The 113902-nt window shown below is 62.9% G+C and carries 102 protein-coding genes and 1 riboswitch (2 of these 103 only partly in view); of the genes, 37 read left to right on the top strand and 65 right to left on the bottom strand.

The window, feature by feature from the left end:
• On the top strand, positions 1-518 hold the 3' end of the coding sequence (gene mmsB / locus ACFFNA_RS03845) for a multiple monosaccharide ABC transporter permease (protein WP_378915740.1). 775 nt of this gene lie to the left of the window's left edge; the window shows 518 of its 1293 coding nt (coding positions 776-1293); its start codon lies off the left edge, out of view; its stop codon occupies positions 516-518.
• A gap of 198 nt (positions 519-716) precedes the next feature.
• Complete coding sequence (gene araD1 / locus ACFFNA_RS03850; protein WP_111545376.1) at positions 717-1709, top strand: AraD1 family protein; 993 nt, start codon at positions 717-719, stop codon at positions 1707-1709.
• A gap of 264 nt (positions 1710-1973) precedes the next feature.
• Here araD1 and ACFFNA_RS03855 read toward each other — a convergent pair whose 3' ends face one another.
• Entirely contained in the window at positions 1974-2747 is a 774-nt protein-coding gene (locus ACFFNA_RS03855) for an ABC transporter substrate-binding protein (RefSeq protein WP_378915742.1), read from the bottom strand.
• A 101-nt stretch (positions 2748-2848) separates the two neighbouring features.
• Entirely contained in the window at positions 2849-3943 is a 1095-nt protein-coding gene (locus ACFFNA_RS03860; RefSeq protein WP_111545377.1) for a 2'-deoxycytidine 5'-triphosphate deaminase, read from the bottom strand.
• Between the two features lie 132 nt (positions 3944-4075).
• Positions 4076-4153, top strand: a riboswitch (SAM riboswitch).
• 57 nt (positions 4154-4210) lie between these two features.
• Here ACFFNA_RS03860 and ACFFNA_RS03865 point away from each other — a divergent pair.
• Entirely contained in the window at positions 4211-5398 is a 1188-nt protein-coding gene (locus ACFFNA_RS03865; protein ID WP_378915744.1) for an O-succinylhomoserine sulfhydrylase, read from the top strand.
• 13 nt (positions 5399-5411) lie between these two features.
• Here the strand turns inward: ACFFNA_RS03865 and ACFFNA_RS03870 are convergent, their stop codons facing one another.
• On the bottom strand, positions 5412-6563 hold the full coding sequence (locus ACFFNA_RS03870; protein ID WP_378915746.1) for a ceramide glucosyltransferase: 1152 nt from the start codon (positions 6561-6563) through the stop codon (positions 5412-5414).
• A 227-nt stretch (positions 6564-6790) separates the two neighbouring features.
• On the opposite strand from ACFFNA_RS03870, the gene apaG reads away from it, so the two are divergent.
• Complete coding sequence (gene apaG, locus ACFFNA_RS03875; RefSeq protein ID WP_095084266.1) at positions 6791-7183, top strand: Co2+/Mg2+ efflux facilitator ApaG/CorD; 393 nt, start codon at positions 6791-6793, stop codon at positions 7181-7183.
• 45 nt (positions 7184-7228) lie between these two features.
• Here the strand turns inward: apaG and ACFFNA_RS03880 are convergent, their stop codons facing one another.
• The 3 genes from ACFFNA_RS03880 to ACFFNA_RS03890 all read right to left on the bottom strand — a co-directional run bounded on the left by ACFFNA_RS03880 (position 7229) and on the right by ACFFNA_RS03890 (position 10470).
• A complete protein-coding gene (locus tag ACFFNA_RS03880; RefSeq protein WP_378915749.1) occupies positions 7229-8263 on the bottom strand; it encodes an Hsp33 family molecular chaperone in 1035 nt (344 codons plus the stop codon).
• Between the two features lie 78 nt (positions 8264-8341).
• Positions 8342-9253, bottom strand: coding sequence for an ornithine carbamoyltransferase (gene argF, locus ACFFNA_RS03885; protein WP_111544620.1), 912 nt, complete (start codon positions 9251-9253; stop codon positions 8342-8344).
• A gap of 17 nt (positions 9254-9270) precedes the next feature.
• A complete protein-coding gene (locus ACFFNA_RS03890; protein WP_184877681.1) occupies positions 9271-10470 on the bottom strand; it encodes an aspartate aminotransferase family protein in 1200 nt (399 codons plus the stop codon).
• A gap of 358 nt (positions 10471-10828) precedes the next feature.
• Between ACFFNA_RS03890 and ACFFNA_RS03895 the strand changes: the two genes are divergently transcribed.
• A complete protein-coding gene (locus tag ACFFNA_RS03895) occupies positions 10829-11347 on the top strand; it encodes a GcrA family cell cycle regulator (RefSeq protein ID WP_111544622.1) in 519 nt (172 codons plus the stop codon).
• A gap of 86 nt (positions 11348-11433) precedes the next feature.
• Here the strand turns inward: ACFFNA_RS03895 and ACFFNA_RS03900 are convergent, their stop codons facing one another.
• From ACFFNA_RS03900 to ACFFNA_RS03910, 3 genes are all read right to left on the bottom strand, one after another.
• Entirely contained in the window at positions 11434-12444 is a 1011-nt protein-coding gene (locus ACFFNA_RS03900) for a magnesium and cobalt transport protein CorA (protein ID WP_111544623.1), read from the bottom strand.
• A gap of 91 nt (positions 12445-12535) precedes the next feature.
• Positions 12536-13261 (bottom strand): phosphate signaling complex protein PhoU, encoded by a 726-nt coding sequence (gene phoU / locus ACFFNA_RS03905; RefSeq protein ID WP_378915752.1) that lies wholly within the window; start codon positions 13259-13261, stop codon positions 12536-12538.
• A 115-nt stretch (positions 13262-13376) separates the two neighbouring features.
• Positions 13377-14642 (bottom strand): ATP-binding protein, encoded by a 1266-nt coding sequence (locus ACFFNA_RS03910; protein WP_111544625.1) that lies wholly within the window; start codon positions 14640-14642, stop codon positions 13377-13379.
• Between the two features lie 182 nt (positions 14643-14824).
• On the opposite strand from ACFFNA_RS03910, the gene ppk2 reads away from it, so the two are divergent.
• Complete coding sequence (ppk2, locus tag ACFFNA_RS03915) at positions 14825-15727, top strand: polyphosphate kinase 2 (RefSeq protein WP_378915754.1); 903 nt, start codon at positions 14825-14827, stop codon at positions 15725-15727.
• 107 nt (positions 15728-15834) lie between these two features.
• Here the strand turns inward: ppk2 and ACFFNA_RS03920 are convergent, their stop codons facing one another.
• From ACFFNA_RS03920 to ACFFNA_RS03930, 3 genes are all read right to left on the bottom strand, one after another.
• Positions 15835-16584, bottom strand: coding sequence for an enoyl-CoA hydratase-related protein (locus ACFFNA_RS03920; RefSeq protein WP_378915756.1), 750 nt, complete (start codon positions 16582-16584; stop codon positions 15835-15837).
• A 14-nt stretch (positions 16585-16598) separates the two neighbouring features.
• Positions 16599-17237 carry an acyl-homoserine-lactone synthase gene (locus tag ACFFNA_RS03925; protein WP_111544628.1) on the bottom strand — a complete coding sequence of 213 codons (639 nt, stop codon included), beginning with the start codon at positions 17235-17237 and terminating at the stop codon, positions 16599-16601.
• Positions 17238-17334: 97 nt separating this feature from the next.
• Positions 17335-18066, bottom strand: coding sequence for a helix-turn-helix transcriptional regulator (locus ACFFNA_RS03930; protein WP_111544629.1), 732 nt, complete (start codon positions 18064-18066; stop codon positions 17335-17337).
• A gap of 261 nt (positions 18067-18327) precedes the next feature.
• Between ACFFNA_RS03930 and ACFFNA_RS03935 the strand changes: the two genes are divergently transcribed.
• On the top strand, positions 18328-19179 hold the full coding sequence (locus tag ACFFNA_RS03935) for an ABC transporter substrate-binding protein (RefSeq protein ID WP_378915759.1): 852 nt from the start codon (positions 18328-18330) through the stop codon (positions 19177-19179).
• A gap of 23 nt (positions 19180-19202) precedes the next feature.
• Here the strand turns inward: ACFFNA_RS03935 and ACFFNA_RS03940 are convergent, their stop codons facing one another.
• Positions 19203-19616 (bottom strand): tellurite resistance TerB family protein, encoded by a 414-nt coding sequence (locus tag ACFFNA_RS03940; RefSeq protein ID WP_167458486.1) that lies wholly within the window; start codon positions 19614-19616, stop codon positions 19203-19205.
• 191 nt (positions 19617-19807) lie between these two features.
• Between ACFFNA_RS03940 and ACFFNA_RS03945 the strand changes: the two genes are divergently transcribed.
• Entirely contained in the window at positions 19808-21454 is a 1647-nt protein-coding gene (locus tag ACFFNA_RS03945; protein WP_111544631.1) for a lysine--tRNA ligase, read from the top strand.
• Here the strand turns inward: ACFFNA_RS03945 and ACFFNA_RS03950 are convergent.
• The 7 genes from ACFFNA_RS03950 to ACFFNA_RS03980 all read right to left on the bottom strand — a co-directional run bounded on the left by ACFFNA_RS03950 (position 21420) and on the right by ACFFNA_RS03980 (position 30239).
• Positions 21420-22271 (bottom strand): thermonuclease family protein, encoded by an 852-nt coding sequence (locus tag ACFFNA_RS03950; RefSeq protein ID WP_378915761.1) that lies wholly within the window; start codon positions 22269-22271, stop codon positions 21420-21422. The genes ACFFNA_RS03945 and ACFFNA_RS03950 overlap by 35 nt on opposite strands.
• A 9-nt stretch (positions 22272-22280) precedes the next feature.
• The gene (locus ACFFNA_RS03955; protein ID WP_378915763.1) at positions 22281-22931 is read right to left on the bottom strand and encodes a S24 family peptidase; all 651 of its coding nucleotides are present in this window, start codon (positions 22929-22931) and stop codon (positions 22281-22283) included.
• An 82-nt stretch (positions 22932-23013) separates the two neighbouring features.
• Positions 23014-25233: a 3-hydroxyacyl-CoA dehydrogenase NAD-binding domain-containing protein gene (locus tag ACFFNA_RS03960; RefSeq protein WP_378915765.1), complete on the bottom strand. Its 2220-nt coding sequence runs from the start codon at positions 25231-25233 to the stop codon at positions 23014-23016.
• 15 nt (positions 25234-25248) lie between these two features.
• The gene (locus ACFFNA_RS03965; protein ID WP_378915767.1) at positions 25249-26457 is read right to left on the bottom strand and encodes an acetyl-CoA C-acetyltransferase; all 1209 of its coding nucleotides are present in this window, start codon (positions 26455-26457) and stop codon (positions 25249-25251) included.
• A 31-nt stretch (positions 26458-26488) separates the two neighbouring features.
• The gene (locus ACFFNA_RS03970) at positions 26489-27661 is read right to left on the bottom strand and encodes an acyl-CoA dehydrogenase family protein (RefSeq protein ID WP_378915769.1); all 1173 of its coding nucleotides are present in this window, start codon (positions 27659-27661) and stop codon (positions 26489-26491) included.
• Between the two features lie 50 nt (positions 27662-27711).
• A complete protein-coding gene (locus ACFFNA_RS03975) occupies positions 27712-29502 on the bottom strand; it encodes an acyl-CoA dehydrogenase (protein WP_111544638.1) in 1791 nt (596 codons plus the stop codon).
• Positions 29503-29777: 275 nt separating this feature from the next.
• A complete protein-coding gene (locus tag ACFFNA_RS03980; RefSeq protein ID WP_095082335.1) occupies positions 29778-30239 on the bottom strand; it encodes a MerR family transcriptional regulator in 462 nt (153 codons plus the stop codon).
• Between the two features lie 455 nt (positions 30240-30694).
• Here ACFFNA_RS03980 and ACFFNA_RS03985 point away from each other — a divergent pair, with 455 nt between their 5' ends.
• The 4 genes from ACFFNA_RS03985 to ACFFNA_RS04000 all read left to right on the top strand — a co-directional run bounded on the left by ACFFNA_RS03985 (position 30695) and on the right by ACFFNA_RS04000 (position 38147).
• Positions 30695-34762, top strand: coding sequence for a peptidoglycan-binding protein (locus ACFFNA_RS03985; RefSeq protein ID WP_378915772.1), 4068 nt, complete (start codon positions 30695-30697; stop codon positions 34760-34762).
• 192 nt (positions 34763-34954) lie between these two features.
• Positions 34955-35878, top strand: a complete 924-nt coding sequence (locus tag ACFFNA_RS03990; RefSeq protein ID WP_111544640.1) for a sulfite exporter TauE/SafE family protein — start codon at positions 34955-34957, stop codon at positions 35876-35878.
• A complete protein-coding gene (locus ACFFNA_RS03995; protein WP_111544641.1) occupies positions 35878-36669 on the top strand; it encodes a TIGR02186 family protein in 792 nt (263 codons plus the stop codon). Before ACFFNA_RS03990 ends, ACFFNA_RS03995 begins: the two co-directional genes overlap by 1 nt.
• Before the next feature lie 221 nt (positions 36670-36890).
• A complete protein-coding gene (locus ACFFNA_RS04000) occupies positions 36891-38147 on the top strand; it encodes an Hsp70 family protein (RefSeq protein ID WP_378915776.1) in 1257 nt (418 codons plus the stop codon).
• 10 nt (positions 38148-38157) lie between these two features.
• Here the strand turns inward: ACFFNA_RS04000 and ACFFNA_RS04005 are convergent, their stop codons facing one another.
• A complete protein-coding gene (locus ACFFNA_RS04005) occupies positions 38158-39066 on the bottom strand; it encodes a LysR substrate-binding domain-containing protein (RefSeq protein ID WP_111544643.1) in 909 nt (302 codons plus the stop codon).
• A gap of 277 nt (positions 39067-39343) precedes the next feature.
• Between ACFFNA_RS04005 and ACFFNA_RS04010 the strand changes: the two genes are divergently transcribed.
• From ACFFNA_RS04010 to ACFFNA_RS04020, 3 genes are read left to right on the top strand one after another with little or no spacing between them, the layout of a single operon-like run.
• Positions 39344-42274 (top strand): molybdopterin oxidoreductase family protein, encoded by a 2931-nt coding sequence (locus ACFFNA_RS04010; protein ID WP_378915779.1) that lies wholly within the window; start codon positions 39344-39346, stop codon positions 42272-42274.
• Entirely contained in the window at positions 42271-43005 is a 735-nt protein-coding gene (locus tag ACFFNA_RS04015) for a 4Fe-4S dicluster domain-containing protein (RefSeq protein ID WP_378915781.1), read from the top strand. Before ACFFNA_RS04010 ends, ACFFNA_RS04015 begins: the two co-directional genes overlap by 4 nt.
• A 5-nt stretch (positions 43006-43010) precedes the next feature.
• On the top strand, positions 43011-43946 hold the full coding sequence (locus tag ACFFNA_RS04020; protein ID WP_378915783.1) for a dimethyl sulfoxide reductase anchor subunit family protein: 936 nt from the start codon (positions 43011-43013) through the stop codon (positions 43944-43946).
• A 23-nt stretch (positions 43947-43969) separates the two neighbouring features.
• Here ACFFNA_RS04020 and pdeM read toward each other — a convergent pair whose 3' ends face one another.
• The 5 genes from pdeM to ACFFNA_RS04045 all read right to left on the bottom strand — a co-directional run bounded on the left by pdeM (position 43970) and on the right by ACFFNA_RS04045 (position 50065).
• Entirely contained in the window at positions 43970-44686 is a 717-nt protein-coding gene (pdeM, locus tag ACFFNA_RS04025) for a ligase-associated DNA damage response endonuclease PdeM (RefSeq protein ID WP_378915785.1), read from the bottom strand.
• A gap of 13 nt (positions 44687-44699) precedes the next feature.
• Positions 44700-47219 carry a ligase-associated DNA damage response DEXH box helicase gene (locus ACFFNA_RS04030; RefSeq protein WP_378915787.1) on the bottom strand — a complete coding sequence of 840 codons (2520 nt, stop codon included), beginning with the start codon at positions 47217-47219 and terminating at the stop codon, positions 44700-44702.
• A 123-nt stretch (positions 47220-47342) separates the two neighbouring features.
• A complete protein-coding gene (locus ACFFNA_RS04035; RefSeq protein WP_378915789.1) occupies positions 47343-48203 on the bottom strand; it encodes a C40 family peptidase in 861 nt (286 codons plus the stop codon).
• 74 nt (positions 48204-48277) lie between these two features.
• A complete protein-coding gene (locus ACFFNA_RS04040) occupies positions 48278-48628 on the bottom strand; it encodes a MarR family winged helix-turn-helix transcriptional regulator (protein WP_111544649.1) in 351 nt (116 codons plus the stop codon).
• Positions 48629-48700: 72 nt separating this feature from the next.
• A complete protein-coding gene (locus ACFFNA_RS04045; protein WP_378915792.1) occupies positions 48701-50065 on the bottom strand; it encodes a leucyl aminopeptidase family protein in 1365 nt (454 codons plus the stop codon).
• 126 nt (positions 50066-50191) lie between these two features.
• Here ACFFNA_RS04045 and ACFFNA_RS04050 point away from each other — a divergent pair, with 126 nt between their 5' ends.
• On the top strand, positions 50192-51013 hold the full coding sequence (locus ACFFNA_RS04050; protein WP_378915794.1) for a tetratricopeptide repeat protein: 822 nt from the start codon (positions 50192-50194) through the stop codon (positions 51011-51013).
• A 292-nt stretch (positions 51014-51305) separates the two neighbouring features.
• Here ACFFNA_RS04050 and ACFFNA_RS04055 read toward each other — a convergent pair whose 3' ends face one another.
• The 9 genes from ACFFNA_RS04055 to ACFFNA_RS04095 form a co-directional block, all read right to left on the bottom strand.
• A complete protein-coding gene (locus ACFFNA_RS04055) occupies positions 51306-52331 on the bottom strand; it encodes a type II secretion system F family protein (RefSeq protein ID WP_378915796.1) in 1026 nt (341 codons plus the stop codon).
• A 9-nt stretch (positions 52332-52340) separates the two neighbouring features.
• On the bottom strand, positions 52341-53354 hold the full coding sequence (locus tag ACFFNA_RS04060) for a type II secretion system F family protein (protein ID WP_111544652.1): 1014 nt from the start codon (positions 53352-53354) through the stop codon (positions 52341-52343).
• Positions 53355-53374: 20 nt separating this feature from the next.
• The gene (locus ACFFNA_RS04065; RefSeq protein ID WP_378915799.1) at positions 53375-54880 is read right to left on the bottom strand and encodes a TadA family conjugal transfer-associated ATPase; all 1506 of its coding nucleotides are present in this window, start codon (positions 54878-54880) and stop codon (positions 53375-53377) included.
• A gap of 29 nt (positions 54881-54909) precedes the next feature.
• Positions 54910-56193 carry a CpaE/TadZ family protein gene (locus ACFFNA_RS04070; RefSeq protein ID WP_378915802.1) on the bottom strand — a complete coding sequence of 428 codons (1284 nt, stop codon included), beginning with the start codon at positions 56191-56193 and terminating at the stop codon, positions 54910-54912.
• Between the two features lie 43 nt (positions 56194-56236).
• On the bottom strand, positions 56237-56974 hold the full coding sequence (locus tag ACFFNA_RS04075; protein WP_378915803.1) for a CpaD family pilus assembly protein: 738 nt from the start codon (positions 56972-56974) through the stop codon (positions 56237-56239).
• A gap of 14 nt (positions 56975-56988) precedes the next feature.
• The gene (locus ACFFNA_RS04080; protein ID WP_378915805.1) at positions 56989-58506 is read right to left on the bottom strand and encodes a type II and III secretion system protein family protein; all 1518 of its coding nucleotides are present in this window, start codon (positions 58504-58506) and stop codon (positions 56989-56991) included.
• Positions 58503-59318, bottom strand: coding sequence for a Flp pilus assembly protein CpaB (gene cpaB, locus ACFFNA_RS04085; protein ID WP_378915807.1), 816 nt, complete (start codon positions 59316-59318; stop codon positions 58503-58505). Before cpaB ends, ACFFNA_RS04080 begins: the two co-directional genes overlap by 4 nt.
• A gap of 212 nt (positions 59319-59530) precedes the next feature.
• Positions 59531-60049 carry an A24 family peptidase gene (locus ACFFNA_RS04090; RefSeq protein WP_378915809.1) on the bottom strand — a complete coding sequence of 173 codons (519 nt, stop codon included), beginning with the start codon at positions 60047-60049 and terminating at the stop codon, positions 59531-59533.
• Positions 60050-60233: 184 nt separating this feature from the next.
• The gene (locus ACFFNA_RS04095; RefSeq protein WP_111544659.1) at positions 60234-60416 is read right to left on the bottom strand and encodes a Flp family type IVb pilin; all 183 of its coding nucleotides are present in this window, start codon (positions 60414-60416) and stop codon (positions 60234-60236) included.
• A gap of 325 nt (positions 60417-60741) precedes the next feature.
• Here ACFFNA_RS04095 and ACFFNA_RS04100 point away from each other — a divergent pair, with 325 nt between their 5' ends.
• From ACFFNA_RS04100 to ACFFNA_RS04125, 6 genes are all read left to right on the top strand, one after another.
• Complete coding sequence (locus ACFFNA_RS04100) at positions 60742-61164, top strand: pilus assembly protein N-terminal domain-containing protein (protein ID WP_111544660.1); 423 nt, start codon at positions 60742-60744, stop codon at positions 61162-61164.
• Positions 61165-61302: 138 nt separating this feature from the next.
• A complete protein-coding gene (locus tag ACFFNA_RS04105) occupies positions 61303-61884 on the top strand; it encodes a TadE/TadG family type IV pilus assembly protein (protein WP_378915811.1) in 582 nt (193 codons plus the stop codon).
• Positions 61885-61930: 46 nt separating this feature from the next.
• Positions 61931-62545, top strand: coding sequence for a TadE/TadG family type IV pilus assembly protein (locus ACFFNA_RS04110; protein ID WP_378916383.1), 615 nt, complete (start codon positions 61931-61933; stop codon positions 62543-62545).
• Positions 62546-63039: 494 nt separating this feature from the next.
• On the top strand, positions 63040-63861 hold the full coding sequence (locus ACFFNA_RS04115; RefSeq protein ID WP_378915815.1) for an N-formylglutamate amidohydrolase: 822 nt from the start codon (positions 63040-63042) through the stop codon (positions 63859-63861).
• A complete protein-coding gene (locus ACFFNA_RS04120) occupies positions 63858-65726 on the top strand; it encodes a flavohemoglobin expression-modulating QEGLA motif protein (protein WP_378915817.1) in 1869 nt (622 codons plus the stop codon). The genes ACFFNA_RS04115 and ACFFNA_RS04120 overlap by 4 nt, the downstream gene beginning before the upstream one ends.
• Positions 65727-65740: 14 nt before the next feature.
• Positions 65741-66787, top strand: a complete 1047-nt coding sequence (locus tag ACFFNA_RS04125; RefSeq protein ID WP_111544664.1) for a glutathione synthetase — start codon at positions 65741-65743, stop codon at positions 66785-66787.
• A gap of 370 nt (positions 66788-67157) precedes the next feature.
• On the opposite strand, the gene ACFFNA_RS04130 is transcribed toward ACFFNA_RS04125, so the two are convergent.
• Positions 67158-68078 carry a phosphate/phosphite/phosphonate ABC transporter substrate-binding protein gene (locus ACFFNA_RS04130; RefSeq protein WP_378915818.1) on the bottom strand — a complete coding sequence of 307 codons (921 nt, stop codon included), beginning with the start codon at positions 68076-68078 and terminating at the stop codon, positions 67158-67160.
• Between the two features lie 215 nt (positions 68079-68293).
• On the opposite strand from ACFFNA_RS04130, the gene ACFFNA_RS04135 reads away from it, so the two are divergent.
• From ACFFNA_RS04135 to ACFFNA_RS04175, 9 genes are all read left to right on the top strand, one after another.
• Entirely contained in the window at positions 68294-69535 is a 1242-nt protein-coding gene (locus ACFFNA_RS04135; RefSeq protein ID WP_378915820.1) for a phosphopentomutase, read from the top strand.
• Positions 69528-70418: a bifunctional DNA-formamidopyrimidine glycosylase/DNA-(apurinic or apyrimidinic site) lyase gene (gene mutM / locus ACFFNA_RS04140; protein ID WP_378915822.1), complete on the top strand. Its 891-nt coding sequence runs from the start codon at positions 69528-69530 to the stop codon at positions 70416-70418. Before ACFFNA_RS04135 ends, mutM begins: the two co-directional genes overlap by 8 nt.
• Before the next feature lie 160 nt (positions 70419-70578).
• Entirely contained in the window at positions 70579-71352 is a 774-nt protein-coding gene (locus ACFFNA_RS04145) for an enoyl-CoA hydratase (protein ID WP_378915824.1), read from the top strand.
• Between the two features lie 160 nt (positions 71353-71512).
• Positions 71513-71779, top strand: a complete 267-nt coding sequence (gene rpsT, locus ACFFNA_RS04150) for a 30S ribosomal protein S20 (RefSeq protein WP_027039558.1) — start codon at positions 71513-71515, stop codon at positions 71777-71779.
• Positions 71780-72699: 920 nt separating this feature from the next.
• Entirely contained in the window at positions 72700-74175 is a 1476-nt protein-coding gene (dnaA, locus tag ACFFNA_RS04155; RefSeq protein WP_378915827.1) for a chromosomal replication initiator protein DnaA, read from the top strand.
• A gap of 305 nt (positions 74176-74480) precedes the next feature.
• Positions 74481-75599, top strand: a complete 1119-nt coding sequence (gene dnaN / locus ACFFNA_RS04160) for a DNA polymerase III subunit beta (RefSeq protein WP_111544668.1) — start codon at positions 74481-74483, stop codon at positions 75597-75599.
• A gap of 172 nt (positions 75600-75771) precedes the next feature.
• Complete coding sequence (gene recF / locus ACFFNA_RS04165; RefSeq protein ID WP_111544669.1) at positions 75772-76911, top strand: DNA replication/repair protein RecF; 1140 nt, start codon at positions 75772-75774, stop codon at positions 76909-76911.
• A gap of 100 nt (positions 76912-77011) precedes the next feature.
• Positions 77012-77767, top strand: a complete 756-nt coding sequence (locus ACFFNA_RS04170) for a molybdopterin-synthase adenylyltransferase MoeB (protein WP_111544670.1) — start codon at positions 77012-77014, stop codon at positions 77765-77767.
• Between the two features lie 4 nt (positions 77768-77771).
• A complete protein-coding gene (locus tag ACFFNA_RS04175; protein WP_378915832.1) occupies positions 77772-78260 on the top strand; it encodes a GNAT family N-acetyltransferase in 489 nt (162 codons plus the stop codon).
• A gap of 151 nt (positions 78261-78411) precedes the next feature.
• Here the strand turns inward: ACFFNA_RS04175 and ACFFNA_RS04180 are convergent, their stop codons facing one another.
• The gene (locus ACFFNA_RS04180; RefSeq protein ID WP_111544672.1) at positions 78412-79413 is read right to left on the bottom strand and encodes a 2-hydroxyacid dehydrogenase; all 1002 of its coding nucleotides are present in this window, start codon (positions 79411-79413) and stop codon (positions 78412-78414) included.
• A gap of 151 nt (positions 79414-79564) precedes the next feature.
• On the opposite strand from ACFFNA_RS04180, the gene ACFFNA_RS04185 reads away from it, so the two are divergent.
• On the top strand, positions 79565-80125 hold the full coding sequence (locus ACFFNA_RS04185) for an SH3 domain-containing protein (protein WP_111545383.1): 561 nt from the start codon (positions 79565-79567) through the stop codon (positions 80123-80125).
• Positions 80126-80205: 80 nt separating this feature from the next.
• Here ACFFNA_RS04185 and ACFFNA_RS04190 read toward each other — a convergent pair whose 3' ends face one another.
• Positions 80206-80565, bottom strand: a complete 360-nt coding sequence (locus ACFFNA_RS04190) for a DUF4260 domain-containing protein (RefSeq protein WP_111544673.1) — start codon at positions 80563-80565, stop codon at positions 80206-80208.
• 64 nt (positions 80566-80629) lie between these two features.
• Entirely contained in the window at positions 80630-81061 is a 432-nt protein-coding gene (irrA, locus tag ACFFNA_RS04195; RefSeq protein WP_167458528.1) for an iron response transcriptional regulator IrrA, read from the bottom strand.
• Positions 81062-81304: 243 nt separating this feature from the next.
• Between irrA and fabA the strand changes: the two genes are divergently transcribed.
• The 4 genes from fabA to ACFFNA_RS04215 all read left to right on the top strand — a co-directional run bounded on the left by fabA (position 81305) and on the right by ACFFNA_RS04215 (position 85657).
• Positions 81305-81823: a 3-hydroxyacyl-[acyl-carrier-protein] dehydratase FabA gene (gene fabA / locus ACFFNA_RS04200; protein WP_111544675.1), complete on the top strand. Its 519-nt coding sequence runs from the start codon at positions 81305-81307 to the stop codon at positions 81821-81823.
• 38 nt (positions 81824-81861) lie between these two features.
• Positions 81862-83082: a beta-ketoacyl-ACP synthase I gene (fabB, locus tag ACFFNA_RS04205; protein WP_378915837.1), complete on the top strand. Its 1221-nt coding sequence runs from the start codon at positions 81862-81864 to the stop codon at positions 83080-83082.
• 11 nt (positions 83083-83093) lie between these two features.
• Positions 83094-83906, top strand: a complete 813-nt coding sequence (gene fabI / locus ACFFNA_RS04210; RefSeq protein WP_378915839.1) for an enoyl-ACP reductase FabI — start codon at positions 83094-83096, stop codon at positions 83904-83906.
• 206 nt (positions 83907-84112) lie between these two features.
• Positions 84113-85657 (top strand): putative bifunctional diguanylate cyclase/phosphodiesterase, encoded by a 1545-nt coding sequence (locus tag ACFFNA_RS04215; RefSeq protein ID WP_111544678.1) that lies wholly within the window; start codon positions 84113-84115, stop codon positions 85655-85657.
• Between the two features lie 73 nt (positions 85658-85730).
• Here ACFFNA_RS04215 and ACFFNA_RS04220 read toward each other — a convergent pair whose 3' ends face one another.
• From ACFFNA_RS04220 to rimP, 10 genes are all read right to left on the bottom strand, one after another.
• Complete coding sequence (locus ACFFNA_RS04220) at positions 85731-86750, bottom strand: class I SAM-dependent methyltransferase (protein ID WP_378915842.1); 1020 nt, start codon at positions 86748-86750, stop codon at positions 85731-85733.
• Between the two features lie 134 nt (positions 86751-86884).
• A complete protein-coding gene (pnp, locus tag ACFFNA_RS04225; RefSeq protein ID WP_378915845.1) occupies positions 86885-89032 on the bottom strand; it encodes a polyribonucleotide nucleotidyltransferase in 2148 nt (715 codons plus the stop codon).
• Positions 89033-89308: 276 nt separating this feature from the next.
• Positions 89309-89683 (bottom strand): 30S ribosomal protein S15, encoded by a 375-nt coding sequence (gene rpsO, locus ACFFNA_RS04230; RefSeq protein WP_274533684.1) that lies wholly within the window; start codon positions 89681-89683, stop codon positions 89309-89311.
• A gap of 77 nt (positions 89684-89760) precedes the next feature.
• On the bottom strand, positions 89761-90855 hold the full coding sequence (gene corA / locus ACFFNA_RS04235) for a magnesium/cobalt transporter CorA (protein ID WP_111544681.1): 1095 nt from the start codon (positions 90853-90855) through the stop codon (positions 89761-89763).
• Between the two features lie 44 nt (positions 90856-90899).
• Positions 90900-91895: a tRNA pseudouridine(55) synthase TruB gene (gene truB, locus ACFFNA_RS04240; RefSeq protein ID WP_378915848.1), complete on the bottom strand. Its 996-nt coding sequence runs from the start codon at positions 91893-91895 to the stop codon at positions 90900-90902.
• Positions 91895-92320 (bottom strand): 30S ribosome-binding factor RbfA, encoded by a 426-nt coding sequence (gene rbfA / locus ACFFNA_RS04245; RefSeq protein ID WP_111544683.1) that lies wholly within the window; start codon positions 92318-92320, stop codon positions 91895-91897. The genes truB and rbfA overlap by 1 nt, the downstream gene beginning before the upstream one ends.
• A 141-nt stretch (positions 92321-92461) precedes the next feature.
• Positions 92462-95032, bottom strand: a complete 2571-nt coding sequence (infB, locus tag ACFFNA_RS04250; protein ID WP_111544684.1) for a translation initiation factor IF-2 — start codon at positions 95030-95032, stop codon at positions 92462-92464.
• Positions 95029-95679, bottom strand: coding sequence for an RNA-binding protein (locus tag ACFFNA_RS04255; RefSeq protein WP_111544685.1), 651 nt, complete (start codon positions 95677-95679; stop codon positions 95029-95031). The genes infB and ACFFNA_RS04255 overlap by 4 nt, the downstream gene beginning before the upstream one ends.
• Positions 95680-95717: 38 nt before the next feature.
• Complete coding sequence (gene nusA / locus ACFFNA_RS04260; protein WP_111544686.1) at positions 95718-97310, bottom strand: transcription termination factor NusA; 1593 nt, start codon at positions 97308-97310, stop codon at positions 95718-95720.
• Positions 97311-97359: 49 nt separating this feature from the next.
• Positions 97360-98007: a ribosome maturation factor RimP gene (gene rimP / locus ACFFNA_RS04265; RefSeq protein ID WP_378915852.1), complete on the bottom strand. Its 648-nt coding sequence runs from the start codon at positions 98005-98007 to the stop codon at positions 97360-97362.
• 289 nt (positions 98008-98296) lie between these two features.
• Here rimP and ACFFNA_RS04270 point away from each other — a divergent pair, with 289 nt between their 5' ends.
• The gene (locus tag ACFFNA_RS04270) at positions 98297-98461 is read left to right on the top strand and encodes a hypothetical protein (protein ID WP_378915855.1); all 165 of its coding nucleotides are present in this window, start codon (positions 98297-98299) and stop codon (positions 98459-98461) included.
• A 71-nt stretch (positions 98462-98532) separates the two neighbouring features.
• On the opposite strand, the gene trmB is transcribed toward ACFFNA_RS04270, so the two are convergent.
• The 16 genes from trmB to bfr form a co-directional block, all read right to left on the bottom strand.
• Positions 98533-99234: a tRNA (guanine(46)-N(7))-methyltransferase TrmB gene (gene trmB / locus ACFFNA_RS04275; RefSeq protein WP_111544689.1), complete on the bottom strand. Its 702-nt coding sequence runs from the start codon at positions 99232-99234 to the stop codon at positions 98533-98535.
• A 24-nt stretch (positions 99235-99258) separates the two neighbouring features.
• Entirely contained in the window at positions 99259-100524 is a 1266-nt protein-coding gene (gene metK, locus ACFFNA_RS04280; protein ID WP_378915857.1) for a methionine adenosyltransferase, read from the bottom strand.
• Between the two features lie 170 nt (positions 100525-100694).
• A complete protein-coding gene (locus tag ACFFNA_RS04285) occupies positions 100695-101114 on the bottom strand; it encodes a helix-turn-helix domain-containing protein (protein ID WP_111544691.1) in 420 nt (139 codons plus the stop codon).
• 140 nt (positions 101115-101254) lie between these two features.
• The gene (gene lnt / locus ACFFNA_RS04290; protein WP_111544692.1) at positions 101255-102847 is read right to left on the bottom strand and encodes an apolipoprotein N-acyltransferase; all 1593 of its coding nucleotides are present in this window, start codon (positions 102845-102847) and stop codon (positions 101255-101257) included.
• Between the two features lie 103 nt (positions 102848-102950).
• Complete coding sequence (locus ACFFNA_RS04295; protein ID WP_378915860.1) at positions 102951-103421, bottom strand: VOC family protein; 471 nt, start codon at positions 103419-103421, stop codon at positions 102951-102953.
• 16 nt (positions 103422-103437) lie between these two features.
• Positions 103438-104514: a hemolysin family protein gene (locus ACFFNA_RS04300; protein WP_378915862.1), complete on the bottom strand. Its 1077-nt coding sequence runs from the start codon at positions 104512-104514 to the stop codon at positions 103438-103440.
• A gap of 28 nt (positions 104515-104542) precedes the next feature.
• Positions 104543-105049 carry an rRNA maturation RNase YbeY gene (gene ybeY / locus ACFFNA_RS04305; RefSeq protein WP_378915864.1) on the bottom strand — a complete coding sequence of 169 codons (507 nt, stop codon included), beginning with the start codon at positions 105047-105049 and terminating at the stop codon, positions 104543-104545.
• Between the two features lie 17 nt (positions 105050-105066).
• The gene (locus ACFFNA_RS04310; protein ID WP_023758127.1) at positions 105067-106059 is read right to left on the bottom strand and encodes a PhoH family protein; all 993 of its coding nucleotides are present in this window, start codon (positions 106057-106059) and stop codon (positions 105067-105069) included.
• 84 nt (positions 106060-106143) lie between these two features.
• A complete protein-coding gene (gene miaB / locus ACFFNA_RS04315; protein WP_378915867.1) occupies positions 106144-107553 on the bottom strand; it encodes a tRNA (N6-isopentenyl adenosine(37)-C2)-methylthiotransferase MiaB in 1410 nt (469 codons plus the stop codon).
• Between the two features lie 86 nt (positions 107554-107639).
• On the bottom strand, positions 107640-108440 hold the full coding sequence (gene olsA, locus ACFFNA_RS04320; RefSeq protein WP_378915869.1) for a lyso-ornithine lipid O-acyltransferase: 801 nt from the start codon (positions 108438-108440) through the stop codon (positions 107640-107642).
• A gap of 85 nt (positions 108441-108525) precedes the next feature.
• Positions 108526-109020: a ribosomal protein S18-alanine N-acetyltransferase gene (gene rimI, locus ACFFNA_RS04325; RefSeq protein WP_111544697.1), complete on the bottom strand. Its 495-nt coding sequence runs from the start codon at positions 109018-109020 to the stop codon at positions 108526-108528.
• The gene (gene tsaB, locus ACFFNA_RS04330) at positions 109021-109698 is read right to left on the bottom strand and encodes a tRNA (adenosine(37)-N6)-threonylcarbamoyltransferase complex dimerization subunit type 1 TsaB (RefSeq protein ID WP_378915871.1); all 678 of its coding nucleotides are present in this window, start codon (positions 109696-109698) and stop codon (positions 109021-109023) included.
• Positions 109699-109808: 110 nt separating this feature from the next.
• Complete coding sequence (locus ACFFNA_RS04335) at positions 109809-110915, bottom strand: DUF1513 domain-containing protein (protein WP_378915873.1); 1107 nt, start codon at positions 110913-110915, stop codon at positions 109809-109811.
• Positions 110916-110980: 65 nt separating this feature from the next.
• A complete protein-coding gene (locus ACFFNA_RS04340) occupies positions 110981-112060 on the bottom strand; it encodes an imelysin family protein (RefSeq protein ID WP_378915875.1) in 1080 nt (359 codons plus the stop codon).
• Complete coding sequence (locus ACFFNA_RS04345) at positions 112060-113658, bottom strand: di-heme oxidoreductase family protein (RefSeq protein WP_378915877.1); 1599 nt, start codon at positions 113656-113658, stop codon at positions 112060-112062. The genes ACFFNA_RS04340 and ACFFNA_RS04345 overlap by 1 nt, the downstream gene beginning before the upstream one ends.
• A 12-nt stretch (positions 113659-113670) precedes the next feature.
• Positions 113671-113902 carry the final stretch of a bacterioferritin gene (gene bfr, locus ACFFNA_RS04350; RefSeq protein ID WP_111544702.1) on the bottom strand. The gene runs 254 nt beyond the window's last position, so the window shows 232 of its 486 coding nt (coding positions 255-486); its start codon lies beyond the right edge, outside the window; its stop codon occupies positions 113671-113673.

The raw sequence follows: 113902 nt of genomic DNA on the forward strand, positions 1-113902 counted from the left end.
TGGTGACCAGCGCGCTCGCGCTGTTCCTGGTCTATCAATTCGCCACCTACAAGGGCCTGCCGATCGTTCTCATGGTGATGGGCGTGCTGATCGCCCTGTTCGTGTTCGTCACCAAACGCATGACGATCGGCCGACGCATCTACGCAATGGGCGGCAATGCCAAAGCGGCGCAGCTATCGGGCATCAAGACCGAGCGACTGACCCTGATGGTGTTCGTCAATATGGGTGTGCTGTCGGCGCTTGGCGGCCTGATCATCGCGGCGCGCCTGGGGCAGGCGGTGCCGGCGGCAGGTCTTGGCAGCGAGCTCGACGTCATCGCCGCGGTGTTCATCGGCGGCGCCTCGGCGATGGGTGGTGTCGGCCAAGTTATCGGCGCGGTGGTCGGCGGTTTCATCATGGGCGTGATGAACAACGGCATGTCGATCATGGGCGTCAATGTCGACTGGCAGCAGGTGGTGAAAGGCCTGGTGCTGCTCGGCGCGGTGGTGTTCGACGTCTACAACAAGAACAAGGGCTGAGGGAACCAGGAAGGCATACGGGTCACATCGCGGCGCTGCCCGGCAACCCGGCGGCACGAAGAAGTCCCAAGAGGGACCAGGCTCGCGAGCGCAATCCGAACGGAGAATTTCACCCGTGGCATGGACGAAGTCCCGGCCGCGCTGGGCAAGGTTTGTCGTTTCGGCAGCCAGGCCAAGGCAAATGAGAGAGGATTCATCATGCTGATCTCCCAGATTCTCGACGACGCCGAGACCATCCGCGTCGTTGCCCGCAACGGCGGCAAGACCCGGATCATCAATGGCGCGCGCAGCGTCTATTCGCTGGCGATGGAGGCCGCCCGCACCGGCGTCGGCCTCGTCGCGCTGATCGAACGCAAGGGGCTCGGCGAGACAGTCGATCTCGATGCCGCCTACAAGAAGGGACGGCTGCTGTCGCCGATCAATCATCCCGATCCGGCGCATCTGCATCTGACCGGCACCGGACTGACGCATCTCGGCTCGGCCGCGACGCGCGATTCCATGCACAAGAAGCTCAGCGCCGACGGCGAGGAACAGCTGACCGATTCCATGAAGATGTTCCGCATGGGGCTGGAGGGCGGCAAGCCGGCGAAAGGTCAGATCGGCGTGCAGCCGGAATGGTTCTACAAGGGTAACGGCACGATGGCGGTGGCGCCAGGTGCCGCACTCCTGTCACCGGCCTTCGCCAAGGACGCCGGCGAAGAGCCGGAAGTGGCCGGCATCTACGTCATCGGCGACGACGGCGCGCCGTTCCGCGTCGGCTTCACGCTGTCGAACGAGTTTTCCGACCACGTCACCGAGCGCGTGAACTATCTGTTCCTCGCCCATTCCAAGCTGCGCAACGCTTCGTTCGGACCGGAGATCCTGATCGGCGACTTGCCCGCCGACATCAGGGGCAGCTCGCGCATCTATCGCGACAACGAGGTGCTGTGGGAAAAGCCGTTCCTGTCGGGCGAAGCGAACATGTCGCACACCATCGCCAATCTCGAACACCATCACTTCAAATATGCCGCCTTCCGTCAGCCGGGCGACGTGCATGTGCACATGTTCGGCACGGCGACGCTGTCCTTCGCCGATGGCATCAACACCGAGGCCGGCGATTTGTTCGAGATCGAGGCCAAGGATTTTGGCCTGCCGCTGCGCAACCCACTCGAGATCGAGCAGCCGGTGAAGGTGGCGGTGAAGGCGCTGTGAGGCGCCAGCATTTCTCCTTCTCCCCCTGTGGGGTGAGCAGCCGGTTCGCCGAAGGCGAATTCATCGTGCCAGTGGCACGATGAAAGGCCGGCGAACGCCGGGACGCTGCGAAGCAGCGGGGACCCGGCAGGGGACCGGCCGCCTCCCGGCCCTTCGCAGGCTCAGGGCGTTCGAAGCTCGAAAAGCCAAGCAATTGGCTTTTCGAGGCCTGCGGCCACCGCTTCTCACCCCACAGGGGGAGAAGGAAGAAGGCGCGGCCGAACCTCAATAAATATCGAAGTCGAAATACTTGGCCTGGATCTTCTTGTAGGTCCCATCGGCGACAATGGCATCGATGGCCGCGTTGAGCTTGTCGCGTAGCGCGGTGTCTTCCAGGCGAACGGCAATGCCGGCCTGGGTCTCCGTGCCCTTGACGTCACCGACCAGCTTGCAGCAGCCCTCGCTTGCCTTCTTCAGCCAGTCCATCAGCACGAACTTGTCGGAGAGCACGGCATCAAGACGGCCGTTCGTCAGATCGGTGATCGCTTCTTCCTGGGTCGGGTAGAGTTTCGCCTCTGCGCCCGCCTTGCCATAGACGTTCTGCGCATAGTCGGCCTGCGTGGTCGAAGCCTGGGCGCCGACCGTCTTGCCGGCGAGCGCCGCGGGTTCGGTCGAGGTGAGATCGGTATCCTTCGGCGCCACCAGCGCCAGAGGCGTCGTATAGTATTTGTTGGTGAAGGAGACCTGCTTCTTGCGCTCCTCGGTGATGCTCATCGAGGCGATGATGGCATCGAATTTCTTGGCCTGCAGGGCGGGAATGATGCCATCCCAGTCCTGGGTGACAATCTCGCACTCGACCTTCATCTGCGCGCATAGCGCATTGGCGATGTCGATGTCGAAGCCGACGACCTTGCCATCCGCGGTGATGGTGTTGAACGGCGGATAGGCGCCCTCGGTGCCGATCTTCAGTTTCTCCGCTGCCTGCGCCGACAGAGAGCCGGCCGCCATCACCAGCATGGCAGCACCAGCTGCCGATATGATCCATCTGGAAATCTGCATTTTCTTGGTTCCCTTGAACGCCGGCATCTTGACAGCCAGCAAGGCAGCCAAGCATGGCGAGCCGGCGCAGGCAAGCATATTGCCTGACGGCAAAGGGGAGGTCAGCGCGCGGCGCGGAAATGCTTGGACAGCTTCAGGCCCTGCGCCTGGTAGTTGGAGCCGAGATCGGTGCCGTAGAGCGCCTGCGGCCGCTTCAGCATATGCTCGTAGACCAGCCGGCCGACGATCTGGCCATGGTCGAGGATGAACGGTACTTCGTGGCTGCGCACTTCGAGCACTGCCCGGCTGCCGGTGCCGCCAGACGCCGAGTGGCCGAAGCCCGGATCGAAGAATCCGGCATAGTGGACGCGGAATTCGCCGACCAGCGGATCGAACGGCGTCATCTCGGCAGCGTAGAGCGGCGGCACATGCACCGCTTCCTGGCTGACGAGGATGTAGAATTCATCGGGATCGAGCACCAGCTCGCCGGCGCCGCTCTTGTGGATCGGCTCCCAGAAGTCGACGACCTCTTGTGCCGCGCGTTTGTCAACGTCGACAAGACCGGTGTGATGCTTGCCGCGATAGCCTACCAGGCCGTTCTGATCCCCGTTGAGATCGATCGACAGCGCGATGCCGCCGCCGGAGATGTTCGGCGGCTCGGTGGCGACCAGCATCTCGGCGCGATGCAGGTCATGCAACTCGGCTTCCGAGAGCAGCGCATTGCCGGTGCGGAACCGGATCTGCGACAGGCGCGAACCGGTGCGCACGACGATCGGAAAGGTGCGCGGGCTGACCTCGAGATAGAGCGGGCCATGATAGCCGGCGGCGATCTTGTCGAACTCGTGGCCGCGATCGGTCATGACGCGTGTGAAGATGTCGAGCCGACCGGTCGAACTTTTCGGGTTGGCCGAGGCCGAAATGTCCGCCGGCAATGCCAGGCTTTCAAGCAAGGGCACGATATAGACGCAGCCGGTCTCCAGCACCGCGCCCTCGGCAAGATTGATCTCATGCAGTTGCAGCCGGTCGAGCTTTTCCGAAACCTTGTGGTTGGGGCCCGGCAGGAACGAGGCCCGCACGCGCCAGGCCTTGTCGCCGAGCCGCAGATCCAGGCTCGCCGGCTGGATCTGGTCGGCATCGAACGCGCGCGGTGACTTCAGCGCGCCGGACTGGAACAGCGCCGAAATGTCCTGATCGGGAAGAATGCCTGTCTGCCGCAAGGCTCCACTCCTAGGCCAGGCGATTTTCTTGTCGCAGGTTCCTGCCGCAAAACCATGGAACAGTTTTGCGGCTTGGTACAAACCTCTTAATCAAGCCGGCAATTGACGCAAGCGTGGCGCGGGTCTAAAGGGTCGTTATCCCGTGGTGATTTGGCCGGTCGGCTTGCAGCCACGTTAAACAAGTCGCTAAAGGACCGTCGGGCCGCAAGGCCGTATGGACCGGTTGCGACTTTCGCGGCCGGTTTTTTTGTGTCTGGAACAAAAGCGATGAGCACCAAGAAGCACAACTGGAAACCTCAAACAGCACTCGTGCATAGCGGGACCCTGCGTTCCGGTTTCGGCGAAACCTCCGAGGCGATGTACCTCACCCAGGGCTATGTCTACGAAACGGCGCAGGCTGCCGAAGCCCGCTTCAAGGGCGAGGAGCCGGGTTTCATCTATTCGCGCTACGCCAACCCGACCGTCGACATGTTCGAAAAGCGCATGTGCGCGCTCGAAGGCGCCGAGGATGCGCGCGCCACCGCGTCCGGCATGGCCGCAGTGACGGCAGCCCTTCTGTGCAGCGCCAAGGCCGGCGACCATATCGTGGCGGCGCGCGCGCTGTTCGGCTCCTGCCGCTGGGTGGTCGAGACGCTGGCGCCGAAATACGGCATAGAGGCGACACTGGTCGACGGCACCGACATCGCCAACTGGGAAAAGGCGGTCAAGCCGAACACCAAGCTGTTCTTCCTGGAAAGTCCGACCAACCCGACGCTGGAAGTGGTCGACATCGCCGCAGTTGCCGCGCTTGCCAATTCGATCGGTGCGCGGCTGATCGTCGACAATGTCTTTGCCACGCCCCTGCAGCAGAAGCCTTTGCAGCTCGGTGCGCACATCGTCGTCTACTCGGCGACCAAGCATATTGACGGCCAGGGCCGCTGTCTCGGCGGCGTCATCCTGTCGGACAAGAAGTGGATCGACGAGAACCTGCACGACTATTTCCGCCACACCGGCCCGAGCCTGTCGCCGTTCAATGCCTGGACGCTGCTGAAGGGCCTGGAGACGCTGCCGCTGCGCGTGCGCCAGCAGACGGAAAGCGCCGGCAAGATCGCGGATTTCCTGGCCGAGCGGCCCGAAATCGCCCGCGTCATCTATCCCGGCCGCGCCGACCACCCGCAGGCGGCCATCGTCAAGAAGCAGATGTCGGGCGGCTCGACGCTGATCTGCCTGGACGTCAAGGGTGGCAAGCAGGCGGCCTTCGCCTTGCAGAACGCCCTCGACATCGTGCTGATCTCCAACAATCTCGGAGACGCCAAGAGCCTGATCACCCATCCGGCGACGACGACGCACAAGAATTTGAGCGACGAGGCCCGCGCCGAGCTCGGCATCGGGCCAGGCACGCTCAGACTGTCGGTCGGCCTGGAGGATACCGATGATCTTCTGGAAGACATCGAACAGGCGCTGAAGGCCAAATAGAGGCCTTTGGCTATCAGGCGCCGGACGGCGTCTCTTCCAGTTCGGCCGCCTTGGTGCCAATGGTCATTGCGTTGCCGCGCCAGTCGACGGCGCCACCGAGCCAGCCGCGCGCCCACATCGCCGGCAGGATCAGGTCGCGCGCCAATATCGCCGCGACCATGCGCGGCGACAGGTGCCAGCCCTTGGACCCAGCCAGGGCGCATTCCGGAAGGTAGAAGGCCGCCAGCACGGCAATGGCGGTTGCCCAGAGGCTGACGCCGGCGGCCGACGCCGCAACCAGCGCAAGCACCAGCGGCACCACCGCGCCAGTCAGGATTTCGGGTGCGAAGAACAGCGGGAAGGTGACGCGGCGCAGCCGCGCCCAACGGGCCTGACGCGACCAGATCTCGTCAAACGTGCGCCGGCCGAGCGGCTGCTCGAAGGGCGCGGCGACGAGATTGACGCGCAGGCCAAGGCCATTGACCAGCTTGGTCGCGGCAGCGTCCTCGGCGATCTCGGCGGCCAGCGCACGGATGCCACCATTGGCATCCAGCATCGGCTTGTTCCAGAGCATGCTCTTGCCCTGGGCAAAGCCGAGCCCAAGCGCGTCGCCGGCATATTGCCAGCGCGCCTGCAGCGTGTTGAGGAAGGCGCATTCGACTTCGGCCCAGAAGCCGGCCGGCCGCGAGCCGATCGGCGTCGAGCAGACAAGGCCGGTGTCCGGCCGCCATGCGGCCATCAGGTGCTGGACGTAGTCTCTCGGCATCAACACGTTGGAATCGGCCAGGATGACCCAATCGTGGCGCGCGGCTTCCCAGCCCTTGACGCAATTGTTGAGTTTCGGATTGGCGCTGATGCGGTCGTCGCCGATCAACAGCCGAGCCGGCACCTTGGGGAAACGGGCAATGGCGGCGCGGATCAGCCTGACCACCGGATCATCGGCATGGGCGACGCAAAAGACCAGTTCGTAGCGCGGCCAGTCGAGCGAGAAGGCACGCTCCAGCGTCTCCTGTGTAAACGGCTCGACACCACGCGACGGCACGACGATCGACACCGGCCGCGGCTTGCCGGCCGGCGGCGCGATGGTGCGGCGGCGCTTCAGACGCGAAGCGGCGAGCAGGATGCTGGCGAGGTTTGAGAGGATGAGAGCAGCTGAAAGCGTGGCGGCTATGAGAGTGAGTTCCATCGAAATCCGGTCACTCCAGAAAAACCGGTCCGCATGACGACCGATTTCAACAGTTCGACAGAGCGCCCGAGTCGCGCGGCACTGGTCGGCGCACACCATCATTGTCGTGTGTCACTTAAATGACATTCTTTGCCGGCACCTGCCTTTGAGGCCGCAATGACAGGACGCGCACCGTTGACCAGTCCGCGCGGAGCGCCGAAAGTTACCGGATTGTTTTGGAGCCGCTTATGTACCGCGCCGTGACGCGCAACATCGAAGTGCAGGTCAGGCCGTTCTATCTGGAGGATCGCTCGGATCCGTCCGAGAACCGCTATGTCTGGGGCTATCAGATAACGATCGACAACCAGTCGGATGAGTTTGTGCAGCTGTTGTCGCGCTATTGGCACATCACCGACGGCACCGGCCGGGTCGAGGAGGTGCGCGGCCCCGGCGTCGTCGGCGACCAGCCCGAACTCAATCCCGGCGACAGCTATCAATACACGTCCGGCTGCCCGCTTTCGACACCGTCCGGCATCATGGTCGGGCACTACACGATGCGCAACAAGCGGGGCGAGACGTTCGACATCGCCATCCCTGCCTTCTCGCTGGACCTGCCGGGCACGCGGCGGACGGTGAATTAGTTTCGCCTTACCGGCAGCGAAGCAGCCGGTAAGGCGTGTTTTTCCCTACTGGGCCACCGTAAATTCCGCAGGGTCGAAGTCATATTGCTTCGAGCAGAATTCGCAGGCGACGTGGATGCCGCCGTCTTCGGTGCTGTCCTTGATCTCCTGCGCCGAGAAGCCCTCGAGGATGCCGCGGATCTTGTCGCGCGAGCACGAGCACTGGTCGGCGACCGGAACGCCGCCGAAGACGCGCACGCCATGCTCGTGGAACAGCCTGTAGAGCAGCCGCTCGGCGCCGATCGTCGGGTCGATCAGTTCGGTCGGCTCGATGGTGCCGAGCAATGCCAGCAGCTCCTGCCAGGAATTGTCGGCCGGATCGTGGATCTCCTCGCGCGGATCGCCATCGCCGCCCGGCAGGTCCGGAACGCGCATGCGTTCGGGCGACTGAGGCAGGAACTGCGCCAGGATGCCACCGGCGCGCCACTGCTCGCGGGCGCCGCCGATGCCGGGCGTCAGCAACTTGGCCACAGAGAGCCTGAGATCGGTCGGGATCTGCTCCGACTGGCGGAAATAGGTGCGGGCCGCATCCTCCAGCGTTTCGCCGTCGAGCTGGACGATGCCCTGGTAGCGCTGTGTATGAGCGCCCTGGTCGATGGTCAGCGCCAGCACGCCGCTGCCGAGCAGCGTCTGCTGAGACGTTTCGCCTGCCGCGACCAGCGCCTCCAGCCGATCGGCATCGAAGCGCGCATAGGCGCGCAGCGCCGAGGGCGTGGAAAAGTCCGCGACCAGCATGTCGACCGGCCCGTCGGTGCGGGTCTGCAGGATGAACTTGCCCTCGAACTTCAGCGAGGTGCCGAGCAGCACCGTCAGCACACAGGCTTCCGCCAGCAGGCGGGCGACCGGCTCGGGATAGTCGTGACGGGTGAGGATAGCGTCGAGCATCGGCCCGAGCTGAACGGTGCGGCCGCGCACATCGAGCGGGCCGACCTCGAAGGGCACGACGTGATCGTCGCCGGCGTAGCCGAATTCGCCGAGTTTGGGGTGATGTTCAGTCACTTGATAGGTTTCCAACATGACAAAGCTCCAGGGCGCGGCCATGCCGCCCTGGAGGGCGCATGCTTCGAAACGCGCTTGATTTGCGTGATGCGGCGCAGATAGGCATCACACCCCCAGAGATCAAGCGCCGAGACACCAGGCGAGTACGGCCTTCTGCGCATGGAGCCGGTTCTCGGCCTCGTCGAAGACCACAGAATGCGGCCCGTCAATGACCTCGTCGGTCACTTCCTCGCCGCGATGCGCTGGCAGGCAGTGCATGAACAGGGCATCCGGCCTGGCCTTCGCCATCAGCTTGGCGTTGACCTGGTAGGGCGAAAACACGTTGTGACCGCGGGCGCGATGCTCCTGGCCCATCGACACCCAGCAATCGGTGACCACGCAATCGGCCTGGTCGACGGCTTCCTCGGGCGAGCGGGTGAAGTGCAGCTTGCCGCCATGCGCCTGCGACCAGTCGATATGCTTCTGCGCCGGCTCGCTGCCTTCGGGTACGGCGACGTTGAGGTTGAAGCGGAACCGCGCCGAGGCTTCGAGCAGCGAATGCAGCACATTGTTGCCGTCGCCGGTCCAGGCGATGGTCTTGCCGGCGACCGGACCGCGATGCTCCTCGAAGGTCATGATATCGGCCATCAGCTGGCAGGGATGGGTGTCGTCGGTCAGTCCGTTGATGACCGGAACGGTGGCGTTCTCGGTCAGTTCCAAAAGCCGCTCATGCGAGGTGGTGCGGATCATGATCGCGTCGACGTAGCGCGACAGCACCTTGGCGGTGTCGGCAATGGTCTCGGAGCGGCCGAGCTGCATCTCGGTACCGGTCAGCATGATGGTTTCACCCCCAAGCTGACGCATGCCGACGTCGAAGGACACGCGGGTGCGCGTCGAGGGCTTGTCGAAGATCATCGCCAGCACCTTGCCTTCGAGCGGCCTGGTCCGCTCGCCAGCCTTGAGGCGAGCCTTTCGCACCACCGCATCGTCAAGCATGAAGCGCAGATCGCCTTCGGAAACGGCGGAAAGATCGGTGAAATGGCGAACTGACATCAGCAATGGTTCCGGGATTACTTCGCGGCGGCGGCGGCGATCGCCTCCGCCAGGCCCTTGGCGCCGGCGCGGATGCGGTTGAGCGCGTCGTGGATCTCGGCATCGGTGACAGTGAGCGGCGGCAACAGGCGAATGACGTTGTCGCCGGCCGGAACCGCCAGCAGGTGCTGGTCGCGCAATGCCATGTTCACCTTGGTGTTGGGCATGGCACATTTGAGGCCGAGCATCAGCCCGGTGCCTCTGATGTCCTCGATGACCTCGGGAAACTCGTCAGCGACCGCCGCCAGCCCCTGCTTCATCAGCAGCGCCTTGCGCTGGACATCTTCCAGGAAGCCGTCTTCCAGCACCACGTCGAGCACGGCGTTGCCAACCGCCATGGCCAGCGGGTTGCCGCCGAAAGTGGTGCCATGCACGCCGGATGTCATGCCAATGGCCGCTTCATCCGTGGCAAGGCAGGCGCCCATCGGGAAGCCGCCGCCAATGCCCTTGGCGATCGCCATGATGTCGGGCGTGACGCCGGACCATTCATGCGCGAACAGCTTGCCGGTTCGGCCGATGCCGCACTGAACCTCGTCGTAGATCAGGAGCAGGCCGTGCTGTTCGCACAACTGCCGGAGCCGCTTCAGCGATTGCGTCGGCACCGGGCGGATGCCGCCCTCGCCCTGTACCGGTTCGATCAGGATCGCCGCGGTCTCCGGCGTGATCGCCTTTTCGGCCGCATCGATGTCGTCGAAGCCGACCTGGTCGAAGCCTTCGACCTTGGGTCCAAACCCTTCAAGGTACTTGTATTGACCACCCGCCGCGATGGTCGCCAGCGTGCGGCCATGGAAGGCACCTTCGAAGGTGATGACGCGGAAGCGTTCGGGATGTCCCTTGACGAAATGGTAGCGCCTCGCCGTCTTGATCGCGCATTCCAGCGCCTCGGCACCGGAATTGGTGAAGAACACCTTGTCGGCGAAAGTGGCGTCCACCAGCCGCTCGCCGAGCCGGCTTTGCCCCGGAATCTCGTAGAGATTGGAGACATGCCAAAGCTTTGCGGCTTGCTCGGTGAGTGCTGCGACCAGATGCGGGTGGCTGTGGCCCAACGAATTGACGGCAATGCCGCCGGCAAAATCGAGATATCGCTCGCCCTTGTCGGTAACAAGCCAGGTGCCTTCCCCGTGGTCGAAGGCCAGGGGTGCGCGAGCAAAGGTCTCGTAAAGCGCCGAACCGCTCATTATATGCGTCTCCGGTACCGGAAAATCAAAAAAGCCGCCAAAGCGGCGGCCTGTGCGGCTTATCGTGTTTTTCGGCCATGAAGTCAACGAAAACGTCGCGTAGTGCCCCGCGGCAAGCCCCCTGACGCAACGCCGGCTCATGAGCGACCGGGCAAGTTGGGGAAAACCGAAAAAACCGATTCGTGTTGCCCTTGGGACTCTTGTCACCGAGTCAGCGCATAGAGTAGTTGTAGTCGAGAAATAACTAGATTTCGTGCGGCGGACCTAATCACCAGATATATGTGGTGTCTGCCCCGGCAAATGTTGCCGGGTCGGGAGTGGATTCCGATTGCCGCACGCTTAGCAGGAGCGCGGTCTCATGAACTGGACTGACGAGCGGGTAGAACTTCTCAGAAAACTGTGGTCGGAGGGTCTGAGCGCAAGCCAGATTGCTGCGCAGCTTGGAGGGGTCAGCCGCAATGCGGTCATCGGCAAGGTGCACCGGCTGAAACTGTCGGGCCGCGGGCGATCGACCGCCACGCCGGCACGCCAGAAGAAGGCGGCGCAAGGATCGACCGTTCAGAAATCGGTGTCGCGCGCCGCAAGCGCCGTCCGTCATGTCACGACATCGATCGGCGCCACGGCGTTGCAGACGCAGTTCGACGCCGAACCGGTGGCACGCCACTACATCCGCCCAGTCGAGAATGTCGTGGTCCCGATCTCACGCCATCTGCAGCTCGTCGAGCTGACCGAGCGGACCTGCAAATGGCCGAACGGCGATCCGCTTTCGGAGGACTTCCATTTCTGCGGCAACGAAGCCGCCGAAACCGGACCCTACTGCAAGTACCACGCCCGCGTGGCGTTCCAGCCGGCATCGGAGCGGCGTCGCAACAGGTAGGACGTAACGGAATAGGGGAGTAAGGCAGTACGGCAGTAGGTGTGCGGAAAGTCGCGCTCACGAAATGCTGCCCTACTGCCCTCTCTTCACAGCCAGCCGTTCTTGCGAAAACGCCAGTAGAGAAACGAGCAGATCAGCGCGATCGTGGCCAGCACCACCGGGTAGCCGTATTCCATCTTCAATTCCGGCATGTCGTTGAAATTCATGCCGTAGATGCCGGCGAATGCCGTCGGCACCGCCAGGATGGCGGCCCATGAGGCAAGCTTCTTGGAGATCGCCGTTTCCTGGCTCTGGCCGACTAGGAGGCTGGCCTCGAAAGCAAACGCCAGCACCTCGCGCAGACTGTCGATCTTTTCCTGCACGGTGCGGATATGGTCGGTCACGTCACGGAACAGCGGATGCATGGCCGTATGGATCTGCGGCAGGTCGGCACTGGTCAGCCGGCGGCAGACTTCGACCAGCGGAAGTGCCGCATTGCGCAGGCGCAAAAGATCGCGGCGCAGCATGTAGAGCCGCTCGATGTCAGGACCGGTCATCGGCTTCAGCAGGACCCTGTCCTCGATCACCTCGACCTCGTCCTCGATCTGCTCGAGCACCGGCATGTAATTGTCGACGATGAAATCGAGAATGGCGTAGAGGACGAAATCCTCGCCCTTGGCCAGCGAATGCGGGCAGCTTTCCCAATGCTGACGAACGGCGGCGTAGGAGGTGGACGGGCCATGCCTGACGCTGACGATGTAGCCGCTGCCGACAAACAAATGGGTCTCGCCGAAGGTGACCCGGCCGTCGATCAGCTGCGCTGTGCGGGCGACGATGAACAAGGCGTCGCCATATTGCTCGATCTTCGGCCGCTGGTGCGGGTGCTCGGCATCCTCGATCGCCAGCTCATGCAGGTGAAACTGCGCCTGGACGCGAAGCAGCAGGTTGCGGTCGGGCTCGAGCAGGCCAATCCAGACGACATGACCGGATTTTTTTGCCCATTCGCCGGCTTCCTCGATTGGAATGTCGGCGATGCGACGCCCGGCCGTGTAGACGCCGCAAGCGATAATGCCGGATGCCGGCGCAGGCGCCGGAGTCAGGTTCCGAACATTTTCCATCACAACCTCCCGAAGCCAATCCACGGACGAGGATACAGGAAAGCCCGGAAAGTCTAGCGCAATTCGGATGACGCTTCGAGAGTGTGACCGTTCAATTAACCGGCAGCGTCGCGGAAACGCTGATCTTGTCGGTCTTGTCGCCCTTCGGCCGCTCGGCCGGCATCTGCTCGCCGGTGACGATGTAGTAGATGGTCTCGGCGATGTTGGTGGCGTGATCGCCGATGCGCTCGATGTTCTTGGCGCAAAACAGCAGATGCGTGCACGGCGTGATGTTGCGCGGATCTTCCATCATGTAGGTCAGCAATTCGCGAAACAGCGAGGTGTACATGGCGTCGATCTGGTCGTCGCGGTCGCGCACGAAGCCGATCTTGTCGACCGAGCGCGATGCGTAGACGTCGAGCACTTCCTTGAGCTGGGTCAGCGCCAGGTTGGCCAGGGCCTCGAGGCCGCGGAACAGGCTGGTCGGCTGGCGTCCGTCGGTGACAGCTGCCACCCGCTTGGCAACGTTCTTGCCGAGGTCGCCGACCCGTTCGAGGTCGGCGGAAATGCGGATGGCGCCGACGATCTCGCGCAGGTCCGTCGCCATCGGCTGGCGCTTGGCGATGATGATGATCGCCTTGTCGTCGATTTCGCGTTGCCCTTCATCGAGCACGGCATCGTCACGGATGACCTTCTGGGCGAGGCCGGGGTCGGCATTGACGAGGGCGGCAACCGCCTGTTCGACCATACGCTCGGCATGGCCGCCCATCGCCGCGATGCGCTTCGACAGATATTTCAGCTCCTCGTCATAGGCGCTCATAATATGCACGGACTGCATGGCGAAATGCCTTCCCACGGAGTGTCTTGGTTTTGAGTCGTTTCCTCGAATCCCCGCTGATACGCTAGCCGGATGACAGAAAAAAGAAACGCTCCAGTGGAAAAATAGGGCAGTATCAGTGCGTCGGCAAATGAACCGAGAAGGCAGCGCCCTTGCCGAACTCGGACTTGATCGAAAGCCGGGCATTGTGGCGTGTCAGGATATGCTTGACGATCGACAGACCAAGGCCGGTGCCCTTCTGGGTGCGGCTGGTCTCGACATCGACGCGATAGAAGCGCTCGGTGATGCGCGGAATGTGTTCCTCGGGAATGCCGGGGCCAAAGTCCCTGATGGTCACGTCGATGCCTGGCTCCGAGCCGGCATCGCTGCGCGCGATCGACACCACGACGCGGCCACCCGACTGCCCGTATTTGCAGGCGTTTTCCAAGAGGTTCTCGAAAACCTGGAAGAGCTCGTCGCGATCCCCGGGCACATCAAGCGGCCCGTCGGCGTAGTCCCGCTCGACGGCAACACTGTTTTCCCTGGCCAGCGGTCCGAGCGAATCGATGACGCTGTCGACTGTCTCACGCAGGTCGACCTCGGTGCCCGGCTTCAGATAGGGCTTCATCTCGAGCCGCGACAGCGACAACAAATCGTCGATCAGACGCGCCATGCGGCCGGTCTGGCTCTGCATGATCTGCAGGAACTGGTCGCGCGCCGCCGGGTCGTTGCGGGCCGGTCCGCGCAGGGTTTCGATAAAGCCGGCGATCGAGGCGAGCGGCGTGCGCAGTTCGTGGCTGGCATTGGCTATGAAATCGGCGCGCATGCGGTCGATCCTGCGCGCTTCGCTCTGGTCCTTGAACACCAACACATAGAGATCGGTGCCGTGACCGACCGAAGACGCGCTCACCCGGTAGGCCCGTTCGACCGGCAGCTTCTCCGTATAGTCGACGACGTCAGAGGCGACATCGCCCGACAGCACGCCGTCCAGCAGAGCCTGCATTTCCGGCGCCCGGAATTTCAGCGACAGCGACAGGCCAGGCGCGATCCCGCCGAAGGCGGCGAAAGCGGCGGCATTGGCGTGGACGATGGTGGCGGTCCGGTCGAAGATGATCAGCGGGTCGGCGACGGCGGCCGCGAGATATTCGCCGGAGAGCCGTTGCAACCCGAATGCCTCGATCGCCGCGGCACTCTCGGCCGATTGGCGCGTGCCGCTGACCGGCAGCATTGCCGCCGCAAGCAGCAGCGCCAGCGCCGCAAGGACGATATAGGCGGATATCGCGGCCAAGGCATACACAGCGAGAATCGCGACGACACCGGCGATCAGCAGCCAGCGGCTGTTCCACAGCCGGACGGCCAGGGCTTGCGCCGTGCCTTTCTGCTCTGCGTCCAGGTCAGCCATTTCGCTCGCGCGCCCGCACCCAATGCCTCGCACCCGACCAGTGACGGAAACTTCCGCTGGACCGGTCTAGCGCATGACCCAGAAAAATCGGAATCGATTTTCTGAAAGGATCATGCGCAAAATCAAAGTGCTGTAGTGGCTCCCAATAGCATGAGTCCGGAAGCAGGAAAGGGTTCGCCTCGATGAAAAAAGCCAAGGAAACTCCCGCCGCGCCGACTTCGGGTCCGCTGAAGATCAGGATCGACGGCAAGGAGCGGGAGTTCGATATTGAAAATCCCGTGCTTCCCGACTGGGTCGAGGACAACAAGCTGACCGCCGGCGATTACCCCTACGACAAGAAGATGAAAAGCGACGAGTATGACGAGACGCTCGAGAAGCTGCAGATCGAGCTGGTCAAGGCGCAGGCGTGGCTGCAGTCGACCGGCAAACGGGTGATGGCGCTGTTCGAGGGCCGCGACGCCGCCGGCAAGGGCGGCACGATCTTCGTGCTGCGCCAGTACCTCAACCCTCGTACCGCGCGCAACGTGGCGCTGACCAAGCCGACCCCGACTGAGCAGGGGCAATGGTACTTCCAGCGCTATGTCGACCATTTCCCGACATCGGGTGAGTTCCTCACTTTCGACCGCTCCTGGTACAACCGCGCCGGCGTCGAGCCGGTGATGGGCTTTTGCACGCCGCAGCAGCACGAGCAGTTTCTCGACGAGACGCCGCATTTCGAACGGATGATCGCCAACGAGGGCATCCACTTCTTCAAATTCTGGCTGAACATCGGCCGGGAAACGCAACTCGAGCGCTTTCACGATCGCCGCTACAGCCCGCTGAAAAGCTGGAAGTTCTCGCCGATCGACGTTGCCGGCATCACCAAATGGGACGACTACACCAAGGTCCGCGACACCATGTTCGAGCGCACCCACAAGGAATTCGCGCCGTGGATCATCATACGGGCCAATGACAAGCGGCGCGCGCGGCTGGCGGTCATGCGGCGCATCCTGTTGTCGCTGCCCTATGACGGGCGCGATCTCGACATCATCGGCAAGGAAGACAAGAAGATCATCGGCGAAGGGCCGTCGTTTTTGAAAGAATAGGATGGCCCGCAAGAAAGCAGGCCATGGTCTGGGAAAACAGGGCTGACGCTTTTGCGCCGCGCAGCCAGAGGCCGCGCGGCGATGCCTTTTTCCTCGTGACTCCCAGTCTAAGCCACCAGCCGGGCAATGCGCTGCAGGCGTCGCAGCGTGGTGTCATCCTGCAGCGCCTGCTGGAAGAGCGAAATCTCCTGATCGATACGGTCGCACAGCGCGCCGGTGTTGCCCTTGAGCAGGCCTCGCGTCGCCAGCAAGGCGGCGACCGGCTTCTTGACAAGTTGTCTCGCCCGGCCGAGGGCCGCTTCCTCGACGCTGCCGCCCGGCACGATCTCGGCGACGAGGCCGAGCGCCCTGGCGTCCTCGGCGCGAAGCGTGTCGCCGAGGCAGAAGAAGCGGAAAGCACCGGCATAGCCGAGTTTCTGCGGCGCCAGGATGCTGGTCGCCGCATCCGGGACCAGGCCGAAATCGACGAACGGCACCCGGAACGTGCTTTGATCGGATGCGATCACCATGTCGCAATGGAATAGGATGGTGCAACCGACGCCGACGGCATCGCCATCGACGCAGGCAAGGATGGGCTTGGGAAACGTCGCCAGCGTGCGAAACAGATCGGTGACGGCGGCGATCAGTTTCTTGTGCTTGGTGGCGTCGAGGAATTCAGAGAAATCGCCGCCGAGACAGAAGCAGCCTGCCAGGCCGCGCAGCACGACGACGCGCACCTCCTCATTGTCGGCGGCTTCATGGAAGGTCTTTGCCAGGCTTTCATAGGCTCTTCTGTCCAGCACCGGCCGGCCGTCACTAGACGATACGGTGACGATCAACGTGTGGTTGCGGAGTTCTGGTTGCGGATGGGGGCTCATGACGGTCTCCGATCTCACGACGCACGCCTTTGGCCGAGCATGTCGGGGTATCCCCTGGCCAGCACGGGAGCAAAATGATTGCGGCGCGAACGCACCACATCGAGCGTGTGCTCGTTGAAGGTAAGCAGGGTGGCTACGACCTGCTGGTTGCCATAGGTGCGCTGATAGCCCAGCGGGGTCGCCAGGAAATGCAGCTGCAATGCGCGCAGCACCCACATCGGCTCGAACTCGATGATCATCTGGTTGACGTTGCGCTTCAGTCCCCACTCGACGAAGCCGGCAATCAGCTCGGTGCCGACGGTCGACACACCGCGACGGCCGTCGCGGTAACCGGGAGCGACCGCATAGCGGGTCAACTCGTAGATATTGGGCCCGGAGGGCGGCGTCCCTTCAAAGAGGTCGGTCAGCACCTCGGTCAGAAGATGCCCGCGTGTCGTCGGCAAAAGCCTCTGGTAGCCTGCGACTTCACTGCCCCTGATGACGATTTGATGGACGGCTTCGTCATGATCGAACTGGTCGCATTCGAGCCCGTCGGGGCGCCTGAGATCATCCCACCCCATCTCCTCGACGAAGATCTTGTAGCGCAAGCGATGGACCGCCTCCCAAAGGTCGGGACGTTCCATCAATTCTTGGGTTGTGAGAGAAAAAAGCATTCCGTCATCTCCTGGTTTCAGAGGAAGATACGGCCGTGCTTCGATGAGAAAATTGCGTGATCGCGTAGGCTAGAGTTGCTAGGCCGGCACGGCCGACCTAGCTAATGTAGCCCCGCCTTATCGCTTCCGCGACGGCCTGAACCCGGTTGACGGCACCAAGTTTGCTTTTGGCGTTAAGAAGATGTTTCTCCGAGGTGTGTTCGGAGATGCCGAGGATTTGCGAAATCTCCCACTCGGACTTGCCGACGGCGGCCCATTGCAGGCATTCGCGCTCGCGCGGCGTCAATACGATGTGATCGATGGTGTTGCTCGCCATCGTGTGGAGCTGCATGGCGCGGCCGACCGCATAGGTCGACACCAGCGACACCAGGCCGAACTCGGCCGCCGACAATTCAACTGCCTCGCCGCCCAGCGACACCATGACGATCTGGCCGTCGAGCGTGATCAGCGGGAAGGCCAGTCCGTCGCGCAACTTGAACACGCCGGCATCGCCCATCACTTCGCCGCTGCTCTTGTCGATGCGGGCGCCCTGTGAGGCTTCGCGCCACTGGAACGGCGCCTGCAGCTGTTTCATATGGCTGACGACCGGGTCGTGATCGACATAGTTGCGCGCCACATAGCGCTCCAGCCATTCGACGGGCCAGTCGCAGAGAAGCACATGCTGCTTTTGCAGGCCGCTCGGCGTGCCCGGCTGCGGCACGGTTCCCGCCATCAGCGCGGTGAGGCCGAAATCCGACGTTATGCCCAGCAACGTTTCGCAGACTGCCGCCGCCGTTCCGGCGTGCTGCAGGTGGTCTATGAATTCCAGCGTGCGATCGAACTGACCCATCGCAACATCAACCCCATGTTGCTGCCTTATGCATTGCGACCAATGATGCGTGCTTCGTTTGCACTTCACCACCGACCACGGATTGCAAACCGCTTGTTTTCGGTCGTGGTTCTCGACCCTGGTCCCCCACCAAGGCAGCCACGGCTATTTGCAAATCACCTAAAGCATATCCTGAAATCGACGCGTTGAAATCAAAAAGCATTGTACCTGTGTCATTTTCGTACCAAAACCCTGCCAACACGACTGCGGCGGAGTTTTATCGTGGCGTTCCAGTGGAGGTTTTTGGCTCTTGCGTCGATGCTGATCGGAGCGCTGTCGGTCGCCGATGCCGCACGCGCCGCTGAGCCGCAGGTGCCGGTGCTGTGGGATGCCAAGGAGCGGCTGCCGAAGCCGGACCTTTCGGCACTGCCCCGGCTGCGCTTCCTGACGACCACGGATTTCCCACCCTTCAATTTCCTCGACGGCGCGGGAAAGCTGTCCGGTTTCCACATCGATTTGGCACGCGCCATCTGCGCCGAGCTTGGCATTGCCGAAAAATGCCAGATCCAGGCATTGCCCTGGGCAGAGCTCGAAGGCGCGCTGCAGAAAGGTGAGGGCGAAGCGATCATCGCCGGCATCGCCGCAACGCCGGAATCGCGCGCGACCTATGCCTTCTCGCGCTCCTACCTGCAGTTCCCGGCCCGCTTCGTCATGCAGAAGGGCAAGGCGCTGACCGAACCGGTCTTCGACAAATTGCGCGGCAAGCGTGTCGGCGTGCTAGCCGGCTCGGCGCATGAGCGCATGCTGCGCGACTATTTCAATACCGTTCAGATCGTCGCCTTCGACAGGCCGGAAGACCTCTATACCGATCTCAAGGCGGGCAAGCTCGACGCCGCCTTCAGCGACGGCATGCGCCTCGCCTTCTGGCTGGGCGGCTCGGATGCGGCAGGCTGCTGCCGCTTTGCCGGCGGCCCCTATCTGGCGCCCGAATATCTGGGTTCGGGCATGGCCATAGCCACCAGGGCGGACAATCCGGCGCTGGCCGCCGCGCTCGACTACGCGCTGCAGGAGATCTCGATGAAAGGCACGTTCGCCGAATTCTACCTGCGCTATTTTCCGGTCAGCTTTTTCTAAGGCAGCCCGGAAGACACAGCCGACTAGGTCAGAGTGCGCAACCGCGCCTTGGCGGCGCGGCCGATGGCGGCGACGGTCAGCGTGTCGAGATCGAGCTGACGGCGGATCAGCTGCAGCACCCGCACCTCTTCCATGCGCATTTCGAGATCGACGGCGGCGACCTCGAAGGCAGCGGCATAGGCGGTGTCGCGCAAGCGCTCGGGCAAGGCCTCGGCAACCCGCGCAAGAACGCCTTCCAGCCCGTCCTTTTCATGCAGCATCTTCTGACAGGCCTGGGCGACGCCGACCAGCCGGTCGTGGTTGAAATCCTCGAACACCGGCCAGGAGCGGACAACCTCGCCGATCCGGGCCAGTTCGACATCGGTCATGTCGCGATCGGAGGCCGAGGTGATGACCATCAGGTAGATCAGCGCTTCATGCGGCGTCGGCAACGACATTCTATACTCCTTGAACGGGCTCCGAAGGTAGGAACGCGGTATCTGCACCGCAAGGAAAAAGCGCTGCACGCGTTGACGCTCTGGCGATGCACGCCTAGAGACCGGTTGAAAAGCCCTGCTCCGGCCCCGCCTTCGATTGATTGGGCCGGCGATTGATTTGGAAAACAGTGACTGATTTGGAAAACAGTGACATGGCGGGATCAAACATCATCGATCTCAATCCCGAGCTGCTGGCGGCTGCGACCGAAAGCAAGGCATGGCCGTTCGAGGAAGCCAAAAAGATCATCGAGCGCTACAAAGGCACCGACTTTCCCGAAACAATCCTGTTCGAGACCGGCTACGGACCGTCCGGCCTACCGCATATCGGCACGTTCGGCGAGGTGGCGCGCACGTCGATGGTGCGGCATGCCTTTCGCGTCCTGACGCAGGACAAGGTTGCGACCAAGCTGCTGTGCTTTTCCGACGACATGGACGGCATGCGCAAGATACCCGACAACGTGCCGGATCGCGCAGCGCTCGAGCCGCATTTGCACAAGCCGCTGTCGTCGGTGCCCAATCCGTTCGGCGATGACTATGCGAGCTTTGCCGATCACAACAACGCGATGCTTTGCCGCTTCCTGGACACGTTTGGCTTCGACTACGAGTTCGCCAGCGCGACGCAATATTACAAGTCGGGCCGTTTCGACGCGATGCTGCTGCGTGCCGCCGAGCGCTATGACCAGATCATGGCGGTGATGCTGCCGACGCTCGGACCCGAGCGGCAGGCGACCTACAGCCCATTCCTGCCGATTTCGCCGAAAAGCGGCCGCGTGCTTTACGTGCCGATGAAGCATGTCGACGCCAAGGCCGGCACCATCACATTCGACGATGAGGGCACCGAGACCACGCTTTCGATCACCGGCGGCAGGGTGAAGCTGCAATGGAAGCCGGATTTCGGCATGCGCTGGGCAGCGCTCGGCGTCGATTTCGAGATGTTCGGCAAGGACCACCAGACCAATGCGGTGGTCTATGACCGCATCTGCAACATTCTGGGTGGGCGCGCGCCGGAGCATTTCGTCTATGAACTGTTCCTGGACGAGAACGGCCAGAAGATATCGAAGTCGAAGGGCAACGGGCTGACCATCGACGAGTGGCTGACCTATGCGCCGACCGAAAGCCTCGGGCTCTATATGTACCAGCGGCCGCGGCAGGCCAAGAAGCTGTATTTCGATGTCATCCCGAGGGCCGTGGACGAGTATTACACCTTCCTTGCAGCCTATCCCCGGCAGGACTGGAAGGAGCGGCTGGGCAACCCGGTCTGGCATATGCATGACGGCAACCCGCCGGCCATCGACATGCCGGTGCCGTTCTCGCTGCTGCTCAACCTGGTCAGCGCTTCCAACGCGCAGAACAAGGATGTGCTGTGGGGCTTCATTTCGCGCCATACGCAAGGCGTGACGCCAAAGACGCATCCCGAGCTCGACCAGCTGGTCGGCCATGCGATCCGCTATTTCGACGATTTCGTGAAGCCGACGAAAACCTTCCGTCCCGCCGACGAGGTCGAGCGCGAGGCGCTGGCAGCCCTCGACACGGCGCTTGGCGCGCTGCCGGCTGACGCCAACGGCGAAGCGATCCAGAACGCTTCGCTCAACGTCGCGCGCAGGATCGAACGCTATCAGGATCATTCCAAGCAGAGCCCGGAGGGCGGCCCCGGCGTATCGGGTGCCTTCTTCCAGATGATCTACCAGGTGCTGATCGGCCAGGAGCGCGGCCCGCGCTTCGGCTCGTTCGCCGCGCTCTATGGCATTGCCGAGACGCGGGCGCTCATTGAGCGGGCGCTGGCTGGTCAGCTGGCCTGAGCACGCCGTCGACCTCTTCCAGGATCGAGCTCGGCGCCTGAGGCGCGGGGTTCGGTGCGGCCGGCATCGCCGGCATGCCGGCAAGGTTCGGCGCCGATCCGAAAATACCCTTTTTCGCCGTGCGTGCCTTGTCGCCGGCCTCGACATAGGGCCCACCCTTGGCGGCCCGAGCCCAGCCGTTTTCGACCAGCCATTGGCCAACATCCTGCTTGCCGATCCGGCATTCGGCGGCGATCAGGTCGCGACCACCCTCGGGCGGCACGGTGCAGACCACCGCGCGGCCGCGCAGGAAGGCGCGAAACGCCGTCCGCGCCCGGACGCCGCACGGCCAGGACTTGCCGTCATCGCTACAGGTCTCGTCCTGCCTGACGATGTCTATGCCGGACACCGCGACCGAATAGCCCTTCGCGTCGATCAGGCCGGCGGCCGGCGTAACCGGCTGGAACAGCTTTGTCCCGTTCCAGTCGTCGGGCATTTTCGGCTTGGGCGGCACGGCCAGCGCCATCTTGCTCAACGGCGCGCGCGGCTCGACACGCTCAAGCCCCTCGGCAGGCAGTTCCGGTGGCGCGACAATTTCGGGATCGATCGCCCTCGAATGTGACGCCGGCTTTGGCGGCTGCGGAGCGGCTATGGCAGATGTGGCCGGCTCTCCGGGCACCGTCTCGGCGCCCTCCTGCGAGATCGCATCGGCGCCCGGATCAACCTGATTCGCCGTGATCACGCTCTCACTTCCCTTCAGAGTGCGACCGCCAGCGACGACCATGGCCGCCATCACCGGGACCATCAGAACCGCCAGGGCAAGATGAGGGAGCCGCACCTGCCGGACCTATTGGCTTGCCCAGACAATCCGCGCCACCCATTCGACATCGCGCATGGGAATGTCGCGGTTGGGATGATCGGGATTGAGCGAGACCAGTGCAATCGACTTGACGGTCTGGCGCTCGAGCACCTTGGCCATCACTTCGCCGGCGGTTGTCTTGACGACGACGCGATCGCCCTTGCGGGTGATGGCGCCCGGCTCGACGATGAGAACGTCGCCATTGCGGTAAAGCGGCAACATGGAATCACCTTGCACCTGCAGCGCATAGGAGCTCTCGGTCGATTGCGCCGGCAATTCGACCAGGTCCCAGCCTTGCCCGGCCGGAAAGCCGGCATCGTCGAAGAAGCCGCCGGCGCCGGCCTGGGCAAAGCCGAGCAACGGCACGGAGCGCCTGCGGGCGACCGATGCGACCTGGACGGATCCGGCCCTGCCTTCGATCAGGCTGGTGAATTCGTCGAGCGAAGCGCCCGTCGCCTCGATGATCTTGGCCAGCGATTCGGTCGAAGGCCAGCGCGGCCGGCCATCCGACGACAGACGTTTCGACTTGTTGAAGGCGGTCGAATCGAGCCCCGCGCGCCGGGCCAGGCCCGAAGCCGACAGCGAATAGCGCTCGGCGAGAGCATCGATGGCAGCCCAGACACGGTCATGCGAGAGCAATCTCGCTCTCCTCGAAACAGGAAAAAATACCTTCCCCGTTCTAACCCCGGGCCACCATCTTGTCCACAGTCTAAGGGCTGGCCTACGCTGCCTGCTTCACGTCACCCTTGGCGTAGGGATCGAAGCGCTCGTAGAAGGTCTGGTCCTTCTCGGCCATGTCGTGCAGCAGCCTGGGCGCCTTGAATTCGGCGCCGTATTTCTTCTGCAGTTTCTTGGCGATCTTGACGAATGCCTTGACGCCGATGCCGTCGATATAGGACAGCGCGCCGCCGGTGTAGGGCGCGAAGCCGAAGGCCAGGATCGAGCCGACATCGGCCTCGCGCGGATCGGTGACGATACCCTCTTCCATCACCCGCGCCGCTTCCAGCGCTATGGTGACGAGCAGCCGCTGCTGCAATTCCTCATAATCGACCTTCTCGGGCGCAAGCTGCGGGAAGAGATCCTTGAGGCCGGGCCACAGCTTCTTCTTGGCCGGCTTGGCGGGATAGTCGTAAAAGCCCTTGCCGTTCTTGCGGCCGAAGCGGCCATGGTTGTCGACCATGGTGTTGATCAGCGCCATCTGCTTCTGGTCGACAGCGGTGTCGCCGAGATCGCGCATGGTCTGCTTCATGATTTTTTGCGCGAGGTCGATGGCCGTTTCGTCGGTCAGAGCCAGCGGGCCGACCGGCATGCCGGCGGCTTTCGCCGCATTCTCGATCATCGGTGCCGGCACGCCTTCTATCAGCATCTTGTAGGCTTCCGACATGTAGCGCAGCACGCAGCGGTTGACGTAGAAGCCGCGCGTGTCGTTGACGACGATCGGCGTCTTCTTGATGGCGCGGACGAAGTCGATTGCCGTGGCCAGCGCCTTGTCGCCGGTCTTCTTGCCCAGGATGATCTCGACCAGCATCATCTTGTCGACCGGCGAGAAGAAATGGATGCCGATGAAATTCTTCGGCCGCGCCGAGTTCTTGGCCAGCGAGGAAATCGGGATGGTCGAGGTGTTGGAGGCGAAGATCGCCGAGGCTTTAAGCACGGCTTCCGCCTGTTCGGTGGCGCTCTTCTTGACAGCGGAATCCTCGAACACGGCTTCGACCACCAGGTCGCAGCCGGCAAGATCGGCATAGTCGGCCGTCGGCGTGATCAGCGACAGCAGTTTGTCCTTCTCCTCGGGCTTGGCGCGGCCCTTCTTCACCTGATCCGAGACCAGGCTGTCGGAATGCGCCTTGCCCTTGGCGGCCGACTCCATGTCGCGGTCGAGCAGCACGACCGGAATACCGGCCTTGGCGGTGACATAGGCGATGCCGGCGCCCATGAAGCCGGCGCCGAGAATGCCGATCTTCTTGAACTTCGTTTCCGGCACGCCGGCCGGGCGGCGCGCGCCCTTGTTCAGTTCCTGCAGCGACACGAACAGCGAGCGGATCATCGCCGCCGCTTCCTTGGTCTGCATGATCTCGGTGAAATAGCGCTGCTCGATGCGCAGGCCGGTGTCGAACGGCACCAGCAGGCCCTCATAGACGCATTTCAGGATCGCGGCGGCGGCCGGATAGTTGCCATAGGTCTCGCGACGCAGGATGGCGATGGCCGGCGGCCACAGATTGGCGCCCGCCATTGAGTAGATGGGTCCGCCGGGCAGCTTGAAGCCCTTCTCGTCCCACGGCGCCACCGGCTTCAGACCGTTCTTGATCATCGCCTTGGCGGTTTCGACCAGCTTGGCCGGTTCAGCGATCTCATGGATCAGGCCCATCGACTTGGCCTTCTGCGGCGACAGCGTCTGGCCGGAGGTCAGCATCTGCAGCGCCTGCTGCTGATCGGTCAGCCGCGGCACCCGCTGGGTGCCGCCGGCGCCCGGGAAGATGCCAATCTTCACTTCGGGAAGCGCCATCCTGACTTTGTCGCTATCAGCGGCGACACGGCCGTGGCAAGCGAGCGACAATTCGAAGGCGCCGCCCATGCAGGTGCCGTTGATCGCCGACACCCAGGGCTTACCCGACGTTTCCAGCTTGCGGAACAGGCCGGTCATATAGCCGGCATTGTCGAACAGCGCCTTGGTCGCCTTTTCGACATCCTTGTCCTTTTCGGCGGCGAAGGTGGCCAGCATCTTCTGCAGCATGGTGAGGTCGGCTCCGCCGGAGAATGTATCCTTGCCGGAGGTGATCACCGAGCCCTTGATGGCGGCGTCGCCGGCCACTTTGTCGACGATGGCGTTCAGCTCCAGCATCGCTTCTTCGGTGAAGACATTCATCGACCGGCCAGGCATGTCCCAGGTGACCAGCGCAATGCCGTCGGCGTCGATGTCGAGGGTGAAATTGGTGTAGGTCATGATTTCTCTCCCCTATCAGACGCGTTCGATAATCGTTGCGGTGCCCATGCCAGCGCCGATGCACAACGTTATCAGCGCGGTGTTGAGGTCGCGGCGCTCGAGTTCGTCTAGCACCGTGCCGAAGATCATGGCGCCGGTGGCGCCGAGCGGATGGCCCATGGCGATGGCGCCGCCATTGACGTTGATCTTGTCGTGCTCGATGTCGAAGGCCTGCATGTAGCGCAGCACAACCGAGGCGAAGGCCTCGTTGAGTTCGAACAGGTCGATATCGGACAGCTTCATCTTGGCGCGCTTCAACAGCTTCTCGGTGACGTCGACCGGACCGGTCAGCATCAGCACCGGCTCGGAGCCGATGTTGGCGAAGGTGCGGATGCGGGCGCGTGGCTTGATACCCATCGCCTTGCCGGCCTTCTTCGAGCCGAGCAGCACGGCGGCGGCGCCATCGACGATGCCGGACGAATTGCCGGCATGGTGGACGTGGTTGACCTCTTCCACCTCGGGATGCTTCTGCACCGCGACGGCATCGAAGCCACCCATTTCGCCAGGCATGACGAAGGACGGGTTGAGCGAGGCCAGCGACTGCATGTCGGTTGACGGACGCATGTGCTCGTCATGGTCGAGGATGGTCAGGCCGTTCTGGTCCTTGATCGGAATGACGGACTTCTTGAAACGGCCATCGGCCCAGGATTTTGCCGCGCGCTTCTGGCTCTCGACCGCATAGGCATCGACGTCGTCGCGGGAGAAGCCGTATTTGGTGGCAATCAGGTCGGCCGAGATGCCTTGCGGCACGAACCAGCCGGGCAGGCCGACCGAAGGATCCATGAACCAGGCACCGCCGGAGGCGCCCATGCCGACGCGCGACATGGATTCGACGCCACCGGCAATGACGATCTCATCGGCGCCTTGCGCGATCTTGGCAGCGCCGAAATTGATGGCGTCGAGGCCTGACGCGCAGAAGCGCGAGATCTGCATTCCGGGCGCCTTGGTGTCGTAGCCGGCCTCGAAGGCGGCGGCGCGCGGAATGACCGAGCCCGCCTCGCCGACCGGATCGACGCAGCCGAAGATGATGTCGTCGATATTGCCGGTGTCGAGCCCATTGCGGTCGCGCAACGCCTCAAGCGTCTTGGCGGCAAGCCGCACCGCCGGCACCTCGTGCAGCGATCCGTCCTTCCTGCCCTTGCCGCGCGGCGTGCGCACAGCATCATAGACATAAGCTTCGGCCATTTTTTTGCTCCTTGGGTTTATCGAACGCAGCTCAGAGCGAACGTCCGATCAGCAATTTCATGATCTCGTTGGTGCCGCCGTAGATGCGCTGGACGCGAGCGTCGCGGAACATGCGGGCGATCGGATATTCATTCATGTAGCCATAGCCGCCATGCAATTGAAGGCATTCGTCGACGACTTTTCCCTGCAGGTCGCTGAGCCAGTATTTGGCCATCGACGCGGTCACCGGATCGAGGCCACCGGCGATGTGGCGGGTCACGCAATCATTGTAGAAGACGCGGCCGATGGTCGCTTCGGTCTTGAGCTCGGCCAGCTTGAATTGGGTGTTCTGGAAATCGATGATCGCCTTGCCGAACGCCTTGCGCTCCTTGACGTAGTCGATGGTCAGCGCCAGCGCCCGCTCGATCATGGCAATCGCGCCGGTGCCGATCTGCAGCCGCTCTTGCGGCAATTGCTGCATCAGCTGGACAAAGCCCTGCCCTTCCTCGTGGCCGAGCAGGTTGGAGGTCGGCACGCGCATATCGTTGAAGAACAGTTCCGAGGTGTCGTTGGCTTTCAGCCCGATCTTGTCGAGGTTGCGGCCACGCTCGAAGCCTTCGACCTCATCGGTCTCGACGACGATCAGCGAGGTGCCCTTGGCGCCCTTTTCCGGATCGGTCTTGGTGACGACGATGATGAAGTTGGCAAGCTGGCCATTGGTGATGAAGGTCTTGGAGCCGTTGATCTTGTACTGGTTGCCATCCTTCTGCGCCCGCGTCTTGACGCCTTGCAGGTCGGAGCCGGCACCGGGCTCGGTCATGGCGATGGCGCCGATCAGTTCGCCGGTCGCCAGCTTCGGCAGCCATTTCTTCTTCTGCTCTTCCGAACCGTAGTGAAGGACGTAGGGGGCGACGATCGAATTGTGCAGGCCGATGCCGAAACCATCGACACCGACATGGCCGATGGCCTCGATGATGGCACTCTCATGCGCGAAGGTACCGCCGGAGCCGCCATATTCCTCCGGCATCGAGGCGCAGAGCAGACCGGCAGCACCCGCCTTCAACCAGCTCTCGCGGTCGACCATCTCGTTCTTCTCGAATTCGTCGTAACGCGGCGCGATCTCCTCCGACATGAAGCGGTGCGCCATGTCGTAGAGCATGCCGACCTCATCCGCCGCCCAGGCGGGCTTCGGCAAAGAGAGCACTTCGGCGGGATTTGTCGCCACGATTTCCTCCGCGTATCGACAGGCAAGGCCGGCGGTGCCGGCGTTCGAGCTTAGAACGCTTCCGCCGGCAGAGCCATCAGCGTATCGGCACCGCTCGAAATGCGGGCGAGGTGAGCGCCGGTCTCCGGCATGATCCGCTCCATGAAGAAGCGCGCGGTCACAACCTTGTTGTCGTAGAAGGACTGGGAGCCGTTGGCGCCCGTCTTGCCAAGTGCTGCCTTGGCCATCTGCGCCCACATGTAGCCCAGCGCGACAAGGCCGAAGAGATGCATGAAATCGGTCGAGGCGGCACCCGCATTGTCGGGCTTGGCCATGCCGTTCTGCAGCAGCCACATGGTCGCCGCCTGCAGATCGTTGAGGCCCTTCTTCAGCGCCTTGGTGAACGGCGCCATCTTCTCGTCGGAGCGGTTTTCCTCGCAGAATTCGCCGACCTCCTTGAAGAAGGCCTGCACGGCGCGGCCGCCATTCAAACCGAGCTTGCGGCCGACGAGGTCGAGCGCCTGGATGCCGTTGGCGCCTTCATAGATCATGGCGATGCGGGCATCGCGCACGAACTGGCTCATGCCGTGCTCTTCGATGTAACCATGACCGCCGAACACCTGCTGCGCCATCACGGCGTGGTCGAACCCCTTGTCGGTCAGCACGCCCTTGACCACCGGCGTCATCAGGCCGGTGTAGTCGTCGGCGACCTGGCGGTCCTTGTCGTCAGCGGAGCGGTGGGCGATGTCGGACTTGATCGCCGTCCACAGCGCCAGCGCGCGGCCGGCCTCGTTGAAGGCCTTCATGGTCATCAGGCTGCGGCGGATGTCGGGATGGACGATGATCGGGTCGGCCTTCTTGTCCGGCGCCTTCGGCCCCGACAGCGAGCGGCCCTGCAAGCGGTCCTTGGCGTAAGCGACGGCGTTCTGGTAGGCGATCTCCGACAGCGACAGCCCTTGCAGGCCGACACCAAGCCGCGCCTCGTTCATCATCGTGAACATCGCCTTCAAGCCGCCATTGGCCTCGCCGAGCAGCGTGCCTTCGGCCTCGTCATAGTTCATGACGCAGGTCGAATTGCCGTGGATGCCCATCTTCTCCTCGATCGAGCCGCAGGAGACAGTGTTCCTGTTGCCCGGATTGCCCGATGCGTCGAGCTTGAGCTTCGGCACGATGAACAGCGAGATGCCCTTGACACCTTCCGGTGCGCCTTCGATGCGGGCCAGCACCAGATGCACGATGTTGTCCGACATGTCGTGCTCGCCGGCCGAGATGAAGATCTTCTGGCCTGAAATCTTGTAGGTGCCATCGCCATTGGGCACCGCCTTGGTGCGCAGCAGGCCAAGATCGGTACCGCAATGCGGCTCGGTCAGGTTCATGGTGCCGGTCCAGGCGCCCTCAACCATCTTCGGCAGCCATTTGGATTTCTGCTCGTCGGTGCCGTGGGTGATGATCGCCGCGATCGCGCCTTGCGTCAGGCCCGGATACATCATCAGCGACATGTTGGCCGACACCATATATTCGGCGACGGCGGTGTGCACGGCGTAGGGCAGACCCTGGCCGCCGAACTCCACCGGTGCGGCCAGGCCCATCCAGCCACCCTCACGATACTGGTCGAAGGCCTCCTTGAAACCTTTCGGCGTCGTCACCGAGCCGTCGTCATGGCGCACGCAGCCTTCCATGTCGCCGACACGGTTCAGCGGATGCATGACGTTTTCGGCGAGCTTGGCGCCTTCGGCGAGGATAGCCTCCAGAACATCGGGCGTGGCGTCGGAAAATCCTGGAAGGTTCGAATAGCGCTGATAGCCCAGCACCTCGTTGAGCACGAACAGCGTATCCTGGACCGGAGCCCTGTATGTCGGCATGCTTTTTCTCCACCCTGCAGACCTGATCCGAAAGCCCCCGAAGTCAGCTAGGGTGGCATGCGGACCCATGTTGCTAGCGGGATAGCAAAAATTGACGTTTGCGTAAACGTCAATTTTTTCGATGCGACAAGATTTCCCGCCCACCGCGCGGTGAACGTAGCGGCGCGGCGTTGCACAAGCTGGCGCCGAAAGGCTGCATTGGGGCGCGGCCAAGACGACGAAAAGCCGCGCGGCAGGGCCACGCGGCCTTGATAGTCAGACAATCGGCGGATGACTTAGCCCGCGACGCTCGCCTGCGGCGCCGAACGCTCGGCCAGCATCTGGCGCACCGCCGACATCGAGCCGCTCAGCTCGTTGATGGCGTCGTCGATCAGCGCCCGCTGCTTCTGCAGGCGGGCAAGCTGCTTTTCCGACTTGTCCAGCGCCAGCCGCAGCTGCTTGGTGTTGGAGCCGGTCGGATCGTAGAGGTCCATCATCTGCTTGACGTCGCGCAGCGAGAACCCGACCTTGCGGCCAAGCAGGATCAGCTTCAGCCGGGCCTTGTCGCGGCGCGTGTAGAGACGGGTCGAACCGTCGCGCTGCGGGTTAAGCAGGCCCTTGTCTTCATAGAAACGCAGCGTGCGCAGCGTCACTCCATATTTCTTGGCCATCTCGCCGATGCGGACAAGGTCCTCGCCGGTTTCGACAGACATATTGTTGGTATTGGCCGCGGTCTCGCCGGCCGAGATAAGCTTCATGGTCACTGGCTTTCCCCGTCTGGTGGCGTCGCGGTCCTGGACCGTGCGTCGCCTGACTGGAAGCGGGGGCTTGCTTCCGGTCGTGGTTTCAACAAACAAATCGCAAACAGCACGCTCGATGCGTCTTTTACGTTTACGTCAATTCTATACCGATAGCCGCCTCATGACGCAAGGGCGTTCTGCGCGACGAGCTTTATGCCGCACCGTCAGGCCGGCATCCGACATCCTTGCAACTTCTTAAGTTTGGTTAACGCGTTGTTTACCACGTTGGGCGAAATGTGGGCACGTCGGCCACCCGTGTTTATCCTGTATCGAATTTTTCACGGTTTTTCGGAGCGCGGGTGAGAACCCGGGAAGCTCGTCTTCCACCGCGGCATGGCCGCTGTCGCCTCGTTCCGACAGGGACTTGGGGGAATCTGGCCGCGAGCCAGCCATTCTGAAAGACGGACGCACCGATGAATAGCAAGCGGTCCTACCTCGATACACTCAACGCCGGCAGGCAGCGCAGGTCGCAGACCACGCTCGAGCAGTTGAACCGTTCCCTCGAAACGCTGGAACAGCGGCTGGAGCGTACGCGCGAGGACCCGATGGCACGTCCGGAGCCCCGCCAATACGGGGCCGACGCGCGCTATCCAGCAGCCCAACCCTCCAGCCAGCAGCGCTGGTACGAGGATCCGCAGCCGGCGCCGCGCCCGAAAAGCCCGATGCAGCCCGCCGCCGCTTTCGGGCAGAATTACCAGGCCATCGCCCGCGACATCGATCGCGTGCGCGGCCAGGAAGACGGCGTTGCCATGGTCGGCAAGATCGCGGGAGAGTTGCGCGGCATGCGCGAGGAACTGCGCCACCAGATGACGGCCGGGCTGCAGCGAGAATTCGAAGCGCTGCGCAAGGACATCGAGCGGGCTTTCCAGTCGAGCGCCAAGCCTGGCGCCTCGGCCAAGGGCAGCGCCGAACTCGGCCTTGAATTCGAACGGCTCTCCGGCGCCATCCAGACACTGGCCGAGAAGAGCGACGACAGAAGCGTCAACATGCTGCGGCTCGAACTCGAGCAGGTCAAAGCCGCGCTCGACACGCTGGCGCGCGAAGAGAGCGTGCAGAAGGTCGACCGCCGCTGGGACGATTTCGATCGCCGCTGGACAGCCTTCGAGGATCGCGTCGACGCCGACCAGCGCAAGCGCTCGGACGACCCTGGCCTGTCGATGCTGACCGACCGGCTGGAGCAGATCAGCAACGCCGTCAACAACCTGCCGGAATCGCTGTCGCTGCGCTCGCTCGAGGAAAAAGTCCGCACGCTTGCCGGCGCCGTCGATCATTTCGCCAGCCAACAGGACAATCGCGGCAGCGACACGCTTGGCATGATCGACGAGCGGCTGGACGAGATTTCCCGCGCCATCGTCGCCTCGACGGTCGCCGCGCAAGCCAATTCATTCGACCACGAGGCTTTCGAGCGCATCGAGAAGCGGATCGACTCGCTTGCCCAGCAGATCGAGGAAGTGGCGCAGGATCGCCCGGGCAACGCGGTCATGGATCGGCTGAGCACGCTGTCGAGCCGGGTCGACGATCTCGCCGGCCGCGCCAACCTGCCCGAGCAGGCGATGGAGCGCCTGGCCAAGCAGATCGCGCTCATCGCCGACAAGATCGACCAGGCGCCTGCCATGCCTGACGCCGACTATATCTTCCATGGCCTGGAACAACGCTTCGACGTGCTGTCGGGCATGATGGAACGTCGCCAGGGTGACGCCATCGAACAGGGCAACATGCTGTTCCGCGATCTCGAGCGGCGGCTTGACGAGGTTGCCGACAGGCTGGACCAGCGCATGCCGCAAGTCGACAGCGCCGGCATCATGGAAGCCATCGACGCCCGCTTCACCGCGCTGGCCAAGCGCATGGAAACGCGTGTTCCCGATCCCGCAGGCGAAGCGGCGATCCGCGGCCTGGAAAGCCGGCTCGAAGACATTTCAAGCCGGCTGGATGCATCGGCCGCGCAGGTGGCCGGCATCGATCCGGCGCTGATCCGCAGCCTGGAGGCACAGGTCGCCGGCCTGTCCGCCCACCTTTCAAGGCCCAGCACGCCGCTGCCGGAATTCGAGGATATCAGCCCGCGTCTCAACGAGATCGAGAAGTCGCTGGCGGGAACCCGCGATTCCATCCTCGGCGCGGCGCGCGAAGCGGCCGAGAACGCAGTGCGTTCGCTGGCCGGTTCGAGCGCCAACACGACGGCCGTTTCCGGCCTCGCCCAGGATCTGAAGACACTCGAAACGCTGACGCGGCGCTCGGACGAGCGCAATTCGAGAACGTTCGAAGCCATCCACGACACGTTGCTCAAGATCGTCGATCGGCTGGGTTCGCTGGAACCCGGCGAACCGGTCGAGGCGGTGAGCGAACTCCTGGATGCGGCGGTGGTCGAACCGAACAGCCGGCGCGGCGCGCGGCGGTCCAAGATGGCCGTCGATGCGCCGTCGATGGATATCGATCAGCCGATGCCGCTGACCGGGGACGTGGCCGATCTCGATGGCCGCGCCGCCGCCATCCTGCGTGATGAGCCGGGTTCGCGAAATGAACCGGGCATGCGTGGCGACCTGGGTACGCGTAGCGACCTGGGTACGCGTGGCGACCTGGGTATGCGTGGCGACCTGGGCACGCGCTCGCCGGCCGAGGCCGCCGCTGCCGCGGCCATGGCCGCTCTCAGTTCCGACACGATCGCCGAGAAAAGCGAACAGGCAGGCGGCCGCAAATCGCTGTTCAGCGGGCTGGCACGCGCATTCAAGGGCAAGAAGGAGGCGGACATCCCGCCGCTGGCCGGCTCGGCGCCGACTGCCCCGGCACCGAGCGTCGACCTCGACGAACCGCTCGATCCGAAAATGGCCAACCGGCCGCTGGAGCCCGGCTCCGGCGCGCCTGACCTCAATGCCATCATGAAGCGCGTGCGCGACGAGCGGGGCCAGCCGGCCAAGCCCAGCGACACCACTGATGCCGCCAAGTCGGACTTCATCGCCGCCGCCAGGCGCGCGGCGCAGGCCGCCGCCGCCGAAGCCGATGCCCTGAAGCGCCAGTCAACGATGACCGGACCGGTGAAGGCGCTGCGGATCGGCGACCTGCTCAAGGCGCGGCGCAAGCCGATCCTGATGGCGGCCGCCGCAATCATGCTGGCGCTTGCCGGCCTGCAGCTGGGCAAGGCCTTCTTCGCCGATCCCGCGCAGGTGGCGAGCAACGACGTCGCGCCGATCGCCGCCTCGCAACCGGTGCAAACCGCCTCGGTCGATGCCCCTAGCCAGCCGAAGACGGACATTCAGCCCCAGGCCGTGGAAAGCGCGCCGGCCCGTGCCGTCAGACAGGCCGAGCCGTCCGAACCGGCAGCCAAGGATGACATGGCCGCGCAAGGCACGATGGCCACGCCGCCAGGCATCGAGCCGTCGATGGATGCAGCGCCGACAGCCGAGCCGGCTCCCGCGCCTGCTGCTTCGGCGACGCCCGCCGATGCGAGCCCGGTGGCGTCCGACACGACAGCTTCGGCTGCTGCGGTCCTGGCTGGTCCGGCTCCTGTCGCCGCGGAAGCGACCGATGCCGATACCGGCACCCAGCCTGATGTGGCCGAACCGACCACCGCCAAGGACACCACTGGCGCGGTTCCGCCGGCGGACGCTTCGCCAGCGGCGGCGACGGCCAAGTTCGACATTCCCACCGACGTCGGCCCGGTCGCCTTGCGCGATGCTGCCGGCAATGGCGACGCCAAGGCGTTGTTCGAGGTCGGTTCGCGCTACGCCGAGTCGCGCGGCGTCAAGGAAGACATGGCGGCAGCCGCCAAATGGTACGAGAAGTCGGCGGAACTCGGCTTCGCGCCGGCCGAATACCGCATCGGCAATTTCTTCGAGAAGGGCATTGGCGTCGCGCGCGATATCAAGAAGGCGAAGACCTGGTACCAGCTCGCCGCCGAGCAGGGTAACGCCAGCGCCATGCACAATCTGGCCGTGCTGTTCGCCATGGCTGCGGATGGCGTCACCGACAATGAGTCGGCCGCGCACTGGTTCCAGGCGGCGGCAGACGTCGGCGTCAAGGACAGCCAGTTCAACCTCGGCATCCTCGCTGCCAAAGGTGTCGGCATGAAGCAGAACCTCGAGGAATCCTACAAATGGTTCGCGCTCGTCGCCAAGACCGGCGACAAGGATGCGGCGGCCAAGCGCGACGAGATCGCCAATGCGATGCGGCCCGAGCAGCTCGAACGCGCCCGCGCCGCAGCCGAACTGTGGAAGGCCAAGTCGCTGGATGCGGCAGCCAATTCGGTCGACATTCCCGAATCCTGGCAGGACGGCACGCCGCAGACGACCGCCAGCGTCGACATGAAGAAGGCCGTCCAGAACATCCAGCGCATTCTCAACAAGAATGGCTACGATGCGGGCGACGCCGACGGCAAGATGGGCCAGAAGACGAAGACCGCCATCATGGCTTTCCAGACCGATAACAAGCTGCCGGCGACCGGCACGGTCGATGAAAAACTGGTCAAGGCGCTGCTGGCGCGCAAATAACGGCAGATGCGTCGCTTCCACGACGCCCTTGCCACACATTTGCCTGTTAACTGATTGAGTTGTTTTTTGTTTCGGCGGCGCGACGCGGTTTGACTTCGTTGCACCTCCAGCGCAAGAACAAATTGGCTTGTCGGGTCAAGATGCCCGCAACGGTTGCATTCACCGACAGGCAGAACTGATCGAGACTGACGGGTGGGCATCTATCTCCCGATCGCGGAAATTTCCGTCAACGTCTTCGTGCTGCTGGCCATGGGTGCGGCAGTGGGCTTCCTGTCGGGCATGTTCGGCGTCGGCGGCGGCTTCCTCATCACGCCGCTGCTGATCTTCTACAACATCCCCCCGGCGATCGCGGTCGCCACCGGCGCCAACCAGGTCATCGCCTCCTCCTTCTCCGGCGTCCTTTCGCACATGAAGCGAGGCACGCTCGACTTCAAGCTCGGCGGCGTCTTGCTGGCCGGCGGCATCGTCGGCTCCACCGGCGGTATCTTCGTCTTCGCCTTCCTGCGCAGGCTCGGCCAGCTCGACCTGTTCATCTCGCTGCTTTACGTCGTGCTGCTCGGCACTGTCGGCGGGCTGATGCTGGTCGAAAGCGTCAATGCGCTGCGCGCCACGCGCAGCGGCGCCGCGCCGGTGCTGAAGAAATCCGGCCAGCACAACTGGATCCACCGCTTGCCGCTGAAGATGCGGTTCAGGGCCTCGAAACTGTTCGTCAGCGTCATCCCGGTGCTTGGCCTTGGCGCCGGCATCGGCTTCCTGTCGTCGATCATGGGCGTCGGCGGCGGCTTCATCATGGTGCCGGCGCTGATCTATCTGCTGAAAGTGCCGACCAACGTCGTCATCGGCACTTCGCTGTTCCAGATCATCTTCACCTCCGCCTACACGACGCTGGTCCACGCCACCACCAACCAGACGGTCGATGTCGTGCTGGCCTTCCTGTTGATGGCGGGCGGCGTTGCCGGCGCGCAATATGGCGCCAAGGCCGGCCAGAGGCTGCGCGGCGAGCAGCTCAGGGCGTTGCTGGCGCTGCTGGTGCTGGCGGTGGCGATCCGGCTCGCCATCGATCTCTTCGTCACCCCGCCCAATCTCTATTCGCTGTCCTCCGCGGGCCTCAACTGATGACGGGTCCGAAAGCGTTCGCAACCGCCATTCTCCTGTCGTTGCTTACGGCCACCGTGCCGGCCAAGGCACAGACGCCACCGGTAGAAGGTATCCAGATCGGGCTCTCCACCGACAATGTCTCGATCACCGCAGGCTTTTCCGGCGCCGACCTGACCATTTTCGGCTCGCTGGAAAATCCCGACCCGCTGGTTGCCCGTCAAGGCAGATACGATGTCATCGTCGTGCTTGAGGGTCCGCCAAGACCGGTCGTGGTGCGCCGCAAGGACCGGGTGCTCGGCGTCTGGGTCAATCTGGAGTCCGAAACCTTCGAGAATGTGCCGATGTCCTATTCGGTGGCCACGACGCGGCCGCTGCAGGACATCACCGAACCGAACAGCTACAGGCAGCTGTCGCTCGGCGCCTCCAACCTCTACATGCAGCCGGCCGACGACGGCGACAGCCCGGCGACCATCGAGGAATTCACCGCGGCGCTGCGCAGTCGCAAAACAGCGACCGGCCTCTACAGCGAGAATGTCGGCGGCGTGCAATTCCTGTCGCAGAACCTGTTCCGCGCCACCGTCAGGCTGGCGCCGAATGTTCCGGTCGGCACCCACAAGGCGCGCGCCTTCCTGTTCAAGAGCGGCGTGTTCATCAAGGAAAGCTCGGCCCAGCTCGAAATCCGCAAATCCGGTTTCGAGCAGTCGATCTTCCGTGTCGCACACAATTATTCCTTCCTCTATGGCGTCTTCGCGATATCGCTGGCCATGCTGACGGGCTGGCTCGGAAGGGTGATCTTCCGAAAGGATTAATGCGTGTCGCTCAAAAGTGGCCCCGTTTTGAGACAACGACATGCATAGAAACAAAGACTTAAAGCGCGTCGCATGAATCCGTTTCGACGCAACGCGCTTTGAGCGCCGGACCTTTTTTCCGAAAAAGGTTTCCCTTTCCGGCGTCATGCGTTAGAGCACGCCCCCGGCCCGACCGGACACGAGCTGCCGCTCCCCAAAAGACAAAATACAGGAAACTTGCCATGCGACCAGCATTCGGCGGTATCGACTTTGGCACTTCAAACTCTACCGTTGGCGTGGTCCGCAACGGGCAGCCGCGCCTCGTCGCGCTTGAAGATGGCCAGGTCACGCTACCCAGTGCCGTGTTCTTCAACTTCGAGGACAACCGCACCTGTTTCGGACGCCATGCCATCGCCAACTACACCGACAGCATCGAAGGCCGGCTGATGCGCTCGCTGAAGAGCGTGCTCGGCAGTTCGCTTGCCCACGAGAAGACCCGCATCAAGGCCCGCTCGATCGGCTTCATGGAGATCGTCGGCCTGTTCCTCGGCCATCTCCGCAAAAAGCTGGAGGAAGATGCCGGGGGCGCGGTCGAGACGGTGGTGCTCGGCCGCCCGGTGCAGTTCGTCGACGACGATCCTGAAGCCGATGCAAACGCCGAGGGCGAACTCGAAAAGGCCGCGCGTGCGCAGGGCTTCAAACACATCGCCTTCCAGTTCGAGCCGATCGCGGCGGCGCTCGACTACGAGCAGAAGGTGACGCGCGAGGAACTGGCGCTGATCGTCGACATGGGCGGCGGCACGTCGGACTTCTCGATCGTGCGCGTCTCACCGCAGCGCTCGCGGTTGCTTGACCGCAAGGACGACATCCTGGCCAGCCGCGGCATCCATATCGGCGGCACGGATTTCGACCGGCTGTTGAGCATCGCCCATGTGATGCCGCAGCTCGGCTACCTGACCCCGACCAAGGACGGCAAGCGCAATCTGCCGGCCAGCTACTTCATCGATCTCGCGACATGGCAGCGCATCAACCTGGTCTACACCGCCAAGGCGATGACGCATCTGCGCCAGATCCGCTACGAGGCGGTGCGCGCCGACCTGGTCGACCGCTTTATCCACATCGTCGAGCATCGCTATGGACATGCGCTGGCAGCACTTGTCGAAAAGGCCAAGATCGAGCTGACCGACAGATCATCCGCTGACGTGGCGGTGAAGCTGCCGGGCGCGGCGTTCGCCGCCGAAATCACGCGTATTGGCCTGGACGCCACGATTGCCAGGGACATCGAGCGGGTCACCGCAACGGTCGGACAGACCATCCGCGACGCCCAGGTCAAGCCATCCGATATCACCGCGGTGTTCCTGACCGGCGGCTCGACCGCGATCCCGCTGGCAAGACGAGAGATCCTGTCGCTGGTGCCGCAGGCATCCGTCATCGACGGCGACATGTTCGGCTCGGTCGGGCTTGGCCTGGCGCTCGACGCTCAGCGGAAGTTTGGCTGACACGGCCCACTCACAGGCGGGCGGGCACTGTTTGATCGGCGCTGGCGCCGAGATGCGCCTTGAGCGCCATCTGGGCCAGGCTTGCCTGACGATCGCGATGGGTGATCATGGCGAAGTCGCGTTTCGGCAATTCGAACGGCACCGACCGCAGGGTGCCCTCAGCGACGGCGCGCGCCACGACAAGCTCCGAGATGATGGTGGCGCCGGCCCCCGCCTCGACCGCCTGGCGTATCGCCTCGTTGCTCGGCAGCACCAGGAATATCTGCAGATCGGCGAGCGAAATTCCTTCGCGACGGGCCAGATCCTCCAGCACTTCGCGCGTACCTGAACCGCCCTCGCGGATGATCCAGCGCAGGCCCTTGATGTCGGGCCGGCCCTGCGAGACTTCGGCGATCTCCGGATGGGCGCTGGCAACGACCAGCATCAGCCTGTCGACGTCGACCTTGGCGCGGCGCAGGATATCGGATTCCGTGCGCCCCTCGACCAGACCGAGATCCGCCGCGCCATCGAGGACATTGGCCTCGACCTGCCTGGTGTTGCCGATGGTGACGCTCAACCTGACGGCGGGATAGGCTTCGTGGAAGGAAGCCAGCCGGCGCGGCAGCCAATAGCTGGCGATGGTCTGGCTGGCGGCGATCGAGAGGCTGCCGGTGACTGTCTGCGAGACATGCTCAAGCACATTGCGCGCGGCGGCCGCCCGCTCCAGCACAGCCTTGGCCTCGGGCAGGAACCGATGCCCGGTCTGGGCGAGCTCGATGTTGCGGCCGACCCGGTTGAACAGATGGACGCCGTGCTGCTCTTCAAGCGCGCGGATGGCGGCCGACGCGGCCGACTGGGAAATGCCCAGCAGCTCCGCCGCCTTGGTCATGTGACCGCGCTCGGCAACGGCGACGAAAATCCGCAATTGGTCCAAGGTCATGCGCGCATTAAGAACCAATATCGATCGAATTTACAAGAACAACTGATTAGACAGATCGATAGCTTTATCCTACGTTTTCGGGTGAAGTTAGAAAAAATTCGCATCGAATCGCAGAGAACAAAATGATCGGGCGGTTCAGATCCCTGCTTGCCCATTGGACCCGCGGCGTCCGGCGGCGGCTGGTCGGTGACCGATACCACCCGGAAGAGCACTACATGCGCGGCCCCGGGCCGAAGACACGAGCCAAATCCGCCGGCCGCGCAGGCACCACCGGATCATGATGCACCGACCGCCACGCGGCGCAAATTCGGCACCATCGCAACGTCCGCTTGCCGACACGCGCGCACCCGATGAAGGCGACGGCGTCGACACCTCGCCGGATATCTCAGACAGCATCGCCAAGACGACCTGCTACATGTGCGCATGCCGCTGCGGCATCGACGTGCACATCAAGGACGGCAAGGTCCGCTACATCAACGGCAACAAGGACCATCCGGTCAATCGCGGCGTGATCTGCGGCAAGGGCAGCTCCGGCATCATGCAGCACTACAGCCCGGCAAGGCTCAAGAAGCCGCTCAAGCGCACCGGTCCGCGCGGCTCGGGAGAATTCCGCGAGATCGAATGGGAGGAAGCCTTCTCCATCGCGACGGAACGGCTTTCGGCCATCCGCCGGACCGACCCCAAAAAACTGGCCTTCTTCACCGGCCGCGACCAATCGCAATCCTTGACCGGCTGGTGGGCAAGCCAGTTTGGCACGCCGAACTTCGCCGCCCATGGCGGCTTCTGTTCGGTCAACATGGCGGCCGGCGGCCTCTATACGATCGGCGGCTCGTTCTGGGAGTTCGGCGAACCCGACTGGGACAACACCAGATACTTCATGCTGTTCGGCGTCGCCGAGGATCACGATTCCAACCCGATCAAGATCGGCCTCGGCAAGCTCAAGGCGCGCGGCGCCAAGGTGGTTTCGATCAATCCGTGCCGGACCGGTTACAACGCCATTGCCGACGACTGGATCGGCATCCGGCCCGGCACCGATGGCCTGTTCGTGTTCGCCCTCATCCACGAATTGCTGAAGGCCGGCCGCGTCGATCTCGACTACCTCCTGCGCTACACCAATGCCCATTTGCTCGTCATCCAGGAGCCGAATGCTGCCGATGACGGGCTGTTCGTGCGTGACGCCGACGGCAATCCGCTGGCCTGGGACAGGGTTGCGAAGAGACCGGTCAGCGCCACCGATACCGGGGCCAAGCCTGCACTGACGGGCAGCTCCATCGTCGACGGCCGCCGCTGCGTGCCCGTGTTCCAGCTCATCGCCGACCGCTACCTCGATGAGAGCTACGCACCCGATGCGGTCGCGGAGCGCTGCGGCATTCCTGCCGACACGATCCGCAGGATCGCCGCCGAGCTTGCCCATGTCGCCTTCGAACAGACGATCGAACTGCCGGTCGCCTGGACCGATTGGGCCGGGCGAAGGCACGAGACGATCAAGGGGCGGCCTGTCTCGATGCATGCCATGCGCGGCATCTCCGCCCATTCGAACGGGTTTCATACCTGCCGCGCCATCCATCTCTTGCAGGTGCTGCTCGGCACCGTGGATGTTCCCGGCGGCTTCCGCTTCAAGCCACCCTACCCCAGATCGGCACCGCCGGGCCCAAAGCCGGCGGGCAAGACCGTCAAGCCGATGACGCCGCTCGACGGAATCCCGCTCGGCTTCGTCTGCGGGCCGGACGACCTTTTGGTCGACGAGGCCGGCACGCCTGTTCGCATCGACAAGGCCTATTCCTGGGACGCGCCGCTGGCGGCACATGGCCTGATGCACACCGTCATCCGCAATGCCTGGGCCGGTGATCCGTACCCGATCGACACGCTGCTGATGTACATGTCGAACATGGCCTGGAACTCCTCGATGAACACCGTCGAGACCATCGCCATGCTGACCGACCATGACGAAGCGGGCAACTACAGGATCCCCTTCATCATCTATTCCGACGCCTACTATTCCGAGACCGTGCCATTCGCCGATCTCGTGCTGCCGGACACGACCTATCTCGAGCGGCACGATTGCATCAGCCTGCTCGACCGGCCGATCAGCCATGCCGACGGACCGGGCGACGCCATCCGCCATCCCGTCGTCGAGCCGGATCGCGATGTCAGGCCGTTCCAGTCGGTGCTGATTGAGCTCGGCGGGCGGCTTGGCCTGCCGGGCTTCGTCGATGACGATGGCTCCACCAAATACCGCGACTATGCCGACTACATCGTCAACCACGAGCGCACGCCCGGCATCGGCCCACTTGCTGGCTGGCGTGGCAAGGATGGCGCCTCGTTTGGCACGGGCGAGGCTAATCCGGACCAGTTGCAGCGCTACATCGACAATGGCGGTTTCTGGCACCAGGATTTCGCTGAAGACCAGCGCTACTACAAGATGGCCAACCGCTCCTATCTCGACTTCGCGGTGCAGATGGGCTTCATCCCCAAGGCGGAGCCGATCGTCTTCCAGCTCTACTCAGAACCTCTGCAGCGCTTCAGGCTCGCCGCGCGCGGCCATGGCCGTGTGGTGCCGCCAAAGGGCAACCGCCAGCGTATCGAGACCTACATGGACCCGCTGCCGTTCTGGTACATGCCGTTCGAGGAAGCGGCAGTCGACCTCGAAAAATATCCGCTGCATGCGCTGACGCAGCGGCCGATGCATATGTATCATTCCTGGGGCTCGCAGAACGCATGGCTGAGACAAATCACCAGCCAGAACCGGCTGTTCGTACATCACCAAACCGCCAGCAGTCTCGGCCTTGTCGATGACGACTGGGTGTGGATCGAAAGCATCAACGGCAAGGTCAAGGGGCAGATCAAGCTGGTCGACGGGGTGAACGAAAGCACGGTCTGGACCTGGAATGCGATTGGCAAGCGGCGTGGCAGCTGGGGTCTGAAGGATGACGCCGCCGAATCCAATCGCGGCTTCCTGCTCAACCACATCATCGGCGACCAGACCTCGGCCGACGCCAACGGCAAGCGCTATTCGAATTCCGACCCGGTGACCGGCCAGGCGGCGTGGTTCGATTTGCGCGTGCGCATCGTCAAATGCGCGGCCGAAGAAGCCGGCTTCACCGAACCGCAATTCGAGCGCTTCCAGCAACCGCCGCATTTCGAACCCTCACCCGACAAGCTCAGTTTCGGCGCTGAATTCCGCCGGGCAAGAGAGGCGGCAAAATGACCTGTCTGCCAAGTCAAAGCGGCAAGAAGCTCGGCCTCGTCATCGATCTCGACACCTGCGTCGGCTGCCAGGCCTGCGTCACCGCCTGCAAGGAATGGAATACCGGCGGCCACATGGCGCCGCTGACCGACATCGACCCCTATGGCGGTAATGTCGACGGCGTCTGGTTCAACCGCGTGCACAGCTACGAACACACCACCGAGATGGGCGGGCGGACCGTGAACTTCCCACGCTCCTGCCTGCATTGCGAGACGCCGGCCTGCGTCACGGTCTGCCCGACCGGCGCCTCCTACAAGCGGGCCTCGGACGGCATCGTGCTGATCGACGAGGACAAGTGCATCGGCTGCAAATTGTGCAGCTGGGCCTGCCCCTATGGGGCGCGCGAATTCGACACCGATGTCGGCGTGATGAAGAAGTGCACGCTGTGCGTCGACCGCATCTACAATGACAATCTGGCCGAGGAAGACCGCGTGCCGGCCTGCGTCGCGGCTTGCCCGACCAGCGCCCGGCATTTCGGCGATCTCGGCGATCCCGCGTCGGCCGTCTCCCAGCTGGTGGCGGAGCGTGGCGGCGTCGACCTGATGCCGGAACTCGGCTATCACCCGACCAACAAATACCTGCTGCCGCGCGCCCACACCAAGCGCGCCGCATCGGTGGCCGCGCCGGCACACGAACCGGTGCGTGCCGAAGGCGGCTTCCTTGGCTGGGTCGACCGCATGCTTTCGAACTGACATCCATGCATCCAGCCTTCTCCGTCGTCTTCTTCACCACCGCCACGGGCGCCGGCTATGGGCTGCTTGCACTGCTTGGGGTGCTCGGAGGCTTCCAGATCATCCCGCCCGATTTCTGGCTGGGCCTCATCGGCATGGGCCTGGCGCTTGGCCTGATCGCGGCGGGACTGCTGTCCTCGACCGGTCATCTCGGCAGACCCGAACGCGCCTGGCGGGCGTTCTCGCAATGGCGCAGTTCATGGCTGTCGCGCGAAGGCGTTGCCTCTGTCATCACCTTTGTCCCGGCGGGACTGTTCGGCATCGGCTGGGTGTTGTTCGGCCGCACCGGCGGCTGGGTGGCCATCGCCGGGTTGCTGGCAGCCATCGGCGCGGTCGTCACCGTCTGCACCACCGGCATGATCTATGCGTCGCTGAAGCCGATCGCCCAGTGGCACAGCCGCTTCACTTTGCCGGCCTACCTGATCTTCTCGGCGATGACCGGCAGTGTGCTGTTGAACGCGCTGCTGCAGTGTTTCGCTATCGGCTCGAAGACCCTTCTGGCGGCCTCGGTGCTGCTAGGTCTGCTCGGCTGGGGCTGGAAGCTGGCGACCTGGCGCTACAATGACCGGCTGGACATCGCGACCACCGCCAATACCGCGACCGGGCTGGCCGGCGGCACGGTACGATCGCTGGAATGGCCGCATACCGAAGAGAACTACCTGCTCAAGGAAATGGGGTTCCGCATCGCGCGCAAGCACAGCGCGCGCCTGCGCCAGATCACGCAGATTCTGGCCTTCGCCCTGCCCGTCCTGCTGCTTGCCGCCGCATTCGCCCTGCCGTGGCCCTTCGCGGCGATGCTGTCGGTCCTTGCAGCCATCGTCCAGTTCGCCGGCATGCTGGTCGAAAGATGGCTGTTCTTCGCCGAGGCGAAGCACACCGTGACCCTCTACTACGGCCGATAGAGACCATTGACGAAAGAGCGGCTTCAGCCAGGCCGCAGCATCGAGCGGGAGATGGCAAAGATGCGCTCGGCGCCGAGCATGTAGGCCATCAGGGTGTCCAGCCGGAACAGCCCGGCATAGGCGCGGTCGAGCACGTTGAGCGAGCCGGTATAGGCGCCGAAGGCCGGCATGATCATGCGGTCGCCATCGCCGGCAAAGCAGCGCCGCCGCACCGAACGGCCGCGCTGCACGATGCGCGCGCATGGGTGCAGATGGCCCGCTATTTCGCCTTCGACACGCTCCTTCGACGGCTCATGCCGGAACAGCAGCGAGCCTATGGCGAGTTCACGCACCGTCTCGCCAGGCAGGTCGGCCGGTGCTTCCGGGTCATGATTGCCGGCAACCCAGAACCAGTCGCGGCCTGATATCAGCGCTTCCAGCCGTTCGCGGAAGCTTGCATGCATGCGCTCGGCGCCGCCGCCATCATGGAAGCTGTCGCCCAGGCTGATGACGATGGATGGCTGGTAGTCGGCGATCACGGCCTGCAGTCTCAGCAAGGTCGCACCGGTGTCGTAAGGCGGGATCAGCGCGCCGCGCCGTGCCAGCGACGAACCTTTTTCGAGATGCAGGTCGGAAACGGCCAGAAGCCGCAGATCCGGAAAATAAAGCACGCCGCGAGGGTCGCAGACGGCACGCTCGCCGGCGATGCCGACAAGATCGGCCTCCGCGATCAGCGATGTGCGCGCCAGCGAAAAATTCATCTCGAAATCAGTTTCATCTTTGGCCCATAGCCTCCTCGACCAGATCGGCGGCTTCCATGAGCAAGGACTCGTTGGCGCCGCCATTCACCGATTCCTTGCCGATCTCCAGCATGATCGGCACGGCCAGCGGCGATATCTGCTCAAGATGCTTATGCATGATTCGACCGCGAACACGCGAGAGCATCTCGGCAAGTCTGCTGACATCGAGCAGGCCCGCCGATGCATCGGTGCGCGTCGCCTGCAGCAGGATGTGGTCCGGCTCGTGACTGCGCAGCACATCGTAGATCAGGTCGGCCGAGACGGTTACCTGGCGGCCGCTCTTCTCTTGCCCGGGAAAGCGCTTCTCGATCAGTCCGGCGATGACCGCGCAGGTGCGGAACGTCCGCTTCAGCATCCAGCTGTCGTTGAGCCAGGCCTCGAGGTCGTCGCCGAGCATGTCTTCGTCGAACAATGCGGCCAATGACGGCTTCCTGGCCTTAAACAGTGCCGCCATGTCGTCCAGCGCCCAGACGGCCAGCGAATAGTCGGTGGCGACGAAGCCGAGCGGGCGGGCGTTGGCCCGCTCCAGCCGCCGCGTCAACAGCATGCCTAGTGTCTGGTGCGCCAGCCGCCCCTCGAAGGGATAGGCAACCATGTAGTGGCGGTTGCCGCGCGGAAAGGTCTCGACCAGAAGGTCGCCGCGCTTCGGCAGCACCGACTTTTCCTTCTGCAGCCGCAGCCAGTCGGCGACCTGTTCGGGCAGCGCCTGCCAGCGGTCGCTGTCGGCCAGCATGCCGCGCACCTGATCGGCGAGATAGGTCGACAGCGGAAACTTGCCGCCGGCATAGGACGGCACGATGATGTTGGCGCCGGTGCCGTTGGAGACGACGCATTCGTTCTCGCGAATGCCCTCGAAACGCAGCACCTTGCCGGCAAACAGGAAATTGTCGCCGGGGCGCAAGGTCTCGGCGAAATACTCCTCGATCTTGCCCAGCACCGGCCCACCGCGCCCAGCCATGCCACGGCCCTGCCTGACATAGCGGACATTGAGTTCCGGCATTTCGACAATGGTGCCGACATTCAGCCGGTATTGCTGGGCGACACGCGGATGCGAGACGCGCCACAGCCCGCCGACCGTCTTTCGAATGCGGGCGTAGCGCTCATAGTTCTTCAGCGCGTAGCCGCCGGTGGCGACGAAATCGACGACACGGTCGAAGGTGTCGCGCGCCAGCGCGGCATAGGGCGCGGCACTGCGCACTTCTTCGAACAGATAGTCGGCATCGAAGGGCGCGCCGCAGGCGACGCCCAGCACATGCTGCGACAGCACGTCGAGCGCGCCGGTGATCAGCGGTGGCGTGTCCTGTGCACCGAGATAGTTGGCGTCGAGTGCCGCCCGGCATTCCAGCACCTCGAAACGGTTGGCCGGAATGAGGATCGCCTTGGACGGTTCGTCCATGCGGTGGTTGGCGCGGCCGATGCGCTGCGCCAGCCGGCTCGCCCCCTTGGGCGCGCCGACGTGCACGACCAGATCGACATCACCCCAGTCGATGCCGAGATCGAGCGTCGACGTCGCCACGATGGCGCGCAGCGCATTCTCGCCCATCGCCTTCTCGACCCGCCGACGCTGGCCGACATCGAGCGAGCCGTGATGCAAGGCAATCGGCAGCGAGTCCTCATTTGCCCGCCACAGTTCCTGGAACAGCAATTCCGCCTGACTGCGGGTGTTGACGAACAGCAGCGTCGTGCGGTGCCTTCTGATCGCCTCGTAGATTTCGGGAATGGCGTAGCGGGCCGAATGGCCGGACCACGGCACATGCTGTTCGGAGTCGAGAATGGTGATGTCGGGCTTGGCTCCACCCGCCACGGTGATCAGACCGGCCATGGCGCCTGGCGGATTCTGGCCGACCAGCCAGCGCCGCAATTCGTCGGGCTCGGCGACCGTAGCCGACAAGCCTATCGTCTGCAGGCCAGGCACGTAGCTGCGCAGCCGCGCCAGGCCGAGCGCCAGCAGATGCCCGCGCTTCGACGTCACCAGCGAGTGCAGTTCGTCGAGCACGACATAGCGCAGATCCTCGAAGAAGCGCCGGGCGTCGGGCGCCGCGATCAGCAGCGCCAATTGCTCGGGCGTGGTGAGCAGAATGTCGGGTGGCACCAGCTTCTGGCGCTGACGCTTGTGCGCGGGCGTGTCGCCGGTACGCGTCTCGATGGTGACAGGCAGGCCGATCTCTTCGACCGGCTTGCCGAGATTGCGCTCGATGTCGACCGCCAGCGCCTTCAGCGGCGAGATGTAGAGGGTATGGATACCGCGATGCGCCTGCCCCGGTTTTCGCCTTGGCCGGTTGGCCAGCTCGGTCAGCGAAGGCAGGAACCCGGCCAACGTCTTGCCGGCGCCGGTCGGGGCGATCAGCAGCACCGATTGCCCGCCCTGGGCCCTTGCCAGCAATTCGATCTGATGGGCACGCGGCGACCAGCCCTTCTCGCCAAACCATCTGATGAATGGTTCGGGCAGGGCCACAGTGGCATTGTGTTCGGCAAGGCGCGGCTGCTCTGTCACGCGCCAGAGGTAGCGCGGCGGCGGTCAATCGCCAAGAAGAATCGGAACAAAAGGGGATCGAAGACTTTGTTCTGATGCATGTCGTTACCCCAAAACCGGTACCCACTTTTGGGCGACAGGCAATTAGGGCCGCCGAAACCCGGTCGGGCCGCCATAGAGGTAGCCGATGCGGGCGATCGCCTCCTTCAGTCCTTCGCGCGACACCAGCATGGCGTGGCCATTGGCGTGGATCATGGTGTCGGTGTCGGTCATGACGGCGACATGGCCTTTCCAGAAGACGAGGTCGCCGCGCCGCAGCCCGCCGTAATCCGGATCCGGATCGAGCGGCTCACCGAGGGTCGCCGCTTGCATGTCGGAATCGCGCAGCACGTCGCTGCCGGTCATGCGCATCGCCAGTTGCACAAGGCCCGAACAGTCGATGCCGAAGCCCGAAGTGCCGCCCCACAGATAGGGTGTGCCGAGAAACATCTCGGCCACCGCAACATAGTCGGCGGCAACATCACCGACAGGCCGCAGATGGCCAGCGATGATCGCCTCGCCGGAGGGCAGGATGGCATAATGCGTGCCACGCGTTTCGGCGGCATCCGTCACCGTCAGCGTCGATCCCATCGACAATTGTCCTGCGATTGGAAACCGCAGATCCGGCCCGGGGTAGAGGAAGGTGCGCGGCACCGACACGATATGGGTCGCCGCATGGTCCTGCCCGCCCAGCATGGTATCGGCGATATAGCCGACATAGCCATCGCGCTCAGCCTGGATCCAGGCCCAGCCTTCGGCGACCTCGAAGACGAGGACATCATCACCGAACAGAAGCTGCGTGTTGACGCCGGCATCCGGCCGCGGCGCCTTGCGCACATCGGCCACGGATGCGGTGATCCGCGCCGGCCGGCCGGCGACGAAGCGGTCGGCGGCGACCTCGCCCTTCAGCCGTGCATCGGCAAGGTCGGAACGGAAAGCGTGAAGGCGGGCATCCCTGGCAGTCAAATCGGCAACTCTGAACTACTTTGTTTGAGCATGATCTTGTCCGAAAACCGGTTCCCACTTTTCGGGATCATGCTTTAGATGGGCAATTCGTGGGCCTTGGCGATGATACCATCGCCGAAGCGCTCGACAAAGAGCGCGCCCTCGACGGTGCGCCTGATCAGAACATTGCGCTTGTCGAGTTCGTCGCGATGGCGCGACACCAGTTTCAACGCACCCATCGTGTCGAGCGCGCGGGTGATCACCGGCTTGGTGACATTGAGTCGGGCGGCGAGCCCGCGCACTGTGTGCGGCGGCGGATCGAGATAGATGGTGAACAGGATCGCCGTCTGGCGCATGGTCAGGTCGGGCTCGTCGTCGCGCACCTGCGACAGCATCACCTGCTGCCACAGTCGCAAGGCCTGGCTCGGGCGCATCGCAATCGACATCGCGCCAGCATGACGGCAAATTGTTTCGGTTCCGTTTCAGTTTCGGCAATTTTGTCGGCTCTGCTGTAGCCATCAGCCAAAGCGTTTCGAGATGATCCGCTCCAGCGCTCGAATGCCTTGCGCCTCGCCGCCGGCGGGGCCATGCGGACGGTCGGCGGGGTTCCAGGCGAAGATGTCGAAATGCGCCCAGCCCGCGGTCTTTTCGACAAAGCGCTTGAGGAACAGCGCTGCCGTGATCGAGCCGGCGAAACCGTCCGTGGTGACGTTGTTGATGTCGGCGATCTTCGATGACAGTTTTGCATCGTAAGGCCGCCATAGCGGCATGCGCCACAGCGGATCTTCGGCCGCGACGGAAGCCACCGCCAGGTCGGACGCCAGTGCTTCGTCGCCGGTATAGAAAGGCGGCAAATCAGGGCCGAGCGCGACACGGGCTGCCCCGGTCAGCGTCGCCATATCGACCAGAAGCTGCGGCTCCTCCTCGTCGGCCAGCGCCAGCGCATCGGCCAGCACCAGCCGCCCCTCGGCGTCCGTGTTGCCGATCTCGACGGTGATACCCTTGCGGCTCGTCAGCACGTCGCCGGGCCGGAAGGCGTTGCCGGCGATCGAATTCTCGACCGCGGGAATGAGAACGCGCAGACGCACGTTCAGCCCGGCGGCCATGATCATCGAGGCGAGACCAAGCACATTGGCCGCGCCGCCCATGTCCTTCTTCATCAACAGCATGCCGGACGACGGCTTGATGTCGAGACCGCCCGTGTCGAAACAGACGCCCTTGCCGACCAGCGTCACCTTCGGCGCGCCTTTCGGCCCCCATTTCATGTCAATCAGGCGCGGCGCGCCGGTCGACGCACGACCGACGGCATGGATCATCGGGAAATTCCGGTCGAGGAGATCGTCGCCCTTCACCACCGAGACTTCGGCATTGTGCGCTCCGGCCAGGCTCCGCACCGCCCTCTCCAATTCTTCCGGGCCCATATCGCTGGTCGGCGCGTTGACCAGATCGCGTGTCAGGAAGACACCATCGGCAATACGGCGAACGCGCCCGGCATCGACGCCGGCCGGCAAGTCGAAGCGCAGCGCCTTGCCGGGCTTCTTGCCATAGCGGGTAAAGACATAGCCGCCGAGCACCAGCGCGGTTGCCGCCAGTTCCGGCTCGGCCGGCGCGGAGGCGAAATGCCAGTCGCCTTCCGGCAAGGCTTTCGACAACGCGCCGAGAGCAAGCGCGCCCTCGCCGTCGCCGACACCGAACAAGGCGCCGCCGAGCGCTCCGTTTTCGCCGGGCAAAACCAGCGTCCTGCCTGCCTCGCCGGAAAAGCCGTTGGCCCTGGCCCAGGCGACGGCGGCTGGTGCAAGACCGGCTGCGTCCAGACCATCCCTGGCGACCAGATGGACCGGCAGCGCGCCAGGCAGTTTCTTCTCGACGAGTTCGACAGGCATTCGATGTTCTCCGTGCGGCGGCTCCCTGAGTCGCCGTTCTTAACCATCCGTTAGGGTTAACAGAATATTTCTGCGGGAGGGAAGACGGCCACGCAATGGCCGCGCATGAATGGAGGCCCGGTGCCGATGCCGACCAACCGCACGATCAACGCCAGGGGAAAACGGCTCATCAGCACGGCCCTCGTGCTGGCGCTCGCGGCCGGTGTCGCCGGTTGCGCAACAGACAAGTTCACCACCGGCTCGATCGCACGCACCGGCGGCAAACCGCTGGAAACCATGTCGGCGGGAGAACTGCACACTGCGACGGGGGCACTTGGCCAATCCTACGCCAGGAACCCAAACGACAAGCGGATAGCGACAAATTATGCGGCGGCACTGCAGATGGATGGCGACGCCGACCAGTCGCTCGCCGTAATGCGCAAGCTGGCGATCGCCCTGCCGAAGGATCGTGACGTGCTCGCCGCCTATGGCAAGGCGCTGGCCGCCAATGGCCAGTTCGAGGCTGCGCTTGACGCCGTGCGCCGCGCCCAGACACCGGAATATCCCGACTGGAGGCTGGTATCGGCCGAAGCGGCCATTCTCGACCAGATCGGCCAGAAGGACGACGCGCGCCAGCTTTACCGCAAGGCGCTCGAGCTCAAGCCGAACGAGCCTTCGGTGCTCTCCAATCTCGGCATGTCCTACGTGCTGGAAGGTGACCTGCGCACCGCCGAAACCTATATGCGCTCTGCCGCGCAGCAGCCGAACGCAGACAGCCGGGTGCGCCAGAACCTGGCGCTGGTCGTCGGCCTGCAAGGCCGTTTCGACGAAGCCGAGAAGATCGCCTCACAGGAACTCTCGCCCGAACAGGCGCAGGCGAACGTCGCCTACCTGCGTCAGATGCTGGCCCAGCAGAATGCCTGGAGCCAGCTCAAGGACCAGGACAAGCCAAAGTCCGCGACCAACTAAGCAATTCCAGGAAAAGTGTGAAACGGCTTTCCGTCCGGAATTGCGTCAAACAAAGAGTTAGAGCGGTTCGCCGTTTCCGTGAATCGGTGAACCGCTCTAAAGCGCGTCGTGCCGAAAACGGATTCAGTCGACGCGCTCTAAGTCTTTGTTTTATGCATGTCGTTGTCTCAAAACCGCTGCGCACTTTTGGACGACACGCATTGGACGACAATCTGCAACAACCTTGAAATGAAGAAGCCGCGCTGCGTTCAGCGCGGCTTCTTCATATGTCGTGCAGGGACCTGCCTCGTCGCTATTGCGCATTTGATGCTGGTGCCGAACGATCGCCGAAGATGCCGCCGCGCTGGCTCACCTGAATGCCGGCCGGGCCTAGAATGATGGCGAAAAGCACCGGCAGGAAGAACAGGATCATCGGCACGGTGAGCTTCGGCGGCAAGGCTGCCGCCTTCTTTTCGGCCGCATTCATGCGCATGTCGCGGCTTTCGGCGGCCAGCACGCGCAGTGCATGCGCCACCGGCGTGCCGTAACGCTCGGCTTGCACGAGTGCCTGCGACACCGACTTGACCGATTCCAGGCCCGTGCGGCTTGCCAGGTTCTCGTAGGCCTGCCTGCGCTCTTGCAGATAGGAAAGCTCGGCGTTGGTGAGGATGAATTCTTCCGCCAGCGCCACCGATTGCGCGCCGATCTCGTCGGCGACCTTGCGCAGGGCCGCTTCCACCGACATGCCCGATTCGACGCAGATCAGCATCAGATCGAGCGCATCCGGCCACGCCATCTGGATCGACTGCTTGCGCTTGGTAGCGCGGTTGTTGACATAGACGACCGGGGCGTAGAAGCCGCCATAGGCAACGAGGATGCAGACGAACAGCCTGATGACCAATGGCTTGTCGGGCAATCCTCCGAGTACGAAGATGTAGATTGCGGCCAGCGCGAAGCCGACAAAAGGAAGCACGAGACGAAAGAAAAGAAACCGCGTCAGCGGGTTCTGTCCGCGAAACCCGGCCACCTTGAGTTTCTGCAATGTGCCCTCATCGGCAAGCGCGCGCCTCAGATCCAGCCGGTCGACAATGTTGCGCATGCCAACCGACTGTTCCTCGCGCAGGCCCTTGCGACGGCGATCCGCCTCGACGGCAAGCCGGGCGCGCTGCTTGGCTCGCAGTTCGTCGCGTTCCAGCGCGACGGTTTTCATGCGTGACTTGAGCTGGTTTCCGCCAAACGCCGGCAACAAGGTGAAAACGGTCGCAAACACCGCTATACCGACCAGCAACGCGATCAGGAAGCTCGGATCGGTCAGCGATTTGATGACTTGGTCGGTCATGCCAGCATCCTAGACTTCGAAGTTCATCATCTTGCGCATCACAAAGATGCCGATCGACATCCAGACCGCCGAGCACCCAAGGATCAGGTGTCCAACGCTGGTGACGAACAGCGGCATCAGGTAGCTCGGGCTCGACAGGTAGACGAGAAACGCGACGATGAAAGGCAGCGCACCGATGATGGCGGCGGACGCTTTCGCTTCCATCGACAGTGCCTGGACCTTGGCTTTCATCTTCTTGCGATCGCGAAGCACGCGCGAAAGATTGCCCAGCGCCTCGGATAGATTGCCGCCAGCCTGCGATTGAATCTGGATGACGATGCCGAAGAAGCTTGCCTCCGTGCAAGGCATGGTCTCGGGCATGCGCAAGGTCGCATCGGGGATCGACAGGCCCATCTGCTGGGAATCGACGATACGACGAAATTCGGTCTTCACCGGTTCGAGAGATTCGTTGGCGATCAGGCGCACGGCGTCGTTCAGCGGCAGGCCGGATTTGACAGCGCGCACGATGATATCGAGCGCGTTTGGAAATTCGTTGAGGAATGCCTTGACCCGGCGGGCGCGACGAAACGAGACGAACCAGCGCGGCAGGCCGAGTGCGCCGGCCAGCAGCACACCCGGCAGGACGAGCCGCGGCGCTCCGGCCACAAAGGCAACCATCGTCAAAGCGAGGCCGCATATGGCGGAGTATATGTAGAAGCGCTCGACGGTGGTCTTCAGGCCAGCCTGACGGAGTTGGGCTTTCAGTGGTGGTTTCTTGACCCTGCTGTCGTTGGTTTTCTGCTTTGCGTCGAGCTCGTTCAGCGAATCCTGAACTGATTTGCGCCGCTTGACGGCTTCCGCCGCGCGGTCCCGCGAGGCTTTGACGACGGAGCGATCCGTCTCGGCGGACTTGATCGTTTCAAGCCGCTTGCCGACCTGTTTCTCGTTGCTGATCTGGGTGAACAGAAATGCATAGGCGACCGCGCCGGCGCTGAAGCCGGCGAGCACGACAAACGCCAGTACTGTGCCGTCAATTCCAAACATTGGCCAGAACCCTCACGCCATCAGTCAGCGCGTTTCTCCATCGCCTCGAGCGCAGTGGCGAGGCGCTGCTCCTCGCCATAATAGCGAGCCCGGTCCCAGAAATGCGGACGGCCGATGCCGGTCGATACATGCTCTCCCAGCAGCCTGCCATTGGCGTCCTCGCCCTTTATGTTATAGAGGACGATATCCTGTGTGATGATGACGTCGCCCTCCATTCCGATCACCTCGGTGATGTGGGTGATGCGACGCGATCCATCGCGCAGGCGCGCCGCCTGGATGATCACGTCGATGGAGCCGACAACGATTTCGCGCACGGTCTTCTGCGGCAGCGAATAACCGCCCATCGCGATCATCGATTCGATACGGTTCAGACATTCGCGCGGGCTGTTCGAGTGGATCGTTCCCATCGAGCCGTCATGGCCGGTGTTCATCGCCTGCAGAAGATCGAACACCTCGGGTCCGCGCACTTCGCCGACGATGATGCGCTCGGGCCGCATGCGCAGGCAGTTCTTGACCAGGTCGCGCATCGTCACCTCACCCTCGCCCTCCAGATTGGGCGGGCGGGTTTCGAGGCGCACGACATGCGGCTGCTGCAATTGCAGCTCGGCCGAGTCCTCGCAGGTGATGACGCGCTCCTCGCGGTCGATATAGTTGGTCAGGCAGTTGAGCAGCGTCGTCTTGCCCGAGCCGGTACCGCCCGAGATGACGATGTTGCAGCGAACACGACTGATGATCTTGAGAACTTCGGCTCCCTGCGGTGAAATGGCGCCGAACTTGACCAGCTGATCGAGGGTCAGCTTGTCCTTCTTGAATTTGCGGATGGTGAGCGTGGCTCCATCGATGGAGAGCGGCGGCGCGATGACGTTGACGCGGGAGCCGTCGGGAAGACGCGCGTCGCAGATCGGGCTGGATTCGTCGACACGGCGGCCAACCTGGCTGACGATGCGCTGGCAGATGTTGAGGAGCTGCTGGTTGTCACGAAAGCGGATGCCGGTCTGTTCGACCTTGCCGTTGACTTCGATGTAAACGTTCTTGGAGCCGTTGACCATGATGTCGGCGATGTCGTCGCGTGCGAGCAACGGCTCGAGCGGCCCATAGCCGAGCACATCGTTGCAGATATCCTCGAGCAGTTCTTCCTGCTCGGCGATCGTCATCGCGAAATTCTTGATCGCGATGATGTCGTTGACGATGTCGCGGATTTCTTCGCGTGCGCTTTCAGGATCAAGCTTGGAGAGCTGCGACAGATCGATCGTGTCGATGAGCGCGGAGAAAACCTGGCTCTTGGTGTCGTAGTAGGTTTCGCTCTTTTCTCGCTGGACTCGTTTCAGGTCCGGCGCCGATGGAGGCGCCTCGATCGCGCGGCGCGCTGGCGGCGCGACAGGCGCGCTTGGCGGAGGCGCAGCGGGGCGGGCAAGCACCGCCGTATCCGCGGAACTTGCGGCCGCCGGCGCAACCGGGGCCGGTGCTGGCTGGCGAAATTCCGGCGTGAACCGGTTTCCGTCGTCGCTGCCTCTTTTACCAAACATGATCTGCTACCGATTCCACCGCTGAAACGTCACTTCTTGTTGCGCGAGAGCTTGCCAAGCAGATTGCCAAGCCCTGCTTTCTTCTTCGTCTTGATTTCACTGCGCCCGGTCAGCACATGCGCGATTTCGTTGATCATCGCGACAACCGGGTTCTTGGCATCCATTTCGCCAAGCATGCGCCCGTTGTTGGCGGCATTGCCGAACAGCAATGGATCAAAGCCAATGACCGACATCGGCAACAGGCCGAGCGGCTCGGCGAAATCGGACGGTGAAATCTCCGGGCGCTTGGGAACGCCGGCTTGGTTGATGATCAGCTTCGGCGGCGGGTCATTGGGACGAAGTCGCTTTAACATGTCGACCAGGTTCTTGGTGTTGCGCAGGTTGGCCAGTTCCGGCGTCGCCGTGATGACGATCTCGTCGGCCTTGACCAGCGTGTTCTTGGTCCAGCCCGTCCAGGCATGGGGAATATCGAGCACCAGCAGCGGCACGCTGCGCTGGGCGGTGTCGATGAGCTGCGTGAAGGCTTCGGGATCGAAGTCATAGACCCGTTCGAGCGTCGAAGGGGCTGCCAACAGCGAGAGGTGTTCGGCGCACTGGGTCAGCAGACGGTCGAGATAGACTTCATCGATGCGCTCCGGCGAAAACACCGCCTCGGCGATGCCTTGCGCCGGATCCCGGTCGAAATTGATGTTGGCCGTGCCGAAAGCGAGGTCGAGATCGGCGACGACCACCTCGGATTTGAACAGGGAGGACATCGCCCAGGCCACATTGTGGGCAATCGTCGAGGAACCGACGCCGCCCTTGGCGCCGACAAAGGCGATCGAGCGCCCGAGCGGCTCGGCTTCCGGATCAATGAAAATCGACGCCACCACGCTGACGATGTCAGCCATCGACACAGGTGCGATCACATATTCGGAAATGCCGGAGCGGATGAGCTCGCGGTAGAGACCGACATCATTGTAGTGACCGATCACCACCACCTTCGAGGTCGGATCGCAGTATTCCGAGAGCTGGGCAAGTTGCTCCAGCAATTGCTTCGGCTCGCTGCGCGACTCCAGCAGGATCAGGTTAGGCGTTGGCGCCGACTGGTAGAATTCGATGGCGGTGGGGACGCCGCCCATATGGACCTTGAGATGCGCCTTCGTCATGCGGCGATCCTCGCCGGCGCGCTCGACCGGATTGGCAACGCCCTCGGTCTCGCAGAATGCCTGGATCGAGATGCGCGGAATCGGCCGCAATGCCTGCATCGCGGCGATGTCCTGCTGCGAGGTATCGCTGCCATCCACCGGGGCGTCGTAGGCAAGATTGCTCATCATCATCTCTTTCCCGTGGCCTGTTCTATCCGAGACTGGCGGCTCAGTACGAAACTTCCGAATTGCCGAGGAATTCGTCCGAAATGCCTCTTGAACGGTAGACATCGATCACCGCGCCGCGATTTTCAGCATCGATGGTGGATTGCTTGCGCGGGCCGAGCAGATCGGCCGGGTTGTCCATCTGGGCGGCAAGATTGTTCTGATAGGAGCAGCCGAAGTCGGCATAGTGCTTGTTTTCCGCCGTATCGACCAGGTCATCTGGCCAGCGTCCGCATTTGTCGGTCTGGGCTCTCACCGAGACATAGGCGACGCGAACCGGCGAGGAGATCTCGCTCGAGGCGGCCTGATAGGAGGTGACGACGATCCGGTTGCGCTTGACACCGGCGGCGACCGCGAGCCGGGCGAAATCGCGAGCGGCTGCCGTCGCGGCGACCTCGTTGGCCGATCCGCTCGGGACCTGGATCGTCAGCGTCGGGGCGGCACTCTTGTCATAACCGTCGAGGAAGCCCAGAAGCGTGTCGCGCTGCGATCCGGTCATGCCGCGATCGCCGGCGCCGACAGGCAGGTCGATCTTCTGGTTCTTCTCCGCGATCACGATCGGATGATTGGTGCGATAGTCGTCCGGAACGGCGCCGACGGTAATGCTGTCGCGCTGGGCGCAGCCGGCCAGCAACGCCGCCACGGCAACCACCAGGACCGGTACGGCTCGTCCGCAGATCTGCGAACGGCCAAAGCGCATCGTTGTGGCGATGGTGCTTGCCTTCAATGCTGACTGAGACATGTCCGCTTCCCCGCTTACTTGTAGATGAAGCCGACAACGCCGTGGTAACGGCCGTTGGGCTTGTCGGTCTGCATGGTGCCGTAGACGCGATTGACGCGGCCAAGGAACATGGCGGCGCCATCGCTGGCAGCATTGAAATTGTCGTCCGGCTTGGCGAGGTCGTTGCGTGCCACCGGCTTCACCAGATAGGGCGTGATGATGATGACGAGCTCGGTCTCGTTGCGCACGAAATCCCTGCTGCGGAAGAGCGCGCCAAGCACCGGGATCTTTGTCAGTCCAGGCAAACCGTTGACGGCTTGCCTGACATCGTCGCGAACCAGGCCGGCGATCATCATGGACCCGCCAGAGGGCAATTCCACCGTTGTGTCGGCAAGACGCTTGCGCAGCGACAGGGCATTCATGCCGGCACTCGTCACGCCTTCCGACAACGATACGGATCCCTCGGTTGTCGGCTCGGAAACCGAGGTTCGGACTTTCAGGCTTATGCGGCCGGGAGACAACACCACCGGCTGGAATTCCAGGCCGATGCCGTACTCGATCTTTTCGACGGTATAGGTCTTCAGCCCCGTCTGGTTGTCGGTGGATACCTTCTGGTCGACATTTGTCACCATGTTGTATTCGCCGCCAACCTTGAAGGTCGCCTTCTCGCCGGATACGGCGGTCAAGGTCGGCTCAGCCAAGGTCTTCATGACCCCGGACTGCTCCATGGCGTTGATGTAAGACTGCAGCCCCGAGGCGCCGATCTGGAAGCCCGAGTTCGACAGCTGTTTGCCGAGGCCGGTGAAATTGTCGCTGATTGCGCCGTAGCTGATGCCGTTGCTGCCGCCAGTGCCGACCATATTGACGCCGAGCTGCTTCATCACCGAGCGGCTGACTTCAGCGACCGTCACCTTCAGCGTGACCTGATCGTCGCCGATGATCTGAAGCAGGTTGACGATCTTGCTGGTGCGGCGCTCCTGGTCCGGATTGTTGATGTCGACACCGCTCTGGGCCGAACCGCCGGCCGCGGTCTGCGAATATTGTCCCGTCGTCGCTTCACCGCCGGAGACGAAGATCGTCGCCAGGTCGACCGCGCGTTTTGCGTCCAGCGGCGTGTCGACCGTCCCTGTCAGGACGACGTTGTCATTCAGCAGTTCCACCTTGATGGCCGACGTCGGGATGAAGCGCTTGATATAGTCTTCAAGGCCGGCAACGTCGCGTTCGACAGCCAGATCCAAACTGACGATCTGCTCGCCATTCGGACCGAAGACAAAGATGTTCGTCTCGCCGACCGCCTTGCCGAACAGATAGATACGCCTTGCGGTGCGGGTCACCGCATCGGCAACCGTCGGGTTGGCGACGAGAATATCGTAGGCATCGCTCGGCAGGTCTATGACCACCGACTTGTTGAGGCCGAGTTTGACGCGCTGGGTGGCCGTCGATTTAGTGACCTGCGCGTTCTTTGCTTCGACAACGCCTTGCACATGCGTTCCGACGAGCAGCAGGCCGAATGCCGCGGCTACGATTGCCGGCAGTTTACCACTTAGCCTCATTTCCTTGCCCCTACTTCGGAAACTTCGCCCGACTTGATCAGCCTCACCGTTCCCCTGCGGCCATTGCCGGAAACGAGATAGTCGGCCTCGCCCAGATTCTTTTCCTGGGTGTCCGCGACCGCCCGTAGCGCCAGGGTCAGGCGATCCGCCATCTGCTGCGCAACCGTGATGATCTCCGCCTGACGCGGTGTCAGTTCCAGCGTGGCGGTCTGGCCCACCCTGGTCTTCTTGCCTTCCTCGTCCTCCTGAATGGTCTGGTCGATTGCCAGGACGCGGATGTTCTTGAGGATGGTTTCAGTGTTGAAACTGGCGGCGGCGCCGTTGGTGGCATCGCCCCTGCGGGTCATGATGACATCGACGAAGTCGTTCGGAAGAATGAAGCCGCCGGCCGACGTGTCGGCCGAGATGGCGGTGGCGACCGCCCGCATGCCGGAAGGCAGGATCGACGACATGAAGCTCTGCCCCTCGCCGATCAGCTTGGAACGCCGCAGAGGCTCTCCGGCGTACATTGCCACACGGGCGACGGAACCCTTGAGCTTGTCCAGCGCCTCGGGCTCGGCGGTGCGGGTGATGAAATTGGCGTTGATGCCGTCGGCGGGCCAGGATTGCCAGGCAATGTTGTTTTCGAGCGGGCTGCCCATCGAGACATCGCCCGACAGCACAAGCACATCCTGCAGCGACACCGCCGGCGCCTGGGGGCCGGAATCGACGACGATGTGGGGCGGCGGTGCCACCATGTTTTTCGCGACAAAACCGGCACCACCCGCCGCGGCTACCGCCACGCTCAGAATTATCAATCGCGATGCTGGCATCTGTCCGAACCCTTGCCCTGGCAAACCACGTAGCCAAGCCGGACTTTGCAGCGGCAATCGTCAAAACAAGGTTAATGTAATGCTTACGATCGTGATTAATTTAACGTTTACATAAATTAGCTCGAATGTGGTCCGACCGGACAAATGGCAGGCCAGGCCCTACCAAAAGCCGGCTGCGGAAACGCCGGGTCGGATAACGGAAATCAGATCGTTCAGCTCGCCAGCCGTGCCAGCGCCCACACCATCAAGGGCGAATCCGGATAAGTCAGCAACCCGCCAAGGCCAAGCGCGATGCCGTAGGGAACGCCGTTTGCCTCGTCGGCGAAATGGCGCAGAAACGGATTTCGGCCGGTAACGGCCGCAAGCAGCGACTTCCGGTAGACGATGATTGCGAGCGTCAGCAGGCCACCGATGATTGTCGAAGCCACTAAATACTCGACGAGATGCACATTGAGACCCATCCACATCGCGGTGGCAGCCAGCAGCTTGGCGTCGCCCCCACCCATGCCGCCCATTGCAAACAGGCCGAACGTCACGGCCAGGACCAGGGCGCTGGCAGCGAAATGCCCGCCATAGGCCGCCCATTCCATACCCGTCAGCGGCGCAACCAGCGCGAAAACAACAACAAGCAGCACCGGCACGCGATTGGCGATCGTCATCGACAGCATGTCGGAGATCGCGGCAAACAGCATGCAGAACGGAAACACGACGAAGATCAGGGCTTCAAGCATCGGCGCTATGCCTATTGTCCGATTTCACGGGGCTCAATCTAGACATGTTCGATTAACGATTGATGAGGCCCGGAATGAAAAGACGACTGATACTGATATTGGCAGCGGCATAGAAATAGAAAAAGGGCCGCCACGTGGCGGCCCTTTTCCAGAACGCAATCTGAGCGCCCAGCGATACCGCAGATCAGCTGCCCGAGGGAGCAGCGTTCAAGGTGGTTCCGATAGAGGTGAACTTGCTGTTGAGTGCATTGCCGAGCGCGCCGGCGCCAGTGATGATGGCGAGCGCGATGAGAGCGGCGATCAGACCATATTCGATAGCGGTCGCGCCGGATTCGTCCTTCACAAAACGTGCGATGAGATTAGACATTCGAGAGCTCCTACTCCACGTGTTACAGCACTTCCGTCAACTTCTGTGATGGTTGATCGGATACTGGCAATCTAGGGAGAAGCTCTTTCGATCGGCTTAATAAACAGCCTTACCGATTCCTTTCCCGGTTCGAACATATTGCGTGGTTAACCCAGCACTAAATGCCGGCCGGCCCTTTCCTTTTCCAGGGTCGATGGTGGGGGGATTGCACTCCGCAAACGATTATGTTGATACCCCGCACCTTCGGCCAGAGTGTCCGCTTAACCGTTGGTTCACCAATCTCGTTCATGTTCCGTTGATCAGTCTGCTTGCGTGGAGCGCCTCAATGGCCCAGCCGAGATCGTCAATCGTGATTGCCGCGCTTCTTGCAGCCGCGAGCTTCGTCGCGCCCGCCATGGCCGGCGCCGGCATCGAGGTCACGATGAACCAGGCCAAGATCGTCAAACTGTCGCGACCCGCCGATACGATCGTGGTTGGCAATCCGGCAATCGCCGACGCTTCCGTGCAGGACGCCTCGACGATCGTGCTGACCGGCAAGGGTTTCGGCGTCACCAATCTGGTCGTGCTCGATACGGACGGTAGCCCGATCGTCGACGAGCAGGTTACCGTCGTGCGGCAGGCCGCCTCATCGGTGCGTATCTATCGCCGTGCCGAAATACAGACCATGTCCTGCACGCCCTATTGCGAAAGCTCCTACAAGAGTGATGCGGAGAAATCCTCCGAGGCGGAGATGAGCGTCAGCCGATAGGATGGCGCGGTGGAATGCCGTTCAGGTTATCGGCTGGTTAAGGCGCCAACGCCGACTTTAACGATCATTCAAACTGGGCCTCAATTGGTTTGCGCTAATACCCCTTCCGAGACCGCATAGAGATCGGCAGGATCAGACATGAGCAAGGAGTTCGGCTCCGCAGACGAGCAAAAGGCGAGACGCCCAAGGTTTTTCGCTCGCTTCCTTCGCGACCGGCGCGGCAGCACGGCAATTGAATTCGGAATCCTTGCAATCCCATTCGCGCTGCTTGTCTTTGCCATTCTGGAAAGCTGCATCGCATTTGCCGGCCAGGAAGTGATGGCCAATATCACCGACGATGTCGCGCGCCGGTTGCGCACGGGCCAGTTAAGGGCGGCCGACATCGCCGGAGACAATTTGAAGAACATGATCTGCAACAAACTGGAGATCATCGTTTCTCAGGATTGTCCCAATCAGCTGATGGTGGATCTTCGCCAATTTACGACGTTCGCCGCCGCGTCCCTGGCCGGCTTCAAGATCAAGGCCAACGATGTCCAGCTGACGAACGGCACCGCCGAAGTGTCCTTTTCCGTTACGGCGGGTGCGGCGGAATCGAGGAACATGCTGCGGGTCTTTTACAAATGGCCGATCATGACCGATCTGTTGGCGCAGTCGATGGGCGGCAACAAGACCCTGCATTTTGCGTCGGTAACCTGGCAGAACGAGCCGTTCGACAATTGAGTTCGAGGCGGATGCACGAGCAGTAAAAGAAAAAAGGGCAATGGGCATGATGCGTGCGGGGGCACATCTCAAGACTTCAGGAATTTGGCGCAAAGCAATTCGATTCGGGTCCGATCGCCATGGTATCGCGGCAGTCGAGTTCGCCTTGATCATGCCTATTCTGCTAGCCATGTATTTCATGACCATGGAGGCGTCACAAGCCATCGAGACCAGCAAGAAGGTCAGTCGTATCGGCAGCATGGTGGCTGATCTCGTCACGCAGCAGACGACGGTCGTCAAGGCGGATATTGACGCCATCATGGCGATCGGCGCCGTCACCCTTCAACCCTACAACCGCTCGGTCCCGGGCATCACCATCACGGCAATACAGGTCACGAGCGACGCAACGCCGCTGGTGCAGGTGGTGTGGTCGCGCAAGCTGGTCAATGGCGTCGCCAGCGCTGGCCCTTCCACCGCCACGGTTCCACCAAAACTCAAGGTCGCCGGCACCTTCCTCATCCGAGTCGACAGCACTCTCGGCTACACGCCGGTCATCGCCTGGTCGTCGACGAGCGACCAGCAGAGGCTTGGATTGACCTCGGCTTTCAACAACATAGCGATGGGCGAAACCTATTATCTGCGTCCCCGCAGAAGCACCACGATCCCTTGCGGCGACTGTTGAATCGGGACCGCTGAGCGGTTCGCCGAACCGCTCAGCGGATCAAAACTCAATCAGCTGGTTGCCGCAATCGGCCGAGATGGGTGGTTTTGTGCCTTCCCTCTTGCCGATCAGAACGAGCAAGGAGCGCCATGAGCGGCCGTCCATGTCGCTGCCACCTCAAGGGCCGCTTTGGACTCCAAACCTAACGTCGAGCACACGTTGGACGGCTAATCCTAGACGGTGCCCATAACTGGCGTCCATCAGGCTACTGGTCCACAGCTCTTCGAGTCAGTTCCCGACGCGCCGATGGACGCTTCTGGGTTGACGTGGCCTCATTCACTTATCTGTCGCAGCCTGCTCGATGGGTGCAGCGACAGCCTCGGGCTTTCATACATAGCTGGCATGGCTGCCGGCGGTTTCATACGAAGGCTTGGGTTTCCTCAAGGGGTGTAAAACCCGTTGAGCTTGTGCAATGAATCGGAACCGTCCGCCCTCTCCGCGCATTTCAATGGATCGTGAACAAGCCCACTTTCAACAATGCTCCGAGCGGGTCACCGGCAGGCTGGACAATCAAGCTCGGTGAATCGCCCATCATTGGCACGGCGATCCACAGCGGCTCCGATGTCGGGCGCGCTTGCCAACCGCTCCTGTCCATCTCGAACTCCGACCGGCTGCGGGAGGAGGACCCCTTCACCGAATACTTTATCGCCGATTTCCCGACCCAGATCATCGTCCATCGATCGCGCTTTCAAGTCGATTTGAACCGCGCGCGCGAGGCTGCGATCTATCTGTTGCCGGACCAGTCCTGGGGCTTGAACGTGTGGCGAGAGCTACCGGCCGAGGAGATCATAAACGAGTCCCTTGCCTTTCACGATGCGTTCTATGCCGAGCTCAAGCTGGTCCTGTCCGACGTCGAAAAGCGCTACGGCAGGTTCGTCCTTGTCGACGTCCACAGCTACAACCATCGGCGCGAAGGGCCGGAAGGAGTTCCCACGTCTTACGATGTCGCGCCCGACATCAATATCGGCACATTCTCGATGAACCGCGCGCGCTGGGCGCCGGTTGTCGACGCCTTCATGGAGACGCTGCGCGGCCAACGTTTCAACGGCGAGCCGATCGACGTGCGCGAGAATGTGTCCTTCCAGGGCAAGGGCGAACAGACCCGTTTCGTCCATGCCAATTTCCCCAAGACCGGGTGTGCCATCGCGGTCGAGTTCAAGAAGATTTTCATGGACGAATGGAGCGGCGACCCCGACTGGGCAGCGATTGAGCGGCTGCGCGCCATGCTGGCATCTACGGTGCCTGTCCTGGAGTCCGCGCTGCGGGCCATGCAATGAAGCCCAAGCTCGTTGAGCCCGCGCTCCCGTTGGCGCAAATCGAATCAGACTTGGACGCGCTTGTCCAGGACGGCAAGCCGATCCGCCGCGATTTCGGCAACGGCAACCGCTTGCACATGGATCGACCGCTGCCCTTTCTGTGTGTCCATGTTGGGTCGCATCAGGATGCAGCCTTCCACATTGTTTCCGCCAACGCGTCCTATCTGATCGCGGCCGACATTGGCCTCGCCGGCGAGGTCGCGCGGCTGGTGGCGCGAAGGATGCGCGATCACTGCGGCGCATTCCTCATGCTGGACCTCGGCGAGTTGGCCGAAGACCGGTTCCTGACCGAGGATGTTCCATACCTGCCGCCTTTCGAGATTGCGTTGGCTTGCGGCAACACGACGGCGGAGAAGGCTGCACTCAAGCGCTTCGCCACCGCTGCGGCCGCCCGCGAAGCAAAATACCGCACACCCCGCGTGGACGAACTCAACCCGGCGACACGCGCCGAAGCACGGCTCTGGGATGATCTCGGTGATACGGCGTGCCTGACGGTGCGCTTCGCCCCGATCTACAGAGTGCCGGGCACCAAGCGCGTCTACCCTGAACTCCACGACCTCGTCGTCGCCAACATGGTCGATTCCGCGCTTCAGGCCGTCAGCGCCTTCCTGAAGGCATCAAGGCTGGAACCACCGGCAACCCATCGTTCACTCGGGCGCCGCGCCTATATCGATGCAGTCTTGCGCGCTGACCGTGCGATCGACGACGTTGCATCGACGTTCGATTTTCTGCTTGCCGTCACACCGATCAATGCCGAACCGGCCTGGCTGGAGTTCCAGGCAGGTGTCTTCGAGCGTGTGCCCGCACTGCTCTACAGGCCGCTCGAGTTCGAGGTCGCCGTCGAGAAGCGGAAGCTCTATTCGATCTCGCTCGATCATTTGGAAGATCCGCTCCTGACCAAGCTGCTCTCCGAAAAGCAGCAGGAACTCGATCTCCAACTGTCGATGCTCGCGGCACGCGAAACGCCCCGCTTCGTCGAACTCGGACGAGCACTTTATGGTGGCGTCGAACCGAGCCTGGCGGCGCGGGCACGCACTATTCTCGAAAGGGTACCGCGAATTGCTCCAGCGACCCGGCAGAAGAGCCTGGGTGCTGACGCCGTTGCTGCGGCTGCGCGAGACATGATCGCCGGATACCGGGCCGCCTATCCCAATTTCGATGCTTCCGTGGAGATCCGCGGCGACCTGCCGGCTGGCCTCCTGGTCTCTCGAAACCGACTGCTGGTTTCGCGCGATACCAACCTTCCATCGGAGCGCCTGACTGCGCTGCTTAGCCACGAGATCGGTATTCATCTGCTGACCTATTTCAACGGTGATGCGCAGGGGCTCGCCATCTTCCGCAACGGGCTCGCCGGCTACGAGGGCATGCAGGAGGGACTGGCCGTGCTGGCGGAGTATCTGGTCGGCGGCATGAGCGCGGCGCGGTTGAGGCTGATCGCGGCCAGGGTCATCGCATGTGAGGCGATGCTCGCCGGCGCGACGTTTGAGGAAACCTTCCGCATTCTCGATAGGGATTTCGGTCTCGATGATCGCAGCGCCTTCAACGTCGTTCTACGTGTCTATCGAGGCGGTGGCCTTGCAAAAGACGCCATCTATTTGCGCGGCGTGGTGCAGATTCTCGATCATCTCAAGAACGGCGGCAGCCTCACTCCTTTCTGGATCGGCAAGATCTCCGCCGCGCATTTCGGCGCGATCCAGGAACTCAATGCGCGCGGTCTGCTGCGGGCGCCGCGCCTCGAACCCGCGTTTCTCTCATCCGACGCGGCGCGTCCGCGCCTCAAGAAAGCGATGGCGGGAATCGATCCGATCGATATGGTTGAAACTTGAGTGGAGCCTCCTCAATGCGCATTGCGTTCTTTGTCAATTCCATTGAGAGCGAGACGCCCAGCTACACGACGACAACGTTGGCGCTGGCTGCAGTCCAGCGCGGCCATTCTGTTGTCTATGTTGAACCAGGCGACTTCATACTGCGTCCGGATGACGGTCTGGCTGTCAGCGTCGCGGTTGTGCCGGATGCTCCCTACAAGACGTCCGATACGCTGTATGCTGCCCTGAAGGATGCCGCGAAGCAGAAAAAGACCTTCGCGACAAGCGATATCGACATCTTGTTTCTGCGCAACGACCCGTCGCTGGACGCCACCGCTCGACCATGGGCCGCCAACGCAGGCGTTATGTTTGGGCGGCTTGCAGCGGAACGCGGCGTCATTGTCGTCAACGATCCGGACGGTCTGGGACAGGCACAGAGCAAGCTCTACCTTCAGACTTTTCCCGAGGTCGTTAGGCCGGCGACCCTGATATCGCGCAGCATTTCCGAGATCCGCGCATTCATCGACAAAAACTCCAAGGGCTGTATCGTCAAACCACTGCAAGGGTCGGGTGGCAAGAACGTCTTTCATATTGCGACGCCTGCTGATTCCAATCTCAACCAGATTTTCGAGGCGGCCAGCGGTGACGGCTATCTCATCGCGCAGGCCTACATTCCCGAGGCTAAGGCTGGCGACGTGCGTCTTTTTCTGATGAACGGCCTGCCGCTGCTGCGCGACGGCAACTACGCAGCCTTTCGCCGTGTCCCAGCCAAGGGCGACGTCCGGTCCAATATCCATGCCGCCGGAACAGCCCGCAAGGTCAAGGTAACAGGCACGATGTTGCGCCTTGCCGAGATGGTGCGCCCCAAGTTGATCAGCGACGGCATGTTTCTGGTTGGGCTCGACATCGTCGGTGACAAACTTCTGGAGATCAACGTTTTCACGCCAGGCGGGCTGGCACGGCTCGCCGCCATGTACAAGACGGATTTTGCCATAAGTGTCATCGTTGCGCTGGAGGAGAAGCGAATGCTGCGGCAAGCCTATGGAAAGACCATGCCGAATTCGCGGCTGGCGACGCTCTGAGGAACGCAGGCAAGCCGGCTAGCCCACCAGTCGGTGCGGCAAGTAGCGGCTGGCTTTGGCGGACGGCTGATCGGCTGGGAACCAGTGGTCTAACGGGCCGTAGTTGTCGCGAAGCTCCTGTTTCTGGCGACTCGAGCCGTCGCGTGAAGGGCAACTTTTGAGAGCGCATGAATGTCGGCAAATAGGCCACTTTCTCGTTCGCCATCGACGAGACGAATGTCAACACTCCACCCGATCCGGACCTCAATGATCGTTCCGTGGAAAGGCAACATCGGGTCCGGGCGTGAGCCCGACCGGTGAGTGTACTTCCGCAAGGGGTCGAACTCGGCCGTTCGGAGTGATTTGGGTTTTGACCCCAAAGCGCGTCGCGTTACCGCTGCGACCCACTGCCCGAGACGAAGCGCACGACAGAAGCGGCCATCTCGTAATCCTTTGGCGCCACGACAGCGAAGCCACCGGAGTGCTTCGATTCCAGAAGCTCGTAGATGTCTGGCGTCGTCGACTTGAGATTGGTGAGGAACACGGTGAGCCGGCGCTTGGCTTCCGGGTCGAGATCACTGCGGACGGCGTGGGGACCATATCTCAGCAGGCCCGACGTCCATACGACCCGAAGTGCCACTGCCGAAAGCCCCGCTGCTTCCAGCCTCGCCTGCGTGCCCGATGCTTCCGGCTGGCTGGCGGCAGCGGCCGTTACCCAGCCGAACAGGCCATCGGCCTTGCCATCGATCAGCATCTCCTCCGCCGCCGCAGCCGAATCGGCATGGACCAGAAACGGTGCATCTTCCGCAATCTTGCGGCCTTCCGCCATCAACGCCGCCAATGGCAAGAGAGAACCGCCGACGCTGTCCGAAGGGGCCATGGCGATGCGATGGCTTTCCATTGCCGCCAGATCAGGCAGCTTGCCGTCCCGCGTCAGCAGAACGGAGCGGATGCCGATCGCGCCGTCAAAATCGACCGGAGCCACAAGCGGCTCGATACATCCGCAGCGTTGCGACGCCGTCGCATAGGCGGTCGCCGAATAGATTGCGTATTCGATGCGGGCATTGGCCTGCGCCTCGATCAGCGCGGCATAGTCGCGGGCAACGACAAACTCGACCTTCATGCCCAGGGCCCTGGTGTAGGCGTCGGTCAACTGGGCCAGCCCCGGAACGGTGTTGCCGGCGCCTGGCTCGGCAACAATGCCGATGCGAAACGTGCCGATATCATCGCGCCAGTCGGCATGCGCCGGATTGGACCAAAGCGCACCCTGCACCAGCATGAGAGCGGCATATGCCTTCAAGGCAACCCTCATGACAGAACCGCCGTTTGCTTTCCTCGATCCATGCCCATGCCCGGCGCATCGTTGCGACATGCATTCTTTATTGTGCATGTCGTTGTCCCAAAACCGCCGTGCACTTTTGGGCGACATGCACCAGACTATCACGCCTGGTCGTTGCCGTTTGGTTTCCGAATTGCCAATGAAGTCGTGGAACCCTATGTCTGGTCGTTCAAACTGGCAACAATTCGATGGCGCGCGCTTTCCTCTTCGTTCTGGACTCCTTCGGCATCGGCGGGGCGGCCGACGCCGACCGCTACGGCGACGCCGGCGCCAACACATTCGCGCACATCACGGAAGCCTGTGCCGAAGGCCGCGCGGATCGCGAAGGGCTTCGCAGCGGACCGCTGTTTGTCCCCTACATGGCCTCGCTCGGGCTTGGCAAGGCTGCCGAAACCTCCACGGGACTGGGCTTCGCCAGCAGCGGGACGGATCTGCTCACCACGGCCTTCCACGGCGCGGCGCAAGAGGTTTCGAGCGGCAAGGACACGCCGTCGGGCCATTGGGAAATCGCCGGCCTGCCGGTGCGCTTCGACTGGGGCTATTTTCCGGACACGGTTCCCGCCTTTCCGGCAGCGCTGACCGAGGCGATCATCCGCGAGGGCAAGGTGCCGGGCATTCTCGGCAATTGTCATGCGCCGGGCACCGAAATCATCGAGCGGTTCGGCGAGGAGCACATCCGTACCGGCAAGCCGATCTGCTACACGTCGGTCGACTCGGTTCTGCAAATTGCCGCGCATGAAGCCCATTTCGGCCTCGAGCGGCTTTATGAATTCTGCAAGGTGGTGCGCAGGCTGGTTGACCCGCTGAGGATCGGGCGGGTGATCGCACGGCCGTTCGTCGGGGAAACCACCGCGACCTTCGAGCGAACCTACAACCGCCATGACTACGCCGTGCCGCCGCCGGAGCCGACCCTGCTCGACCGGCTGACGGCGCGTGGCAGCCGCGTCATCGCCATCGGCAAGATCGGCGACATCTTCGCCCATCGCGGAATTTCGCAAGTCCGCAAGGCGGCGGGCAACATGGCCATGTTCGACGAGGCGCTGGGCGCGATGGATGATGCCGGCGACGGCGACCTCGTCTTCGCCAATTTCGTCGACTTCGACACCGAATTCGGGCATCGCCGCGACGTCGCCGGCTACGCCGCGGCACTTGAAGCCTTCGACCGGCGACTGCCGGAGGCGTTCGCAAAGCTGCGGCAGGGCGACCTTCTCATCCTGACGGCCGACCATGGCAACGATCCGACCTGGCGCGGTACCGACCATACGCGTGAACGCATTCCGGTGATCGGCACCGGACCGGGCTTCACGGGCGGCGACATCGGGCTGAGAACGACATTCGCCGACATCGGTGAAACGGTGGCCGAGCATCTTGGGCTGGCGCGCGGCCGTTACGGCACGTCTTTCCATACAGCGATTGGCGGCCATGCCTGAATTGCCGGAGGTCGAAACGGTCCGGCGTGGGCTGCAGCCGGTTCTGGAAGGCGCCACCATCACCCGTGTCGAGGCGCGCCGACCGGATCTGCGCTTTCCATTTCCCGAAAAATTCTCGCAGCGGCTGACCGGCAAGACGATCACCGCGCTCGGCCGCCGGGCCAAATATCTGACGATGGACGTTGAAGGCGGTCCGGTGCTGATCTGCCATCTCGGCATGTCGGGCTCATTCCGCATCGAGACGGCGGATGGCAGCGACATGCCGGGCGTCTTCCAGCACGACCGCTCGAAGAACTCCAACCACGACCACGTCGTCTTCCATGTCGTATCTGCGGGCGGCGCCAGTTCGCGCGTGATCTTCAACGATCCGCGCCGCTTCGGCTTCATGTTGTTTGCCGAAGGGCCGCCGGACGTCCATCCGATGCTGGCCGGGCTCGGCGTCGAGCCAACCGGCAATACATTGGACGGCGCGCTGCTTGCCTCATTGATGAAAGGACGGCGATCGCCGCTGAAAGCAGCGCTTCTCGACCAGAGACTGATCGCCGGGCTCGGCAACATCTATGTGTCGGAGGCGCTGTGGCGCGCCAGCCTGTCGCCGCTGCGCGAGGCGGGCACGATCGCCAAGCCCGGGAAGAAGGCCCAGGCCCAAAGCGAACGCCTCGCCGAAGCCATTCGCTCGGTGATATCAGATGCGATCGCCGCCGGCGGGTCCTCGCTCCGGGACTATATGCAGACCGACGGGTCGCTGGGCTACTTCCAGCATTCCTTCGCCGTCTACGACCGTGAGGGCGAGCCTTGCTCGAAATCCGGCTGTAGCGGCCACATCGAGCGCGTCGTGCAGAGCGGCCGATCGACCTTCTATTGCCGGACCTGTCAGCGGTGAGTTAGAGCAATTCCAGGAAAAGTGTGAAACGGTTTTCCCGGGAAAAGCGGATAGCGCTTTCCCTTAGGGAATTGCGTCAAAACAAAGAGATAGGGCGGTTCTGCGGTTCAGTGAAACGATGAGCCGCTCTGGACGATGGGCGAGCGAGGAGAAGCAAGTCATGGCCTATGAGACGATCATCACCGAAACGCGCGGCAAGGTCGGGCTGATCACGCTGAACAGGCCGCAGGCGCTCAACGCGCTGAATTCCCAGATCCTGGCCGAACTGGTGGCAGCCGTGAACGGCTTCGGCGCCGATGCCGGCATCGGCGCCACGGTCATCACCGGTTCCGAAAAGGCTTTCGCCGCCGGTGCCGACATCAAGGAGATGCAGGCGATCTCCTATGTGGATGCCTATCTGCAGGACTTCTTCGTCGGCTGGGAGGAGTTTACGCGGGCGCGGAAGCCGATCATCGCTGCGGTGGCCGGCTATGCGCTGGGCGGCGGCTGCGAGCTGGCGATGATGTGCGATTTCATCATTGCCGCCGACACGGCCAAGTTCGGCCAACCCGAAATCACGCTCGGCGTCATTCCAGGCATGGGCGGGTCGCAACGGCTGACCCGCTTCGTCGGCAAGTCGAAGGCGATGGACATGTGCCTGACCGGGCGGATGATGGATGCAGCCGAGGCCGAACGTTCGGGCCTGGTGTCGCGGGTCGTGCCTGCCGGCGAGCTCATCGAGGAGGCGCTGAAGGCGGCCGCCAGGATCGCCGACTTCTCGCTGCCATCGGTGATGATGGCAAAGGAGGCCGTCAACCGCGCCTTTGAGACGACGCTTGCCGAGGGATTGCGGTTCGAGCGCCGGCTGTTTCACTCGCTGTTCGCGCTCGAGGACCAGAAGGAAGGCATGGCGGCCTTCGCCGAGAAGCGGAAGCCGAATTTCAGCAACCGCTGACGCCAGTCCGACGGTCGCCAAAAAGAAGGCCAGGCGGCGTTGACGCGCCGGAAAAGCTGAACTATAAGCCGCACCAACCGAGGCGGCCCCGTGGCTGCCCGTTTGTTTTTTGCGCCCTGCGGCATCCCGCATGCGCCGACCAGATCAGAAGAGAGGCATCATGGCCAATACATCCTCGGCCAAAAAGGCAACGCGCAAGATCGTACGCCGCGCGGCGGTCAACAAGAACCGTCGCTCGCGCGTCCGCACCTATATCCGCCAGGTCGAAGAGGCACTTGCCTCCGGTGACAAGGCTGCCGCACAGGCGGCCTTCAAGATCGCGGAGCCGGAATTGATGCGCGCCGCAACCAAGGGCGTGATCCACAAGAACACCGCGTCGCGCAAGGTGTCGCGACTGGCCCAGCGGGTCAAGGTTCTGTCTGCCTGACATCACTTCCTGGACTGACGTTCTTGGAACCCGGCCGATTGTGCCGGGTTTTTTCGTTTGCCGGCAAGTACTTAAAAAGAATACTCGGAAACGGTGAACAACACGGATTTCGCAGTTCGAAATGCTTTGCCGGCACATGCATGCCCGCCGATGGTCGGCATGCTCGAAAAGAGTCAGCTAAAAAATTCTCGACCCTCAGAAATAATCTATATTATTCAGATAGTTACGGATAGTCGTCCACAGCTTGTTCACATCGAGCCGGGGCGATGGGGGACAAGTAGCTGTCAAGTGAATTATTTCAGAAAATTTCGTGCCGTGCCGGCTTTTTCATATTCGCCGGAAAAGAGTTTGAATCACAATGGCTTTGTTAAAATGTGCCGTTGCGGCATGCCACTCGAACCCGCCTCTAGTAACCAGATTCCTTAAAAATCGGTTAGTCCCGGCCTTGCCCTATCCACAGCGATTTCGGTAATGTCGGTCTGTCGAAAGGGAGGGGCTCCGGCCCTTGACCCAGCCTGAAACGGCCAGCTTAAATTGGCGGGATTTGCGACGCGGATCAAGTCCGTGGACGGGTTTGGTTTGTCTTTTTCGATACGGTAGGGGACTGGCGTAACTAGACATGGCAGGTAGACGGCGCGCCGGCGATCTTTTCGCCGGATCGTGTTGTATTGCCCTGACATACCCAACGCGGACTGGCTTCCATGGGCCGGCACCGGTTCCCCCAGATATTGGCGATGTCATCTGCCAGCGGCGGCAGCAGGCACCGTAGCGAAGACGCAATTGCCGGAACACGGATGCAGGAGGCGCATCCCCGGTGGAAACAGGTACGGAAGGACAAGGAAAAGATCATGCAGAGCGGCATCGAAAGGGAGCTTACGGGCGACCTCCCATTTCCTGGAACTTTGATCGGAGCAAACGACATGGCGGTGTCCAGCGACGCGGAACAGAAATTCGACCGGGTCAAGACCCAGTTGAAGGCGCGCCTGGGAACCGAAGTCTATTCGAGCTGGTTCGGCCGCATGAAGGTCGCGGAGGCTTCCAAGGGCATCATCCGCATCTCGGTGCCCACCGCCTTCCTGCGCTCATGGATCAATGGTCACTATCTCGACCTCATCTCAGAACTGTGGAAGCAGGAGGATCCCGATCTCCTCAAGATCGAGATCGTCGTGCGCACGGCGACGCGCCAGGGGCGCAGCCAGGTCGAGCCGGAGGTGGCCCCTGCACGAGCCAAGATGACGCGGCAGACGCAGACGGCGCTTGCCGCCGGCACCGTCAGCCCCGGCCGGACAGAGCGTGCACCGGCTCCGCGTCCGGGCACACCGGTCGAGAGCGAATTCCGGCACAACGTGCTCGGCTCGCCGCTCGATCCGCGCTACACATTCGGCTCCTTCATCGAGGGACCGTCGAACCGGGTGGCCTTCGCCGCCGCCAAGGCAGTGGCGGAATCGCAATCGAGCGCGGTGCGCTTCAATCCGCTTTTCCTTCACGCAACCGTTGGGCTCGGCAAGACACACCTGTTGCAGGCAATCGCCGCGGAATCGCTGAAGCAGAACCCCAAGTCGCGCGTCGTCTATCTCACGGCCGAGTATTTCATGTGGCGCTTTGCCACCGCGATCCGCGACAACAATGCACTGACGCTCAAGGAACAGCTGCGCGACATCGACCTGCTCATCATCGACGACATGCAGTTCCTGCAGGGCAAGTCGATCCAGCATGAATTCTGCCACCTGATCAACATGTTGCTCGACAGCGCAAAGCAAGTCGTCGTTGCCGCCGACCGGCCGCCTTCGGAACTGGAATCGCTCGAACCGCGAGTCCGGTCGCGCCTCAATGGCGGCGTCGCGCTTGAAATGTCGGCACCCGATTTCGCCATGCGCCTTGGCATGCTCAACCTGCGCCTTGCCACCGCCAGGGTCGATGACGCATCGCTCAATATTTCGGAGGAGATCCTCAATCACGTCGCCCGCACCGTGACCGGCAGCGGACGCGAGCTGGAAGGGGCGTTCAATCAGCTGCTGTTCCGCCAGTCCTTCGAACCGCAGATCACCATCGACCGGATCGACGAGATCCTCGGCCACATCTATCGCACCGGCGAGCCGAAGCGGGTCCGCATCGAGGACATCCAGCGCATCGTCGCGCGCCACTACAACGTGTCGAAAACCGAGTTGCTGTCCAACCGGCGCACGCGCACCATCGTCAAGCCGCGGCAGGTCGCCATGTATCTGTCGAAGGTGATGACGCCGCGCTCGCTGCCTGAGATCGGACGGCGTTTCGGCGGCCGCGACCACACCACTGTGCTGCACGCCGTGCGCAAGATCGAGGACCTTTCCGGCAACGACAACACGCTGGCACAGGAACTTGAGCTCTTGAGGCGGTTGATCAACGACCAGGCCTGACCGGCGCGGGGGAACTCGAACCGGAACAGCACCGGAATTCAATGGCTTGCGGGTGCAGCCCTGAACCCGGAATGGGCTCGCTGCGTTGCCTGGAAGCGATCCGGATTTCGGTTTTACGACACCGGCTCGCGGACTTCGTGCCCTTTATCCCCAGAAAGCCCGCGTAGCCGACCCGAACCGGTGGCGCGGGCTTGCGTTTGCTGGTTTTTTCCTGTCAGTTTACGCAGATTCTGAGCCTGTTCAGACCTTTCGCGGGGCGCCGCTCACTGGTGACCCGTCATTCATTCAAGCGAGCCTGTTTCGTCATGCGTGTTATCCTGGAACGGTCAAATCTCCTGAAGTCGCTCAATCACGTCCACCGTGTGGTCGAGCGGCGCAACACCATACCGATCCTGTCCAACGTGCTGCTCAGCGCCGAGGGCGCCAGCCTCGAAATGAAGGCGACCGATCTCGACCTCGAGGTGACGGAAGCAACGCCTGCCAAGGTGGAGCGCGGCGGGGCGACGACGGTTCCGGCACATCTGCTCTACGACATCGTGCGCAAGCTCGCCGACGGCGCCGAGGTGATGCTGAAGACGGACGAGGACGGCAACGCCATGTCGGTGACGTCCGGCCGTTCGAGCTTCCGCCTCCAGTGCCTGCCGCAATCCGACTTCCCCGAGCTTTCGGCCGGATCCTTCTCGCATATCTTCCGTCTCGACTCGGTTGCCCTGAAAGGCCTGATCGAGAAGACCCAGTTCGCCATCTCCACCGAAGAGACGCGCTATTATCTGAACGGCATCTACCTGCACACGCATGAGGTCGGCGGCAAGCTGAAGCTGCGCTCGGTGGCGACCGACGGCCACCGTCTGGCGCGCGCCGAGATCGACGCGCCGGCGGGTTCCGAGGGCATGCCGGGCATCATCATTCCGCGCAAGACCGTGAGCGAGCTGCAGAAGCTGGTCGACGATCCGGATGTCGCGGTCACCACCGAACTGTCGGACACCAAGATCCGCTTCACCATCGGCAGCGTGGTTTTGACCTCGAAGCTGATCGACGGCACCTTCCCGGACTATCAGCGGGTCATTCCGACCGGTAACGACAAGAGGCTGATCATCGACCGCCAGAGTTTCGCCGCCGCAGTCGATCGCGTCTCGACCATCTCCTCCGAACGCGGCCGCGCGGTGAAGCTTTCGATCAGCGAGGGTCAGGTGACGCTTGCGGTCAACAATCCGGATTCAGGCAGCGCCACCGAGGAACTGGCCGCCGACTATTCGTCCGATCCGATCGAGATCGGCTTCAACGCCAAGTACCTGCTCGACGTTGCCGCGCAGCTGACCGGCACGGAGGCCAAGTTCATGCTGGCCGACGCCGGTTCGCCGACGCTGATCCACGACATGGCCGACGAGACCGCGCTCTACGTCCTGATGCCGATGCGGGTCTAACCAATCCGGCTTCGCGACTGGACCGGCAGCGAGAACGATGGTTGCGGCGACTTCTAGAGCAATTCCAGGAAAAGTGCGAAACGGTTTTCCGTCCGGAATTGCATCAAAACAAAGAGATAGAGCGGTTCTGCGTTTCCGTGAAACGACGAACCGCTCTATAGGCGGATAGCGGTTGCCGGCACAGACTTACATAAGTAAGCTTACACTTACTAATTTTCGCAACTACGCGGGGCTGGTGATCGACCTGGCGCCGGGTGCTGTGGTTTTTTCCGGCGACAACGGTGCCGGCAAGACCAATCTCCTCGAAGCGATCTCCTTGCTGACGCCGGGACGCGGTTTGCGCCGCGCGCCTTATGCGGATGTGGCGCGCGAGGGCGGCGACGGCGGCTTTGCCCTGCATGCGCGGCTCGACGGGCCCGACGGCCAGGTCGAGATCGGTACGGGCATTTCGGGTGGCGACGGTGCTGGCGAAGGCGGCAGGCGGGTGCGTATCAACGGCGCTTCGGCGCGTTCAGCCGAGGACATGCTGGAATGGCTGCGCGTGGTGTGGCTGACACCTGCGATGGACGCGTTGTTCACCGGACCGGCCGCGGATCGCCGGCGCTTTCTCGATCGGCTGGTGCTGGCGATCGATCCCGGCCACGGCCAGCGCGCGATCGACTACGAGAAGGCGATGCGCGGCCGTAACCGACTGCTTACCGAAGGTTCCCGGGACGACCGTTGGTTCGAGGCGATCGAGACACAAATGGCCGAAACCGGTGTGGCGATCGCCGCCGCGCGCGCCGAGATGGTGCGCCTGCTGGCCGCAATGATCGACAGGCTGCCCGACACCGGACCGTTTCCGCAGGCCGATATCGGCCTTTCGGGTGACCTGGAGGCCGAGATTGCCGCCGCGCCGGCAGTCGATGTCGAGGAGCGGTTCCGTCGGACGCTTGCCGACGGCCGTGACCGCGACCGCGCCGCCGGGCGCACGCTCGAGGGACCGCACCGATCGGATCTGGTGGTTCGGCACCGCCCCAAGGCAATGCCGGCCGAGCTCTGCTCCACAGGTGAGCAGAAGGCGCTACTGGTCGGCATCGTCCTGTCACACGCCCGGCTGACCGGCGAGATGTCAGGCATGACACCGATCCTGCTGCTCGACGAAATTGCCGCGCATCTCGATGGCGGGCGGCGCGCGGCGCTGTTTTCCATCCTCGAAGACTTGAACTGCCAGGCGTTCATGACCGGAACCGATGCGGCGCTGTTTTCCAGTCTCAAGGGGCGTGCGCAATTCCTGACTGTCGACCACGGCACGGTTGGGCCAACGATCTAGATCTTTGTTCATGCATGTCCTTGTCCCAAAACCGCTTCGCACTTTTGGGCGACATGCATTAGCTCCTGACAAGATTTTTCAGCCACTATATGGTCCGGCAATGACCGCTGCCGCCCTGACCGCCGACGAGATCGAACGCTATGCCCGCCACATCGTGCTGCCCGAGGTCGGCGGCGCCGGCCAGCAGAGACTGAAGCAGGCGCGGGTTCTGGTCATCGGCGCCGGCGGACTGGGCGCGCCGGTGCTCGAATATCTTGCCGCCGCCGGCGTCGGCACGCTCGGCGTGATCGACGATGACACCGTTTCGCTTTCCAATCTGCAGCGCCAGGTCATTCACGGCACCGACACTGTCGGCATGCTGAAAACCGGTAGTGCCAAGGCGGCAATCGAGCGCATCAATCCTAACACCATCGTCGAGACGCACACGTTCCGGCTGACCACGGACAATGCCCCTGCCCTCGTCGCCCGTTATGACATCGTCGTCGACGGTTCCGACAATTTCGAAACCCGCTATGCGGTGGCCGACGCCTGCGCGAGCGAGAGGAAACCGCTGGTGCATGCCGCCGTCGGACGCTTCGACGGCTCGGTGACCGTGCTGAAGCCATTCGAAGACGGCAAGGACGGCAAGCCCAACCCCGGCTATCGCGATCTGTTTCCGGAACCGCCGCCGCCTGGCCTGGTGCCGTCCTGTGCCGAGGCCGGTGTGCTTGGTGCGCTGACCGGCGTCGTCGGCACGCTGCAGGCGATGGAGGCGATCAAGCTGATCACCGGCATCGGCGAGCCGCTGGTTGGCCGGCTGCTGCTCTATGATGCGCTGGCCGCGCGCTTCGACACCATCCGCTACAAGAGAAACTGACACCGTGAACTGGAAAGAAGCTGTCTCCATCACGCGGATCCCAGCCGATTTCGACCGCTGGGACGATGTGCTCGCATTGATCACGGATGCCTTCGCCGGCATGGACGGCGTCATCGACCCGCCCTCCTCGGCGCACCTGCTGACCGCCGACACTCTGCGCGACAAGGCGCGGCGTGAGATTGGCTTCGTGGCGCTCAACGGTGACAGGATCGTCGGCTGCGGTTTTGCCCTTGAAAGGACGGCGGAATATTATGTCGGCAAGCTCGCCGTTGCGCCGGATTGTCAGGGACAAGGCATTGGCCGGCGGTTGATGCAGGCGGTCGAGGATCTTGCCCGCAGCCGAGGCAAGGCTGCGGTCGAGCTTCAGACGCGGATCGAACTGACCGGAAACCATGCGGCCTTTGCCCGCTTCGGCTTTCACGAGACCGAACGGACGGCGCATGAGGGCTATATCCGGCCAACCTCGATCACCATGCGCAAGGTCCTTGCGTAAGCCTTGTCTTTCTTTCGAAAGCCTGGCGTCGGGTTCTAGAGCCTATTCCATCCCGATGGAATCGGGATGGGGCTCTATCTCTTTGTTTGAGCATGATCTCTAGACAAACGGTTTCCGTTTGTCCGAGAAAACCGGTCTCCACTTTTCGGGATCATACTCTAAGCGGCAGCACGCGATCCGGCGGACGGTGGCCGTCGACGAATGCGCGGATGTTGATGATGACCTTTTCGCCCATGTCGATGCGGCCTTCGAGCGTCGCCGAGCCCATATGCGGCAGAAGCACGACCTTGCCCTTGGCGGCGAGCTTCAGCAGCTTTGCGTTCAGTGCCGGCTCGTGCTCGTAGACGTCGAGGCCGGCGCCGGCGATCTTGCCGTCCTGGATCAGCTTGACCAGCGCTTCCTCGTCGATGATGTCGCCGCGCGCGGTGTTGACGACATAGGCCGTGGGCTGCAGCAGCGCCAGCCGCCGCGCCGAAAGCAGATGGAAGGTCGCCGGCGTCGACGGGCAATTGACCGAAATGATGTCCATGCGGGCCAGCATCTGGTCGAGGCTTTCCCAATAGGTCGCTTCCAGCCCGTCTTCCACGGCCGGCAGCACGCGATGGCGGTTGTGGTAGTGGATCGACAGACCGAAGGCTTTGGCGCGCCTCGCGACCGCGGTGCCGATGCGCCCCATGCCGACAATGCCGAGCCGCTTGCCCCAGATGCGCCGGCCAAGCATCCAGGTCGGCGACCAGCCGGCCCATTTCTTGTCGCCGGTGAGCACGTTGGCGCCTTCCACCAGCCGCCGCGGCACCGCCAGCATCAGCGCCAGGGTCATATCGGCGGTGTCCTCGGTCAGCACATTGGGCGTATTGGTGACGGTGATGCCCTTCTTGGCCGCGGCCTCGACATCGATCTTGTCGACGCCATTGCCGAAATTGGCGATCAGCTTGAGATTGTCGCCGGCCTGGGCGATCAGCGCGGCATCGATCTGGTCGGTCACCGTCGGCACCAGCACGTCGGCTTCCTTGACCGCCGCAACCAGTTCCGGTTGCGTCATCGGCCTGTCCTCGACATTCAGCCGGGCATCGAACAGTTCGCGCATGCGGGTCTCGACCAGGTCGGGCAGCTTTCGCGTGATGACCACGAGAGGCTTCTTTTTGCCTGCCATTGTTTCCTCGTATCCCGATCTCGTTGAGACCTCTTTAACCAAGACCGGCGAAACTGAAAGCCGGTCGCGGTGCCGATTACCCCATGTAACAAGCGGTGCCGCCGAAGACAAAGAAAAAGGGGCGCCAAGGCAAGCGCCGAAAGGAATGAAAGTGTCTGGTTTCGCGTCGCTTCGCCTGACCCTCAGTGCAGCATTTCTCGGCGCTCTGCTTTATCCTCCGCTTGCCGCGGCGCAGAGTGCGGCAGCACCTGCCCAGAGCGTCGTCACGCTCGGCCCGAGCGGTCTGCCGCTGCCGCGATTCGTCAGCCTGAAATCCGGCCGCGTCAACTCGCGCGTCGGCCCCGGCGCCAACTACTCGGTCGACTGGATGTACATGAAGGCCGGCCTGCCTATGGAGATCATCCAGGAATTCGATACATGGCGCCGCGTACGCGATGCCGACGGTTCGGAAGGCTGGATCAACCAGTCGCTGCTTTCCGGCCGGCGCACGGCAATCGTCGCCCCGTGGCAGCGCGGCAAGGGTGCCCAGGTCAACCTTCTCAACAGCCCTGAAAAGGACGCAAGGGTGGTCGCGATGGTCGAGCCTGGCGTCATGGGCACGATCAAGTCCTGCGACGGCCAGTGGTGTGAAATGACGTTCGATGGCCACACCGGCTGGCTCGCCCAGTCGGTTGTCTGGGGCGCCTATCCCGGTGAACGGGTCAAGAACTGATCTTTTGACCTTATTCGCGGTCGCGGAGGCGCGGGAACCGCCATCAGACGGGCGCCAGAGTAGAGCGTCCAGACAGTCTCTTAGCGCCCGATACGGCCGAGATGGGTGTCCTGAAAGCCGGTTGGCAGCTTCAGGCCGTAGCCCAGCGCACGATCGATGGCGATGTGGGCGATCCAGATCAATGCAACCGCCGTCGCGGTCGCATTGCCGGACAGATGACCGGCAAGCAGCAGCAGCACGGGCACGATCAGGATATGCAGGGCGTTGTAGGCAAGGGCACCGACGCGCGGCCCGGCCAGATAGCCAAACATCGACAAGTCAGGCGCCAGGATAAGCAATCCGAAGAGCCACCAGGACATGCCGGTTGAACCGTAGAAGACGACGGCAGCCACCGCAACGATGGCCCATTCGAGCCGGATTGTCAGGTCGAGGGGTTTCATCCCTTGCCGATTATTCTGGCCTGGCCGATTATTCCGGCCTGGTCGATCATTCTGGCCTCGCCGGTCATTCGCAGCGCTTGGGGCGCAGCCTCACCACGATGTCGACATTGGCGATCTCCATCCCCTCCGGCGGCTCCGGCAGGTTGGCAACCGTCACCGGACCGCTGTCGATGTCGAATATGCGGTTTTCGCCTTCGATGTAGAAATGGTGGTGGTCGGAGGTGTTGGTGTCGAAATAGGTCTTCGCGCCCTCAACGGCGAGGATGCGCAACAGGCCTGCCTGGGTGAACTGGTGAAGGGCATTGTAGACGGTGGCCAGCGACACCGGCACGCCGGCGGCGACCGCCTCCTCGTGCAGTTCCTCGGCCGACAGATGGCGGTCGCCCTTGGCGAAAAGCAGGTCGGCCAGCGCAATGCGTTGGCGTGTCGGCCTCAGGCCGGCTTCACGGACCCGCTTGTCCACAGCGACATTTTCCTTCCGACCGTCCAGGCCCATCTTCTTGTCGAACCCCACAGTTCCGCCCTAAGACACGCCCAGAATGGCAAAAAAATGAACGTCTGCCGAACCCGGACCCCTGCTGACATATATTCTGTCGTCCGAATGCGATCAATAGCGCGCATTGACCCAGGCAGACGAGCAGGTTAAGCGCAAACGCCGGTTTCCGGCCTGAAACAGATTGTGTTAGGAAACCAACGACAAGGGCGCCCGATAGCCCGGAACGATATGGGGACGAGATTGATGGCGGGTTCGAAATCCAGCTACGACTACGACGAATTGCTGGCCTGCGCCCGCGGCGAACTGTTCGGACCGGGCAATGCCCAGCTTCCCTATCCGCCCATGCTGATGTTCGACCGCATCACCGAGATCAGCGAGACGGGCGGCGCCTTCGACAAGGGCTTCATCCGCGCGGAATTCGACATCAAGCCGGACCTGTGGTTCTTTGCCTGCCATTTCATCGGCAATCCGATCATGCCCGGGTGCCTCGGCCTCGACGCCATGTGGCAATTGACGGGCTTCTATCTCGGCTGGCTCGGTGAACCCGGCAAGGGAATGGCGCTGTCGACCGGTGAGGTAAAATTCAGGGGCATGGTGACGCCCTCGGTGAAGAAGGTCGAGTATGGGATCGACTTCAAGCGCGTGATGCGCGGCCGGCTGGTGCTCGGCATTGCCGATGGCTGGCTGAAGGCGGATGGCGAACCCATATACGCGGCAACGGATTTGAAGGTCGGTCTGTCCAAGCAGTCGGCGGTCGGCTGACCGGGAACCCCGGCCGGCCCCCCTGGAAGGAGTTGCGAATGAGACGTGTCGTAGTCACAGGCCTCGGCATCGTGTCGTCGATCGGCAACAATGCCAACGAGGTGCAAACCTCGCTGCATGACGCCAGATCCGGCATCAGCTTCTCCGATTCCTTCGCCGAACATGGCTTCCGCTGCCAGGTCTGGGGAGCGCCGACGCTCGATCCATCCGCGATGATCGATCGCCGCGCGATGCGCTTCCTGTCGAAAGGTGCCGCCTGGAACCACGTCGCCATGGATCAGGCGATCGCGGATGCCGGCCTCGGCGAGAGCGACATCACCAATGAGCGCACCGGCATCGTCATGGGATCTGGCGGACCATCCACCAGCACCATCGTCGAAGCGGCAGAGATCACGCTGAAGAACGGCAGTCCCAAGCGCATCGGTCCGTTCGCGGTGCCAAAGGCAATGTCGTCGACCGCATCGGCAACGCTTGCCACCTGGTTCAAGATCCACGGCGTCAACTACTCGATCTCGTCGGCCTGCTCGACCTCGGCACATTGCATCGGCAATGGCTACGAACTAATCCAGTGGGGCAAGCAGGACATGGTCTTTGCCGGCGGCCATGAGGACCTCGACTGGACGATGTCGGACCTGTTTGACGCCATGGGCGCCATGTCGTCGAAATTCAACGACCGGGCATCCGCCGCCTCGCGCGCCTATGACGCCAATCGCGACGGCTTCGTCATCGCCGGCGGCGCCGGCGTGCTGGTGCTGGAAGAGCTGGAGCATGCCAAGGCGCGCGGCGCCAAGATCTACGCCGAGATCGTCGGCTACGGCGCGACCTCGGACGGCTACGACATGGTGGCGCCATCCGGCGAAGGCGCGGTCCGCTGCATGCGCCAGGCCCTGGCGACGATTTCCACACCGGTCGACTACATCAACACCCATGGCACGTCGACGCCGGTGGGCGATTCCAAGGAAATGGGCGCGATCCGCGAGGTGTTCGGCGAAAAGATGCCGTACATCACGTCGACGAAATCGCTGACCGGCCACTCGCTGGGCGCGGCCGGCGTGCAGGAATCCATCTACTCGATCCTGATGATGCAGGGCGGTTTCATCGGCGAAAGCGCCCATATCGAGACCCTCGACCCCGAATTCGAGGGTATGCCGATCGTGCGAAAGCGCATCGACAACGCCAAGATCGACACTGTTTTGTCAAATTCGTTCGGCTTCGGTGGCACCAACGCAACGCTCGTTTTCCAGCGCTATTCCGCATAAGGACTGCCTGCATGGACGGATTGATGAAGGGCAAGCGCGGGCTTGTCATGGGTGTCGCCAACGATCATTCGATCGCCTGGGGTATCGCCCGGAAATTGTCCGAACATGGGGCGGAGCTCGCCTTCACCTATCAGGGTGACGCCTTCGGGCGCCGGGTCAAGCCACTCGCCGACAAGCTCGGCGCCTCGCTGGTCGTGCCGTGCGACGTCGAGGACAGCGCTTCGGTCGCCGCCACATTCGAGACCCTGGGCAACGCCTGGGGCGGGCTTGATTTCGTCGTCCACGCCATCGGCTTTTCCGACAAGAACGAACTGAAGGGCCTCTACGCCGATACCAGCCGGGACAATTTCATCCGCACCATGGTGATCTCCTGCTACTCCTTCACCGAGATCGCCCGCCAGGCCGCCGCCTTGATGCCGGACGGCGGATCGATGATCACGCTGACCTATGCGGGTTCGGTCCGCGTCATGCCGAACTACAATGTCATGGGCGTCGCCAAGGCCGGGCTGGAGGCCAGTGTGCGTTACCTCGCCAACGACTACGGTCCGCGCGGCATCCGGGTGAACGGCATATCGGCTGGACCGGTGCGTACGCTCGCCGGCGCCGGGATTTCCGATGCGCGCCACATGTTCTCCTACCAGCAGCGCAACTCGCCGCTGCGCCGCACCGTGACCATCGATGAGGTCGGCGGTTCCGCGCTTTATCTGTTGTCCGATCTGTCTTCGGGCGTTACCGGCGAAATCCATTATGTCGATTCCGGCTATCACATCGTTTCCATGCCGACGCTCGATGAATTGAAGCAGACCGACGGCGGGCGAGACTAATGCATGGCGCCCAAAAGTGCGCAGCGGTTTTGGGACGACGACATGCATAAAACACAAGCTTAAAGTGCGTCGAGCGAATCCGTTTCAACGCGACACGCTTTAGTCCGCACAAGAAATACTTCCGGTCCAATAAAATTGGACGCATTCGCGGAAACTCATTTTAAAGACATATCCGCTAGAAAGCCCTGTACTCTGGGGACCTTTCAATGCCTGTCGTCAGCAACCCGAAGCGAACGCCGGTGTTCCGACTGCTCACCATAGCAAGCTCGGGTATCGGCAGTTTCGTCCTCGGACTCTGGGGCCTGAAGCACGGTCTCGGTGATGGTTTTGCCGGCATATCGGTGGACATGCTGGTCGCAATGTTGGCTGCCCTTTGCGCACTGGCGGCGTCGGTAGCCGCGATGTCCTTCTTCGCCGGCGTCGATGAATCGGTGGACTTCGTCTTCAACGAAACCCATTTCGACAAGCTGACCGGCCTGCTGGCGCGTCCGGCGATGGTCGGCAAGATCGCCGAGGCGGCATGCGCGACCAGCCGGACGGGCGAGCCGATGTTCCTCATCGACATCGACATCGATCGGTTCAAACAGATCAACGACGCTATCGGCTACAGTCAGGGCGACGAGTTGATCCGTGCCTTCACCAAGCGATTGAAGACCTGCGTGCCGCAACGCGTGGCAATCGGACGAATCGGCGCCGGTGAATTCGCCGTTCTGCTCCCCGACAACCAGGTGTCGGGGTCGCTGGAAAGTGCCGTCGAGAGGCTCATCGACGAGATGATGGAGCCCTATGAGCTCAGCACGCACCTGCAATCGGTCAGCCTGTCGGTGGGCATCGTGGCAATGCCAAAGGACGGTGTCGATCCCGTCCTCATCCTGCGCCGCTCCAATCTGGCGCTGCAGAATGCGCGCGCCAGCGGCGTCGGCAACTGGTCGGTCTTCCACGCTGAAATGGGCAGGGTCGCCGACCATCGCCAGTGGGTCGAGTCCGAGTTGCACGTTGCCTTCGAGCGCGGCGACTTCGACCTTCACTACCAGCCGCAGCTCGATCTCCCGACCGGCCGCATCGTCGGTTATGAAGCGCTGATCCGCTGGCGGCATCCCGAACGCGGCATGATCCCGCCGATGGAGTTCATTCCGATCGCCGAGGAAACCGGCATGATCGGTCCGATCGGCGAATGGGTGCTGCGCAAGGCCTGCAGCGACGCCCGCCATCTACCCGACGACTGCTTCGTCGCCGTCAACATCTCGCCGGTGCAGTTCATGACCAAGGACTTCGTCGGTATCGTGCGCGACACCATGACGAGCACCGGCATCAAGCCGTCGCGGCTGGAACTGGAAGTGACCGAGACGGCAATGATGCAGGATCGCGACCGCGCCGCCACCATCCTGAAGCAGCTGGCAGACATGGGCATCTCGGTTGCCGTCGACGATTTCGGCACCGGCTATTCCAATCTGAGCTACCTGATCGACTTCTCGTTCGGCAAGCTGAAGATCGACCGCTCCTTCGTCAGCCGCCTCGACACGGACTCCAGCTCCGGCGCGGTCGTTTCGACCATTGTCGGGCTTTCGCGCGCGCTTGGCGTGAGCATCATCGCCGAAGGCGTCGAGACCGAAAGCCAGGCGACGCTGCTGAGGGCAGCCGGCTGCGAAGTGGTGCAGGGCTACCTGTTCGGCAGGCCGGCGCCACTCAAGTTCAGGGTTGGCGACGTTCACGTCACCGACGAGACGCGGCGCGTCGCCAATCTGCATTGAACGTGGTGCCGCATCTGCTCACTCAAGCATGATCTTTTTCCGAAAACCGGTTCCCACTTTTCGGGATCATGCTTTAACGACGCGCGACAAGCACCTTGAACATGCCGTCACGGGCGAGTTCGGCATGGCTCGAGAAGGCCGCCGACAGTACCGGCTCGTAGGGAAGCTGACGGTTGGCGACCATGAACAGCCGCCCACCTGGCTTCAAGGCCTTGGCCGCCGAATGGATCATGCCGGCGCCGATCTCCGGCTCGGCCGCGCGGCTGCGGTGAAAGGGCGGGTTCATGGCGATCGCGTCGTAGCGCTTCTCGACCGGCTCCTTCAGCAGATCAGTCCAGAAGAAATCCCTGGCGATCGACTGGCTAACCCCTGCCAGATTGAGCTTTGCGGCTTCGAGCGCAGCGAAATCGGCCTCATAGAGGTCGAGCGCCAAAATGCCCGGTGACCGGGCGGCTATCTCGGCAGCTACATAGCCCCAGCCGGCGCAGAAATCGGCGATGCTGCCACGCAGATCATTGGGCAGGTTCTCGACCAGCAATCTCGAGCCGGTATCGAGCCGGTCGAAGGAAAACATGCCGGGCGCGGTGCGGAAACGGCCTTCAACCAGCAGAGCGGGATTGGCGGCGCGCAGGTCTTGCGCGGCGGCCAGATCGGCAGGACGGCGAAACCAGAAGGCAATGCCGTGATATTTCGGCAGATGGCCCTCAAGCGGCACAAGTTCGTCGACGCGCTTGCGCAGGCTGGCGATACCATCGTCCTTGCCGCCGGCAACGACCACCAAACCGCCCGGTGCCACGCGCTCGAGCGCCTCGGCGAGGCGCAATTCGTTCAGGCCGCGATGCCTACCGGCAAGCACAAGTGCCATGGCAAAGTCGCCGCCTTCGGCTTGCGCGGTGACGATGAGCCCAGACGCCTGCAGCGCGCGAAAATGTGGCCGGAAGCCCTGTACGAGGTGAAGCGTGGCCTCGAAGCCTTCGGGCGGGCGAAAGCCCGGTTCGGCGCCGAGAAACAGGGCGCGATCGCCCTTTCCCGGCAACGGAACAGCCTCGGCCTCAAAGGGATGGAAAAGCGTCTTCAGCGGTTCGGCGGACATTGTTCGATCTCGAAACGAGGCCTGTCTTGACAGTCTGAAATGAAAAAAGACGGGCCGAAAATGAAAACCCGGGCTGAAAATGAAAACGGGCGCGACATAAGCCGCGCCCGCTTCGATTTACGATCTCGGACCGATCAGGCGGCGTTTTCTTCGCCTTCGGTCTTCTTGTCGCGGGCGAGTTCCTTGCCGGTGGCCTGGTCGACGACCTTCATCGACAGGCGGACCTTGCCGCGCTCGTCGAAGCCCATCAGCTTGACCCAGACCTTGTCGCCTTCCTTGACGACGTCCGAGGTCTTGGCAACCCTGTCGTTGGCAAGCTGCGAGATGTGGACGAGGCCGTCACGCGGACCGAAGAAGTTGACGAAAGCGCCGAAGTCGGCGGTCTTGACGACCGTGCCTTCGTAGATCTCGCCGACTTCCGGCTCGGCGACGATGGTGTGGATCCACTTCTTCGCCGCCTCGATCTCCTTGGCGTTCGACGAAGCGATCTTGACCGTGCCGTCGTCCTCGATGTTGATCTTGGCGCCGGTCTTTTCGACGATTTCGCGGATGACCTTGCCGCCCGAGCCGATGACGTCACGGATCTTGTCGGTCGGGATGTGCATGACCTCGATGCGCGGTGCGAACTCACCTAGCTCCGAACGCGCGCCGGAGAGCGCATTCGACATCTCGCCGAGGATATGCAGACGGCCGTCCTTGGCCTGGCCAAGCGCGATCTGCATGATCTCCTCGGTGATGCCATCGATCTTGATGTCCATCTGCAGCGAGGTGATGCCGTTGGCGGTGCCGGCGACCTTGAAGTCCATGTCGCCGAGGTGATCCTCGTCGCCAAGGATGTCGGAGAGAACGGCGAAGCGCTCGCCTTCCTTGATCAGGCCCATGGCGATACCGGCGACGGGCTTGGCCAGCGGAACACCAGCATCCATCAGCGCCAGCGAGGTGCCGCAGACGGTCGCCATCGACGACGAGCCGTTGGACTCGGTGATCTCCGAGACGACGCGCAGCGTGTAGGGGAACTGGTCAGCGCTCGGCAGCATCGGGCGGATAGCGCGCCAGGCGAGCTTGCCATGGCCGATTTCGCGGCGGCCCGGCGAACCCATGCGGCCGGTTTCACCGACGGAGTAGGGAGGGAAGTTGTAGTGAAGGAGGAACTTCTCCTTGTACATGCCGGTCAGCGAATCGACATACTGCTCGTCCTCGCCGGTGCCGAGCGTGGCAACGACCAGCGCCTGGGTCTCGCCGCGGGTGAACAGTGCCGAACCGTGGGTGCGCGGCAGGACGCCGACTTCGGAGACGATCTTGCGGACGGTCTTGAGGTCGCGGCCATCGATGCGCGAGCCGGTGTCGAGGATGTTCCAGCGCACGACCTTGGCCTGGAGTTCCTTGAACACGGTGCCGATCTGTTCGGACGTGTACTTGGCCTCTTCGCCTTCAGCCGGAGCAAACGCGGCCTTGACCTTCGCCTTGACGGCGTCGACGGCGGCGTAGCGCTTCTGCTTGTCGATGTTCTTGTAGGCATCGCGAAGCTCGCCTTCGACGATCTTCAGCATTTCGGCTTCGAGCGCGGAATAGTCCGGCGCGGTGAAGTCGCGCGGTTCCTTGGCGGCAACTTCGGCCAGCTTGATGATGGCGTCGATGACCGGCTGGAAGCCCTTGTGGCCGAACATGACGGCGCCGAGCATCAGCTCTTCGCCGAGTTCCTTGGCTTCGGACTCGACCATCAGAACGGCGTCGGTGGTGCCGGCGACGACGAGGTCAAGCTTGGATTCCTGCATCTCGTCGACATGCGGGTTGAGCACGTATTCGCCGTTGATGTAGCCGACGCGGGCGCCGCCGATCGGGCCCATGAAGGGAACGCCCGAAAGGGTCAGGGCCGCCGAGGTGGCAACGATCGACAGGATGTCGGGATCGTTCTCGAGGTCATGCTGAACGACGGTGACGACGATCTGCGTGTCGTTCTTGTAGCCTGCGGCGAACAGCGGGCGGATCGGGCGGTCGATGAGGCGGGAAACCAGCGTTTCCTTCTCGCTCGGACGGCCTTCACGCTTGAAATAGCCGCCCGGGATCTTGCCGGCGGCGTAGGTCTTTTCCTGGTAGTTGACGGTCAGCGGGAAGAAATCGAGGCCGGGCTTGGGCTCCTTCATCGAAACGACGGTGGCGAGAACCTTGGTCTCACCGTAGGTCGCGAGCACCGCGCCGTCGGCCTGGCGCGCGATCTTGCCGGTTTCGAGGATGAGCGGACGACCGCCCCATTCGATTTCCACTTTGTGGTGATTGAACATATCTTGTCCTTAATAAGCGGAAAGGGCCGCGCCGTTTCACGGTGCGCGGATGCCCTTTCCCTGGCTTCCTTTCTCGGGCAGCCACGGGCAAGACAACGGGAAGCTCGGTGATTTCAGCGCGGCGAGCGCGCGAGCGTCCTGCAATCCTGCCCCATGACCGTCCATGGGCGGTTTCGAGTGGCCCTCTGCATGCTCGAAACCGGGTCTGGCCAGTCGATACGACTGGCAGAATGCGCGACCGGCGGGCCCTCCGAAGAAAGCCCGCCGGTCAATTCGTCAACGGCGCAGACCGAGCTTCTCGATCAACGTCTGGTAGCGCGCGTCGTCCTTGCGCTTGAGATAATCAAGCAGGCTGCGGCGCTGGGAGACGAGGGCGAGCAGACCACGGCGGGAATGGTTATCCTTCTTGTGGTCCTTGAAATGGTCGGTCAGGTTCTTGATGCGCTCGGAAAGGATGGCCACCTGGACTTCCGGAGACCCGGTATCGCCCTTGGCGGTTGCGAATTCACCCATCAATTCCTGTTTGCGCTCGGCAGTAATCGACATCGTGTTTTTCCTTATCTGTTTGAGGAAACGGGTCGCCCTCAGCCGGGATGTCGTCCAGCAGGGGCCGGTACAAGCAAAGCGTCTTAGCGCTATGCTGCGGCGCATATAGTGCAATTCCCCGGAAAACACCAGCCCAATTCACAAGCCGGCTTTTCAGCCCCTAATGGCGGGTTTTATCCTTGTCAAAGCCATTTCTTCCATTTGAAGAAGGCGATCAGCCCAAACGCGACAAGCGCCATGAACAGCAGCGATGCCGGATAGCCATAATAGGCTTTTAGCTCCGGCATATTCCAGGGCGAAGACTGTGGATCGAAATTCATGCCCCAGATGCCGACCAGAAAGGTGAGCGGCATGAAGATGACCGAGACGATGGTGAGATAGCTGATGACGTCGTTGGTACGCGCCTGGCTCAGTGACAGATGCATCTCGATCAGGCCGGTCAGCATGTCGCGCTGGGTTTCGACCAGTTCGATAAGCCTGAGCGAATGGTCGAGCGTGTCGTTGAGAAAGATCTTGGTTTCGGCCTTCACATAGGGCACGTCGTTGCGGATCAGCGTTGCCAGCGCATCGCGCATCGGCCACAGCACCCCCTTCAGCACATTGGCGTCGCGCCGCAATTCATGCAGTTGCCGCATCTGATGCTTGTGCGGCGAATTCAGCATCTCGTCCTCGATGCCGTCGACCAGCTCACCGGCGGCCTCGATCGGCGGAAAATAGCTGTCGACGACGGCGTCGATCAGCGCGTAGGCGAGGTAGTCGGCGCCGCGCGCGCGCAACCGGTTGGGCGCCGAGCTTTCGATGCGCTTGCGCACGGGATCGAACGGGTCGCCTTCACGCTCCTGGAAGGTGACGACGAAGTTCTTGCCAAAGAAGACGGCGATCTGCTCGTAGCGATGCGACGTGACATCGTCGATCATCCTGACGACGACAAAGGCATGATCCTCGAAGAAGTCGACCTTCGGCCGCTGGCCGGTGTTGACGACGTCCTCCAGCGCCAGCGGATGCAGGCTGAAAATGCGGCCGATCTCCTCGATCAGCGGAATGTTGGCGAGGCCGGTGCAGTCGAGCCAGATGACCGGCCATTTGTCGCAATGGGTGTTGAGGTCGTCGATGCTGGCGTTTTCGATGGTCTTGAATTTCTGCGGCGAGATCAGGGTCAGCCGCAGTTCCGAGCGCCGCGCCGCCGGATCGGCGATCAGCGTGCCAGGAGACGCACCGACCGGCGGCCGTCGCGTCTTCACGGGCGCCCGCTTTTTCACCACCTCGGCCTTTGCCATGTGCCCCTCGAGCGTAAAGTCGAATTGAAGTTAGACGAGAGCCATCACCCGGCAAAGACCCGCTTGGGCTTGAACATGCCTTGCTCGATGGCACCTATGGCGACCAGCTTGCCGCGCGCCGTGGCGCAGGCTTCTTCGGCTTCCACCGGTGCGTCGCGGCCGCGGATGATGACCGGATTGCCGAGGCGGATCTTCGTCGCCGCGTCGTCGCTGATGGCGATCTGCGGCAGGCAGTCGAGGGCCGCTGATGTATCCACCAGAAGCGCATCGATGGCGTCGAAGTCGATTGGCGCTTCCACCACGTCAGCGGCTTCTATCGTGTCAGCGGCGTCTGTCGCGTCTGGGTTGTCTTCACCCGGCGTACCGAAACGGGCGGCTTCCAGTTCGGCGATGGTGACGAAATCCTCCGGGGTGAACGGCTCGACCTCGACCCGGCGCAGTTCGGAAATATGGCCGCAGCAGCCGAGGTCGCGGCCCATGTCGCGGGCCAGCGAGCGCACATAGGTGCCCTTGCCGCATTCGACCTCGAAAACGGTATGGTCGGTGTCGTGCTCGATCACTTCCAACCGACCGATCTCGATCTCCCGCGCGGGTATGTCGACCGTCGCGCCGTCGCGGGCCAGATCATAGGCGCGCTCGCCTGCGATCTTGATGGCCGAGAATTGCGGCGGCGTCTGCATGATGACGCCGGTGTATTTCGGCAGCAGCGCAATCACTTCGGCTTCCGACGGACGCAAGTCAGAGCTCTTCGTCACCGGACCTTCGAGATCATCGGTGGAGCGCTCCTGCCCCCAGGCAACGGTGAAGCGATAGATCTTGGCGCCGTCCTGCACGTAAGGCACGGTCTTGGTGGCTTCGCCGAGCGCGATTGGCAGCATGCCGGAGGCGAGCGGGTCGAGTGTGCCGGCATGGCCGGCCTTTTCCGCCTGGAACAGCCATTTGATCTTGGAGACGGCTTCGGTCGAACCCATGCCGACCGGCTTGTCCAGGACCAGCCAGCCCGAGATCGGCCGGCCCTTCTTCTTGCCGCGACGCGCCACTATTCGGTGTCCTTGTTGTCGTCTTTGTCCTGGTCTTCGGGGGCCAGATCGCGCGCCACTTCGGGCGACTTCAAGAGATCGTTGATCCTGGCGAAATTGTCGAAGGAGGTGTCGAGCTTGAAGCGGAACTCCGGCATGAACTTCATCTGCCGCAGCGCGCCGGAGACACGGCCACGCACGAATTTCGCATGCTTGTTCAGCGCCTCGACCACCGCATCGGTATCCTTGGCGCCGAGCGGCGAGACGAAAGCGGTGGCGACCTTCAGGTCGGGCGACATGCGCACTTCCGAGACCGAAACCACGGTATTCTCGATCAGCGGATCGATGATCTCGCCGCGCTGCAAGGTTTCGGACAGCGCATGGCGGACCTGTTCGGCGACGCGCAGCATGCGCTGGGATGGGCTGGATGTGGTTGGACGGGGCATTTTTCTCGATCCTGAAAGCGTGAGGCGCGGGATGGGACCGTGCCACATGTCTCATATGGTCATTCTCAATAGGACCTGCTCAATAGACTTGGGGGCGGCGGTCTTTCGACCACCCGCCCGGTATGGACAAGTCACTCGAACTCAGAGTGTCCGGGTCACCATCTCGACGCGGAAGCACTCGATGACGTCGCCGACGCGCATGTCCTCGTAGTTCTGGAAGGCCATGCCGCACTCCTGGCCGCCGGGAACTTCCGCAACCTCGTCCTTGAAGCGCTTCAGGGTCTTCAGCGTGCCTTCGTGGATGACAACATTGTCGCGGATCAGGCGCACGCCAGCACCACGCTCGACCTTGCCTTCGGTGACACGGCAGCCGGCGATCTTGCCGACCTTGGTGATGTCGAAGATTTCGAGGATCTGCGCATTGCCGATGAAGGTCTCGCGACGCTCCGGCGACAGCAGGCCCGATAGAGCCGCCTTCACGTCATCCACAAGGTTGTAGATGATCGAGTAGTAGCGGATCTCGATGCCCGCAGCAGCGGCAGCGGCACGTGCCTGCACGTTGGCGCGGACGTTGAAGCCGATGATCGCCGCACCCGAAGTCTCCGCCAGCGACACGTCGCTTTCGGTGATGGCACCGGCGCCGGCATGGACGATGCGCGCACGCACCTCGTCGGTGCCAAGCTTGTCCAGCGCCGCATTGATCGCCTCGATCGAGCCCTGCACGTCGCCCTTGATGACCAGCGGGAATTCCTTCAGCCCGCTCGTCTGCAACTGCGACATCATCTGCTCGAGCGAACCGCGCTGACCGGCATGCTTGGCCACAGCCTTCTCGCGCGCCAGACGCTGGCGGTATTCGGTGATCTCGCGGGCACGGGCTTCGTTGTTGACCACGGCGAAGCGGTCGCCGGCCTGCGGGGTACCCTGCAGGCCAAGCACTTCCACCGGCATCGCCGGCGGTGCTTCCTTGATCTGCCCGCCACGATCGTTGACCAGTGCGCGCACCCGGCCCCATTCGTTGCCGGCAACAAGGATGTCGCCCGGCATCAGCGTGCCGGTCTGCACCAGCACGGTGGCTACGGGGCCACGGCCCTTGTCGAGCTGGGCTTCGATGACGACACCCTCGGCGGTACGGTCCGGATTGGCCTTGAGGTCGAGGATTTCGGCCTGCAGCAGGATCGCTTCGAGCAGCTTGTCGAGATTGGTGCCTTTGGTCGCCGACACTTCGACGTCCAGCACTTCACCGCCCATGGATTCGACGAAGACCTCGTGGCGCAGCAGTTCGGAGCGCACCTTCTGCGGATCGGCATCATGCTTGTCGATCTTGTTGATCGCCACGATGATCGGGACGCCGGCCGCCTTGGCGTGGCTGATCGATTCGATCGTCTGCGGCATGACGCTGTCGTCGGCCGCAACCACCAGGATGGCGATATCGGTCGCCTGGGCGCCGCGGGCGCGCATCGCCGTGAAGGCGGCGTGGCCGGGCGTGTCGATGAAGGTGATCTTGTGACCGTTCTTCTCGACCTGATAGGCGCCGATATGCTGGGTGATGCCACCGGCTTCGCCGGAGACGACATTGGCGTTGCGGATGGCGTCGAGCAGCGAGGTCTTGCCGTGATCGACATGGCCCATGATCGTCACGACAGGCGGACGCGTCACCAGGTCCTCGGCATTGTCGGCGATGTTGAACAGGCCTTCCTCGATGTCGGATTCGGCGACGCGGCGAACCGTATGGCCGAATTCGGTGGCAACCAGCTCCGCCGTATCGGCGTCGATGACGTCGCCCGGCTTCAGGATCTGGCCCTGCTTCATGAAGAACTTGACCAGGTCGACCGCACGCTCGGACATGCGCTGCGCCAGTTCCTGGATGGTGATGGTCTCTGGCAAGATCACTTCGCGCATGACTTTCTCGCGCGGCTCATTGTGCATCGCGCGCTTGAATTTTTCCTGGCGGCGACGCATCGACGACAGCGAACGGGCCCGCGCGTCCTCATCGGACAATGCGGAATTTAGCGTCAGCTTGCCACGGCGGCGGTCTTCCTCGGCCTTGGTCGGCTTGGCCGGACGCGCCACTTCAGGCGTGACCGGGCGGCGCACCGGGGCACCGGCGCCAGTCCGCTTCGGCTTGACCTCTTCCTCGTCGTCGACCGTCGCCAGTTCAGCGGCCAGCGGCGCACGGCGGCGTGCCTCTTCCTCGGCGCGACGGCGGGATTCGGCCTCGGTCTGCAGCCGCGCCTCTTCCTCGGCCTGGCGGCGCGCGGATTCCTCGCGTTCGCGGCGACGGCGCTCTTCGTCCTCGGCGCGGCGCTTGGCGTCCTCGGCGGCGCGCTGACGGTCCTCGACCTCGCGTACCTTCGAGCCTTCGAGCGCCCTGCGGCGCGCTTCCATTTCACTGCGCGACAGTTCGTTCAGCACCATGCCGCTGCGCTCGACCGGTGGCGGCGGCGGTGGTGGCGGCGCCTTCGGCGCTTCCTGCACGACGGGTGCTGCCACAACCGCCGGCTTCGGCGTGAAGACGGGGGCGGCAACCGGCTCCGGCTTGTCGCCGGGCATCGAGAACTTGCGCTTTTTGGTTTCGACGACGACCTGCTTGGTGCGGCCGTGCGAGAAGTTCTGGCGCACGGTGCCCTGTTCCATCCCGGGGCGCTTCAGCGTCAAGGTCTTCTTCGGCGTCACACTCAGCGTATTGTCGTCACCCGATTTCGTATCGCTCATTCCATATCCTCTGCGGCATCATCTTCGTCAGCAACAGCCGCAAGCATTGCCAGATCGTCCGGGGAACCGCCCCGATACCGGTCGAGCGCAACCATGCGCTTCTGGACCGCCCTGCCCGCGTCTCCCGCGAGAACGGCAGCATGTATCACATTTGTACCCCCCAATGCCAAGCTCAACTCGGCCTCGGAGAAAAGTTTGTAGGCAAGGATAGCGGGCCCGCCGAGATGGACTGTTGCCCGTCGCGCCTGGCTGATCTTACGCACGCCGTCGTCGGACGCCTCAGTCGCGTGGAGCACGAAAAGTGCCAATCCGCCACGCACCGCGCTCTCGACCTTGGTGGCTCCAAGAGAAATTGCGCCTGCCTTGCGGGCGAGCCCAAGCATGCCCAGAGCGGATCTGGAAAGCAGCCCGTCGACCATGCCGCCAAGATCGGGCGGCACGACCACCTGTGCCTTGAAGGCGCGGGCAAAAAGGTTCTTCGCCGCAGCCTTGTCGATATGTAGGCGGTCGGCGCTCACCCAGCAACCACGGCCGGGCAGATTTCTCTTGATGTCGGGTACGACGGCCGAATCCGGGCCGACGACGAACCGGATCAATTCATCCGGTTCGGCCTGCCTGCGGGTGACGATGCAGGTGCGATCGTTCATCTCGTCCAAGGGCGGGTTCGGTGCGATGCGGTTTCACCTCACGCACCAACGGCTTCGTCAGCCGGTTCTTCGGCTGGAAGCTCGTCTTCGGTGATCCAGCCAGCCTTGAGGCGGGCGGCCAGAACCATCTGCTCGGCATCGGCGCGTGTCACGCCATGACTGGCCAGCACACCCGGATACACCTTGGTCTCGCCGTCCTTGCGTTCCTTCCAGCCGGTCAGGTCGTCGGCGGCATAGCCGGCGAAATCCTCGATCGTCTTCACGCCGTCCTCGCCGAGCGTCACCATCATGGCGGTGGTGACGCCGGGGATTTCGCGCAGCTCGTCGGAGACGCCGAGCGCCTTGCGCTTGTCGTCGTGTTCGGCTTCGATCTTCTCCAGATACTCGCGGGCGCGGGTCTGGATTTCCGAAGCGGTGTCTTCGTCGAAGCCATCGATCGAGGCGATCTCGCCGGAATCGACATAAGCGACTTCCTCGACGCTGGTGAAGCCTTCTGAGGCCAGCACCTGGCCGACCATCTCGTCGACGTCGAGGGCTTCCATGAACAGCGACGAACGCTCGACGAATTCCTTCTGGCGACGCTCGGATTCCTCGGCCTCGGTCAGGATGTCGATATCCCAGCCGGTCAGCTGCGAAGCGAGCCGCACGTTCTGGCCGCGGCGGCCGATGGCCAGCGACAGCTGATCGTCGGGAACCACAACCTCGATGCGTTCGGCATCCTCGTCGAGCACAACCTTGGCGACTTCCGCCGGCTGCAGCGCGTTGACGATGAAGGAGGCGGCCGATGGCGACCACGGAATGATGTCGATCTTCTCGCCCTGCAACTCGCCGACGACGGCCTGGACGCGGCTGCCGCGCATACCGACGCAGGCGCCGACCGGATCGATCGAAGAATCACGCGAGATGACGGCGATCTTGGCACGCGAGCCGGGGTCGCGGGCGACCGACTTGATCTCGATGATGCCGTCATAGATTTCCGGCACTTCCATAGTGAAGAGCTTGGCCATGAACTGCGGATGGGTGCGCGACAGGAAGATCTGCGGGCCGCGCTGCTCGCGGCGCACGTCGTAGACATAGGCGCGGACGCGGTCGCCATATTTGTAGTTTTCGCGCGGGATCAGTTCGTCGCGACGGATGATCGCCTCGCCACGGCCGAGATCGACGATAACGTTGCCGTATTCGACACGCTTGACGGTGCCGTTGACGATCTCGCCGATGCGGTCCTTATATTCGTCGTACTGGCGGTCACGCTCGGCCTCGCGCACCTTCTGCACGATGACCTGCTTGGCCGACTGGGCGGCGATGCGGCCGAAATCCATCGGCGGCAGCTGTTCGGCGATGAAGTCGCCAAGCTGGGCGTCGGGATTGCGCTCGCGCGCCGAGGAAATGGCGATCTGGGTGGCGTAGTCGTCGACTTTCTCGACCACTTCCATCAGCCGCTGCAGCTTCATCTCGCCGGTGTTCGGGTTGATGTCGGCGCGGATGTTGGTCTCCTGACCGTAACGCGAGCGCGCGGCCTTCTGGATCGCATCGGCCATGGCGGCGATGACGATCGACTTGTCGATCGACTTTTCACGCGCGACCGCATCGGCAATCTGCAGCAGTTCAAGCCTGTTGGCGCTTACAACCATCGTTTTTCTCCCGAGCTTGTTTGCCGGACCTTTGCGCCCGGCAGCTCAATCATAGTTCCTGTTCGGTTTCGTTTTCCGCGCCGGCTTCCGCACCCTCGGGCGCATCGTCGTCCGGTTCGCCGCGGCGTTTCTTGGCTTCCTTGCGCGCTCTGTTGTCTTTCGACAGGGCATCGCGAATGAGATCGTCGGTCAGGATCAGGCGCGTTTCGGAAATCGCGTCATAGGGGACCCGAACCGTCGGCTCCTCGCCATAGGCGGCCTTTTCGCGCTCGATCAGCACATCGCTATCACCGGCCTCAACGATCTTGCCCTTGAACCGCTTGCGGTCGGCGACGATGATCGATGTCTCCATCTTGACCAGGTGGCCGGTCCAGGTCGCGAAATCCGATTTGCGGACAAGCGGCCGGTCGATGCCGGGCGACGAGACTTCGAGATGATAGGCCTTCTCGATCGGGTCATCGACGTCGAGGGCTGGCGACACCGCGCGGCTGACCTCTTCGCAATCCTCGACGGTCATGGTGCCGTCCTCGCGCTCGGCCATGATTTGCAGCGTCAGCCCGTTCTGGCCCGACAGATGCACCCGCACGAGGCGGAAGCCGATGCCGCGCAGAACCGGCTGGACGATCAGCGCGATGCGCGCATCGATGCCGCTTTCGCGGATGATGCGGTCGTCGCCCTCGTTTGCCGTTGCAGTCATTCGATCCCTGTCGTTCTACCCGAAGATATCGGCAGGTAATAAAAAAGAGCGGGACCGGGTGGACCCACTCTTCGTCATACCGACCAAGAATTTGAGGCTGATATAAACGATCATGGCCGTTGTTTCAAGCCCGCCGTACCCGCGCCGACAAAAGCCATGGCACCGCCAGCGTTGCGCCAGACGCATGGCCTCCATGCGGTAGTGCCCCTGTGAGCATCAACGTTGCATCACCATTTATGTTGCATCGCACAAAGATGACTACACGTCACAGCAGCGAAAGGATATCACAATGACCAACCGCAAGATATTATCCGCCATAGGCGATCTCTTCACGACATTTGGCAGTGCAGTGGCGGCTTCGCGTGCCGTGGAAGCCGGCCGCAAGCCGCGCGCGGACGACCTGCGCAAGCTCGGTATAGATCCGGCTGTCTTCAACAGGATCGGCCGTTTCTAAACATTTGGCGGGCGGATGGCGTTCGGCTTTGCCCCTCGGCGGACGCCGGAGGCGGTGCGCCATGAGCGCGCTTACGTCCGAACGAAGGTAAGATAGGCCGGCCGCCGGCCTTCGCGAATGGCCTTTGCCTCGTAACGCGTGCCCGGCCAGCCATCGTAAGGCCGATGCCAATCCGCCGCCTCCAAAGCCTGCCACGCGAACGCGTCATGCGCCCGGCAATGCAGCAAGGTCCAGTTCACATAGGTGTCGATATCGGACGCAAAGCGGAATTTTGAACCCGGCTTCAGCACGCGCGCGAAACGGTCGAGATTGATCGGGCTGACGAAACGCCGCTTCCAGTGCTTCTTCTTTGGCCAAGGATCCGGATAGAGAAGATCGATACCGGCGAGCGAAGCTTGCGGCAGCCAGTCGAGCAGCCGGGTGGCGTCGTCGTCATAAACCCTGAGATTGGCGAGCGGCTTCTCCCTCACCGCCATCATCATCTTGGCCATGCCATTGACGAAGGGCTCGACGCCGATAAAGCCGGTCGAGGGCGCCTCGGTGGCGCGATGCAGGAGATGTTCGCCGCCGCCGAAGCCGATTTCGAGACGAACCGCCGAAACATCCGCTGCAAACAGAGTGCTCAGATCAGCCGGCGGTTCAGCCGTCAGATCGAGCCGATACGTGCCGAAACCGCTTTCCAGCGCGGCCGCCTGCTGCGGACGCATGGTCTTGCCGCGCCGGCGACCGAAGAAGGCTTCGGTCGCGCGGCTTGGTCTGTCCTTCGGGTCCATGAGCAGGACTTTGCGGCGCCGCTGTCAGGCGGCGACCGCGTCCTTGAGCGCCTTGGCGAGATCGGTCTTTTCCCAGGAGAAGGACCCGTCGCGGCCGGCCTTGCGGCCGAAATGGCCGTAAGACGACGTCTTGGCGTAGATCGGCTTGTTGAGATCGAGATGGCGGCGGATGCCTGAAGGCGACAGATCCATCACGGAGCGCAGCGCCTCCTCGAGCTTGGCCTCGTCAACCTTGCCGGTGCCGTGCAGGTCGACATAGACCGACAGCGGCTGGGCAACGCCGATGGCGTAGGAAAGCTGGATGGTGCAGCGGTCGGCGAGTTTCGCCGCCACGACGTTCTTGGCGAGGTAGCGCGCCGCATAGGCCGCCGAACGATCGACCTTGGTGGTGTCCTTGCCCGAAAAAGCGCCGCCGCCATGCGGTGCGGCACCGCCATAGGTGTCGACGATGATCTTGCGGCCAGTCAGCCCGGCGTCGCCATCCGGCCCGCCAATGACGAACTTGCCGGTCGGGTTGATGTACCACATGCAGTTGTCGGCGATCTTGAGGTCGCCCAGTGCCTCGCGGATATAGGGTTCGACGACCTTGCGGACCTTCTTCGAATCCCAGCTCGCATCGAGATGCTGTGTCGACAACACGATCTGCGTCGCCTCGGCAGCCTTGCCGTCGACGTAGCGGACCGTCACCTGGCTCTTGGCGTCCGGACCGAGCTTGCCGGCTTCACCGCTGCCTTCGTGGCGGGCGGCGGCCAGCAGTTCGAGGATCTTGTGGCTGTAGTAGATCGGCGCCGGCATCAGATCCGGCGTCTCGCGGCAGGCGTAACCAAACATGATGCCCTGGTCGCCGGCACCTTCCTCGCCCTGACGGTCGGACGCGTTGTCGACGCCCTGGCCGATATCCGGCGACTGGCCGTGCAGCAGGACCTCGATCTTCGCGGTCTTCCAGTGGAAGCCGGCCTGCTCATAGCCGATTTCGCGGATCGCCTTGCGGGCAACCGACTTGAACTTCGCCGGATTGACGACCGGATGGCCGGCGGTATCTTTGAGGATGTTGCCTTCCTTGTCCTTCTTCAGCAGCGTCTCGGGGACGCGCACTTCGCCAGCGATGACGACGCGGTTGGTGGTGGCCAGCGTCTCGCAGGCGACACGGACTTTCCATGGGTCCATGCCGGTCTTCTTGGCTTCGCGATAGACCAGATCGACGATCTCGTCGGAGATCCGGTCGCAGACTTTGTCGGGATGGCCCTCGGCAACGGATTCCGAGGTAAAGAAGTAATTCTGCCGCGTCACGGGTGTCCCCTCTTGAAAAAACGATCGGCAGGCTGCCGATTTTGGCGCGCCACGTGTTAGCGGGGCAAAGCGCCGCTCGTCAAGCGGTGCTGCCGATCTGGCATGAATGTCGATGCAGTTATCTTGTGCCACCGGCGGCAGGCTGCCGCCGGTTAGAGCAGGATTGCGGATCAGTCGGGATCATCAGTGGAGAGCGACTTGACAAGGTCTATGATCCTGCGGCGCACCTTGGCGTCGGCGATCTTGACGAAGGCCCGGTTGAGCTGAAGGCCTTCAGGACTGCCGCAGAATTCGACGGCGAAAGCCATCGACGCGTCCTCGGCAAAGCCACGGCCGGGTACGGCCTCCTGACCGGGCGCATCCTCGAAAAAGAAAGCGACAGGCACGCCGAGAATGGACGCGATCGCTTGCAGACGGCTGGCGCCGACGCGGTTGGTGCCCTTTTCATATTTCTGAATCTGTTGAAATGTGATGCCGAGGTTCTCGCCCAGTTTCTCCTGGCTCATTCCCAGCATATTGCGGCGAAGCCGGATGCGACTGCCGACATGGATATCGATCGGATTCGGTTTCTTCTTGTTGTCTTCTGTCATTTTTTCCTCGCCGAATTTTTTCGGCTTTCTCTATTTTTTCTTGCCCAAACGAAGCCGGTGGCAACTGCCCCAACAGAACGATCCACCGACTTCGAGAAATTTTCAGGCGCTTACAGTATGAGTTTCTAATGTGTGGGCTGTCAATTCACCCGTAGCCTTTGCCTTACGTTCAACAGAGCGGCGGCGATGGCAAACAGCAACATGATCAGCATTCCGTTAATGCGTCGTTGGCCAGGAGATATGACCGCCTGTCCGGAAATCGGTACGCGGGCATCGATGGCGCCGCGCGCGTCGATCGCCAGCGCGTCGACGATGCGGCCGCGCGGATCGACGACGGCCGAGATGCCGTTGTTGGCAGCACGCAACAATGGCAATCCATTCTCCACCGCACGGATCTGGGCCTGCCTGAAATGCTGATACGGACCCGGCGTGTCGCCAAACCACGCATCATTGGTAACGTTCACAATAAGCTGCGCTGACGTAGCGTCAACTGCCACCAGATCGGGAAAGATCACCTCATAACAGATAAATGGCAGCGCACGGATGCCGTCAGGCAGCGTGATGGCATGCCGCTCGTTGCCGGCCGCAAATGTCATCGGCCCGGCAACCAGTTGCTCGATGCCGAAACGCTCGAGCAGATCGGCGAAAGGCAGATATTCGCCGAACGGCACCAGATGAACCTTGTCGACGGCGTCGACGATTTCACCCTTGTCGTCGATCGCCACCACGGAGTTGTAGTAGCGGCTGTCGGCATTCGCGGCCGAGCCGCCTTCCTCGCGGACGACGCCGGCGATCAGCATCTGGCCGGGTCCGAGCATGTCGCCCAGCGCCGTCAACGCATCCGGACGCTCGGTGAAGAGAAACGGCACCGAGGTTTCGGGCCACAGGATCAATTGCGGCTTTTCTTGACCGGGGTCCGGCGCCTTGGCCGACAGCCCCATCAAGGTGGCGAAGATGCGGTCGCGCACCGAGGCGTCCCACTTTTCCGACAGATCCACGGCCGGCTGGACTATGCGGACATCCAGGCTGCGCGTCGCCGGCTTTTCGGGAGCGGCAAGCCTGACATAGCCGAAACCGATATGGGCGGCGGCGAGGGCGGCAAACAGCGCCGCGCCGAGGCGCAGATGCCGGCGCGCCGCCAGCAGCGCCGGCAATGCGAAGACGAACACCGCGAGCGCGTTCATGCCGATCATGCCGGTCACCGAGACGCTCTGCATCAACAGGGGCACGGGCATGGCCGCATAGCCGATCGCATTCCAGGGAAAACCGGTGAACAGGAAGTCGCGCAGCCACTCCGTCAGCCCGAAACCAAACGCAAGGGCCGCGATGCGGCCGATATCGCTGCTCCACAGCAGGCGGGCAACCATTGCCGCAAAGCCGTAGAAAAAGGCGAGTGCGAAGGGAATGCCGATCACAGCGAAGGGAAGCGCCCAGGCAAAGCTGTCGGCCTCGACCAGCAGTGCCGAGCCGATCCACCACAGGCCGGCGAGGAAATAGCCGAAGCCGAACCACCAGCCGACGGCGAAGGCAGGCCGCAGGCGCCGGAACAGGCTGCCGGAGGCTTCGCCGGTGGCGCCGTCGAGCAGCCAGACCAGCAAGGGAAACGAGATGAAGCAGGCGGCGAAGAAATCGTAAGGGGCCTGGCCAAGCACGGCAAACGCCCCAGCGAGAAAGGCCACGAGCGCGCGCCGCCAACCCCAAAGCAGAATTATCCGGCCGGCCAGGCGCTCCATGCATACTTCCGAGTCGCGCGAATCAGGAAGCAAGATTTAACAGGCTGCGGTCCGCGCTCCAAACGCCGGATGGCTGGCCGCAATGGAAGCTCTGGCCACCGCCCTACCGGTGCCAGCCGTCTATACGCAGACCGCCCAACCGTTCGCCCTCTTCCCGGGAAACGGTGCGGATGGGCTGCGTGAAGGTCCAGACATGGCCCTCGGGATCGCGCGCCCGATACTGGCGTTCGCCGTAGAACTGATCCGCAGGCTCCTGGATGATTTCGGCGCCCTTTGCCCTGGCGTGCTCACAATGGGCGTCCAGGCCGTCCTTCAGCCGCACATAGACAGATTGGGTGTTCTTCCCCGAGACGGAAGCCGGGCTGGCGACGTAGTCGGTCCATTCGGAATCGACGATGATGTAGCCGTCGCCGAACCGCATCTCGGAGTGGACAAGCTTTCCCTCGGCATCGCTGACCACCATGCTGCGCGCGAAGCCGAAGGCCGTTTCCAGCCAGTCCAGCGCGGCGCGAGGGTCCCTGTAGAATACACCGGAGCCCAGGCTTGAGTGTTTGAACGGGTCGTCGATCATCATCGGGCGAGCGAAACGCTCACGCCTGTTCAGCGCGGACCGTGGCGCGCCGGCGGCGCTCGCCCTTTTGGCTCTGCACGATGCGCACACGCTTGACGCGGCGCGGATCGGCATCGAGCACATGGAACTCGAAGCCCGGAATGGCCTGCACCACCTCGCCGCGCGCCGGAACGCGGCCAAGCGTGTTGAAGATCATGCCGCCGATGGTGTCGACATATTCGCCATGTTCGCCGGCGGCGAAATCCTCGCCGATCATCTTGGCGACGTCGTCGATCTCGGCCTTGCCGTCGACGATGAAGACGCCATCGCCGCTCTGGGTAATCATCGGCTCGTCTTCGTCATGCTCGTCCTCGATGTCGCCGACCACCATCTCGACGATGTCTTCGAGCGAGGCAAGGCCATCGGTGCCGCCATATTCATCGATGACCAGCGCCATCTGCGTGCGCGTTGTCTGCATGCGGCCCATCAGGTCGGAGGCAAGCATCGACGGCGGCACGAACAGCACCTGGCGGATCAGGTTGAGGTCGCCAATGGTGCGCGCGAGGTCGACCTGGGTGAGGTCGAGAACCGTGGCGGCAGGGGTTTTCCTGGTCGCGCGGCCCTTCTTGACGCGCGCGATCTTGGTGATGTGGGCCAGCACGTCACGGATATGGACCATGCCGCGCGGATCATCGAGCGTCTCGGAATAGACCGGCATGCGCGAATGGCCGGATTGTTCGAAGGTGCCCAGGAGATCGCCGAGCGTCGTCGTGATCTCGACCGCCTGGATGTCGGCGCGCGGCACCATGACGTCCTCGACGCGCACCTCGCGCAAGCGCAGGATGTTGTTGAGCATGGCGCGTTCGCCAGGCGAGAAGGATTCGGCATCGCTCGTGGTTTCGGCAAGCGCGCCGGCGATTTCCTCACGCAGGCTGGTTCCGTTGCGTTGCCGGAACAGGCCCAGCACGCGGTCGAACAGGGAGGGACCGGCAGGCGATGACTCGCTGGCAACGCTGCCGGTAACGGTACTCGGACTTGATCCCTCTTCCGACGTATCGGAAGCCTTGGTCGCACTGCCGGCGTCGGGGCGGGCGGCAGTCTCTGGTTTGTCGTTCATCGTCGTCCGGTCAATTGATCTTTTGTAGTTACGCGTAGGGATCGGGAATGGCAAGCCTTGCGAGCGATGCGCGCTCGATGGCCTCCATTGCCTCGGCCTCGGCATCGGTCTCGTGATCGTAGCCCAAAAGGTGCAGCAGGCCGTGGATGACGAGATGGGTAATATGGTTCTCGACAGGCTTGTCTTCCAGTGCCGCTTCACGCGCGACCGTCTCGGCGGCGAGCACGATGTCACCCAGCATCGGCGGCAACGGAGCGCCTTGCACTAGCGGAAAAGCCGGGAAAGACAAGACGTTGGTCGGATTGTCCTTGCCGCGCCAGCCGGCGTTGAGGGTCCGGACATGGGCGTCGTCGGAAAAAACGAGGCTGAGTTCGGAACGGCCCGCCACGCCGGTCTCGGCAAAAGCAGCCGCGACAGCGCGATCGACCAGCCGCGTCAGGCTTGCCTCATCGGGCCAATCGCCTGCTTCGACTGATATATCAATCTCGACGGGGACCGGAAGTGCCCCGTCGCCGGATATGTTGTCCTCAGGCATGAGGCCGCATCGTCACATCAATTCTCGGCGCCGAGGCCGCGCGCCAGTTTGGCATCCCGGTCATACGCCCTGACGATTTCCGCCACCAGCGGATGGCGGACGACGTCGCCATCGTTGAAGCGCACGGTTACCGCGCCCGCCACGCCGTCCAGCACACGCAAGGCTTCGACCAGGCCCGATTTGGTGTTCGAGGGCAGGTCGATCTGCGTCGGATCGCCGGTGACGATCATGCGCGAGTTCTCGCCGAGACGGGTCAGGAACATCTTCATCTGCATCGGCGTGGTGTTCTGCGCCTCATCGAGGATGACCGCGGCATGCGCCAGAGTACGGCCGCGCATGAAGGCGAGCGGCGCGATCTCGATCACTTCGGCGGCAATGGCGCGCTCGACCTTGTCGGCAGGCATCATGTCGTAGAGCGCATCATAGAGTGGCCGCAGATAGGGATCGACCTTCTCCTTCATGTCGCCCGGCAGGAAGCCCAGCCGTTCGCCGGCCTCGACCGCCGGCCGCGACAGGATGATGCGTTCGACCATGCCGCGTTCGAGCAGCATCGCCGCATGCGCCACCGCCAGATAGGTCTTGCCGGTGCCGGCCGGGCCGATGCCAAACACCAGTTCCGACCGCTCCAGCGCCCGCATATAGGCGTCCTGGTTGAGCGAGCGGGCATAGATCGTCTTCTTGCGGGTGGCGATCTGGGCGGCGGAGACCTTGCCCTTGCGTTCCAGCGTCGGCAAGGTCAGCTGATCGTCGGCGGCGATCGCCATGCGCACGGCGCCGTCGACGTCGGACTGGCCGATATCGACGCCCTTCTGCAGAATGCCGTAGAGATTATCCAGCGCCCGGCGGGCCTGCTCGGCGGCCGACGCCGAGCCCTTGATGGTCAACTGGTTACCGCGCGAGCGGATGTCGACGCCGAGCTTCTGCTCGAGCCTGGCCAGGTTTTCGTCGAACTGACCGTAAAGGGCGCTGGCAAGCTTGTTGTTGTCGAAAGTCAGAACGATGTGCGCCATGTCAGAAGCCCCAGATGCCGGTACCGGGGGCAGGTTCTTCAGCTCTGCTGCGCTCAACCGTCTCTCCTCATCTGCCGAGACCCCTCAGGCCAATTCGGCGAACAGGCTATTGTAGCCCGTCTTCGTGATTCGCACCTGGATAATGTCACCGATTTCGCCGGCCTTTTCATCAACAATAACCGGCTGCAGCCAAGGCGAGCGGCCGACCTTCTGGCCGGCCTGGCGGCCAGGCTTCTCGATCAGCGTGTCGATGGTGCTGCCGACCAGGCTTGTGCCGAAATCCTGCTGCTGTTTCAGAAGCAGGGCCTGCAGCCGCTGCAACCGCTCGTCCTTGACCGTTTCCGGCACATGGTCGGCCATCTCGGCGCCCGGCGTGCCGGGACGCGGCGAATATTTGAACGAGAAGGCCGAGGCATAGTTCACCTGGCGCACCAGTTCCATGGTCGCCTCGAAATCCGCCTCGGTCTCGCCGGGGAAGCCGACGATGAAGTCACCGGAAAGCGCGATATCCGGTCGCGCGGCACGGATGCGGTCGAGCAGCGCCAGATAATCCTTCGCGGTATGCCGGCGGTTCATCGCCTTGAGGATGCGGTCGGAGCCTGATTGAACCGGCAGATGCAGGTAAGGCATCAACGCCGGCAGATCACGGTGGGCTGATATCAGTTCATCATCCATGTCGCGCGGGTGGCTGGTGGTGTATCGCAGCCGCGCCAGCCCTGGGATTTCGGCCAGTCTGAACAGCAGCCGGCCAAGGCCCCATTCTTCGCCGTTCTCGCCCTGGCCATGCCAGGCATTGACGTTCTGACCGAGCAGCGTCACCTCGCGCACGCCAGCTTCGGCCAGCCGCTGCGCCTCCGCAACGATCTGCGCCACCGGCCGCGACACTTCCGAACCCCTTGTGTAAGGCACGACGCAGAAGGTGCAGAACTTGTCGCAGCCTTCCTGGACGGTGAGGAAGGCGGTGACGCCGCGCTTGATGACCTCGGCGCGTTTCGGCTGCGGCAGATGCTCGAACTTGTCCTCGATGGCATAGTCGGTCTCGACGATCTTCTCGCCGCCGCGCACCCGCGCCAGCACATCGGGCAGCCGGTGATAGGTCTGCGGGCCGATCACCAGATCGACGGCGGGCGAACGGCGGATGATCTCGGCGCCTTCGGCCTGCGCCACGCAGCCGGCGACGCCGACCAGCATCTCGCGCCCGGCCACGGCGCGTTCTGCCTTCATATCGCGGATACGGCCGAGCTCGGAATAGACCTTTTCGGCCGCTTTCTCCCTGATGTGGCAGGTGTTGAGCAGCACCAGATCGGCCTCGCCGATGGCATCGGTGGCGGTATAGCCGTCGGCGGCCAGCGCATCGGCCATGCGCTGTGAATCATAGACGTTCATCTGGCAGCCATAGGTCTTGATGAAGACCTTCCTGGTCGCCACGGCCGGCGCGGCCATCGCTTCGGCCGCGGCGTCGATGTCGTCACGCTCTATCGTGTTCAAGTCCATCTGGCGGCTTCTAACGCCTTTCCGTGACAAAAAACAGACGATTCTCCGCCGCGGTCGTCATGCACACTGGCGCACCCACCACCTGTCTACCGGCTCGGGTGCGGATCGGCGAGTGCCGCCTGCATCATCGCGCGCACCTGGCTTTCCATCAGCTTCGACGTTTCCTTGCGGTTCGAGCCCTTGGAAAAGGCGATCGGTTCGCCGAAATGCACCTCGACGTCGAGTGCCCCTTCCGCCAGCAGCACCTTGAGATGCGGCATCAGGTCCTCATCGCCGATCCAGGCGGCAAGCGGCCGGTGCCGGCGGCCGAGCGGCACGCCGTGCAGGCGCGTGTAGGCGATCGCCACCGGCTGGATGAAGACCTGCTCGGCCGCACCTTCCGAAATCGCCATCGAGGCGGCGCCGAACAGCGTGCTCTTGAAGGGCAGGACGATGTTGCCGTCGCCGGTCGAGCCCTCGGCGAACAGCACCATGGCGTCGCCCTTGGCCATGCGGCTGGCGATCTCGCTGGCCTGGTCGCCGGACGAACGCTTGCGCTCGCGCTCGATGAAAACGGTGCGCTGCAGCTTCGACAGCATGCCGATCAGCGGCCAGCCTTCCATATCGGCTCTGGCGATGAACTTCACGTCGACCATCGAGCCGAGCACCATGATGTCGGTCCAGGAGATGTGGTTAGACGCAACCAGCAAAGGGCGCTTGTCGGAGAGCGCGCCCTTGACATGGATGCGCATGCCCAGCGCCCGGACGATGAGCCTGTGCCAGATTTTCAGGATAAAGGTTTCCGGCCACCAGCCGGTCTTCATCGACAGCATCTGCAACGGCACGAGGACCAGCGAACCTGCGGCGACAAGGCCCAGCGCCAGGAAAATCCTGATTTTTCCGATCATACAGTCCCGGCTCTGCCGTTACAGCGCCGCGCGTCCTTTTTGGATGCGCAAGGGACGCTGTAACCCTTGGATTTGGCGCCTCTGGCTAGCGAAGATCGCGGCGCATGACAAGCGCCCCGGTCGGTCCGTGCTCGGACGACCTGTAGTAGTTGGGACGTTTGCCGACCTCGCGGAAGCCCAGTCTCCGGTAGAGGGCGATCGCCGCAACATTGGTCTCGTCGACCTCGAGGAACAGCGCTTCGGCGCGCTGCGCGTGCAGTTCGCGCAGCACCGCATCCATCAACTGCCAGCCCAGCCCCTGCCGGCGGTGGGATCGCGCCACCGCGACGGTCAGGATCTCGCCCTCGCCGGCCGCCAGCCTGGCCAGCACGAAGCCAACCGGCGGCTTGGCGCCCTGCCCGGTTTCGCGCGCAGCATAGCCGAACACGGTATCCTGTTCGAGCAAGGCGGCGAATTCGCCATCGGTCCACGGGCGGACAAAATCCTCGCGATGCAGCAGCGAGACCGCCGGGCTGTCGGCGATCTTCAGCGGCTCGAGCGCGTAGTCCCGGCGGCGTGGTTGGAGAAAAGGTATGCGCATTTATCTTTCTTGCCTTGACAGTATGAACCCAGCCTGCGGCTTGGCGTCGGCGCCGCGCAAATAAAGCGGTTTCGGCCTCTCACTCCCGCCCTTGGCGGCAGCCAGGCGAGCGTAAGTGACGATGTCGGCAGTGGCCGTCTCGGGACCGATATCGAAGGCGCGCCCGGCCGATGCGGCGATCTGCGCTGCCGCGGTGCCGGTGAGTACCGAAGCGCTTTCCGTCGCCATGGTCACGGCATTCGCCAGTGTGATCACGGCCGGACCGTAAGTCAAAGCCGACATTTCATCGAAAAGGGCGGCATGGAGTTCCTCGCGGCCGGCGTCGAGCGCCGCCAGCACGGCGCGGCCGGGAAATGTCGCTGCTGCCTCTGCGGCCAGCGCCTCCAGTGTCGTCACTCCGATCGCCTGGACTTTCAGCGCCAGCGCCAGGCCGCGCGCTGTCGACACGCCGACCCGCAGACCGGTGAAGGAGCCGGGACCGACGGAGACGGCGATGGCGCCAAGACCGGCATAGTCGGTTGCGGCCAGTTTCAGCGCTTCGGCGATGACGGCCATCAGATGCTCGGCATGGCCCTTACCTAGATCGAGCACCGAGCGGCCAAGCTCCTGCTTCGCCTCAGCGTCATAGACGCAAGCGGCGCAGAGGTTGGCGGCACAGTCGATGGCAAGCAATTTCATGAAACGACCGGTTCGAGAAACAATTCCCTGTGCCCGCCACGGCCCGCCACCGCAAGGGGATAGTGCATAATTTGTTAAGCGGCTTCGCTTCGGATTGGCAGGAAAAGCATCTATGCGGCGTGTTCGATGCGCAGCATGTGGTTGTCCCAGACATAGTCCGGTTCGGACCGGGTCACTCCGCTGCCCTCGATGATTTCGCCGGCGCCTGTGGTCGCCATGAAGGCCGTACCGTCGGGCGCCACGCCGCAGACCTCGACCAGCGCGCTGTTCGAGACGATCCGGCCGTTCGCCGCGTCGATCACCACAAGCGAATTGCCTTCCGGTGAAGAGACAGCGACGGTGCCGGCCACCGGATTGGCGGCGACCGAACCGATATAGTTGCGGAAACCGGACAGCACGTCCTGCGGCATATCGAGCAGCTGCAACTCCTTGCCGCGCGCGGCACGGCCGACCAGCAGCGGACGATCGGTGCCCGGCCCCCGGTACTGGCAACCGAACCAGACGGTGCCGGATCGATCGGTATCCATGTGGCGGATCGACAGCTGGTGCAGTGCCGCCGGCAGTTCGTGCTTCTCGATGAGGTCGCCGGTGACGCGGTCGATCAGCACATAAGACGGCTTCATGGTGGCGATGTTGAGCTCGGCGCGGCCATAGTCCGGGTGGGTCTCGATGCCGCCATTGGCAACCGCAATCGTCTTGCCGTCGCCCAGGAGCAGAAGCTCGTGCGGACCCATGCCATAGGTCGGGAATTCGCCGACGCGGCTGAATTTTGCCCGCGCATCGTAGATACCGACGACGCCGGCGGCATTGTCGAAATCGTTCTCGGTCGCATAGAGCAACGCGCCATCAGGCGAGAACACGCCGTGGCCGAAGAAATGCCGGCCGGTGATGCTGGCGATGGTCAGCGGTTCCTCGCGGCCCGCATGATCGAAGACCACAGCGAAGGTGCCGGGCTGGCGAGCGAAGACCACCGAACGCTTCGACACCAGATCGAAAGTGACGTCGTGGCCGCGATCGGGCAGGTCGATCGCATGCAGGAGCTTGCCGGCTTCGGACAGGACAGCGGCGCCGAAACTGCCATCGCGCTTGACGAAGGCGGTGGCGAAGACGGCGTCGGCCGCAAGCGTCTTCGCCCAGGCCGACGGTGCCATCGCGGCGGCAAAGCCAATGCCTGCAGCCCTGAGGAAATCGCGGCGGTCGATCAGTGGCGTCTTCAAGGATCAGTCTCTCTTTTTGAGCATGATCTTTTCCGAAAACCGGCTTCCACTTTTCGGGATCATGCTCAGTCTCCGTCAAGCGACGAGAAGCCGGCGGTCAGGCCGAATTCGGCGGTCAGCCTGGTGCCGATCAGGGTCGACAGGCTGGAGGTGATCAGCGCGAAGTGATCGAGCTTTTCACGCAGCGCCGGATCGGCAAGCGCCTTGTCGATCGGACCGCTGACGGCCTTGGCGGTGGCGACGCCGTTGACCAGCTGGATATGGATCGATTCCGCCATCCAGCGCGCATCGGGCGGCAATGCGTCGCCGAGCTTCGAAGCCTGGAACAGATTGTCTATTCCCGACAGATTGGCGGCCAGCGAATTGGTGGTGTTCTGCGACCGCCAGTAGATTGCTTGCCTGGGCTTGTCCGCATCCGGCTTGCCGCCGAAAAAGCCCTTCAGGCGCACATCGCGCACCATTTCCAGCTCATTGATGAAGACGCCGACCAGTTCGGTCACAGCTTCGTTGCCGTCACGGTAAAGCGCGTTCTGCGGCCCCGGATTGGCCCAAAGGGCGGCAAAGCCGTCCGGCTTGTTCCAGGCGGCGCTGACCTCGCCGGCCATGGTTTCGATGTTGCCGGCAACCGCCGCGCCATAAGCGCAGCGATAGGGATCGGCTTTGCCCGTCAACGCATCGGCGCCATCGCCGTAAAGGACGAACTCCAGCGCGCCCAGCCCCTGCATGGCGACACTCTTGCCGGCCAGCTGTGCCGCATCGGTGGCGGTCGGGTCCTTGTCGGACAGTGCCGCCTGCACCTGCTTCAGGCCGATGCTCTTGCGGTCCGGCCAGAACAGCATGCGTTCCAGCCGGTTGTTCTCCTTGATCGGTCCGAACCCGATGATCTCGGCTGATGACCAAGCATCGACCGTGGCCGAAAACCGGACCCGCGCCGCATCGAGGTCTTCTTGCGAGGGCGCGGTGCAGAGCGTGTGCATCGCCTTGGTCAAACGGCCGGCATGGTCGTGCAGGCCGGCATAGGCCGGGCGGACAAAGCCGTCGATCGCCCGCTGGATGATTTCGGAGGCTTTCACAGCCGCCGACGCCGGGACGACGCCCAGCAAAGCCAGCGGCAGAACGAGAACCAGTGCAGAGCGCTTGAGCATCACAGTGACTCCAGGAATTTGAGCAGCGCCTCACGGTCAGCCACGTTGGCGGCGGCAAAGCGGTCGCGCGCCTTCTGCGCCTCACCACCATGCCACAGGATCGCCTCGGTCAGGCTGCGCGCGCGGCCATCATGCAGGAAGAATGAATTGCCGTTGACCGTTTCGGTGAGGCCGATGCCCCACAATGGCGGGGTACGCCACTCATTGCCCGTGGCTTCGCCCACGGCCTGGCCGTCGGCCAGATCTGGCCCCATGTCGTGCAGCAGGAAGTCGGAATAGGGCCAGATCAACTGGAACGCCTGCGCCTTGGGCGTGCCGCGACGGGTGACGAATTTCGGCGTGTGGCAGGCAATGCAGCCCATCTCGTAGAATATCTTTTTGCCCGCGAGCACGTCTGGCCGATCGAGGTCGCGGCGCGCCGGCACAGCCAGGTTCTGCGAATAGAAGGTAACGAGATCCATCACCGGCACCGGCGCCTCGACCGGGCCGAGGCGCGGCTGCACGCCATTCGGCATGGCCAGGCATTTTTCCTCTGCGGTGGTGCAGTCGCCCCAATGTTTCGGCTCTTCCGGCGTCGAGATGCCGATGTCGCCGGCAAAGGCATCCGCTGCCTGCTGGCGGATCGACGCGGTCTGTGCCTTCCAGCCGAAACGGCCAAGCGTCAGCTCTCCGCTCTGGCCGTCGCGGACGATGTTGGGCCTGCCGGAAATGCCATCACCGTTTCGGTCGTCCGGATCGGCATGGGCGAGGATGTCCGCCGGGGCAATCTGCTCGATCAGGCCAAGGCCGATCATCGGCGGCGTCAGGCGCGGCGACAGCGTGGTGCGCGGATCAAGCGGCCCATAGCTGGGATCGACGACCGAATAGCTGGGTTTGCGCAGCGAAATCACGGTGCCGTCCGCCAGCGTCACCTGCCGTTCCTGATAATCGACATGCATCCTGCCTTCGCCGCGCAGGCCGGGCACGGCCAGCTCCTGCAATTGCGTGCCGTAGACGGGGTCGGGAAGGTTGAGCAGCCTGTGGTCGGCAAGCGCTGCCTTCTCTTCGGCGCTGCTTGCCTCGCGGGCCAGCCTCAGGAACATCGAGGTGGTGCCGGCGTCGCCTTGCGGCGGACGGCCGCGGCCGTCCTTCAGATGGCAGTTCTGGCAGGCGCGTTCGTTGAACAGCGGACCGAGCCCGTCCGACGCCTGCGTCGAGGATGGCGACGACACCCAGTTCTTGCGGAACAGGGCGTTGCCGAGCTTGAAGGTGCCTTCTTCCTCGAAGGTGATGTTGGCCGAGGATTGCGCGAAGGAATCGCGGCTGACGTCCTTCCTGGACGTGCCGGCGCCACCTTGCATCAGTTCGAACTGTTCGGGCTTGGAGAAATCCGACGTCGGCCTGGTGATGGCGGCGACGCGCGCCTGGTCCTTCGGATTGAGGTCGGTGCGCCTAGTGGCGAGGCCGGCGGGCTGAAGGTCGCCGGCAAGCGCTGAAGAGGTGAGCGCCACCACAAGGATGACGCAGCGCCCGCGCGCCGATCCGGCTGGCGTTTTGTGACGGGGCGGCGAGCCGTTGGCCCGCCGCAAGCGGCGCACGAATTCTAGCAGGCGCCGCATTCCCGCATGTCCTTAGTCCGCCTCGTCCGCCGATGCGGCGTTGAGCTGTCCGTATTTTTCCTCACCGATCGAAGCAAGCAGGTCGAGCTGCGTCTCGAGGAAGTCGATGTGACCTTCCTCGTCCGCCAGCAACTCCTCGAACAGCTTCATCGTCACGTAATCGCCCGCTTCCTCGCAGATCTCACGCGAGCGCTTGTAGGCGGTACGCGCGTCATATTCGCCGGCAAGATCGGATTCGAGCACT

It is taken from the genome of Mesorhizobium kowhaii (assembly GCF_042431665.1).
Lineage (GTDB): Bacteria > Pseudomonadota > Alphaproteobacteria > Rhizobiales > Rhizobiaceae > Mesorhizobium > Mesorhizobium kowhaii.

What these genes read in the sequence shown, in the direction of transcription:
- araD1 (WP_111545376.1), top strand. Translation starts at nt 717, where the DNA reads ATGCTGATCTCCCAGATTCTCGACGACGCCGAGACCATCCGCGTCGTT.
- ACFFNA_RS03855 (WP_378915742.1), bottom strand. Translation starts at nt 2,747, where the DNA reads ATGCAGATTTCCAGATGGATCATATCGGCAGCTGGTGCTGCCATGCTG.
- ACFFNA_RS03865 (WP_378915744.1), top strand. Translation starts at nt 4,211, where the DNA reads ATGAGCACCAAGAAGCACAACTGGAAACCTCAAACAGCACTCGTGCAT.
- ACFFNA_RS03870 (WP_378915746.1), bottom strand. Translation starts at nt 6,563, where the DNA reads ATGGAACTCACTCTCATAGCCGCCACGCTTTCAGCTGCTCTCATCCTC.
- apaG (WP_095084266.1), top strand. Translation starts at nt 6,791, where the DNA reads ATGTACCGCGCCGTGACGCGCAACATCGAAGTGCAGGTCAGGCCGTTC.
- ACFFNA_RS03880 (WP_378915749.1), bottom strand. Translation starts at nt 8,263, where the DNA reads ATGGCCGCGCCCTGGAGCTTTGTCATGTTGGAAACCTATCAAGTGACT.
- argF (WP_111544620.1), bottom strand. Translation starts at nt 9,253, where the DNA reads ATGTCAGTTCGCCATTTCACCGATCTTTCCGCCGTTTCCGAAGGCGAT.
- ACFFNA_RS03890 (WP_184877681.1), bottom strand. Translation starts at nt 10,470, where the DNA reads ATGAGCGGTTCGGCGCTTTACGAGACCTTTGCTCGCGCACCCCTGGCC.
- ACFFNA_RS03895 (WP_111544622.1), top strand. Translation starts at nt 10,829, where the DNA reads ATGAACTGGACTGACGAGCGGGTAGAACTTCTCAGAAAACTGTGGTCG.
- ACFFNA_RS03900 (WP_111544623.1), bottom strand. Translation starts at nt 12,444, where the DNA reads ATGGAAAATGTTCGGAACCTGACTCCGGCGCCTGCGCCGGCATCCGGC.
- phoU (WP_378915752.1), bottom strand. Translation starts at nt 13,261, where the DNA reads ATGCAGTCCGTGCATATTATGAGCGCCTATGACGAGGAGCTGAAATAT.
- ACFFNA_RS03910 (WP_111544625.1), bottom strand. Translation starts at nt 14,642, where the DNA reads ATGGCTGACCTGGACGCAGAGCAGAAAGGCACGGCGCAAGCCCTGGCC.
- ppk2 (WP_378915754.1), top strand. Translation starts at nt 14,825, where the DNA reads ATGAAAAAAGCCAAGGAAACTCCCGCCGCGCCGACTTCGGGTCCGCTG.
- ACFFNA_RS03920 (WP_378915756.1), bottom strand. Translation starts at nt 16,584, where the DNA reads ATGAGCCCCCATCCGCAACCAGAACTCCGCAACCACACGTTGATCGTC.
- ACFFNA_RS03925 (WP_111544628.1), bottom strand. Translation starts at nt 17,237, where the DNA reads ATGCTTTTTTCTCTCACAACCCAAGAATTGATGGAACGTCCCGACCTT.
- ACFFNA_RS03930 (WP_111544629.1), bottom strand. Translation starts at nt 18,066, where the DNA reads ATGGGTCAGTTCGATCGCACGCTGGAATTCATAGACCACCTGCAGCAC.
- ACFFNA_RS03940 (WP_167458486.1), bottom strand. Translation starts at nt 19,616, where the DNA reads ATGTCGTTGCCGACGCCGCATGAAGCGCTGATCTACCTGATGGTCATC.
- ACFFNA_RS03945 (WP_111544631.1), top strand. Translation starts at nt 19,808, where the DNA reads ATGGCGGGATCAAACATCATCGATCTCAATCCCGAGCTGCTGGCGGCT.
- ACFFNA_RS03960 (WP_378915765.1), bottom strand. Translation starts at nt 25,233, where the DNA reads ATGACCTACACCAATTTCACCCTCGACATCGACGCCGACGGCATTGCG.
- ACFFNA_RS03965 (WP_378915767.1), bottom strand. Translation starts at nt 26,457, where the DNA reads ATGGCCGAAGCTTATGTCTATGATGCTGTGCGCACGCCGCGCGGCAAG.
- ACFFNA_RS03975 (WP_111544638.1), bottom strand. Translation starts at nt 29,502, where the DNA reads ATGCCGACATACAGGGCTCCGGTCCAGGATACGCTGTTCGTGCTCAAC.
- ACFFNA_RS03980 (WP_095082335.1), bottom strand. Translation starts at nt 30,239, where the DNA reads ATGAAGCTTATCTCGGCCGGCGAGACCGCGGCCAATACCAACAATATG.
- ACFFNA_RS03985 (WP_378915772.1), top strand. Translation starts at nt 30,695, where the DNA reads ATGAATAGCAAGCGGTCCTACCTCGATACACTCAACGCCGGCAGGCAG.
- ACFFNA_RS03995 (WP_111544641.1), top strand. Translation starts at nt 35,878, where the DNA reads ATGACGGGTCCGAAAGCGTTCGCAACCGCCATTCTCCTGTCGTTGCTT.
- ACFFNA_RS04000 (WP_378915776.1), top strand. Translation starts at nt 36,891, where the DNA reads ATGCGACCAGCATTCGGCGGTATCGACTTTGGCACTTCAAACTCTACC.
- ACFFNA_RS04005 (WP_111544643.1), bottom strand. Translation starts at nt 39,066, where the DNA reads ATGACCTTGGACCAATTGCGGATTTTCGTCGCCGTTGCCGAGCGCGGT.
- ACFFNA_RS04010 (WP_378915779.1), top strand. Translation starts at nt 39,344, where the DNA reads ATGATGCACCGACCGCCACGCGGCGCAAATTCGGCACCATCGCAACGT.
- ACFFNA_RS04015 (WP_378915781.1), top strand. Translation starts at nt 42,271, where the DNA reads ATGACCTGTCTGCCAAGTCAAAGCGGCAAGAAGCTCGGCCTCGTCATC.
- ACFFNA_RS04020 (WP_378915783.1), top strand. Translation starts at nt 43,011, where the DNA reads ATGCATCCAGCCTTCTCCGTCGTCTTCTTCACCACCGCCACGGGCGCC.
- pdeM (WP_378915785.1), bottom strand. Translation starts at nt 44,686, where the DNA reads ATGAATTTTTCGCTGGCGCGCACATCGCTGATCGCGGAGGCCGATCTT.
- ACFFNA_RS04040 (WP_111544649.1), bottom strand. Translation starts at nt 48,628, where the DNA reads ATGTCGATTGCGATGCGCCCGAGCCAGGCCTTGCGACTGTGGCAGCAG.
- ACFFNA_RS04045 (WP_378915792.1), bottom strand. Translation starts at nt 50,065, where the DNA reads ATGCCTGTCGAACTCGTCGAGAAGAAACTGCCTGGCGCGCTGCCGGTC.
- ACFFNA_RS04050 (WP_378915794.1), top strand. Translation starts at nt 50,192, where the DNA reads ATGCCGACCAACCGCACGATCAACGCCAGGGGAAAACGGCTCATCAGC.
- ACFFNA_RS04055 (WP_378915796.1), bottom strand. Translation starts at nt 52,331, where the DNA reads ATGACCGACCAAGTCATCAAATCGCTGACCGATCCGAGCTTCCTGATC.
- ACFFNA_RS04060 (WP_111544652.1), bottom strand. Translation starts at nt 53,354, where the DNA reads ATGTTTGGAATTGACGGCACAGTACTGGCGTTTGTCGTGCTCGCCGGC.
- ACFFNA_RS04065 (WP_378915799.1), bottom strand. Translation starts at nt 54,880, where the DNA reads ATGTTTGGTAAAAGAGGCAGCGACGACGGAAACCGGTTCACGCCGGAA.
- ACFFNA_RS04070 (WP_378915802.1), bottom strand. Translation starts at nt 56,193, where the DNA reads ATGAGCAATCTTGCCTACGACGCCCCGGTGGATGGCAGCGATACCTCG.
- ACFFNA_RS04075 (WP_378915803.1), bottom strand. Translation starts at nt 56,974, where the DNA reads ATGTCTCAGTCAGCATTGAAGGCAAGCACCATCGCCACAACGATGCGC.
- ACFFNA_RS04080 (WP_378915805.1), bottom strand. Translation starts at nt 58,506, where the DNA reads ATGAGGCTAAGTGGTAAACTGCCGGCAATCGTAGCCGCGGCATTCGGC.
- cpaB (WP_378915807.1), bottom strand. Translation starts at nt 59,318, where the DNA reads ATGCCAGCATCGCGATTGATAATTCTGAGCGTGGCGGTAGCCGCGGCG.
- ACFFNA_RS04090 (WP_378915809.1), bottom strand. Translation starts at nt 60,049, where the DNA reads ATGCTTGAAGCCCTGATCTTCGTCGTGTTTCCGTTCTGCATGCTGTTT.
- ACFFNA_RS04095 (WP_111544659.1), bottom strand. Translation starts at nt 60,416, where the DNA reads ATGTCTAATCTCATCGCACGTTTTGTGAAGGACGAATCCGGCGCGACC.
- ACFFNA_RS04100 (WP_111544660.1), top strand. Translation starts at nt 60,742, where the DNA reads ATGGCCCAGCCGAGATCGTCAATCGTGATTGCCGCGCTTCTTGCAGCC.
- ACFFNA_RS04105 (WP_378915811.1), top strand. Translation starts at nt 61,303, where the DNA reads ATGAGCAAGGAGTTCGGCTCCGCAGACGAGCAAAAGGCGAGACGCCCA.
- ACFFNA_RS04110 (WP_378916383.1), top strand. Translation starts at nt 61,931, where the DNA reads ATGATGCGTGCGGGGGCACATCTCAAGACTTCAGGAATTTGGCGCAAA.
- ACFFNA_RS04120 (WP_378915817.1), top strand. Translation starts at nt 63,858, where the DNA reads ATGAAGCCCAAGCTCGTTGAGCCCGCGCTCCCGTTGGCGCAAATCGAA.
- ACFFNA_RS04125 (WP_111544664.1), top strand. Translation starts at nt 65,741, where the DNA reads ATGCGCATTGCGTTCTTTGTCAATTCCATTGAGAGCGAGACGCCCAGC.
- ACFFNA_RS04130 (WP_378915818.1), bottom strand. Translation starts at nt 68,078, where the DNA reads ATGAGGGTTGCCTTGAAGGCATATGCCGCTCTCATGCTGGTGCAGGGT.
- ACFFNA_RS04135 (WP_378915820.1), top strand. Translation starts at nt 68,294, where the DNA reads ATGGCGCGCGCTTTCCTCTTCGTTCTGGACTCCTTCGGCATCGGCGGG.
- mutM (WP_378915822.1), top strand. Translation starts at nt 69,528, where the DNA reads ATGCCTGAATTGCCGGAGGTCGAAACGGTCCGGCGTGGGCTGCAGCCG.
- ACFFNA_RS04145 (WP_378915824.1), top strand. Translation starts at nt 70,579, where the DNA reads ATGGCCTATGAGACGATCATCACCGAAACGCGCGGCAAGGTCGGGCTG.
- rpsT (WP_027039558.1), top strand. Translation starts at nt 71,513, where the DNA reads ATGGCCAATACATCCTCGGCCAAAAAGGCAACGCGCAAGATCGTACGC.
- dnaA (WP_378915827.1), top strand. Translation starts at nt 72,700, where the DNA reads ATGGCGGTGTCCAGCGACGCGGAACAGAAATTCGACCGGGTCAAGACC.
- dnaN (WP_111544668.1), top strand. Translation starts at nt 74,481, where the DNA reads ATGCGTGTTATCCTGGAACGGTCAAATCTCCTGAAGTCGCTCAATCAC.
- ACFFNA_RS04170 (WP_111544670.1), top strand. Translation starts at nt 77,012, where the DNA reads ATGACCGCTGCCGCCCTGACCGCCGACGAGATCGAACGCTATGCCCGC.
- ACFFNA_RS04180 (WP_111544672.1), bottom strand. Translation starts at nt 79,413, where the DNA reads ATGGCAGGCAAAAAGAAGCCTCTCGTGGTCATCACGCGAAAGCTGCCC.
- ACFFNA_RS04190 (WP_111544673.1), bottom strand. Translation starts at nt 80,565, where the DNA reads ATGAAACCCCTCGACCTGACAATCCGGCTCGAATGGGCCATCGTTGCG.
- irrA (WP_167458528.1), bottom strand. Translation starts at nt 81,061, where the DNA reads ATGGGCCTGGACGGTCGGAAGGAAAATGTCGCTGTGGACAAGCGGGTC.
- fabA (WP_111544675.1), top strand. Translation starts at nt 81,305, where the DNA reads ATGGCGGGTTCGAAATCCAGCTACGACTACGACGAATTGCTGGCCTGC.
- fabB (WP_378915837.1), top strand. Translation starts at nt 81,862, where the DNA reads ATGAGACGTGTCGTAGTCACAGGCCTCGGCATCGTGTCGTCGATCGGC.
- fabI (WP_378915839.1), top strand. Translation starts at nt 83,094, where the DNA reads ATGGACGGATTGATGAAGGGCAAGCGCGGGCTTGTCATGGGTGTCGCC.
- ACFFNA_RS04215 (WP_111544678.1), top strand. Translation starts at nt 84,113, where the DNA reads ATGCCTGTCGTCAGCAACCCGAAGCGAACGCCGGTGTTCCGACTGCTC.
- ACFFNA_RS04220 (WP_378915842.1), bottom strand. Translation starts at nt 86,750, where the DNA reads ATGTCCGCCGAACCGCTGAAGACGCTTTTCCATCCCTTTGAGGCCGAG.
- pnp (WP_378915845.1), bottom strand. Translation starts at nt 89,032, where the DNA reads ATGTTCAATCACCACAAAGTGGAAATCGAATGGGGCGGTCGTCCGCTC.
- rpsO (WP_274533684.1), bottom strand. Translation starts at nt 89,683, where the DNA reads ATGCGCCGCAGCATAGCGCTAAGACGCTTTGCTTGTACCGGCCCCTGC.
- corA (WP_111544681.1), bottom strand. Translation starts at nt 90,855, where the DNA reads ATGGCAAAGGCCGAGGTGGTGAAAAAGCGGGCGCCCGTGAAGACGCGA.
- rbfA (WP_111544683.1), bottom strand. Translation starts at nt 92,320, where the DNA reads ATGCCCCGTCCAACCACATCCAGCCCATCCCAGCGCATGCTGCGCGTC.
- infB (WP_111544684.1), bottom strand. Translation starts at nt 95,032, where the DNA reads ATGAGCGATACGAAATCGGGTGACGACAATACGCTGAGTGTGACGCCG.
- ACFFNA_RS04255 (WP_111544685.1), bottom strand. Translation starts at nt 95,679, where the DNA reads ATGAACGATCGCACCTGCATCGTCACCCGCAGGCAGGCCGAACCGGAT.
- nusA (WP_111544686.1), bottom strand. Translation starts at nt 97,310, where the DNA reads ATGGTTGTAAGCGCCAACAGGCTTGAACTGCTGCAGATTGCCGATGCG.
- rimP (WP_378915852.1), bottom strand. Translation starts at nt 98,007, where the DNA reads ATGACTGCAACGGCAAACGAGGGCGACGACCGCATCATCCGCGAAAGC.
- ACFFNA_RS04270 (WP_378915855.1), top strand. Translation starts at nt 98,297, where the DNA reads ATGACCAACCGCAAGATATTATCCGCCATAGGCGATCTCTTCACGACA.
- trmB (WP_111544689.1), bottom strand. Translation starts at nt 99,234, where the DNA reads ATGGACCCGAAGGACAGACCAAGCCGCGCGACCGAAGCCTTCTTCGGT.
- ACFFNA_RS04285 (WP_111544691.1), bottom strand. Translation starts at nt 101,114, where the DNA reads ATGACAGAAGACAACAAGAAGAAACCGAATCCGATCGATATCCATGTC.
- lnt (WP_111544692.1), bottom strand. Translation starts at nt 102,847, where the DNA reads ATGGAGCGCCTGGCCGGCCGGATAATTCTGCTTTGGGGTTGGCGGCGC.
- ACFFNA_RS04295 (WP_378915860.1), bottom strand. Translation starts at nt 103,421, where the DNA reads ATGATGATCGACGACCCGTTCAAACACTCAAGCCTGGGCTCCGGTGTA.
- ACFFNA_RS04300 (WP_378915862.1), bottom strand. Translation starts at nt 104,514, where the DNA reads ATGAACGACAAACCAGAGACTGCCGCCCGCCCCGACGCCGGCAGTGCG.
- ybeY (WP_378915864.1), bottom strand. Translation starts at nt 105,049, where the DNA reads ATGCCTGAGGACAACATATCCGGCGACGGGGCACTTCCGGTCCCCGTC.
- ACFFNA_RS04310 (WP_023758127.1), bottom strand. Translation starts at nt 106,059, where the DNA reads ATGGCGCACATCGTTCTGACTTTCGACAACAACAAGCTTGCCAGCGCC.
- miaB (WP_378915867.1), bottom strand. Translation starts at nt 107,553, where the DNA reads ATGGACTTGAACACGATAGAGCGTGACGACATCGACGCCGCGGCCGAA.
- olsA (WP_378915869.1), bottom strand. Translation starts at nt 108,440, where the DNA reads ATGATCGGAAAAATCAGGATTTTCCTGGCGCTGGGCCTTGTCGCCGCA.
- rimI (WP_111544697.1), bottom strand. Translation starts at nt 109,020, where the DNA reads ATGCGCATACCTTTTCTCCAACCACGCCGCCGGGACTACGCGCTCGAG.
- tsaB (WP_378915871.1), bottom strand. Translation starts at nt 109,698, where the DNA reads ATGAAATTGCTTGCCATCGACTGTGCCGCCAACCTCTGCGCCGCTTGC.
- ACFFNA_RS04340 (WP_378915875.1), bottom strand. Translation starts at nt 112,060, where the DNA reads ATGCTCAAGCGCTCTGCACTGGTTCTCGTTCTGCCGCTGGCTTTGCTG.
- ACFFNA_RS04345 (WP_378915877.1), bottom strand. Translation starts at nt 113,658, where the DNA reads ATGCGGCGCCTGCTAGAATTCGTGCGCCGCTTGCGGCGGGCCAACGGC.